Origin of the sequence: Caryophanon tenue (assembly GCF_001700315.1) — a bacterium.
Classification (GTDB): Bacteria; Bacillota; Bacilli; order Bacillales_A; family Planococcaceae; genus Caryophanon; species Caryophanon tenue.
The window spans coordinates 57672-148149 of sequence record NZ_MASJ01000038.1 but is presented as its reverse complement, the minus strand read 5'-3'; the positions used below and the strand labels follow the sequence as shown (position 1 = coordinate 148149).

The window sequence follows — 90478 nt, the reverse complement described above, 5'->3', positions numbered from 1 at the left end:
GGTTGTGGGTTCGACTCCTGCCGGGCGCGCCATATTTTATTTTTATATTTCTCGGAATGTAGCTCAGCTTGGTAGAGCACTTGGTTTGGGACCAAGGGGTCGTAGGTTCGAATCCTGTCATTCCGACCATCATTTTGGGGCCTTAGCTCAGCTGGGAGAGCGCCTGCCTTGCACGCAGGAGGTCAGCGGTTCGATCCCGCTAGGCTCCACCATATATTTTATTCCCTTTGGAGGTATACCCAAGTCTGGCTGAAGGGATCGGTCTTGAAAACCGACAGGCGGGTAACACCGCGCGGGGGTTCGAATCCCTCTACCTCCTCCATTTTTATATTAAGGTCCCGTGGTGTAGCGGTTAACATGCCTGCCTGTCACGCAGGAGATCGCCGGTTCGATCCCGGTCGGGACCGCCATTTTATAGTGGGTTTGTAGCTCAGTTGGTAGAGCATTAGATTGAAGCTCTAAGTGTCGGCGGTTCGATTCCGTCCAAACCCACCATGATATGCGGGTGTAGTTTAGTGGTAAAACCTCAGTCTTCCAAACTGATGTTGTGAGTTCGATTCTCATCACCCGCTCCATCTTTTACAATATGGGCCTATAGCTCAGCTGGTTAGAGCGCACGCCTGATAAGCGTGAGGTCGATGGTTCGAGTCCATTTAGGCCCACCATATTGTTCCGAAGTAGCTCAGTTGGTAGAGCATCCGGCTGTTAACCGGCAGGTCGCAGGTTCGAGTCCTGCCTTCGGAGCCATAACGGCCCGTTGGTCAAGTGGTTAAGACACCGCCCTTTCACGGCGGTAACACGGGTTCGAATCCCGTACGGGTCATACGAAAAAAGCGTCTAGCATTTTGCTAGGCGCTTTTTTATATGCAGAAAATTCTATGACACAGAATTACTTTAATGTGAAGGAGACACAAAGCTTTGAATACTTCTGTTGTTCCAGGGTTTACTTTTCTATATTGATAAAAAAGATGAGCATATATTTTTACAAATGAAAATACATCGTATACAATGTATTTAAATCGAATTCGATGTATTAGGAGGGATTTATCTGACGGCGAATTTAGATAATCAGCTCTGTTTTGAAGTGTATAAGACAGCAAGCTATTTTAATAAACTGTATACACAAGCGTTAGCACCATTTCAACTTACGTATTCGCAATATTTAGTATTGATGGTATTGTGGGAGAAAGATGGTGTCATTACGAAGGAGATTGGTGAAAAGCTCGGTTTAGGCATTGGGACATTAAATCCGATTTTATCGAAGCTACAACAGCGTGGATGGATTGAGAAAGCTACATCACCAAATGATAAGCGAGCGACGATTATTTCATTAACGCTACATGCAGTTGAGCAACAAGCAGCTATTGAGCAATCAATTTGCGATGAAATTTTACGATGCAGTGATTTACTAAAGCTTGAAAAAGATGTACATGATAATTTACGAACTTTGAACAATTGCTTTGCCAAATATTATAAATAAGAGGTGTAGGTTATGACAGTATATGATTTTGACGTAACATTAGCAAATGGAGAAACGTATAAGCTTGATAAGTATAAAGGACAGCCTATCTTAATTGTGAATACTGCAACGAAATGTGGTTTAACAGGCCAGTTTGACGAGTTAGAGCAATTATATAAGAAGTATCAAGATGAAGGTCTTGTTGTATTAGGTTTCCCATCAGATCAATTTAAGCAAGAAGTTGGCTCAGCAGATGAAGCAGAGCAAGCATGTCGTTTAACATATGGTGTGACGTTCCCGATGCACAATATTGTTGCAGTAAATGGAGATGAGGCACATCCGCTATTTAAATACGTAACAGAGCAAACAAAGGGCTTATTAGGCAAATCCGTGAAATGGAACTTTACGAAGTTTTTAGTAGACCGTGAAGGCAATGTTGTAAAGCGTTTTGCGCCTACTGATAAACCGTTAAAGTTTGAAAAAGATATTCAAAAAGTATTATAACGAATGATATAAAAGAGAATGAGACAAAACAAAGTGTTAGGAGAAATGCCGAAATTTCTCCTAACACTTTTCTGCTTTCGTCGTCGCACATTTTCGAGCAGGCAATTCTTTCGGTGCAGATGTTCCTTTATCGTCTCTCGCTCGTACGGTTCCACCAGAAGTCCACTCTTCGTTTAACGACGATGTATCAAATTTTAGCACCTCAATCAACTCATTTTCATCAGAAAGAAGGTTGTGTTGTGGACTCTTTTTTGTTTTAAGGCGTAAATTCGACAATTTTATTTAATATATAGTTTGCGATACTAATTTACGTTATACATTTTTCCTGACGTGTATTATTATTTTTTATAGAAGGAAATTTTAAGCAAGGAAGGAATTAAACGATTTATGAGTGACAGACCATGGCTAGAAACAGCTGGAAGAGTAATGATGATTATTATTGGGGGATTATTAGCAGCGTATGGATTAGAAGCTGTATTAATTCCAAATAACGTATCAGACGGGGGCGTAACCGGTTTAAGTATCGTGGGCTCAGCATTATTTAACTTACCATTAGGCGCGTTAATCTCCATTTTAAACATTCCATTTATTTTCCTAGGGTATAAGCAAATTGGGCGTACATTTGCGATTTTTTCGGTAATTGGTATTGCGTCATTATCGTTAGGAACGATTTGGATGCATAAAGTGCCGACAATTGTAGAAGGAGATACATTACTTGTAACAGTTGTTGGTGGTATTATTTTAGGTTTAGGTATGGGGTTAGCGCTACGTAACGGTGGGGCGTTAGATGGTATCGATATGTTAGCGGTGTTATTATCACGCAAGCTACCGTTTAGTACGAGTGATTTAATTTTATTTTTAAATGCATTTGTTTTTATTGTTGTATCGACAGTGTTCGGTTTAAAAGGTGCGATTTTATCTGCGATTGCGTACTTTATCGCGTCAAAAGTCATTCACATTGTTGAAGCGGGGCTAAGTGGCTCGAAAGCATTTAAAATTATTACGAGTAATCCTGAAGAGATGGTCGAGACGATTCGTGACCGCTTAGGCCGTAGCGCAACGTTAAATACGGTACAGGGAGCGTATTCGAATCAAGCGTTTCAAGAGATTAATTGTGTGATTAATCGTTTAGAGGAACGTAAGATGAAAGAAATTATTAAAGAGATTGACCCAAATTCTTTTGTAACGATTTATGAAGTTGTGGAAGTAAGTGGTGGGAATTTCCAAAAGAAAGATATTCATTAAAAAAAGTGTCCGAGACGTTATGCTCGGGCACCTTTTTATTATGCTTGTAAATGTGGACGTAAAAAGACGACAAGCCATTTCGTTTCTTTTGTTAAATATAAGTTTTGAAGTAGTCCTTCGACAACAGCTGGTGGTAGTGAAGGTTCGCTTAATTCCTTTGCTAGTAATGCTAATGAGTCACGCGCTATGCCAGCAGGTAGTTCTTGCTCAAGTTGTTCAATTAATTGCTGGACCTCATCGAGTGAACGTTCCTCTAACTCTGCGTTGCGATAAAGATGGCTTTTATGAACGGAAGGAATCGTTGTATGCTCTGCTAGCACCGTTACTTTTTCAACAATAGATGTACATAGATGATGTAAATCGACACGTTCATTCGTATGGAAGAAGCAATCGGTATAAATACCGATGAGCCCACGAATGACATGGACAATATCGGCACGCATATCGGACTGTAATGTTGGGAACTGTACATCGACAATCGTAAATAATTTATCGACAACTAGCCCGTTAAAATAATGTAGACGTTTGAATAATGTTTCGCTAACGGTTTTTGGTAAGTCCATCATCAGTACTTTTGCGAAATCTGCATGCTGTTCGAACATTGAAAACATCGTATAGAAATAATGATATAGTAATTCGGACGAATGTGAATATTCTTTGACTATGCGGTCAATATCTGCGACTGTGTTTGCCATAAAATAATCGACAATCGCTAAAATTAATTCCTCTTTTGATTTAAAGGATAAGTAGAAAGCGCCTTTAGAAATGCCTGAACGCTCAGTGATTTGCTGAATTGACGTAGCCTCTATTCCTTGCTTTGCAAAAAGCTCCAGCGCATTCTCCATAATTAATTGTTTTTTAATCATACTATTTAAGACACCCCGTTGTGATTAGTTGACTTTTGACCAAGCAGTCATTAGTATAAGAAATGTTCAAGAGAAAGTCAAATTAAACAAGGTAGGTGCAAACGTGAAAGGTTTAGTGAATTTCGTTCTGAAAAATAAGCTGGCTGTATGGTTATTAACGATCATCATTACAGTTGGTGGTATTTATTCAGGTACACGAATGAAAATGGAATCGATTCCAGATATTTCAATTCCATTTTTAATTGTAATGGGCGTGTATCCAGGCGCAACACCAGAACAAGTAATGGATGACATATCCATACCGATGGAAAATGCCTTTGAAGGGTTAGAAGATGTAAAGTCCGTAACATCAAACTCATCATCGAATATTGCGCAAGTACAAGTAGAGTATGAGTACGGCGTAGATATGGATGAGAAAAAACGTGAGTTACAATCTGCAATGGATGCAATTGCGTTACCAGAAGAAGTGGAAACACCAACTGTTATGGCAATTAGTATGAATATGATGCCGGTTGTTGCTTTATCAGTAAGTGATAAAGACGGCGATATCGTTTCTTTAACAGAGAAGGTAGAAAATTCATTACTACCAGAACTTGAAAAAATCGACGGTGTGGCATCAGCAACTGTAACAGGACAGCATTTAAATGAAGTGCAGTTCACATACGATACAGAAAAAATGGCGGAGCTTGGCGTAACAGAAGATGACGTGAAGCAAATGATTCAAGCGAGTGATATGGCGTTATCACTTGGTTTATATGAGTTTGAGCAAGGTGAAGAAGCTGTAGCGGTAGACGGTAAAATTACAACTGTTGATGCGTTAAAAGAAATTTTAATTCCAGTAACACCTTCAGCGACAAACCCAGTACCGTTTGTAGAGCTTGGTGAATTAGCAACAATTGAAGTTGTTGGTAAAGTACAATCTATTTCTCGTACAAATGGTAGTGATGCGATTTCAATCCAAATCGTAAAAGCACAAACAGCGAACACAGTAACAGTTGTTAACGCTGTAAAAGATTTAATTGAAGACCAAAAAGAAACAAATCCATCATTGGTCATTGATGTAACGCTTGACCAAGCGGAACCGATTGAAGCATCGGTATTTGCGATGATTGAAAAAGCATTATTCGGTGGTGCAATCGCCGTCTTAATCATCTTATTATTCCTACGTGACTGGCGTTCAACGATTATCTCAATCATTTCAATTCCAGTGTCCATTTTCATGGCGTTATTAATATTAAACTGGTTGGAGATTACGTTAAATATTATGACACTAGGTGCGATTACCGTAGCTATTGGTCGTGTAATTGATGACTCAATCGTTGTAGTTGAAAATATTTATCGTCGACTACATTTAAAAGACGAGAAGTTAACAGGTCGTGCACTGATTCGTGAAGCGACAATTGAAATGTTCAAGCCGATTTTATCATCAACATTAGTAACGATTGCGGTATTCGCACCGTTAATCTTCGTAGGTGGTATGGTTGGTGAATTATTCTTACCATTCGCATTAACGATGTCATTTGCATTAATTGCATCATTAATCGTAGCGATTACAATTGTACCAGCAATGTCTCACTTCTTATTCCGTAAAAAATTATACGGTGAGAAAACAGAGAGCAATCATAAAGAGGTTGGTAAACTTGCATTATGGTTCAAAGGCATTTTAGAAAAATGTTTAAACCACAAGTGGATTACATCAATTGTATCGATTGCATTATTAGTTGGTTCATTAGCATTAACACCAATTATCGGGTTCTCATTCATGGGTTCTGAAGTAGAGAAAATGATGTATGTAACGTACACACCTGCTACAGGCGAAAAGATTGAAGAAACGTTAGAGAATATTGAAGAAGTAGAAGCAGAGTTAGCGAAAAATGATAATATTGATATCAACCAATTATCAATCACAACAGAAGTTTCATCTGACCCAACAGCGATGATGACAGGTGGTGGCGGAGCAGGTAGCGGATTAATGTACTTAATCTTCGACGATGCGATGTCAAACGATGACTTCATGCAAGAACAAAAAGACATTATGGCGTACTTAGAAGGTCTAGACCAATCAGGTACGTGGAAACAACAAGACTTCTCAATGGGTATGGGTGGTTCTAACTCATTATCATACACATACTACTCAGAAGACTTAGACGCATTACTTGCAACAATTAACGATGTAGAAGAAGCATTACAAGATATTGACGGCTTAGAAGATATTTCTTCTGATGCAGAAAATCCATATGTCGAGCATACGTTAAAAGTGGAGCAACAAAACGTCTTACAATATGGTTTAACGACAGGTCAAATCGTGATGGCATTATCAGAAACAGGCACGAAAGAAGTATTAACGTCAGTGGAATATGATGGTCAAGATATTGATGTCGTTGTGCAACGTGAAGCGAAAGTAGCAGCACAAAATATTGATGATGTATTAGCAACTGAAATCCAAACAGCAACAGGCGAAACAATGACAATTGGTGAGCTAGTTGAGGTGGAAGAAGGCGAAACATTAACGAAGCTATCTCGTTCAAAAGGTGAGTATGTCGCATCTGTATCGGCAACAATTACAGAAGATGATATTTCTGGCCCAACAAACGATGCAACAGCAGCAATTGATAAAATTGAATTACCAGAAGGTGTAACAGTAAGTGAAGGTGGCGTAACAGCTGACATCGCTGAAACATTTACGAAGCTTGGTATTGCAATGGTTGCCGCAATTGCGATTGTATACTTCATCTTAGTTGTAACATTCGGTGAAGGTTTAGCACCATTTGCGATCTTAACATCATTACCATTTGCGGTAATCGGTTCATTCGTTGGTTTATTAATTACAGGTCAAACAATTTCTGTTTCTGTAATGATGGGCTTACTGATGTTAATTGGTATTGTCGTAACAAACGCGATTGTATTAGTAGACCGTATTATTCAAATGGAGCAAGCCGGCTTAGGCATGCGTGAAGCGATTTTAGAAGCGGGTGCAACTCGTTTACGTCCAATCTTAATGACAGCCATCGCAACAATTGGTGCAATGTTACCAATGGCGATTTTAGAAGGCGGCGGCGGTTTAATCTCGAAAGACTTAGCGGTAACGGTAATTGGCGGTTTATTCTCGTCTACATTATTAACGTTAATCGTTGTACCAGTCGTGTACGAAGTGTTATCGAAAATCTTTAAGAAAAACCGTAAAGATGTGCAAGATAATTAAGACGTCCTCTCGTTAGCGGAAGACGTGAAAAACCCACGACATTTTTTAGTGTCGTGGGTATTTTTATGTCGTTGCGAAAGAACTTTTACAGATAAAGCTTCATATAATCACTTTTTAACATACTCATATGCACCTCATCAATAAACTGTCCGTTAAAATAGGTTGCTTCGCGGGCGATGCCTTCCATTGTGAAACCAACCTTTTCATAGACGCGCTGCGCACGCGGATTATAGGGTAGTACTTCTAATTCTAGGCGGTTAAGGGCAATATCTTCAAAGACGTAGCGTACAAATAATTGCAGTGCTTCTGTACCGTAACCTTGATTGGCAAAGCTTAAATCATGGAGCATCATACGCATACCACCACGTTTGTTTTGTTCATCAATATCGAGCAGGGAAATTTCACCAATCAATGTGTCATCATGCAAGCAAATGGCAAAGTCCATACGGCTATCGTCCGATGCAGCGCGCAAAATAAATGCTTCAATGGCATCGACTGTAAAGTGCTCGGTCGTGCTTGTTAAACGACGAATTTCATCATTTTCGGTCGCAAGCTGGATTTGTGTGGCATCGGCAAGTTGTAGCGGTCGCAAATAGACACGGTTCATGTAGGCGCCCCCTTTTTCTCTTCAGTGTAATAGAAGAAATTGGCGCTGTAAATATGATAAGATGAAACGTAGAAGAGTAAAAAGGAGTTTTTAACTATGGCTAAAAGTGTAGTAATCGCAGAAAAACCGTCAGTGGCACGTGATATTGCGAATGTGCTGAAATGTACGAAAAAAGGAAATGGTTTTTTAGAAGGCGACAAATATATTGTTACGTGGGCGTTAGGGCATTTAGTGACGTTGGCAGACCCAGAAACGTACGATGATAAATATAAAAAGTGGAACTTAGAAGACTTACCGATGATGCCAGAGCGTTTAAAGTTAACGACAATTCGTCAAACGAGTAAACAATACAACGCTGTAAAGTCACAGTTAACACGCAGTGATGTGAATGAAGTCATTATTGCGACCGATGCAGGGCGTGAAGGAGAGCTTGTTGCGCGTTGGATACTTGAACGTGCAAAAGTAAATAAGCCGGTCAAACGTTTATGGATTTCGTCTGTTACCGATAAAGCGATTAAAGAAGGTTTTGCGAACTTAAAACCAGGTAAAGCATATGAAAACTTATACCATGCAGCAGTTGCGCGTAGTGAAGCGGATTGGTATATCGGACTAAACGCAACACGTGCGTTAACGACAAAACATAACGCGCAGTTAAACTGTGGACGTGTCCAAACACCAGTTGTGGCAATTGTTGCGGCACGTGAAGATGAAATTAAACATTTCAAAGCGCAAACGTATTATGGGATTGAAGCGAAAACACCAGAATTAAAATTAACATGGCAAGATGCAAATGGTAATGCACGTAGCTTCCAAAAAGAAAAAATCGATGCGCTTGTACATGCACTTAGCAAAGAAAACGCCAAAGTAGTAACGGTTGAGCGTAAGCCGAAGAAAACTTTTTCACCAGGTCTGTATGATTTAACAGAGCTACAACGTGATGCCAATAAGATTTTTGGTTATTCAGCAAAAGAAACGTTAAATATTATGCAAAAGCTATACGAGTCACATAAAGTACTGACGTATCCACGTACGGATTCACGCTATTTGTCATCCGATATTGTTGGCACATTACCAGAGCGTTTAAAAGCGTGTGGTGTTGGTGAATACCGTTCACTAGCCAATAAAGTATTAACAAAGCCGATTAAAGCGACGAAAGCATTTGTTGACGACAGTAAAGTAAGTGACCACCATGCGATTATTCCGACAGAGGAGTACGTAAATTTTGCGAACTTTAATGATAAGGAGCGCAAAATTTATGATTTAGTCGTGAAACGTTTCTTAGCTGTATTATTCCCAGCGCATGAATTTGAGCAGCTAACGGTACAAGCGAAAATCGGCAATGAAACATTTATCGCACGCGGTAAAACAGTAGTAACGGCAGGTTGGAAAGAAGTATATGCGAACCGTTTTGACGATGAGGATACAAATGAAGATGTGAAAGAGCAATTATTGCCGCGTCTTGAAAGTGGACAAGTATTAAAGGTCACATTATTATCTCAAACGTCAGGACAAACGAAGCCGCCAGCACGCTTTAACGAGGCAACGTTACTGTCAGCGATGGAAAACCCGACGAAATATATGGACACACAAAATAAGCAGTTAGCCGAAACCTTAAAATCAACAGGTGGTTTAGGGACAGTTGCGACACGTGCGGATATTATTGATAAGCTGTTTAATGCGTTTTTAATTGAAAAACGTGGCAAAGATATTCATATTACGTCAAAAGGTCGCCAGCTACTGGATTTAGTACCACAGGAGTTGAAGTCCCCAGAAACGACTGCACAGTGGGAGCAAAAGCTGGAGCTCATCGCAAATGGTAAGTTGAAAAAAGATGTGTTCATTAACGAAATGAAACAGCATACAAAAGATATTGTAGCGGACATAAAAAATAGCGATAAGAAGTTTAAGCACGACAATATTTCAACGAAGTCATGCCCAGATTGTGGCAAGCCAATGCTTGAAGTGAACGGTAAAAAGGGCAAAATGCTTGTGTGCCAAGACCGCGAATGTGGTCACCGTAAAAACGTAGCACGCGTGACGAATGCACGTTGCCCACAATGTAAGAAAAAGCTTGAATTACGTGGCGAAGGCGATGGTCAAATTTTCGTATGTAAATGTGGTCACCGCGAGAAGCTATCGGCATTTGAAGCACGTCGTAAAAAAGAGGGCGGCGGCAAAGTCGATAAGCGCAGCGTTCAAAAGTATATGAAAGAGCAACAAAAAGAAGCAGAACCAATTAATAACGCTTTTGCAGATTTATTAAAAGGGCTGAAGTTCGACGATTAATATATGATGACAAGCATGAGGTGAAAGATTCTTTCCCTCATGTTTTTTTGTCTTCTCACCAACAGCAAGTGATACTGTGCCAGCTTCAACAAACAACGGCGCGACACTACAAAACAGCTAATGACATGGACAATATAGGTACTTTCACCTCAAACAACTTACCTGTAGTGATGTTTGCGGTTTTTTTGCGTGGAAAGACATACAAAAATATGGATTTGAAGTGTGTATTCACTAAAATTATGAACAATTAGATTTTTTTATGAAATGAAATTTTAGGTATAAAGTAATTATTTATTGATTTGGATAGGTTATAAATCCCATTCAAAAGCAAGTGTCACAGGCATTTTTAGTATTTAAATAGGGGGAAGTACTATATATAACTTTACGCCATATTTACAAATAGTCTTATTGAGCGAATTTACATTTTCAAACAAATCTTTAAACCGTTCTACATTAGAATTGTTATAATATGAATAATAGAAGTGGACAGATTATGACCGAGAGGGGTGAATTTTATGAAGTTATCATCATTAATGATTCGTAAAACAGAGTCGCAGCAGACATTAGATGAACGTCGTAAAGCAATTGGACGTAAAGATGCAGGGCAGGCGTATCGCAAAAGCGCTGAATACTTTGGTGAAAAACGAGATACAGCATTACGTGTACTTGAAGAATTGTTATCTGGCAAAAAGGAACAGGACGTCAATCACGATGTGGCTGTTCGTGTAAAACAAGCAGAAGAATTTCAACAAGGACAGCAAGTAAAAGAGCTGGAAAAAGCAGACCGTACTGTACGTGCACATGAGCAGGCACATAAAGCAGTTGGTGGACATGTAACAGGACCGATTGTATATGATTATGAAGAAGGTCCAGATGGTCAGCAATATGCGGTTGGTGGCGAAGTAGCCATTCATGCGACACATTCAGAAGACGAGAAGAAAATGATTGAAACGTTGGAGCTTGTGCGCCGCGCAGCATTAGCACCAGCACAACCTTCACCACAAGACTATCGTGTAGCAGCAAGTGCAGAAGCGCAAATTCAGCAATTACGTGGCATTGTAGCAGAAGAGCGCACGGACGAAGAATCGAGCGACCGATTACCAGACTATGTTACAGCATCTACCGATATTGATGTACCGGAACGCTTTTTAGTAGACCGTGAGCGTGATGCGACACAATCTGCTTTTGATAAAGATTTTACACAGAGCTATGCGGAGCGAAAATTCGCAATGGCATCGACAAACTATCAATCTCATATGATAATGGTGAAAAACGGCTATCGTGACCCGTTAGAATCGACGTTCTCACTGATTGCGTAGTTGATAGGAGCGAGCAATGTGGCAAAACAGAAAGTGCAAAAGACGAATGCGATTCGTTTATTGGACCAACAAAAAATAAATTATGACGTGTATGAATATGTTGTAGACCCCGAGCATGTGGATGGCATTACTGTCGCACACAAAATCGGCTATGATGTATCACTTGTGTATAAAACATTAGTAGCGACAGCTGGTGCGAATAAGTATTTTGTATTTGTGATACCGGTCGCACAGGAGCTGAATTTAAAAGCAGCCGCAAAAGTCGCAGGCGAGAAGAAGATTGATATGCTACCGGTGAAAGAGCTATTAGGTTTAACAGGCTATGTAAGAGGTGGCTGTTCGCCGGTTGGTATGAAGAAGCTCTTTCCAACATTTATTGATGCAACAGCACAACAACATGGCGACATGATTGTAAGTGCCGGAAAGCTTGGTTTACAAATGAAAGTACAGGCAGCGGATTTAGCGCGCATTACGCGCGCACAATTTGCCGCATTAACCGTATAAACAAGAGTTTGCTTGAATCGTCTATCTAGGCTTTTTAAGCAAGCTCTTTTTTCATGGCGTTGGCGTTAATGATGCATGTCGTGTATGTTTTCCAGTTGTCGCGTCCATTTGTACATGACGAGTTGACAGCGTAACTTTTTTTCACTTTTGTTGCATAACTGTGCGTGTGAAAAGGAATAGGTATGCTACAATGAACGTAATTTTACGATGGAAAGGAAGATTTTTGTGTCAAATGTATTAAATAATTTTTTAGATGAAAACTTAGCGGATTTACGTGAGCAAGGTTTATATAACGACATTGACCCAGTTGAAGGTGCAAATGGTCCGACAATTCAAGTGAAGGGGCAGTCATTGGTCAACCTATCTTCTAACAACTATTTAGGCTTAGCGACAAATGATGAGCTGAAAAAAATTGCACAAGCGACAATTGAAACACACGGTGTCGGTGCAGGCGCTGTACGTACAATTAACGGCACACTTGATGTGCATGTAAAGCTTGAAGAAACATTAGCAAAGTTTAAAGGAACAGAAGCGGCAATCAGCTATCAGTCAGGCTTTAACTGTAATATGGCAGCAATTTCAGCAGTGATGGATAAAAACGACGCGATTTTATCTGACCAATTAAACCACGCATCTATTATTGACGGTTGTCGCTTATCAAAAGCAAAAATTATCGCATACAATCACTCAGATATGGATGATTTGCGTGCAAAAGCAAAAGCTGCAACGGAGTCAGGCTTATACAATAAAGTAATGGTGATTACAGACGGCGTATTCTCGATGGATGGGGATATTGCGAAGCTTCCTGAAATCGTAGAAATCGCAAAGGAATTTGATTTAATTACGTATGTAGACGATGCACACGGTTCGGGTGTAACGGGTAAAGGTGCAGGGACAGTGAAGCACTTCGGATTACAAAATGAGATCGATTTCCAAATCGGTACATTATCAAAAGCAATTGGTGTTGTTGGTGGATATGTAGCTGGTAAGAAGAATTTAATCGACTGGTTAAAAGTACGTTCTCGTCCGTTTTTATTCTCAACAGCGTTACCACCAGGTGATGTAGCGGCGATTACACGTGCGGTTGAAATGATTATGGAATCGACGGAGCTACATGATAAGCTATGGGATAACGGCGATTACTTAAAGCGTGGTTTAGCGGAGCTGGGCTTTAATATTGGTGATTCTGAAACGCCAATTACACCATGTATTATCGGTGACGAAAAGTTAACACAGCAATTTTCAAAGCGTTTATTTGAAGAAGGTGTGTATGCGAAATCGATCGTCTTCCCAACCGTGCCTAAAGGAACAGGTCGCGTGCGTAATATGCCAACAGCTGCACATACAAAAGACATGCTGGATGATGCCATTGCTGCGTATGCGAAAGTTGGTCGTGAGCTAGGTATTATTCAATAACGTATAAAAGGCTAGATGAAAGGATGTGACTTTTCATCTAGCCTTTTTTTCACGTCAGTAAAAAATAATATAAAATACATCCACCAACGAGTATATTGTGCAGGAAGAAGACGATGCCCCATACTTGCGCTGGAATACGTGTTTGCATTGCTAAAATTGACGCATCGTGCTGAATTTGTGGTTGCTGAAAGGCGAGTAAAAAAATACGATAGCCACCGTAAAGAGCTGCCACAAATAATAAGGTTACAAGAAAATAGCTTAAATGCCATGTGATAGCAAGAGGGGCTTTCCATGTAATGACACCAACAAGACTAATAAAGCCAATAATCCAAAAGAAGCCGTATACATTGCGAATGAAAATAGCTGAGAAAATGGCGATGACTAAATAGCCGTATAACGGGAATACGGGGTTAATATGTAAAAGCCAAATAAATAAAAATGCGATATAACATGGTAATGTATAGCCTGCAAATGTCGTGAAAAAGCGCCCAATGCGGTTGGAAGAACTACTGACAACACTGCCACTTAAATTGTGATGAAGCGTAATCCGTTTAATTTTCCCAGATGTAATTAGCGCTACAATCGCATGTGAAAATTCATGAACAAGTGTGTAGGGTACTTCAAATAATTGTTTAAAGGCAATAATGAAGCGGTTTCGATAACCGAAATGATGAAAAATATGTTCTAAAAATGTAACGCACAGCGCAATTGCACTATAAATGGCGAACCATTGTAAGCTAAACATAAAATGCCTCCTTGCTAAAATGTAAAACGCACTACATTTATTGTAAGAAAACGAGGACAGACAAACAAGCATTTGTCCGATTTCATAGAGAACGGTGTATAATGAGGGGCAGAAGATGAGGTGACATGCAATGTTAAACAAGTGGAACAAATGGTTACAGCGGATGATGCCAATTTTAACACCATTAAGTTTAGTCATTGGTGTAGTGCTGGAAGAATGGCTTATTCCTTTTTTATTTTTAGTACCGTGGATGTTTGCATTTATGACATTTGCTGGTAGTTTGTCAATGAACTTTGACGGCTTTAAACATTTTAAAAAATATACGACCGTTATTGTCGTAACGATTGCATTTTTACATATTATCATGCCGATTTGGGCGTATATTGTCGCTGAAGTATTGTTTAATGATCCCCTATATACAATTGGTTTTGTGCTGGCAGTAGCTGTACCAACAGGCGTAACGAGCTTTATTTGGGTGAGCGTCACAAAGGGCAATATGGTGCTATGCTTATCGATTATTTTAATTGATACGGTGTTGTCCCCATTCATTATGCCTGCACTTATTCATGTTGTTGCGGGCAATAGTATTGATGTGCAAGTAGGGGCGATGATGAAGGATTTAATGTGGATGATTGTACTGCCGTCTATTTTAGGGGTGTTCGTTCATGAATACGCACATCCTCGTGTGACAGCAACGTTATCGACAACATTTGCGCCGTTTTCAAAAATTAGTTTGTTTTTAATTGTTATGATTAATAGTAGTGCTATTGCGCCTTATGTCGAAACGATTACGTGGGAGCTGATGAAAATTATTGTCGCGGTTTTATTCGTCGCGATTTCTGGTTATTTTTTCTGTTATGTCGTTGGGCGTATGCTGTGGAAAGAGCCAGCAACGGTTATTACATTTGTGTTTACAGGTGGCATGCGTAATATTTCAGCAGGTGTTGTATTAGCAACGACCTATTTTAGTGGCAAAGTCGTAATGCCGGTTGTGTTTGGCATGTTATTTCAACAAATTTTGGCGTCACAATTCCACCGTATTTTAATGAAAAAGTATGTGAAAGAAGCAGAAGGTACGTAACCTTCTGCTTTTTTCTTTAGATAAATAATTGAAGACGTTCAACACGCTGAATAAATTCACGTAAGCGTTCTTCGGAAACGAGTAGTCCGACACGTACATAGCCTTCGCCGTACGTACCGAAGCCATTGCCAGCTGCTACAGCTACGTCGCATGTATCAAGCAATAAATCGGCAAATGCCGCACTTGTATAGCCTTCTGGGACGCGTAGCCATGCAAAGAATGAACCTGCTGGCGCGGTAATATCCCAACCGATACGGTGTGCTTCTTCAACGAGCGCATTACGGCGACTTTCATATAAATCACTCAGTGCATCCATTTGACCGAGATGCTCGGTCAAAGCGGCAACACCCGCATGTTGAATCGCGGGGAAGACGCTACAAAATAAATGGTCTTGTATTAAATTAATCGCCGCAATAATATCTTTATTGCCAACCGCAAAGCCGACACGCCAGCCCGCCATATTAAATGACTTCGATAATGTATACATTTCAATGCCGACATCTTTAGCACCTGGTGTTTGCAAGAAGCTTATTGGTTTTTGTCCATCAAAGCCGATTGCTGCATAGGCAAAATCGTGTGATACCGCAATACCATGCTGTTTGGCAAGTGCAACCGTTTCTGCAAAAAATTCTGGTGTGGCAGTTGCGCCAGTTGGATTGTTTGGATAGTTCATATATAAAAGCTTGGCTTGCTTAAGTGTGTCCTCATCAAGCTGTGAGTAATCTGGTAAAAAGGCATTTTCTGCAGTCAGTGGCATTGTCACCATATTTGCCCCAGCAAGTACAACACCTGATAAATAGTCAGGGTAGCCAGGGTCAGGTAGTAAAATCGTATCGCCCGCATTTAGAAGTGCCATTGGAAGCTCGACTAAGCCAATTTTTGTACCGCCAAGAATCGCAACTTCTGTATCGGGGTCAATATCGACATCATATGTGTTTTTATAAAAATCTGCGGCAGCTTGGCGAAATTCAGGAATGCCACGAAATGGTGAATATTTATGATTTTGTGGTTGAAGTGCAGCTTGCTGTAGTGTTTCAATAATATGTAGTGGTGTTGGTTGGTCAGGGTTCCCTTGACCTAAGTTAATGACATCACGTCCTTCGCTAACCGCTTTATTTACTTTTTGAACAAGCGCGGCGAAAAATTGTTCGGGTAATTGTTGTAGTTTTAATGAAAATTCCATGCGTTTTCCTCGTTTTCCGAATATAATGAAAATAATACAATCAATAATAGTGTTTTTTTGAAAATTTGTCTAGGTGGTGTCGAAATGAAAATTGGATGTATCCAAATGAATATGCGTTTTGGGAAGGTAGAAGAGAACTATGCACATGCAGAGGCGCTTATTCGTGAAGCGGCTGCACAAGGTGCGGAAGTGATTGTATTACCCGAAATGTGGAACTCAGGCTATGCGTTAGAGCAGTTAGATGAGTTAGCAGACGTGCAAGGCGAGCGTACACAAGAACTTTTACAACAACTATCACAGGAGCTGTCGGTGCATATTGTCGGAGGCTCTGTGTCTACAAAGCAACAAGATGGCTTTTACAATACGATGTACACATACAATAATGCAGGGGAAAAAGTAGGCGAATATAGTAAGGTGCATTTATTCCGCTTAATGGACGAGCATTTACATTTACAGGCAGGCAGTGACATGAATCGCTTCCAGCTAGGTGATATTGAAGCAGCTGGTGTTATTTGCTACGATATTCGTTTCCCAGAATGGTTACGTGCTCATGCGTTAGCTGGCGCAAAGGTGCTATTTGTATCTGCGCAGTGGCCAACGCCGCGCATCGACCATTGGAAAACATTATTACAGGCACGTGCGATTGAAAATCAATGCTTCATTATTGCTGTGAATCGTATTGCGAATAAAAAGCAAAACTTCAATGGACAGTCGATGATTATTGAGCCATGGGGCGATATTTTATGGACGGGTAACGATGAAGAAGAGCTTGCCGTTGTTGATATTGATTTATCTGTAGTCGATGAAATTCGTACGCGTATTCCAGTGTATGATGATCGTCGCCCAAATTTATACGATGGTGTGGTTGTAACGAAGTAATTAAAGAAGGGTTTGTCGAAGGCGGTGTTCTATGACAAACTCTTTTTTTTCATAAGGGGGCAATATATGAAAGGCGCAACAATATTTGTTGATTTCGAATTTCAATTAGAGCGGGGAGCACCTTGTAAGCTCATTGAAATTGGAGCCGTTCGTCTATATGACGGGCAGCTTACAACATTTACTTCGCTTATTAAGCAAAAAGGGATTACACAAGAAACGTTAGCATTTACTGGGATTACACGTGAGGAGCTACAAGAAGCACCGTCTTATAAGGATGTGTCACTCGCATTTTTAGCGTTTATTGGGGCAGCACCAACGTTTGTATTTTTCAGTTATCAAGACCGCGAAGTGCTGTATGATAATCGTTTTTTAGAAGCGATATTAGCGGAAAGTCGATTAATAGATTATCAAGAAAAAATGATGGTGCATTTAAATGAAATGCGCATGCCATCATTAAGTGCGCTACTGCAAATGCATCATTTACCACATGAAGTGGCACATCGAGCATTAAGTGACGCGCAAGCTTTATATGAACTATATGAGGTAACAGACGGTGACGCGGTGCTAACGGATGTGGCGACAACGATCATTAGCATTCCATTTGTAAGAAGGCTGCTGAAAAAACAAAGAGATATGGTTGAAGTAACGCTTTACCAATACAATATTCGAACAGGTGAACGGCAAACATATGAATGGAAATTTGAAGTACCACAGCAAGAAATTGATATCGAAGTAGAATTATTAAGTAGCGGTTTACTTAGTAGCTTGCGTACAACGGTAGTGGAGAAGCAATGGGTTTATGGGAAAACAGACGAGAGCACGCAAATACTGGAGGCTATTAATGCGGTTCTTCAGCAAAGCGTTTTATTTGTGCCAAGTCATCGCTGTAGTTTAGTAAATTTATTTTTTGATTATAGTGTTCCAATGACAAAGTGCGAAGTGCTACCATACTTTCAGATGGTAGCAGAGCGTTACACGAAGGAAGATAATGAGCGTGTTTCGAAAACATTAAAGGCTGCACATCAGCAAATTTCGACGCAGTACGTATCCGTATTTGCGTATATAGATGAGCATTTACCGCGTTTTCGGGAGCAATTACATAAGCGAGGCTTACTGGACGGGTAAAAGTATGAAGGACAACCTTTAGGAGAAGTATCTTTAACTAGAAATATGTTGAAACAAATGAAAATGAGCCTGGTACAAAAAAGAAATAGCCTTCAGCAGTTGTCGTTGCTGAAGGACATTTTTTTGCATGTGGTGCTACGCCACATAGCGGACGCGTTTCGCAGGCATTGCTTTTCCTGCTGAAGTCGTGGCTTATGTCTAGACGCATGAACACCGTTTTAGCAGAAGTAGCGTTCTATTTCAGCATACTGTTGTGTTACTTTAAGCATTTTTTTATGTGATAGTATGTTGAAAAAAGGGTATATCAATATAATAGAAAATTCCGTCTATTTAATATTCAGCAAATAGAAGTTGTCTTTTTATAAAGAACATTCTATAATCATACCTATCGAAAACATTGATAAATCAACAATTTATTGTATTTATAGAATGTACAGTTGTATTATTGACGAGGAGGTATAGATATGGAAAAAATTATTGTAACGGGTGCTTTAGGTCAAATTGGTTCAGAATTAGTAGGAAAGCTTCGCACAATTTATGGTGAAGACAATGTGTTAGCAACAGATATTCGTAAAGCTGACGGGGAAGCGGGTCCTTTTGAACTATTAGATGTGACAGATGCACAACGTATGCATGATTTAGCAAAAGATTTTGGTGCAGATACGATGATTCACATGGCAGCCTTATTATCAGCAACAGCGGAAAAAAATCCAGTATTTGCATGGAATTTAAATATGGGTGGCTTAATGAATGCGCTAGAAGTATCACGCGAATTAAACTTACAATTTTTCACACCAAGCTCTATTGGCGCTTTTGGTCCGTCAACGCCAAAAGACAACACACCGCAAGATACATTACAGCGTCCAACGACTATGTATGGTGTGAATAAAGTAGCCGGTGAACTGTTATGTGATTATTATTTTGAACGCTTCGGATTAGATACACGTGGCGTACGTTTCCCAGGGTTAATTTCATATGTTACGCCTCCTGGTGGTGGTACGACTGACTATGCAGTGGACATTTATTACAAGGCAATTACAGATGGGCAATATACCTCATATATCGCAGAGGGTACGTATATGGATATGATGTATATGCCAGATGCCCTACAAGCAATTGTCGATTTAATGGAAGCCGATGGAAGTAAATTGACGCATCGCAATGCATTTAACATTTCTGCGATGAGTTTTGAACCTTCTCAAATCGCAAAAGAAATTCAGAAGCATATTCCAACGTTTACAATGGACTATAATGTAGACCCACTACGTCAAAAAATTGCTGATAGTTGGCCAAATTCTATTGATTCTTCTGCCGCTATTAATGAATGGGGCTTTAGAACTGAGTACGACTTAGAGAAAATGACACAACATATGCTACAGAAATTAACGAAAAAACTGCAGCATAAAGCAATTTCTGGACTATGAATCAATAAAGTATTATAAAAGATAAAAAGTTAAATTAAATAAATAAAAAATAGGTCTTATTGACTTTGAAAGAAAAAAGCTCCGTTCAAAATAACGGGGCTTTTTAATTCTTTTTAATTATTGGGTATTTAAGTCTAGTTTCTTTGATATAATAGGTAAAACAAAAGGAAATGAGGGATGAACGAATGAAGATGTTAAAACGCTTTGGAAAAATCGCTGCGTTAACAGCTATGCTTGCCGCTTTTCCAACGGTTTCATCAGCAGCCTCATTTGTTGATGTATCGGAGAAACATGGTGCTAAGGCAGAAATTGAATTTTTAGCGGAGAAAAAGGTCATTCGAGGCTATGAAGATGGGACATTCAAACCATCAAAACATGTAACAAAAGCACAGGTTGCGACAATGCTTGCGCGTGCACTTCAATTAGATGTGACGACTGCTTCAAACGCACAATTAACAGATGTACCAAAAACACATGGTTCGTACAAAGAAATTTCAGCGATTGTGAATGCTGGCATTATGCCAGGTGGGGAATTTAAGCCGTATTTAGATATTACACGCGGTGAAATGGCTGCAGCGCTTGTAAATGCCTTTAACTTAAAAGGAAACGGTAAAATAACATTCTCAGATGTACCTGCAAATCACCCTGCAGCAAAAGTAATTGATGCACTTGCGACAAATGGTATTACACGTGGTTATGAGGACGGCACATTCGGTCCAGAAAAACCATTACAACGTGCGCACTTCTCAAGCTTTTTAGCGCGTGTGTTAGAGCCAAGTTTTATTAAAACTTCACAAAACTCAACAACAGCTGGGTCGAAAAAGCCAGGAACAGAAACGATTTCCGTAAACATGAATGAAAATTATATTTACACATATTCAACACGTACGTATGTTGGTGCGGATTATTGGCATGAAGAGGAATTACGCTCAACAGGTGAGACGGCAGACGGTTGGGATGAATGGCAGTTAACATCTGAATTGGGTGGTGACTATATGTTCCAAACACGCGATACAGATAGTGCCTATGAGTACACTTTACCAAAAGCAGATTCTGCATTAGGTCACATTTATACAATCCCGTATCCACTGAAAAAAGGTACAACATGGTTAGATGCGACAGGTGAGATTTCATATGAAATTATTGATGTGCGCGAATCACACCGTACGAAAGCAATGACGTTTAAAAACATTTACGTAATTGAAGCAACACAAAACGGTGAATCATCACTAGTATATTATGCAAACGGTTTCGGTGAAATTTTAACGATGTCACCAAACGGAGATGTATTACGCGAATTAATTCGTGTTCACCAAGTGAAATAATGGCGATAAAAAAGAAGTACTAACCGACATATTCAGATGTCAGTTAGTACTTTTTTTATGCGCGTAATGCGCTTTGTTTAGACGCGGCAATCAGTGCTTCAATTGTTGCCCAATCATTTTTCGTTAGTGCGTCGACAATTTTACTGCCGACGATAACACCGCTACCAAGTTGACCGAGCTGTTCTACTTGTGCAGGCGTTGAAATCCCAAAGCCTGCTAAAATCGGTTTTGTTGTATATGTCGCAAGGTTGTTAAAATGCGCTGATAGTTCTTCATGGAATGCTTGTCGTGCACCTGTAATGCCGTTTACTGTTACCGCATACACAAAGCCTTCACTTGCGGCTGTGATTTTAGCAATCCGTTCAGCAGGGCTTGTAAGCGAGACAAGTTGCACTAAATCAATTTCTGCTACACGTAATGCATCATGAATAATGGCACTTTCTTCAAGCGGCATATCTGGTACGATTAAGCCTTCAATGCCTGCTTCTTTTGCTTCAATCGCAAACAGTTCGACACCGAATGCTAAAATAGGATTTAAATATGTCATGGCAACAAGTGGTACAGTAATGTCGTCTCTGAAGGTCTGTAGTTCTTCAAGGACTGTACGTAAGCTTGCGCCTGCTTGTAGGGCACGATAGCCAGCCTCTTCAATCGTCGGACCGTCCGCAACAGGATCGGTAAATGGAATGCCAATTTCAATCGCTGTTACTCCGAGTTTTTGCAATGTTAAAATGGTCGGCTTCAGTGTTTCAAGTCCACCGTCACCTGCCATAATGTAGGGGATAAATGCTTTATCGCCTTGTGCAGTTACATTTTCAATCGCTTGAGTTAAACGGCTCATTATTGTCCCCCTCCTAACGCTTCAATTAATGTGTGGACATCTTTGTCTCCGCGCCCTGATAAACAAACCACTAGCAGTTCATCAGTCGACATTGTTTTAGCAAGCTTTGCTGTATACGCAATGGCATGTGCACTTTCTAATGCGGGTAAAATCCCCTCTGTACGACAAAGTAGTTTAACCCCTTCAAGTGCCTCAGCATCGGAAATATGTGGATACTGGACACGCCCGATATCATGTAAATAGCAGTGTTCTGGTCCAACTCCTGGATAATCCAGTCCAGCTGAAATAGAATGTGCCTCCTGTACAAAGCCATTTTCATCTTGTAATAAATACATAAGCGCACCGTGTAAGACGCCTACTTTGCCATCATGAATGGCTGCTGCGTGCTTTTGCGTATCGACACCACTGCCTGCTGCTTCAATGCCGTACATGCGTACAGCTTCGTCGTCAACAAACGGGTAAAACATGCCGATCGCGTTACTGCCACCACCAACACATGCAACAACAGCGTCTGGTAAGCGCTGTTCTTTTTCAAGAATTTGTGCGCGTGTTTCATCGCCAATAATGCGCTGGAAGTCACGAACGATTTCTGGGAAAGGATGTGGTCCAAGTGCAGAGCCTAAAATATAATGCGTGTCGTCAATATTCGTTACCCAATAGCGCAGTGCTTCGTTAACGGCATCTTTTAATGTAGCAGACCCTTTTTCAACCGGAATGACTTTTGTGCCAAGTAGCTCCATACGGAAGACGTTTAGTTGTTGGCGACGTACATCCTCTGCGCCCATAAATACAACGCATTCTAGATTAAGTAGGGCACAAGCAGTAGCCGTTGCGACACCGTGCTGACCTGCGCCAGTTTCTGCAACAATCTTTTGTTTGCCCATACGTTTTGCAAGCAGTGCCTGTCCAATGGCATTATTAATTTTATGTGCACCGGTATGGTTTAAGTCTTCACGCTTTAAATAAATTTTTGCGCCGCCTAACTCTTTCGTTAAACCTTCTGCGTAGTAAAGTGGTGTTTCACGTCCTACATAATCTTTTAAATAATAGGCAAGTTCTTGCTGGAACGATTCATCTTGTTTCGCATCGTTATAGGCAACTTCAAGCTCCTGTAGTGCCGTCATAAGTGTTTCAGGAACAAACTGTCCACCAAAGCGCCCATAACGTCCTTTTTGTGCTGTCGTCATTATAGATTCTCTCCTTTTGCGGCTTGAAGGAACGCTTCAATTTTCGCATGGTCTTTTACTTTATTCGTTTCGACACCGCTTGATACATCGACACCAAATGGCTGCACGAGTTGAATGGCATCTGCCACATTTTCTGCGTGTAGTCCACCTGCTACGATAACGCGATGTTTCGGAATGCCTGCGTGTTGTAATAGTGACCAATCAAATGTATGTCCACTGCCACCGCGGTAGTCTGTACCAGGTGCGTCAAATAAGTAGTAGTCTACGTCATACGTAGCGGCTTGTTGCACATCTTGTGCTGTCGCAATCGAAAATGCTTTAATGGCAGGTAAGCCGATTGTTTGAATAAATTCAGGTGTTTCGTCACCGTGATATTGAATGTAATCGAGTGGTACAGCTTGTGCGATATGCTGAATGTTTTGTGCCGTTTCATTGACGAACACACCGACTTTTTTGACGGTGCTTGGAATCGCTGCTGCAAGTTGCTGCGCTTGCTCGATTGTTACTTGGCGACTGCTCGGTGCAAATACAAAGCCGATAAAATTTGCACCATGTGTAACGGCTGTCTCAACATGCTCGGCTGTTGTTAAACCACAAATTTTAACGAAGGTCATCGTTTCACCGCCAATAATGGGACTTGTAAGCTTTGTAGCGCAGATTGAACAGAGTCACTACGCATTAATGACTCACCGACAAGTACGGCTTTTGCGCCGGCTTTTGCTACTCGTGCAGCGTCTTCGCTCGTCCAAATGCCACTTTCACTAATAAAAATACGTTCTTCATTGAATGGGAAGTGTGCAGCAATATCCTCGGTATGTGCTAAATCAATCGAGAAGTCGTGTAGATTTCGGTTATTAACACCGATAATTTTTGCGCCAATACGAAGGGCACGGTGTAGCTCATCGACATTATGTGTTTCGACTAAAATATCTAAATCTAAGCTTGTAGCGTAGTCGTGTAGACGCTGTAATGTCATGTCATCGAGCGCTGCCACAATTAACAGAACAACGGATGCGCCTGCTGCTTTTGCATAGTCGATTTGGACTTCATCAATGACGAAATCTTTGCAAAGAAGCGGGATGGATACGGCATTTGCGACATTTTGTAAGTCTTCAAATGAGCCTTTAAAAAAACATTCATCGGTTAATACGGAAATACAAGCAGCGCCGGCTTGCTCATACGCCATACCTTGTGCAACTGGATTTGCACCTTCTGCGATTAAGCCTTTTGATGGTGACGCACGTTTCATTTCGGCAATGACATGCAGACGATTTGTTGTGTTCAGCGTTTCAAATAAAGAGGGGCGTTGTTTGGCATCTGCTACATACGTAGGAGCTTGTTGCTTTAACTGTTCAATTTCCACAGCTTTTTGCGCTAAAATTTTTGTTAAAATTGTCATGAATGAGCACCTTCTCTTTTTAATTTGTCGCTAAAAGCAATCACGGCTTCTAACTTTTGTTTTGCGCGTCCTGATAAAATGCTGTCACGCGCCATTTCGACACCTTCTTTTACGCTACTAGCATGTCCGTAAGCGAAGAAGCCAATGCCGCTATTTAACAGTACTGTATCGAAATATGCAGATTGTTTGCCGTCTAACAGTTCGCGTAAAATAACAGCATTTTCCTGTGCATCGCCACCACGAATTGCCTCTAACGGTGTTTCTCGTAAGCCTGCATCTTCTGCACGTAAAGCAAACGGGATTAAGTCACCATTATCGACTAAGACGAATGTGTTTTGCCCTTCAAGCGAGGCTTCATCCATACCACGTGCACCGGATACAACGACAGCACGTTCACGCCCAAGCATTTGTAAAACGGATGCGTATTCCATCGTAAAGTCCGGACGGTTAATACCAACAAATTGTGTTTTAAGAGGCACTGGGTTTGTCAGTGGACCTACGAGATTGAAAATAGTCGGTTTACCAATAGCGCGTCGTACTTCTCCAATACGTTTTAAACGTGGGTGAACATTTGGTGCGTATAAAAACGCAATGCCTTCTTGTTGTAAAAGTGCTAATGTATCATCAATAGTTGCTAGTGTATGAATACCGAGTGCTTCTAATACGTCCGAGCTCCCTGATTTTGAAGAAATTTTGCGGTTGCCGTGTTTGGCAATCGGAATCCCGCCACCTGCTAATACAAAGGCGGATGTTGTACTAATATTAAAGGTACTTAAGCCGTCGCCACCTGTTCCGCAATTATCAATGTAAATGCCTTCAGGTGCTTGTACATCGAGTGCATATGATTTCATAACAGTTGCAAGTGCTGCAACTTCATGGGCAGTTTCCCCTTTTTGTGATAATGCTACTAAAAATTGTGCCATCTGTTGCTGGTCACTTTGCTCATCAAATAGCAATTGCGCAGCCGCTAGCATATCGTCAAACACTAAATGTTCACCGGCTGTTACGCGCGCTGTAAACTGTTGTAACGTTGTCATACGAAAACCTCCTGTTGTGGTAGAAGTTGTGTAAGGGAAGCACTTGTTGTAACGGTTTGTGCTGTAAATAAAAAGGCTTCCTGTGTCGTTGTGAAATCAAGTTGACCATTAAAGCCAATATAGCCTAATGTAGCATTCCCAAGTGGTGTGTCAGTTGTTTCTGGCACACAAGCTGTTAGTGCGTCAATCGGGTGGAGAACGGGTGATAATGTTGCCTCAATGACGCCGTGTACGTGAATATTTCGACGGCTATGAAGTGCGGCTGTATCTTTTATAATGTCAATCGACCCTGGCGTACTCACATGCTTTAATTGTTCTGCGCGAGCTGTAAGCGCTTCTTGATGTGGCTGCATGATATTTTGTTGTTTACGCAAGTCATTAATGAGTACAGCGTTTTCTTGATAGTGCTTTGATTTTTCGACACTGCCCGAAATAATATGGGCGCGAATATGGTCGGCTTGTACATGAATGAAACTTTCTGGTGCTGTTCCGATACATGTATGGTCTTGAAACTCTACATAGTACATATATGCCTCACCATTTGTTTTACGGAAATGACGATATGCGGAAAATGGATGCCCACTAAATGTTGCTTGTTGCTCATGTTCAGTGTGTAATGTAAAGTCGTCAAAATGTTGTGGTGTACCATGTGCAATTTCATCAGCTAGTGCTACTAAATTTGGTGTGTTTGCTTCTGCATCAATATTTGTATGAATTAATGTTACTGTGTCTGTTAAATGGTCAAACACAATAATCATTTCGTAAATATTAAAATTGACTTGTGGTAATGCATGAGGTCCTTTCGCGCGAATATAGCCAACTGCGCCACCTGAGAACGGGAAGTCTGTGACGTTTGAAATACGTGGCATAAGGCGCTTTAACAGCACATGTAAATGACCTTCATGTGTATATGATTTTTGTGTAGCGGTTACGTATTCTTGTAGAAGCTCCTCTTTGCCAATATACGTTTTACGCGGGTTACAGCCGATAAACGAATATCTACCAGAGCTTTCGTTTTTAGCGGAACTTTCTAGTAGAAATTTGTGACTACCTTGTAGCCGTCTGAAAATTAAAATGGGTGTTAAAGAATCACCATTTAATGTATGAATTGTTGTACGTGATCGTTGTTTTGTCATGACGCTTACTCCTTTATTCGTAATAAGTGCATAAAAAAAGTCCTCTACATGTGAATTCACATGTAGAGGACGATAAGTACCGCGTTGCCACCTCAAATTGAAGCAATAGGGCATTGCTTCCACTTAAAGCCTTGTAACGTAAGGCGTTCGTCTGCGATTAGCAGCTCTCATAAGTCCATTCGTATAAAAGGTACGCTAGTTTGCACCGACCACTAGCTCTCTGCTCGTACCACCATTATAGTACTCTTCTTATGTCATCGATTTCTCAGCTATGCTTACTCGTCTCTGCTCAACTTTTCTCTGCTCAATCCGTTCGAAAAGTTAGTATTGATTGTAGAGGAGATTGTTTTAAAAGTCAATATTTTCAGACAATAAAACGAATGAACGTTACGTTAGCTTTTACACATCAACGATAAAATAACAAAATATTTAAAAAGAAAATTGCATTAAAAAGCAATAATTTGTATAATCGAGAAAGAATATTGGAAAAATATTCTTCAAGAGCTGAGATGGGGGAATGTACAATGATGGATACGCAATTAGTGTTAAACTCATTTTTCAAACGTGCAGAAAGCTATTATGCACAAAAGAGAATCATTTCACGAACAAGCCCAACAACAATTCATGAGCTAACATACGGACAATGGGCAAAGCGCACACGTCGCTTAGCAAGCGCATTAACGAAATTAGGTATGACAAGAGGCACAAAGGTTGGGTCATTTGCTTGGAATCAGCATCGCCATTTAGAGGCATATTTTGCTGTACCGTGTGCAGGAGCCGTGTTACACATGGTTAATATTCGCTTATCTGAAGAACATTTAGTGTATATTATCAATCATGCCCGTGACGAAATTTTACTAATTGATGTGGATTTATTGCCGATTATTGAAAGCATTCATGAAGAGCTCACAACTGTTAAACAGTATATTATTATGACGGATGAAGACAGTTTGCCAGAAACAACGTTACCAAATGTACATTGTTATGAAACGTTGTTAGCGCAGGCAGACGAAACATTTGAATTCCCAGAAGATATTGATGAAAATTCACCAGCGGGTATGTGTTACACATCTGCCACGACTGGAAATCCAAAAGGTGTTGTTTATTCACACCGAGGATTATATTTACATAGCTTAATGCAAGCAACAGCTGATTCGATGGCAATTAGTGAACGTGACATTGTTTTACCAATCGTACCAATGTTCCATGCCAATGCGTGGGGCTTGCCGTTTACAAGTGTCAATGTAGGAGCAACGCTTGTATTACCAGGACCTCAATTTACATCGGCATTAATTGTTGATTTAATTGAAACATATAGTGTAACTGTAACGGCAGGTGTGCCAACAATTTGGCTTGGCGTTCAGCAAATTTTAGAAAAGGAGTCGCGTGATATTTCATCATTACGCGCAATTTATGCAGGTGGTTCAGCATCACCGAAAGGACTTATCCAAGCGTTTGAAAAGGAATATAACGTACCGTATATTGTTGTATATGGCATGACAGAAACGACACCAATTGTAACGTTATCACAATACCAATCGTGGATGGACGACTATTCAGAGGAAGAGCGTTTAGAAGCACGTGCGACACAAGGGATTACAGTAACGGGTATTGAATCTAGCATCGTTAATGAAGACGGAGAAGTGCCGTGGGACGGTCAAACGATGGGAGAATTACGTTTACGTGGTCCTTGGATTTCAAATGAATATTACGAAGATGAGCGCACATTGGATGTGTACCGTGACGGCTGGTTATATACAGGTGATATTGCGGTACGTACGAAAGATGGCTTCATTAAAATCACTGACCGCACAAAAGATTTAATTAAATCGGGTGGCGAATGGATTTCATCGGTAGACCTTGAAAATGCGCTTATGTCACATGATGCGATTTTTGAAGCGGCAGTCATTGCGATTCCACATGTCAAGTGGCAGGAACGTCCATTAGCATGTGTCGTACTAAAAGAAGGCGCTACTTTATCGAAAGAAGAAGTGATTGCGTATTTAGAAACGCAGTTTGCGAAATGGTGGATGCCAGACGATGTTGTCTTTTTAAAGGAAATTCCGAAAACATCGGTAGGTAAGTTCTTAAAAGCTAAACTACGCGATGAATTAAATACATTTTATGAAGTGAAGCTATAATAGCGGAGCTATAGATAAAGAGATTGGGACAGAACTCTATTTCTGATGAAAATAAGTGTATTGAGATGATAAGAATTTGCGGGTGCGTCCCGACACAAGCGGCGACTTCAGCAGGAAAAGCAATGTTTTTCTGCGACGAGTAACCGCAGGAGCATGCGCTTGAGACTACAGGCTCAAGCCATGCCTGCGAAACGCGTCCGCTATGTGGAGTAGCACCTAAAGCAGAAAAATATCCTTCAGCAGTTGTCTTTGCTGAAGGATATTTCTTTTTGTCTCATACTCTTTACTTTACATGTTTATTTCATAAACTTCGCTAATTGTAGACGTTTGTTTAGCGCAAACATAATCGGCATACCGATTGCTAACACAACGAATTCCCCAATTGCTAAGTATAGCCATGTTTCGAAAAATGGTAGCTCTAACACTAGATTTAACTGGAATGCGATAATAAACATGGTTGTCGTGAAGACACCTGTATTAATAATTAAGCGTGCCCAAATATTTTTTACATATTTAAAGACGAATAATACAATCGCAAATGTAATGATAGTATGACCAACACCGAAAATAAGGTCAGCAACCCCTAATGTTGAAAATAATGCGTTCGAAATAAAGACACCGATGATCACACCGATTGCGTATTTCGGACTAAAAACAATGAGGTGGTTAAAAACTTCGGCAAAGCGAAATTGAACCGCACCGAAACTGAGTGGTGCAAGTAGCATCGTTACAGCAATATAAAGAGCTGCAATTATCCCGCTAGTTGCTAAAAATTTTGTGTTCATATTTAATTCTCCTTAGTTTTTTTTCGTGGGATGGTTACGAACCACGTAGAATATGCACAAGAGAACATTGTATCGGACAAAAGGTCTGACGTCAAATGAACAGAGAATGAAACGCTTTCTACCTCTTATTTGTTTAATTTTCAGAATTTTGTTGACTATTAGAACATTCAGCTTTATTATAAACGTTATCTTACAACAATTTAGCGCTTCAACGTAATAAAAGGGGGACTATACAAATGAAAAAGGTGAAATGGCAGTTAGTGCTCATGATGCTTGCCGTTGTAATGGTATTAGCAGCATGTGGTAGTAACAGCGATGATGGCGCATCTGAAGAGACAGAGACAAATGATACATCATCAACAGATGCAACAACAGGCGATACATTTAAAATTGGGATTACACAATTAGTGGAGCATCCATCATTAGATGCAGCACGTGAAGGTTTTAAAACAGCGTTAAAGGATGCAGGTATTAATGCTGAGTATGATGAGCAATTAGCACAAGGCGATAACAGCTTAAATACAACGATTGCTCAAAACTTAGCAACAAGTGGCGCAGACTTAATTTTTGCGAACTCTACACCGTCTGCACAAGCAGCGTTAGCACAAACGACTGAAATTCCAATCGTCTTTACATCTGTAACAGACGCAGTGGCAGCACAATTAGTACAGTCAATGGATGCACCGGGTGGAAACGTAACAGGTACAGTTGACTTACACCCAGAAACGATTGATAAAACATTAGCGTTTATTCAAGAGCTAGGTGCAACAACAGTTGGGATGGTTTATAACGCGGGTGAACAAAACTCGGTTGAGCAAGTGAAGCTTGTGAAAGAAAAAGCAGCAGCATTAGGCATTACGATTGTAGAAGCATCTGTATCGACATCTGCAGAAGTAAAGCAAGCAGCTGAATCATTAGTTGGGAAAGCAGAAGCATTTTATATTATTACAGATAACACAGTTGTATCAGCATTAGAGTCAGTAATTGATGTTGCCAACACAAATAAATTACCGTTAGTCGTTGGTGAATTAGATTCAGTAGCACGTGGTGGTTTAGCTGCATACGGCTTTGAATACTACGATATCGGCTACGAAGCAGGGGAAATGGCTGTGAAGATTTTAAAGGGTGAAGCAACACCAGCAGAACTTCCAGCACAATACCCACAAAATTTAAAACTTGTCATTAATAAATCAGTAGCAGATGCATTAGGATTAGAGATTGATGAATCTTGGGGCGCAGAGCTTTTAGAGTAGTCACAGTGTTATGAATGATTAGGTGGTCAGAATGAATTCTCACCATCCTCCACAACAAGAGGGTGTCCTAGAATTATTTCTCGGGCACCCTCTTTCGTATGGAATAGGCTTAGCGAACTCGCTTATTACAAGCGAGTTCTATTATGAATGATGACTTCAGTAATCTGATAACAGGCACTGAATAAAGGAGAGAATACTATGTTTACCGCAATATTTGGTTCAGTTGAGCTTGGCATCATCTACGCAATTATGGCGTTAGGAGTATATTTAACATTCCGTATTTTAGATTTCCCAGACTTAACGGTAGATGGTAGCTTTGTAACAGGTGCAGCAACAGCAGCTGCAATGATTACGCTTGGCTATAACCCATTACTCGCAACAGCTGTTGCCATACTCGTTGGTTTTATCGCAGGGTGCTGCACAGGTTTACTGCATACAAAAGGAAAAATTAACGCATTATTATCAGGGATTTTAATGATGATTGCGCTCTATTCAATTAACTTACGTATTATGGGAACAACGACAGAAGCAGCAACACGTCCGAATATCCCGTTATTAAATACAGATTCGATTTTCTCGATGTTTGGTGCGTTTTGGACGACGTTACCAATAGATGAGAGCTTTAAAAATATGTTGAGTGGCTTTATTTCAGGCGCGGTACCAGCAACAGTTGGGACGCTTGTATTAGTCATTATTATTACGTTTGCGATTAAATTTATTGCTGACTGGTTCTTAAAAACGGAACTAGGCTTGGCGATTCGTGCCACGGGTGATAATAAACGTATGATTCGTAGCTTCTCGGCGAATACGGATAATTATATTATTTTAGGTCTTGGTTTATCGAATGCTTTAGTCGCATTTTCAGGTGCACTTGTCGCACAGTACACAAAAGCCGCTGACGTGAGCATGGGGGTCGGTATGATTGTCATCGGTTTAGCATCCGTTATTATCGGCGAAGCTATCTTTGGTACGAAAACAATTGTACGTACGACACTTGCCGTTGTATTTGGTGCGATTATTTACCGTATCGTATTGGCGATTGCACTACGTATTGAATGGTTAGATGCAGGGGACTTAAAACTCATTACAGCGATTATCGTTATTTTAGCGTTAATCTTACCGCAGTTTATGAGTAAGTTGAAAGAAAAGAAACGGAAGGCGAAGCGAAAGCAACAGTTTGAAGCTTCAATGAAAGAGGGGTAAGTGTCATGCTACGGTTAGCCAATATTAATAAAGTATTTAACGAAGGAACGCCGGATGAAAAAGTTGCGCTTGGTGATATTAATTTACACTTAGCACCGGGTGATTTCGTCACGGTGATTGGGAGTAACGGGGCAGGAAAATCCACAATGATGAATATGATTTCAGGCGCACTGACACCTGATTATGGCGTAGTTGAAATCAATGGTAAAAATGTGACGAATGATGCGGAATATCACCGCGCTAAACAAATTGGCCGCGTATTCCAAGACCCAATGGCTGGAACAGCACCATCGATGACAATAGAGGAAAATTTAGCGATTGCCTATAATCGAACGAAGTCGCGTACATTAAGTTTTGGTGTAACGAAGAAGCGTCGCGAAATTTACCGTTCAGCGTTAGAAATGCTATCGCTCGGATTAGAAAATCGTCTCAATGCAAAGGTAGGTTTATTATCAGGCGGTGAACGCCAAGCATTATCGCTACTAATGGCAACATTTACGCAGCCTTCTATTTTATTATTAGATGAGCATACAGCGGCACTCGACCCGTCACGTGCGGAGCTCATTACCAAGCTTACGAAGCAGCTTGTCGAAAAGGACCAGTTAACGACGTTAATGGTTACACATAATATGCAGCAAGCGCTTGATTTAGGGAATCGTCTAATTATGATGGATAAAGGTCAAATTATTTTAGAAGTCGGCCCAGACGAAAAGCCGAACTTAACGATTCCAGATTTAATGGACGCCTTCGAAAAAATTCGTGGTGAGAAGATGAATAGTGACCGCGCGTTACTAGGGTAAGAAAAAGGGTGAGGAGCAAATTTGCTACCTCACCCTTTTTGTATGTTTTGCAGCCAGTTTGCAGTTTGTTTCGGCTCTTGGAAGACGATAGATGTAATGGGAGTACGAGAAAGTAAGTCAACGATATATGGACGCGCATCGTATTTATAGCGCGCAATCCATCGTAAAAATTCGAAATCTATTTTTTCGTTGCAGCCTTCTGTCATATCGGGTCTTGTGCGCCCAACATTCATCATATAGCGCTTCATAATGCGACGTAAACAAAGTGGTGTAGCATAGTCTAAAAAAATAACACAGTCGGCATATTGAAGGCGAAGGTCGAGGGTGGAATCAAAGTTGCCATCCATAATCCAAGAAGGTTTTTTTAATTCGTTCAGTAGTTTAGTGCGGAAAATACCTTTATCAGTAGGTGTCCAATTTGGTTGCCAAAAAAGCTGGTCTAAGTGTAGCAGTGGGAGCTGTGTAATGTCGGCAAGCTGTCGTGCGAGCGTCGATTTTCCAGCGCCACTACACCCAATAATTAAAATACGTTTGTAATTCATATAATCCCTCCAACTACAAATTTATATAGGAACACGACAAAAGGAAGAGGTACGAGAAACTTCATCATTTCTCATACCTCTTTTATGCATAGTGTTTTATTCCACGCGTATCTAATGATTACACAAGTAATGCAAATAATGTGCTGTCATTATTCACTTCTTTGTATTCAAAGCCGTTATCTTCCATACGTTGTAAAAGTCCTGCATAATCGTCTGGATGTGCAACTTCAATGCCAACAAGAGCGGGACCACTTTCTTTATTGTTTTTCTTCGTATATTCAAACGTTGTAATATCATCATTTGGTCCAAGCACTGACGTTAAAAATTGACGTAATGCGCCTGAGCGTTGTGGGAAGTTCACGATGAAATAGTATAGTAAGCCTTCATAAATTAATGATTTTTCTTTAATTTCTTGCATACGCCCGATATCGTTATTTCCGCCACTAATGATGACCACAACCGTTTTTCCTTTAATATCATCTTTATAAAAATCAAGTGCTGCAACCGGAAGTGCGCCTGCTGGTTCTGCGACAACTGCATGTTTATTATAAAGCTCTAAAATCGTTGTACATACTTTTCCTTCTGGTACAGCGATAATATCATCTAAATACTTTTGACATACAGCATATGTTAAGTCACCGACACGTTGTACGGCAGCTCCATCAACAAATTTTTCAATGCTTGGTAATGTTGTTGGCTGTTTTTTGTCGAATGCTTCACGCATACTTGCAGCGCCTGCTGGTTCTACACCAATGATTTGTGTGTGTGGTGATAAGTTTTTCACGTAAGCACCAACACCTGACATAAGACCGCCACCACCAATACTACCGAAAACATAGTCGATTGGTGCTTCAATATCATTCATAAATTCAACGGCAACTGTGCCTTGGCCAGCCATTACGTCTAAATCGTCAAATGGATGAATAAAGATTTTTTCATGCTCATCACAATACGCTTGTGCAGCGATTGACGATTCATCGAATGTATCACCGGCAAGGACGATTTCAACAAATTCACGTCCGAACATACGCACTTGTGTAATCTTTTGTTTTGGCGTTGTTTTTGGCATGAAAATCGTCGCTTGAATTTGTAGGTGAGCACAAGCAAAGGCAACACCTTGTGCGTGATTACCTGCGCTTGCACAAACGACACCAACTGGACGTGCTTGGTCTTCAATTTTTTTGATTTTATAATAAGCACCACGTAATTTGAATGAACGAACGTGCTGTAAATCTTCGCGCTTAAAATAAATATTCGCTCCGTATAATTCTGACAAATAATCATTATGCTGTAGCGGTGTATGTGCAACGACATCCTTCAGTAAATGATGTGCAATTAGGACATTTTCCACCTGTAACGTTTTTGATGCTGCGACTTCCATTATATAGTACCCTCCACTTAACTAAAAATCGTGTTGAATCATTCTATCATACTTTTTGGTTGAATGATGAAAATATTTTGTGAATTCTAAAAATTGTCGCGAAATTAAAAGAGGCGAAAATTTGAAATATACAAGATTGACGTTTTATACTAATAAAGAACGGTAATTTATAGAAAAATGAAACTTTTTTGTGCGCTATACGTACTACAACATAAGAGCACAATTATTTCTTTAAATTCAGATAAGGGAGTTGGACAGTCATGGTTGTAAATTTACAAAAAGGTCAACGTGTTGATTTAACAAAAGGAAACGCAGGACTAAGTCGCTTACAAGTAGGTTTAGGCTGGGATCCAGTAGAACAAAAGAAGAGCGGTGGCTTATTCGGAGGTCTTTTTGGTGGCGGTGGCGGTGCCAATATAGACTGTGATGCGTCAGTCATTATGTTAGAAGATGACCGTCTTGTAAATCAAGAAGACGTTGTATATTTTGGACGTAAAACAAGTGTTGACGGTTCAATCAAACATTCTGGGGATAACTTAACAGGTGAAGGTGCTGGTGATGATGAAACCATTTTCATCGAGCTAGGCCAAGTACCTGCTAAATATAACAAACTTGTATTTGTCGTAAATATTTACGATGCGAAAAAGCGCAATCAAGATTTCGGTATGATTCGTAACGCATATATTCGTGTATTAAATCCTTCAACGAATGAAGAGTTAATTCGCTACAATTTATCCGATGATTATGCAGGTCAAACAGCATTGATTACAGGTGAGATTTACCGTAGCGGCAGCGATTGGAAATTTGCAGCTGTAGGTACAGGTACAACTGATGATGGTTTAAGTGGTTTAGTAAATCGTTATCGTTAATTATTTCATATTATAAAGCAAGCTAACTACTGAGGAGGAATTTCAACATGGTTGTGTCATTATCAAAAGGTCAAAAAGTAGATTTAACAAAAACAAATCCAGGGTTAACGAAAGTAAAAGTAGGTTTAGGTTGGGATACAAATAAGTACGATGGTACAGAAGGTTTCGACTTAGACTCATCTGTATTTTTATTAAATGACGGCGGTAAAGTATCAGACCCATCTGACTTTATTTTCTATAACAACACAACAGGTGGTAACGGCTCAGTTGTACACTCAGGTGACAACTTAACAGGTGAAGGTGCTGGTGATGATGAAACAGTATCAATTACGCTAAACAGTGTACCTGAAGGCGTACAACGTATTGCATTTACAGTAACGATTCACGATGCAGAAGCACGTGGTCAAAACTTCGGTATGGTATCCAACTCATTTATCCGTATTGTGAACGAAGATACAAATGAAGAATTAATTCGCTATGATTTAGGCGAAGACTTCTCCATTGAAACAGCGTTAGTAGTTGGCGAATTATACCGTCACAACGGCGAATGGAAATTTAACGCAGTTGGTTCAGGCTACCAAGGTGGCTTAGCTGCATTATGTAACGATTTCGGCTTACAAGTAGGTTAATCGCAATTTATCATTCAAAGGGGGCATTTACATGGCAATTCAGTTAAGCAAAGGACAACGTATTGATTTAACAAAAAATGATCCATCATTACAAAAGATTATGATTGGCTTAGGCTGGGACGTAAAATCATTTGATGGTGGGCAAGATTTTGACTTAGATGCATCGGTGTTTTTATTAAATGAGGCTGGGCAATGCCGCAATGAATTAGATTTCATTTTCTATAATAACTTACAAAGCTCAGATGGCTCTGTAAAGCATCTTGGTGATAACCGTACCGGTGAAGGTGATGGGGATGATGAACAAATCACGATCGACTTAGCACGTGTTCCACAAGATGTTCATCGTATTGCCATTACTGTAACGATTCATGACGCAGAACTTCGCAACCAAAATTTTGGTCAAATTGCGAATGCTTTTGCACGTCTTGTGAACCAAGACAATGACAATGAAGTATTACGCTTCGATTTAGGCGAAGACTTCTCAATTGAAACAGCGGTTGTATTTTGTGAACTGTATCGTCACGGTACAGATTGGAAGTTCAATGCAGTTGGTTCAGGCTACCAAGGCGGTTTAGCGGCACTTGTACAAGCATATGGCTTAAGTGTGTAAAACGGCTTGTCGGTGCCTTACAAAAGGTGATTTGCAATATGCAATCACCTTTTTGTTATTGTTTTTTGAAAAAAGGGAATAAGAAAGATGTTGCATTGCCGTTTTACCTGACAATACAGCACCATTTTATAAAATGTTAGGAGATGTAAAAGGCATGCTGGAACAAATGATGAATACATATGCCTTGTTTTTCGATTGGAATCAATGGGTACAGGTATTAACGGACCCCGTGTCATGGGGATTAATTTTATCACTTATCGTTATGGAAGGATTGCTATCTGCAGATAATGCACTTGTACTCGCTGTATTAGTGCGCCATTTATCAGAAGATAAGCGCAAGAAAGCTTTATTATATGGTTTGATAGGCGCTTATATTTTCCGTTTTATTTTTATTGGTATCGGCGTTTACTTAGTGAAATTTTGGTTTATTAAATTAGCGGGTGCGCTTTATTTAGCATGGATTGCTGTATCGCACTTTAAAAAGAAAGCTGAAACAGATGAAGCGAAACCGATTAATCAACAAGGGTGGCTGATTCGCACATTCGGTTTATTTTGGGGGACGGTTATTACCGTAGAGTTAATGGATATTGCCTTTTCAGTAGACTCTATTTTAGCCGCTTTTGCAATTTCTGAAGAAGTGTGAGTACTGCTTATTGGTGGTATGCTCGGTATTTTAATGATGCGTACAATTGCAGGCTTCTTTGTGACCTTAATTGATAAAATCCCAGAACTTGAAACAACAGCGTTTATCTTAATCGGTGTGATTGCGGTAAAAATGTTGTTAAGTGTATTTCATATTGAAATTTCACATTATGTATTTTTTGCTGTTCTTGCAATGGCGTTTATTACGACGATTGTTTTTCACTATACACGTCAACGTAAAACGCGTTAATTTTTAATATAGGAGAGATGAATATGCGTTTTTTTGCACATCATGAACAATCAGTAGATGAGATTTTTTTCAAAAAACCAATGTACTTCGATAAATATACACCGCGTGAGGATTTAGCCTATTGTTTAGGTGGGGCATTATACATGCCTGCTACACGTTCAAATTTAGCACATGAAATTGTCACGAATAAACATCCACATTTAACATCAATGATTATCGACCTTGAGGATGCGGTTGGTGATTTAGAGTTAGAATCGGCATTCCAAACATTGTGCGGAAATATGACAGAGATTCATGATTTACTCACAAATCACGTGTTAACAATTGGGCAATTGCCACTTATTTTTGTGCGTGTACGAAATCCTGAACAATTAAAAGAGATTATTGCGTTATTAGGCGACCGACAACAAGTGCTGACCGGGTATGTGTTCCCGAAATTTTCACATCATAACGGCGCGGCATTTTTTGAACAAATTGCCGAACAAAATCGTTTAGGCTATACATTGTATGGCATGCCGATTTTAGAATCAGACGATGTGATTTTTAAGGAACATCGCTTTGAAAGCTTAATAAAAATCCGTGAAATATTAGCTGAATATTATGAATACGTGTTGAATGTGCGTATTGGTACGACTGATTTCTGTGGTTTATTTGGCATTCGTCGCCGCGTAGATTCAACGATTTATGATGTAACGATTGTACGTGACTGCATCGCCGATATTATTAATATTTTAAATCGCACTGAGCATCGTTTTGTTATTTCAGGGCCCGTGTGGGAATACTTTACGAATCAGACGCGTATTTTCCGTTCAACGTTACGCGAAACACCGTTTACACAACGTTACGGTCAAATCGGTTTAGAAACGCGCGAACAGCTTGTAAATGAATATGTAGATGGCTTAATGCGTGAAGTGTTTTTAGACCAAATTAACGGTTTAATTGGTAAAACGATTATTCATCCAACCCATTTATTGCCGGTAAATGCCCTTTATGTCGTAACGCATGAAGAGTATTTAGACGCTGAAAGTATTTTAGCAAATAGCGAAGGGCAAGTTGGGGTGAAGAAAAGTGAATACAAAAATAAAATGAATGAGATGAAGCCGCACCTTTATTGGGCACAGCGTATTATGCAACGTGCGAAGGCTTACGGTGTATACGCACCAAATGAAGATTTCCGTTCGTTAATTTTAGAGGAGGCAACGCACCATGGCAAAGTATTCGATTCTTGATGAAGTGCATATTGATGTCAATGTCACGCAAAATCCATATCAGTTTGAAGAAACACAGCTGTTTGAAATGGCGATGCGCATCAATAAAAAACGAAGCTTTTTATTTATTAGTAAAGTGTTAGGCAAACATATTGCTTTGCCACCACAAATACCGCTATTGCTAGGTCATTTATTAGCAATGCGTTATATGGAAGTAGTCGAAAAGAAGCCAGATATTCGCGCGCAGGCAGTAGCCACAGCGCTCAAAACGTATGAACAATTAGACGAAAGTTTAAATATGTTGGAGGAGCATCCACTTGTACTAGAGAAGCCTGTTAAAATTATTGGCTTTGCGGAAACCGCTACAGCACTAGGTCATGCGTTTTTCAATGCATTCCGCCAAAATGTAGAATATGTACATACAACGCGTGAGTACATTCCGTCGCTCGTACCACTTGCGACATTTGAAGAAGAGCATTCGCACGCGACAACGCATCGTGTGTATATGCAAGATGAGCATTTCTTTGAAGGAGATGCCACGATTGCGCTTGTCGATGATGAGTTAACGACAGGCCAAACGAATATCAATATTATTTCGCAAATTTTAGAAGCATTCCCACATAAAAAATCATTTGTCATCGTATCGATTTTAGATTGGCGTAGCGAAGAGCATCGTCAAGCATATCGAGATTTTGAGCAACAGCATGGCATTACAATTCAAGAGGTAAGCTTATTACAAGGCACAATTCAAGTTGAAGGGCAACCGCAAATAGAAGCGCTCGCTCGACAACGTAATCCACTAAAACAAACACCTACCGTTATTCATGCGTCACTGGCACATTTATTGCCCGATGACCAATATATACATGCAATTTCCACACAACAAGATGGCACACAATGTAGCATGCCTTATTACCGTGGCAGTGGTCGCTTCGGTTTAACGAAGGAACAAGATATATTGATTCGCCAGCAACTCTCATTATTCAAATACCAGCTTCAAGGCTTACGTAAAGGTGGCAAAACATTAGTACTCGGTACCGGAGAATTTATGTATATCCCGATGCGTATTGCCGCGCTACTCGGGACAAATGTCTACTTCCATTCAACAACACGCAGTCCTATTTATGCACACGAAAAAAGCTTTATTCAAACACAGTATACTTTTGAAAGTCCAGATCATTGTGGCGTTGAAAACTATGTGTACAACATACCGAAAAAGCACTATACAGATGCCATTATTGTCATTGAACGTATTACAAGCGATGCAGCACTTACAACACTGATTGATGCATTAGCAGAGGCACAAATTCCAACAGTAACGATTTTAACGCTAACAGACGGAAGGGAGTTATAAAGTTATGACAACAAAATTTCAACCAGATGTATTAGGAAGCTATAAAACGGAGGATGTTCTCTTTTTATTACGTGATATTAGCCACATTGAAATTGAACGTGATACGACGGAGCGAGAGCAACTGATTCAAACAGGTACGCATTATGCAGAAATGTTACCAGTAGAGTTTCAGCCAGGTGAACAGTATATGGAGCTATTTCATACGACATTGCATGAGTATGCCGAACGCATTGCGATTGCAGTAGGTGTTGTCGCCGAGCAAATTGTTAAAAATCGTGGTACGGAACATTTAGTACTTGTGAGTTTAGCGCGCGCAGGTACACCGATTGGCATTTTAATTAAGCGCTATATTGAAAAAACGTATAATGTGACAGTGCCGCACTATTCAATTTCCATTATTCGCGATCGTGGTATTGATGAAACGGCGATTGATTACATTTTTGCGCAACATGAACAGGCCGATATTCAATTTATTGATGGCTGGACAGGGAAAGGTGCGATTACACGCGAATTAAAGGAAGCATGTGATACATATAATCAAGCACATACACAGCACATTAATCCTGATTTAGCGGTACTTGCTGACCCTGGACATTGTGTGGAAGTGTACGGCACACGTGATGATTTCTTAATTCCATCTGCTTGTTTAAATTCAACGGTATCAGGGCTTGTTAGTCGTACCGTATTAAATACAGCATTTATTGAAGAAGGTGACTTCCACGGTGCAAAATATTATCGTGAGTTTAGCGACCAAGATGTTTCGAATTACTATGTCGATGAGGTGACGAAACACTTTGAAGCGGTACGTCCGCAAATTCATGCGCAAGTAACGCAACTTTTAGCATACGACCGCACACCATCATGGCAAGGGATGAAGAGTGTAGAAGCGATCAAAGAGCGTTATGACATTGCAAAAACGAATTATATTAAACCAGGTGTTGGCGAAACGACGCGTGTGTTATTACGTCGTGTACCATGGAAGATTTTAGTGAATCCGAAATTTGATAATGATTTAACACATATTCGTTTATTAGCAGCAGAGCGTAATGTACCGATTGAAGTTTATGAGGACATGGAGTATTCGTGCTGTGGCTTAATTAAGGATGTGACAGTATGAAATTATTTACATCAGATTTAGACCGTACGCTTATTTTCTCACACCGTACGATTGGTGATACGACTGACTGCACATGCATTGAATATTTAGATGGGAAGGCACAGTCCTTTATGTCGAATCGTGAAATGGCACTATTACAAGATTTAACACAGTCTGCCTATGTTGTGCCAGTTACAACACGTTCGCAACTACAGTATGAGCGTATTTCATTTTTCCAACAGCAATTAATCCCGCAGTATGCAGTTGTCGCAAATGGAGGGATTGTGTTTAAAGATGGTCAGCGTGATGCGCAGTGGGATGAAATCGTGCAACAATCATTTGCCGATTTATTGCCGATAACATCATTTAAAGAGCGCTTTACACTTCATCGTCAACGTGAATTCTTTTTACGTGAGTACGAAGTGGAAAACTTATTTTATATGTTAGCTGTTGATGAAGCCGCATTGTGCCACGATAGTTTAGGTGAATTTCAGCAAGAACTAGAGCAGGAAGGGTGGGTATCGTATTTACATGGTCGTAAGTTTTATGCATTGCCGAAAAGCTTAACGAAAGAAGCGGCAGTTCATTATGTACGCGACCAATTACCACATTCTTGTCATATTGCTGCAGGGGATTCAATGATGGACTTAGGTATGATGCAAATTGCCGATATTGGTTATACGCCGAAACATGGTGAAGTATATGCACATTACGGTGAAGATGCACCTGTTAAAGTAGTGTTAAAAGAAGGTGCGGCATTCGCGGAAGATATATTACAGAAAATTTTGACAATTGAGGGATGTAAGGTAAAATAAAGCTAAAGGGGGCAGATATGTTGTGGTAAATTTGAATAAAGTTGAATTGACGAAAAAAGGACAGTCCATTAACTTAACAAAAGGTAGTCAGTCTCTAGGTGAAATTCATATTAATTTAAATTGGGAACAGCAAGCAGCACCGCAAAAAAAGGGCTTTTTATCTTCATTACTTGGAAGTGGGAAAACACAAAATGTTGATTTAGATTTAGGCTGTTTATTTGAACTGACAGACGGCTATAAAGGCTGTGTTCAAGCACTTGGCAACGCGTTCGGTGATTTTAATAATGCGCCGTATATTCATTTAGATGGTGACGACCGGACAGGAGAAGTGTCTAACGGTGAAAACTTACGTATCAACGGCAAAAAAATCGCTGCGATTAAACGCGTATTAATTTACGCATTTATTTATGAAGGTGCTGCCAATTGGTCACAAGCAAATGGTGTTGTGACATTGAAATATCCAGGTGGTGCTGATATTGAAGTGCGTTTAAATGAACATCAAGACGGTAAAATTATGTGTGCGATTGCAATGATTGAAAATGTGAAAAATGAAACGTTTCGTGTGGAACGTTTAGTTGAATATTTTAATGGTCATCAAAATATGGACCGGCATTATCAATGGGGAATGCAGTGGCAGGCAGGTTCAAAATAAAAAATGGAGGAGCGGTGTATCGATACATGCTCCTCTTTTTAGATAATGTTGAGGTGATACGTATGCAACAAAAAAGACAAACAGCTGCTCAATTTTTGAATGGGCATGAATTGCCGCTATGTGATGTAGTTATTGGGCTTGATATTAGTGGTTCAATGACGGAATTATATCGGGACGGTGTGGTGCAACAATTTTTAGAAGATTTATTAGCACTTAGTCAGTTTATTGACGCAAATAAGCAAATTGATATGTTTGTATTTGGCAGCGATAGTTACCGTGCTACGTTACTAGACGAAGACAATATAGAAGGTTATGTATATCGCGAAATTATTCGGATGTTTGAAGTGGAATCTTCAACGAAATATGCACCACTAATGAAAAACATTGCGATACATTTTTCACTGTATCAGGAGGAAGTAATTAAAAAGGGATTTAGTAAAAAGTATATTGGACAAGTGCTTCAAACGACACGTGAAGTTCCTATATTGGCGTTTATTTTAACGGATGGCAATAATTTCGACCAACGTGAAACGACAGAGGTATTAACATTGTTAGAGCATCAACCGATTTATTGGCAGTTTATCGGCACGGGTGAAGAAAGCTTCCCATACTTACAAAAAGTACAACATCAATTTGGCAATATTAATTTCACATATGCGAAGCATCTTGGTGAAATCGCGCAAACATCATTGTATGAGTCAAGTATAGAGGGGTATAAACATTGGATATCGAGTACACAAAAAATTTCACGCTAACGTAAAATCCCGTACACGCAAAGGCGCATGTACGGGATTTTTATTTAAAAGATTAAATGTGCGATACCAGCGATAATCGGTAACGAAATAATTGTACGTAATAAGAAAATAACGACTAAATCTTTAAAGTTGATTGGTAATTTCGTTCCTAAAATTAAGCCACCAATTTCAGACATATAAATCAGCTGTGTTACAGATACTGTTGCGATAACGAAGCGCGTCATTTCTGATTCAATACCTGCTGATAAAATGGCTGGTAATAGCATATCTGCAAAGCCGACCACCATCGTTTGACCAGCTGCAGCGGCTTCAGGAATATTTAAGAATGCTAAATAGTATTCAAAGGGTGTTCCTAAAATTTTAAAGATAGGTGTGTATGTTGCTAAAATTAATGCGATTGTACCAAATGCCATTACGACAGGAGCTACTGCAATCCACATATCTAGCACGTTTTTAAAACCGTTAACGACAAGTTTACCTAAGTTACGGTTCGCTTGTGCTTTTGTTAAGGCATTTTCAAGACCGTATGATAAAACTGTATGACCTTTTGGTAAATCTTCACGCTTTTTATCGGCAGGTTGACCGTTAATGTACGTATCTTCCTTGCCACGAAGCGGGTAAAGACGTGGCATTAATAATGCTAAAACGATACCACATAACACAATTGTTCCATAATATTGCGGGAAGTATTGGGATAAGCCAACCTCTTCTAAAATAACGATACTAAATGTGATCGAAACTACTGAGAATGTTGTGGCAATAATGGCAGCTTCACGTTTTGTGTAATTGCCTTCCTCATATTGCTTATTTGTTAATAATACACCGATTGTCCCATCGCCAACCCAAGACGCTAACGCATCAATTGACGCGCGACCAGGGATTTTAAACAATGGACGAACAATTTTGACCATCATCGAACCGAAAAACTCTAATAAACCGAAATCTGTTAAAAGAGGAAGAACGATGCCTGCGAATAAGAAAATAACAAATAGGAATGTAACTAATCCACCACCACCAGCGAATAATAAGGCTCCAGTGTCACCACTTGTAATCATTTCTGGACCAAAGCCAAAGTAAACCATTGCGGCAAAGACAAATGCTAGTACACGTGTAATTATCCAGAACCAATGAACACGGAATAATTGGTCTGAAAACGTACGTTGCGCGGGCTCAGGTGTAAATAATTTAAATAACGAGCCAATTGCAGCAACGGCAAAAATTAATAAGGCAAATGGTTCAATCAAATCGACAACGATACCATCTAACCAACTTGCTAACATCGCAATGGGTACTTTCCATCCTTCTTCTGTTTTCAGTGGCGTCATAAATAAAAACGCACCTAAAATTGACGGGATGATAAAGTATAGCCAATTGCTTACGCTATAACTTTTCTTCATTTATATAACCTCATTTATTGTTTTATTGAATATTTATTCATGATAGCTATTTTGCATACATTTGTCTAGAGATTTAGAAGAATACAGTCTTTTCAGTTAATTATGTGGTGTATGCATTGGAGGATTCGATATGTATAAGGGTGTGAATAATGAGTAATAACGTCTTTATACACTTCTGAGTGAATATCGTATACAAATTTTATACATTAATTATTGAATTAATATACAGCGTCATGCAATGTTTTATAGTAAGTTATTTGGTGTTTTCCATTTTGGTGTTTTCTATTTATACAATTATGCATACTGTTATGCAGTTGTTTGAAATATGTAGTAAACATTACAACAATGTGAACAAGCTAGATATAAAAAACGAGGCTGGGACAGAAGGGTAATTCAAATCAATCTCAACGATGTTCGATGATAAATATTTGATACGTCGTCGTTAAATGAAGAGCGGACTTCTAGCGGGACAGTACGAGCGAGAGACTACAGGCTCGAGCCGTACCGCAGAAAAGCCTACTCGAAAATTTACGACGACGAAAGCGGAAAAGTGTTAGGAGAAATGACGAGATTTCTCCTAACACTTTGTTTTGTCTCAGCCTCGCTTCGATAATTATGCGTCTAAAAAGTCATTTAATACGTAAAATGCTTCTGATTTTAACCAGCTTTCAGTCATTGTTGAACCATCATCGACACGTTTTTTCGTTTCTTCCATCATCCAAGCCGTTTGAGACGCGTGTGCTTGAAGTGCTGCAACTTTATTGTCCATAACGTCTGAAATATCGACTTTAATTGGCGGTAAACCAACTTCGTCAAATGTGTTGTTCGCAAAGCCTACTGCAAGTACAGTTGGACGCTCTGCTACTGGCATGCGACGCACTGCTTCACGCACCGCACGAGCCGTTGCTTCATGGTCAGGGTGCACTGAATAGCCCGGTAAAAATGTAATCATTAGTGAAGGGTTTAGCTCTTCGATTAAATTTGTCACAAGCTGGATCATCTTTTCATCATCTTCAAATTCAATCGTTTTATCACGTAAGCCCATCATACGTAAATCTTGAATACCCATCGCTTCACATGCTTGCTTTAGCTCGGCACGACGAATTTCTGGTAATGATTCACGCGTTGCAAAAGGGGGGTTCCCTAAGTTGCGCCCCATTTCACCTAATGTTAAACATGCGTATGTAACAGGAATGCCGCGGTTTGTCATTTGACGAATAACACCGGCGCAAGAAAATGCCTCATCATCAGGGTGAGGGAATACGACTAATACTTGACGTTCATCTACAAACATCGTAAAACCTCCTTTTAATAAGCGAACGGTGTTTCACTAATTTGTAGTGCAACCGCAAGCTTTCCTTCATAATCTAAGCCCGCCATTAATAAGCGGCCTTGTTCATCCACTTCATAGTGCGTAATGCCTTGTGCATAAACCCAACCATGTGCAAGCTTTAAGCCGACACGGTGTGGTGAGTCGCTCACAATTTTCCCTAACTCGTAGCGAAGTTGGACATTGCGAATAAACGCACCTGCATTAAAGAACTTTTCGTTAAAATGAGTGGCATAAGAACCATTTGTTGTTTCTAAGTGGATAAAGACATCTTTGTTGGCAAAGCTGTCGATAAGTTGTTGTAAATGTTGTTGGTTAACTGCTTCCATCGTTTGTCTCCTTTCGACAAGTTGTGCATCTATTATAACAAAGTGTGTTTCAGTAGAGAGAGTATTACGCTTGAAAAATATGGTGCTGGCAAAAAAGAGTTGGGACAGCAACTGAGAGTGCGTCAGGCAAAAAGAAACATCCTTCAGCAACGACAACTGCTGAAGGATGTTTTTTGCAAATTATGCGTGTTGTGCTTCTAGCTTTGTAATTGTGACAGCAGGAGCGCCGTAGCGTGATTTCGCGCCATGCATAACAGGTCCAACGAAATCATTTAAAGCCCAGCCGTGTTGAATAGCAGCGGCGACAAATTCCTTCGCTTCAAATACTGCTTCGTCAATGCTTAAGCCATTTGCTAAATTGGCTGTAATCGCTGCAGCAAATGTACAGCCTGCACCGTGATTCCATGTTGTGGCAAACTTTTCTGTCTCCAGTAAATAGAAGTCTGAGCCGTTATAAAATAAATCAACGGCTTTATCGTGTTGTAATGCTTTACCACCTTTAATCACAACGGCTTTTGCGCCTTTTTGCACAATTTGTTGAGCCGCTTTTTGCATATCCGCTAATGTTTTTGGTGTGCCTGTACCTGCTAGCTGACCTGCTTCGAACAAGTTTGGCGTAATCACCGTTGCATATGGTAGTAAGTAGTCAATCATTGCTGTTGTATTGCCGGGATTTAATACTTCGTCGTCGCCTTTACATACCATTACTGGGTCAATGACAACATTTTTCGTTTGAGCGCGTTGAATGGCGTCGCTTGCTAATTTGATGATGTCTTCAGATGCGAGCATACCTGTTTTAATCGCATCAATACCTGTAGAAATTGCCGTATCAATTTGTGCTTGTAATAATTCAGTAGGAAGTGCGTCTACTCGGTGTGACCATGTTTTTGGGTCCATCGTTACAACAACTGTTAATGCAACCATTCCGTAAGTACCGTGTTCTTGGAATGTTTTTAAATCCGCCTGCATCCCTGCGCCACCTGATGTGTCTGAACCTGCAATTGTTAATGTCTTTTTTAAACTCATGTATAAACCCTTCTTTCCTTCAAGTACAATATAGTAAGTACAAGTATAAAAGTAAACTGACAATATAAAAATAGTCAGAAAACGAAATTTTAATAAGGTCAGAAGGGAACGATCGCAAATGAAGCAAATTTTTCAAAATGATTGGCAAGCTGTATTAGGAGAAGAATTTCAGAAGCCTTACTATTTACAGCTCCGTGAATTTTTAAAGCAGGAATACGCGACACAAACCATTTTTCCGCAAATGAATGATTTATGGAGTGCCTTTCATGTAACGGCGTATGAAGATGTTAAAGTTGTTATTTTAGGGCAAGACCCTTATCACGGACCGGGGCAAGCACACGGCATGAGCTTTTCCGTGAAACCTGGTGTGCCTCAACCACCAAGCTTGAAAAATATGTTAAAAGAGCTACAAGCTGACATGGGCTGTGACATACCAAATCATGGCTCGTTAATGTCTTGGGCAGAACAAGGTGTATTATTGTTAAATACAGTGCTAACGGTACGCCAAGGTCAAGCACATTCACATAAGGATAAAGGGTGGGAAATCTTTACTGATACCGTGATTGAGAAGTTAAGTGCCCGTGATGAGCCAATTATTTTTGTGTTGTGGGGAAGACCTGCACAGCAAAAAGAACGTTTAATTGATACAACGAAGCATATGATTTTAAAAGCACCACATCCAAGTCCATTAAGTGCGCATCGAGGCTTCTTTGGGAGTAAGCCCTATTCACAAATTAATGCCTTACTACAGCAAGCCGGCAAACAGCCAATTGCTTGGTGTTTGTCATAAAGTGCTCACTTTCATCTAGCAACAGAACATGGTACATTCAATAAAGAAAGAAGGCGAGATTATGCAAATTAATTGTTTTAAATGCGTTCATATGAAAATTACATGGGAGCCTGCGCATCCACGTGCTTGTACGGCATATGGCTTTAAAACGGCACAAATCCCTTCTGTTGTCGTTAAGCAATCATCAGGTATGGATTGTATGAAATTTACACCGAAACGAGGTGCAACAACATGATTTCAAAAGAGACATTACTACAAGAAATTACACGACAAGTAGCCGCTGCACAAGCCGGCAATACACAAGCTACACGTGAAGCATTAACGGCGATTCGTTCGTTATGTGATGTGGCACTCCGTAGTGAGCAAGTTGCATCACAATCAGTAACGCAACCGATGCAACCTGTACAACAGGCAGTACCAGTTATGCAGCAAGTATCATCATTATCAGCGACGAAGCGTGTAGAAGAAGATGGCGCAAATGGCGATTCCATCTTTGATTTTTAATGATAGGAGGACGATAACAACATGAAAAAGGCAATTATTGCGGGAGCTGCACACGGTTTTTTAGCAGTAGCATTAGGGGCGTTCGGTGCCCATGCATTAGAGGATGTACTGGATGAATATTCAACAGGCATTTGGGAAACGGCCATTCAGTACCAAATGTTTCATGCGAGCGGTTTAATTTTAATCGGTATTTTAATGAGTGTATTAGGCGCGAGTAAGCAGCTAACATGGGCAAGTCGCTTCATGCATGCAGGTATTTATTTCTTTTCAGGAAGTTTAATTGTATTAGCATTATCGGGCATCGGTGTATTAGGTGCGATTACGCCAATTGGTGGCGTGCTATTTTTAGCTGCATGGACATTGGTCATTATCGCAGCTGTGAAATCAGCAAAATAAATATGAAAAAGTCACACAGCGATGGTATCGTAGGTGTGGCTTTTTTTGTCGAGACAGTTGTTTCATAAGTATTTAAGGCGTATAGTATGCGTAATTACGTGTACAATAAATGAAGAATAACGATTAAAGGGGGAGCTTATATGCTACAACAATTATTAGAGCAAGGTTATGAGGAAATGGTGGCCATTCGTCGTCATTTACATATGTATCCAGAATTATCATTCCACGAAGTACATACACCTGCGTACATCGCCAATTATCACCGTGAATTAGGCTTAGAGGTTCGTGAAGGTGTCGGAGGTCGAGGGGTTGTCGCAACATTACGTGGCGCGAAGCCGGGAAAGACAGTCGCAATTCGTGCGGACTTTGATGCCTTGCCGATTCAAGAATTAAATGATGTACCATATAAATCAAAAAATGATGGTGTTATGCATGCATGTGGTCATGATGGGCATACAGCGATTGCACTTGGTTTAGCGAAAGCGCTTGTGAAAATGCAAGATGAATTAACGGGCAATGTTGTGTTTATCCACCAATTTGCTGAGGAAATTACGCCAGGTGGTGCGATTGCAATGATTGAAGATGGTTGTTTAGAAGGCGTTGATGTTATCTTTGGGACGCATTTATGGGCACCGATGCCACTTGGGGAAATTCAAGTACGAGAAGGGGCGATTATGGCTGCTGCTGATGCCGTCAATATTCATATTCAAGGGCGTGGTGGACACGGCGCTGAACCGCATCAAGCGGTTGATGCGGTATTAGTCGGTGCACAGTTCGTGACAAATACACAAGCGGTTGTTGCGCGTAAAGTAGACCCGTTAAAGCCAGCTGTATTTTCAGTCGGTCATTTTGAAGCGATTAACTCGTTTAATGTAATTGCCGATACAGTGCAGCTAAAAGGAACAGTTCGTACGTTTGATGCAGATGTTCGAGATGTGATGGAGCGCGAAATTGAAGCGGTGTTAAAGTCGGTATGTGATGCAAATGGTGCTACATATACGTATGATTATGTACGCGGGTATCCACCGGTCGTTAATCATGCGGCAGAAACAGCATTTGTCGCAAATATTGCACAGCAATATGCCACAGTTAGCACGACACCACCAATGATGATTGGCGAAGACTTTGGTTACTATATGGAGCATGTACCGGGAACGTTCTTCTTTACAGGTGCGAAAAATCCAGCATGGGAAGCGGTATATCCACATCATCATGCACGTTTTGAATTTGATGAGCGTGCAATGCTAATCGCTGCCAAAACGCTTGGAGATGCAACACTACAATATTTAGCACAATAATGGGCACGACAGCCTGTACTTATTTTTGCGTAATATTTAGCATCTAGTACAATGAAACTTGCGCTTAAACTTAATTTTGCAATAACACTCCTTCTGACGAAAAATCTTTATGTGAAAAGTACTTTGAAATAATATATAGTGGTACAAGGAATTTGAAAGAAGGAGTTCTTGTACACATGAAATCGAATATTAGTATTTTATTTAGCATTGTTATGGGCGCAGTTTTGGCATATATGATTGGTAATTTTTACGGTATTACGCCGCCAATTTATTTATTGATTGTTTTAGTCGCACTGGGATTATTTATTCAAACGATTATTTTTCTACTGCAATACGAAGATCCTGAAGAAGCAGACTTGCATAAGTGAAATAACATTATTCATAGAGCAAGAGATATAAGGCTGTTCTCAAAAAGTAAAAAGAGTCCGAGACAGAACCTTATTTCTGATGAACATGAGTTGTTTAAGAGGATAAGAAATTGCGGGTGCGTCTCGACACAAGCGGCGACTTCAGCAGGAAAGCAATGTTTTTCTGTGAAGAGGTACATCAGGAGCATGAGACTTTTAAGCGAAATATCGTGTTTGCGCCAAGCCATACCTGCGAAACGCGTCTGCTATATAGTGTAGCACCAAAAGCACAAAAATATCCTTCAGCAGTTGTCATTGCTGAAGGATATTTCTTTTTGTCTCATTCTTTTTTTAGTGTTTCTACCATTAAATTGTTAAAAACTTCGTTAATTTTTCGTCATCTAAAATATTACCTACGAAGAATGAACCGAATTCGCCATAGCGAGCTGATACTTCGTCGAAACGCATTTCGTATACTAATTTTTTGAATTGTAATACGTCATCTGCAAATAATGTTACGCCCCACTCGTGGTCATCGAAGCCGATAGAACCAGAAATGATTTGTTTTACTTTACCTGCATAGCCACGACCGATCATACCATGTGAGCGCATTAATGATTTACGGTCATCCATACCTAACATGTACCAGTTGTCATTCCCTTGGCGACGTTTGTCCATTGGATAGAAGCACACGTATTGTGAGCGAGGTAGCTCAGGGTATAAACGAGAGCGTACATGTGGATTTTGGTAAGGGTCTTCATTTGATTCGCCTGCTAAGTAGTTTGAAAGCTCTACTACTGATACGTAAGAGTATGCAGGGATTGTGAAGTCCGCGATTTTTAATTTATTAAATTCGGCTTCAAGCTCTTGTAGCTCATCCATTGTTTCACGTAATGTCATTAACATGAAATCTGCTTTTTGACCAACGATTGAGTATAAAGCATGTGCACCTGTTTTAGCTACATCTGCTTCGTTCACTTTTGCTAAGTATGCTTTAAATTCAGCGACAGCTTCTTCACGTTCTGCTGCATCTACTAACTTCCAAGAAGCCCAGTCGATTGAACGGAAATCATGTAATACATACCAGCCATCTAATGTAATTGCTGCTTCATTCATAATTGAAACGCTCCTTTAAATTGAGAATTATTCACATCCATAGTGTAGCATAAATTAAAAATACAAAGCGCCTGAAAAGCTTTTCAAGTCGTGGCGAATTTGTGTATGCTTAAAGTGATAAGGAGCGAATATGATGACAACTTTAAACTTACAGCGCCCAGTTTGGCGTTTTATAGACCAATCTGTAACGAATATATCGAAATCGCCATTAGAGTCCTTTGCGGCCGATGATACATTATGTGAAGCGGTAGGGGCTGGGCATTCACCGTGGACGATTCGAACGTGGGTACATAATCAATCGGTTGTGTTAGGTATTCAAGACCACCGACTACCGTTTATTAACGAGGCAATGCAGTTTTTAGAAACGAGAGAATATACGCCGATTGTCCGCAATTCGGGCGGATTGGCAGTCGTACTCGATACGGGTATTTTAAATATCTCATTAATTATGAACGAAGAAGAAAGCCGCATTGATATTGATAGTGGTTATGACGCGATGGTGGCACTTATTCGTTTATTGTTCCCGGAAGTTGCGTCGCGCATCGAAGCGTATGAAATTGTTGGTTCGTATTGTCCAGGGAGTTTTGATTTAAGTATTGATGGTAAAAAGTTCGCCGGTATTTCACAACGACGGATGAAAAAAGGTATCGCCGTACAGATTTATATATGCATTGAAGGAAATGGGCAGGAACGAGCGGCATTAATTCGTGATTTTTACGAGGTAGGTTTACGCGATGTAGCGACGAAGTTTCAATATCCGGTTGTTACGCCACATGTGATGGCATCACTAGAACAACTGATGGATATGCCTATTACCGTTACAGAAGTGATGTACCGTCTAAAACAAGTCGTGCAGGAGCTTTCGACAGAAGTGGTGCGCTATGAGCCGTTTCATGATGAGGAAAATGCACGTTATCTGTACTATTTAACAAGGATTTTTGAGCGTAATTCGAAAATGTTAAACATATGAACAAATGTTGAACAGGACGACTAGGCGAAACACTTCTTTTATACAATGGCGGTTGAAAGTCAATGTCACATTACGGTAAAATAGCATACTGTATATGAGAACTAAAAAGGAGTTGTAACCGCCATGGCAAACGAGTTTAAAGTGTGTGATGAGTGCCAAGCCGTCAACTTAAAAACATTAATTCCAAAGTTAAAAGAGATTGATGCAGACGCAACGATTGAAATTGGTTGCCACTCATACTGTGGGCCAGGTCGTAAAAAAACATTTACATTCGTCAATAGCCGTCCTGTTGCTGCCTTAACAGAAGAAGAACTAATGGAAAAAGTAAAAGCAAAATTGAAAATGATTTAAGTAAAGTGTATTCGAATTTATTCGGATACACTTTTTTGTTTTTGTCTCCTTTAGTGGTAATAATAAAGATTTTATTTTTAGAAATAAGTGAAAAGTCTTGTTAAGGAGTATTTATGTTTAGAAAACTGAATGTCTTTGTCTTAACATTTTTCGTGTTAGTACAAAGTTTCATTATGCCGTTTTCTGCCTCGTCATCAGCCTATGAATCAGTCTTTATGGGCGCAGCAATGGCAGCCGCAGAAGCGAATAATGAAGAAGTGAGTAATGATGCATCAGAAGACGCCACCAATAAGGATGACGAACAAACTGCTAGCACATTTGCGAGTAATGAAAAGATTGACTTAAGTTTTGAGAAGTTGATCTATAACAACAGAGAGATAACTTCGCAAGCAGATGCAGCGGGCGTCAAGCCAAAAGCAGATGAGCGTGTACAATTGTTTTACACATTTGCAACGCAAAAGATGCTCGCTGGTGAGCAGTTCACATTTAAGTTGCCACAGCAATTACTGCTCTATGATGAAGTAGCGTTAAGTGGTGATATTAAAATTGGGGGCGAGCGTTACTTTACGTATGTGACAAACAAAGAAACACGTGAAGTGACACTTACAGCAATAGATTTTATATTTGAAGGAATTGAAGGTGGCATTGATTTTAGCGCAGTGTTTGGCAATTTTGTAACGCAAGATTTGAATCAAACATTAGAAGTACAGATGCCAGGGAAAGAGTCACTAAAATTAGAGTTTGTGTTTGAACCGAAAGTAAGCAGTCAAAATATTTCTAAAGAAGGTAAATTACGCACAGATGAAAACGGTGTGAAGTTTATTGACTGGGAAGTATGGTTTAACTTAAAAGGTGCAAATATTAATAATGATTTAACATTTACGGATACGTTAGGGGAGGGGCATGTATTAGTGCCAGCAACGGTAAACGTATCAAAAGCAAATGTAAAATCATCATTAGAAGGTGTCACAGTTGATGGAGCGGAAGAGCCTGTTATTACAAATGGCTCAACACTACAATTTACTGTGAATCCACAAGGCACTAAAGCTGTAAAAGTGACGTACACAACAAGAATTGACCGTATAGCTGATGAAGAAGTAGAGAAATTTACAAACGCAGTAAAAATTACACGTAATGGAACAGCACCAGGCGCTGACTGGGAAGTTTCAAAGGAGGTAGCTGTTACTTACGGTAAACCTTTAGCGAAAGCGCAAGTAGGCGGCGATAAATACGAAGCGAATTGGAAGATTGAATTCAATAAGCTTGGGAAAGTTGTACCTCAAAACACAACGATTACCGATACAATTGCTGCAGATAACTCACATATCGTAGCGAAAGATATTGTCTTAACGAAATATGTACAGCAAAAAGGTGAGTGGGTATATGAAGACTTATTAGAAATAGGTACTGACTATACAATTACTTTCTCAGAAGACAAGAAGCAATTCGTGATTACGTTATTACATGCTGATGCGATTTACGCTGTAGATGTTACATATAAAACATATACAACGGATGAATTTATTAAAGCATCAGGCGCTGTAAATAACGTAGTAGAGACGACATTACAAGATTCTTCACAGCAAAACTACAAAGTATCGACGGGCTTTAGCTACCCAGAAGGTATTGGTACAAAGCAAATTACTGATATTGACTATGCAAACCGTACGTTAGAATGGCGTGTAGTATTCAATACAGAGGGGAAAGAAGTAAAGAACTTTACAATTGCTGACCAATTCACAAACGGATTAGCGTTAGTGCCGTATAGTGATGGTGAATACTTTAAAGTGACGCAGACAAGGTCTTATGCGGGATAGTATTCCCGCATAAGGCTTTTTGTTTTGAAGAAGGATAGCTTATAATAAAAGAAAGAAGAGGAGGCGAATGACATGACGACATACGGTGAACAAAAATTACAAGAAGAAAAAGTATTTAAAGACCCAGTACATAGTTATGTACATGTGCGTGACCAAGTGATTTGGGATTTGATTAGTACACGCGAGTTTCAACGTTTGCGTCGAATTCGTCAGCTGGGCACAACATTTTTAGTATTTCACGGGGCAGAACATACACGCTTTAATCACTCATTAGGTGTTTATGAATTGATGCGTCGTATTGTAGACGACCGATTTAGCGGGCGCGATGAATGGGACGCTTCTGAAAGGCTTGTCGTTTTATGTGCAGCACTATTGCATGATTTAGGGCATGGGCCGTTTTCACATGCATTTGAAAATGTGTTTGAATTAAATCACGAAGAGTATACACGCCATATTTTACTAGGGGACACAGAAGTAAATGCGGTGTTACGTAAAGTAAGTGAGGATTTCCCACAAAAGGTGTCACAAGTAATTGAAAAGAAATATGCGAATCCGCTTGTCGTTAGCTTAATTTCAAGTCAAATTGATGCAGATCGTATGGATTATTTGCAGCGAGATGCTTATTATACAGGTGTTAGCTATGGGAACTTTGATTTGGAGCGTATTTTAAGAGTTTTGCGTCCGTCAAAAGAGCAGGCTGTTATTAAATATAGCGGTGTACATGCAGTTGAAGATTATATTATGTCGCGCTATCAAATGTATTTACAAGTATATTTCCATCCTGTGTCGCGCAGTGCAGAGGCAATTTTAAATCAAATATTACAACGTGCGAAGCGTTTATATAAAGAAGGGTATGCATTTGAGCTCATGCCAAAGCCATTTATTCCATTCTTTGAGAAGAAAATTGAAATTGCAGATTATATTGCACTAGATGAAAGTATTTTATTAACGTATTTCCAGTTATGGATGCATGAAGAAGACGATGTACTACGCGATTTATGTACGCGCTTTGTGAATCGCCGTTTATTCCAGTATAGTGACTTAAATGTAGAAGTGGAAAAAGAGCGTTATGTTCGACTGCAACAATTGTTTCAGGATGCAGGAATCGACCCAGCTTATTACTTATTATCGGATTGCTCATCGGATGATTTTTATCGAACAACAGCAAAGCAAGAGCCGATTATGATTTTAATGCCAGATGGACAATTAAAGGAATTAACAGAGGTATCGCTTATTGTCGATGCGGTTGCAGGAAAAATCGAGACGGACCATAAAATTTACTATCCGTTAGAAGAAATTGAAGCAATCACAAATACAGGATTGCGTGATGAGATTTTAACATTGTTAGAGCGCGCATAAAAAAACGAGGCTAGCGAAGCGCTAGTCTCGTTTTTTCGTGTGGTTTTGCTGTAATTGAAACGCGTCTTTCATTTCTTGTGTGGCATCGTCAATAGCGGTTGTCGCCGTCAGTTCAGCTTGAATATGCAAACGTTCTTCTCCGTCGAATGCACATGTAATAAGGGTTAATAGCGTTTTATTTGGTATGTCATCAAGTACATACGTAGCTGTAGGAGGAATGACTTCTGCAACTGTAATTTCATATGTGTAGACATGCGTTAAATCGGTTAAATAAACAGCATCCCCAATTTGTGCGTGATGCAGAGGGCTAAATAACACATCTGTACCTTCATTGTGACTAGCAAGCGCGTAATTTCCTTTGCCTAATTGTTGGTCTGCCTTTAATGTACCAGCACCTGTTGCGAGTACGGTTTCACTGACACCTTTTCCAATAGGGAGATGTAAGTTTACCGATGGAACGGCAATTTGGCCGATAACAGACACGTAACTCGCCATACTTTGTAATGAAAAAATATCCCCTAGTGTTAACGACTCTACGCTATCAAAATCAAAAGAAGCTTCGGTTGCGTTATTCGCTAACATCGTATCTGCATCTAATGGTCGATTGTCCATTACTTCTTCGGATGCTTTTTTTATAAGTATGCTTGTATTGGTTCATTAAAGATAAGCGCAATTCCAAAAAGACATACGAAGAACAGCGTGGAATTAATGAGTATATTCTTTATGTTCATAATAAGAAAAGAGCTGCTTGTTTCGTAAGCAGCATCTCCTTTACATTATTTATCGCTTGCACGTACACCCGCGTTGGCATAATGTGCTTTTTGCATTTCTTCGATGATGATTGTAATACTCTCTTTTGGTGCATTGACTGTTTTTGACACGGCAGCTGTTACTTCTTCGACAAGTGCACGTTTTTGGTCATCTGTACGACCCTCGATCATTTTTACGGTAACGATTGGCATGGAACTGTACCTCCAAAGTAGAATAATAGTGTATATTGATTATAATAGCGTATACGGAGGGATTTTTATATGACAAATGAACAAAAACCAAAACAAAAACTCGGCTTTACGATTATTAAGAATGACCCGACAGACGGCCATAAAGGTTTCGGCATTGGCTCGTTATCGTTAGAAAATATTAGCCCAGTTATTATTGATGTTGAAGAGGAGCGCGCATTTGTAGATATCGGTGCAATGCATGCACGTAGCGATGTTGAGCGCGGTATTAAATTTACGATGAACCGCGAAGACTCAGAAGGCGGCAAGGCGTATTGGCTTGTATGGGTAACGATTGAGCAATTGCCACAGGGCGCTTATTTTGCAGGCGTAACAGCGTGTGAAATGGTCGTAAATCGTGAGAAACGTCGTGGCTATAAAATTTTAGCAGACCATGTTAACCGTATGGACAAGTCGATGAAGCGTAAAATTATGGTCGACAATATGGATGATGTTTCGAAAAAAGTGTTAGCGGACTTTTTACAATCACATGATGTGACGGTTTGGGAACGTAGCAGTGATGAACTAAAGCAAGCACTAACAGTATAAATAATAGGAAATAACCACATGCGGATTTTCCGCATGTGGTTATTTTTATAGACAATTAGTCAAAAATATTTAACCAGTCCCACCAACTATTGCCATCCTGTTCTTTTGGCTCGATATATTTATCAATTGCGGCACAGCCTTTTGTTGGCTCTTCGCCGACAGTTACATAAACAGTCGCAGTCGCGCCGGTGCAATGTTTATTTGCTAGTTTGCCACTACTAATTTCTACATCTACAGCCGTCACACTAGAAGGAGCAGGGAACGGTTTCGGATCTGTGCCACGATGAACGCTTTCCATAAACTGTGCCCACACTTCTTTTGTAGCAGCACCGTCATTTGTCACATCGAGTACGCCTTCATCAAAACCATTCCAAACACCTGCCGTAATGGATGGGGAGTAGCCAATCATCCATTGGTCGGCATCTGTTGTTCCAGATTTCCCTGCATATGGGCGTGTTAGTTTATTTGCGAGCGAAGCTCCTGTTGCATATAAATAGGTATGATAATCTTTGTTAAACATACCTGTCATCATGTGCGTTAATAAATACGCATCTTTTTTCGGAATGACTTGTCTAGCTTCCTTGTCTTGTGATGCTTCATAAAGAACATTGCCATGTTCATCGGTAATTTTCATAATGGTTGTCGGTGTAACAGCCTGTCCATTGTTCGCAACGGTTGCATAAGCAGCTGTTAGTTTTTGAAGCGTAAGATTGGTAGTTCCAAGTGCTGATGACGGTACATGACTAATTTCTATACCTAGTTTAAAATCATCGAGTGTACGTTGAAACGCTTTATAGCCAATATCGTCCAATGTTTTCACAGCATAAACATTATCAGAAATGGCAACAGCTTGTGCCATTGAAATCTCATCACCATATTTACCATTAATGTTTCGCGGTGTGTACTCTTTTCCATCATATTTAATCGTTGTTTGTGATACATCGACAAATGTCAGTGGGGAGTAACCGTGTTGCAATGCAGATGCGTACAATAAAGGTTTCATCGTTGAACCAGGTTGTCTTTTCGCCTGCGTAACGCGGTTGAATTTACTGTCTGCATAACTGCGTCCACCAACGAGCGCTGTAATATAGCCCGTCTTGTGATCCATGCTGACAAAGCCGACTTGTAATGCGTTTTTTGGCATTTGGTCGATTACGGCCTTTTCTGCCGCATTTTGATGTACTTTATTGAGTGTTGTCGCGATTTCCCAGCCGCCCGTATCAATATTTAAGCCTAACTCTTCTAAAATGGCACTTGCTTCAACCCAAGCTGTATCTAAAAAGTACGGTGCTTGTGAGTTAGCCACTTTCCATTCATTGTTTTTAAGCGCTACTGGTTGAGCGGCTGCTGTTTGGTTTTCCTCCGCTGTAATATAGCCTTCCTCTTCCATCAGTTGTAAAATCAAATGCTGGCGGTTCGTTGCGCGTTCGAAGTCAGCAACCGGTGAATAATACGTAGGTCCTTTTGGAATACCTGACAACATCGCTGCTTCAGAAAGTGTCAAATCGTTCGCTGATTTTCCGAAGTAGAAGCGACTAGCTGCTTCTACGCCGTACATACCATGACCATAATAAACAGTATTTAAATAGCCTTCTAAAATTTCATCTTTTGAATAAAACACTTCAAGTCGGTACGCATACAGCGCCTCGTTAATCTTACGTGTCCATGTTTTTTCATGTGATAAATAAAGGTTACGTGCATATTGCTGTGTTAATGTACTAGCTCCTTGGGCTTTGCCACCCGATTTTACATTTTCAATAACAGCAGCGCCGATACGTTTTATATTAAAGCCATGATGTGCATAAAAGTTTTGGTCCTCTACAGCAATTGTTGCATCAACAATATGTGGGGAAATATTATCAAGCTTCACCCAATAACGACGCTCACTTGTGTAGTGGTCACCAATTTGCTCGCCTTCTGCATTTAAAAACACTGTTGCTTTTGGAACGGTCAGTGGTGGAGCGCCGGCAATTTGTGCATAAATACGCAACGAAATTAACGCGCTCACAATTAAAATAACAATGCCAAGTAAGGCGAGGAGTACACGGTGTTTGCGCTTGGACTTTCGCTTTTTCACACGTGACGTTGATTGCTCTGGAGATTCAGGTGTCGCTTCATTGGCGACGCCTTTTTCTAGCTCATTCTCCATGCTACATCACCTCATCTATTAAAATTTACTGTACAAAAAATTAAGAAAAAGTTTATAATTATACATTTTTTTCACAACAAAAACGCTTGCACTTTACTTAAAAACAACTATACTTTTTTTGTACCGCATTAACATATACGCTTTCGTTTTATGAAAAGTTTCGCAACGAAAGATTACGTTTAAGTAAGGTAGTATAAACGGAAAAGTAATGACGCATCAAGCACTTTGTTTGCTGCATACGAAATTGAATGAATAGGTGGAAAAAATTATGCGTTTTGATGAAACATATTCAGGTAACGTTTTTATTAAAAGTCATCCAACTTATGAAGATGCAAAGGCTGTTCTTTACGGAATGCCAATGGACTGGACAGTAAGCTATCGTCCTGGCTCACGTTTTGGTCCTGCTCGTATTCGAGAAGTATCAATTGGTCTAGAAGAATATAGCTTCTATTTAGACCGTGACTTAGAAGACGTGAAGTTTTTTGATGCAGGTGATATTCCGTTACCATTCGGAAATCCAGCGAAATCGTTAGAAGAAATTAAAACATTCGTACGCAAAGTGTTAGCGGATGGTAAAGTACCAGTGGGCATGGGTGGCGAACATTTAGTCGCGTTACCAGTAATGGAAGCGGTATATGAAAAATACCCAGACATGGCAGTGATCCATTTTGATGCACATACCGATTTACGTACGGATTATGAGGGCGAAGAATATTCACACGCAACGCCAATTCGTAAAATCGCAGACCAAATCGGACCACATAATGTATATTCATTTGGGATTCGCTCAGGCTTAAAAGAAGAATTACAATGGGCAAAAGAAAATGGTATGCACATTTCATTATTTGAAGTGTTAGAGCCATTAAAAGAAGTATTGCCAACATTAGCAGGTCGCCCTGTTTATGTAACGATTGATATTGACGTATTAGACCCAGCACATGCACCAGGAACGGGTACAGTCGATGCAGGTGGTATTACATCAAAAGAATTATTGGCTTCAATTCATGCGATTGCAGGCTCTGATGTAAATGTTGTTGGTTTTGACTTAGTGGAAGTATGCCCAGTATATGATCACTCTGAAATGACGGTCAATGCAGCAGCGAAATTTATTCGTGAAATGCTACTTGGTTGGGTGAAGTAAAAACATTAAATAGTAAAATGATGAATGAAGAAGGTAAATTGCTTTAGGCAGTTTATCTTCTTTTTTTATATTTAATTTAGTTTGTGAATGATTATGTAAAAGTCTTTTTCGGACGTCGTGATGTTATGTATGTATTTCTTTCTTTATGTTGGTTTTTGTTGCGAAAAATATGTTTTATCAATTATCAGAATAATATTTACAATGAGAATTTTTGAATGTAGTATAAGAGATAGTGTAAAAACGACTAATTAACGACTTTATTATTTTTCAGCAAGGGGATGAACTTATGGAAAAGAAGATGAGCTTTGGGTGGGCGATTTTACCGTTACTATTGATGGTAATTGTCATGGTCTTTACAATCGTTGTACTGGAGCAAGGACCGCATATGCCACTGATTTTTGGAACAGTTGTAGCAGGACTTGTGGCATTGAAGCACGGCTTTACATGGAAAGATATTGAGGAAATGATGTATAAAGGGATTCGTTTAGCATTGCCTGCAGTCATTATCATTATGCTTGTCGGGCTAGTGATTGGTTCGTGGATGGGCGGCGGTATTGTAGCCACGATGATTTATTATGGGTTACAAATTATTTCACCAGCTTGGTTTTTAGTAACGATTTTATTTATTTGTTCGATTGTGTCGTTAGCAATCGGTAGCTCGTGGTCAACGATGGCAACTATCGGTGTTGCCGGTATGGGGATTGGTTTAAGCATGGGCATTCCAGCGGGCATGATTGCGGGTGCAGTCATTTCAGGCGCGTATTTTGGCGATAAAATGTCGCCGTTATCAGATACAACGAATTTAGCCGCAGGGTTAACAGGTACAAATTTATTTGCACACATTAAGCATATGCTATGGACAACTGTACCAGCATACATCATTGCAACGATTGCATTCGGTGTAATTGGGCGTCAGTTTGCAGCAACGAACATGGAGTCAGCTGAAATTCAAGGGATGTTATCAACGATTCGTGATAACTTTATTGTGTCGCCTTGGTTACTGCTTGTGCCATTATTTATTATTGTCTTAGTAGCTGTAAAAGTACCAGCAATGCCAGCATTAATTGTCGGTATCGTGTTAGGAATGCTATCACATGTTTTTGTGCAAGGTGGGTCAATAACAGAAGCTGTAGGAGCGTTACAAAGCGGTTTTGCCATTGCAACAGGTAACGATATGGTCGATGCGCTATTTAATAGTGGTGGTATTGATAATATGATGTATACCGTATCGATGACGATTATTGCGATGACATTTGGCGGTATTTTAGAATATTCGGGTATGTTAAAGGCAATCATTCAAGAAATTTTACGTTTTGCTAAATCGACAGGTAGCCTAGTAGCAGCAACCATTGCTTCTTGTTTTGCGACGAATGCAAGCTGTTCAGAGCAATATATTTCAATCGTTGTTCCTGCGCGTATGTTTGCGACTGCATACCGCGAGCGTGGTTTACATTCGAAAAACTTATCACGTAGTTTAGAAGATGGTGGTACGTTGACATCGGTATTTATTCCGTGGAATACATGTGGGGTATTTATTATGTCGACATTAGGCGTATCTGTTGCTCAATATGCACCGTATGCGATTTTAAATTTCACAGTGCCAATCATTTCGATTATTTTTGCATTTACAGGCTTTACAATTATTAAATTAACAGAGCAAGAAAAGGTAGCATTAGCGGCGGAGGATAAGCGATTAAACGAAGAGAGCTTAGCGTAATAGAGCTATTTTGATAAAGGGTTAACACAAAAGTATAGTTCTTCTAAAGCTGCGTAGCACCAAAAACAGAAAAAATCCTTCAGCAGTTGTCGTTGCTGAAGGATTTTTCTTCTTGTCTCACTCTCTTTACTTCTATCGAAAACCATTCTGTTTTTAAAACGCTATTCGTTTAGTGAAAATGTTAGTGTGTAAACAGCACGTGGTCGTCCTTGCTGATACGCCATTTCTTCACCGACAATTTCAACATATTCATGGGCAAGCAGCTTTTTAAGCATTCGTTCTGTCGTTCGGCGTGTAACTTGTAAGTAGTCCGCTAAGTCCTGAGCGGTGAACGATGTATGAGGATGTACTTTTTCGAAAGCGACTAGACGTGAAATATTTTTAGGACTTAGCCCCGTTGCTTTTGTAATTTCAAAAATAAATGGATGTGTCGTTTGAAGGGCAATCGACGTTCCTGTTTGTTGTGTTAAGTCGTATAATTTTTTTTGCTCATCAACGACCATAAATTGCTGCGGTTGCCCAAATTTAAGGGCCTGTTTCGCATGCTCTTGTGCTTGTGAAATAGAATGTCCATAACCGAAGCCAATTTTGTATTGTTGCGTTTGCAATAGTTGCAGTAACTCAGTCGCATGACGTTGAACAGCACCGTTTGTCGTATAAAATTCATAGCGTACAGCATCCAATTGCTGATAAATGCTTGAAAATAAATTGGTCATTTGTTGCAATAACGGAGCGGGCGGTGAATAATCAAACAGAATATGAATAACAGCGATTTTAGCCGACTCGCTTTTAGCATAGTCCGATAAACTTTTTGCTTCATACAAACCGCGTAAAATCGCGCTTTGTGGGTCAATCATCCGCATAACTGGAACACCTTGTGTCACAAGTGCATCATAAACGGCGTGAATACTTGTCACGACATAGTCAATTTGTTGTTGTTGCCACAGTGTCACGTGTTTTGTAATGTAAGTTTCATATGGTGTGTGTAGCTGAATGGTTTGAATAAATGGACGTTTTGTCGTCTGTAAATCACATAATACATGTTCAATAAAGCGCTCATCCATAACATCGATTGATAAGCGATTGAGTGCGATATTTTTTTGAACGAGCAGTGATAAAAGCGTTGTGGCGATGGACGTGTCGTCTTGCTTTAAGTACATCCAAGGAATCGAGAGCTGTGATAACTGTTCTTTTGCATATAAATACGGTAATGTACCAGATAGTAATAAAACATCACAAGATTTTAAGTTTTTTAGTAAAGAGGGTGTTTCTTCTGGAACAGTGTATGTATAATAGTCTAATAGAAATGTTGAATGACTTGGAACAATTTGTTGTAATGTTTGCTGAAAGGAAGCAGAACAAATAACGGCAATCTTTGTTTGCATAAATAACACCTCTTTTTTTGAATATATAACGACTAATTAACGACAATTATAACAAGTGAATAAAATGTCGTAAAGGAGAATAAATATGAAAATAAAAACAGTAGAAATTTTTAAAATTGAATTGCCATTAATTGAGCCTTTTATTGTAAGCTATGCCACGTATCCAAATATGCCATCGATCATCACAAAAATTACAACTGAATGTGGCATCGTTGGTTGGGGAGAAGCTGTACCAGATGAGCATGTGACGGGCGAAACGCTAGAAAGTACGTATGCGATTTTAAAGCACCAGCTCGCACCGCTTGTTATCGGCGAAAATCCAATGGCGTTTGAACGTTTACATGAAATGATGGATAAAGCTGTTTATAATGTTCCAGCAGCAAAAGCAGCCATTGATATTGCTTGTTTTGATATTGTCGGCAAAAAACTGCAAGTACCTGCGTACCAATTAACAGGGGGCCGTTACCATCATAAGTTCCCGATTACACATGTATTAAGCATTGCTGAACCGCAACAGATGGCTGAAGAAGCAGCGCGTCGTGTAGAGATGGGCTATCGCTCATTTAAAATGAAGGTTGGGCGTGATGTGGCGAGTGATGTGGCACGTATTCGAGCAGTACGTGAACGTGTCGGGCATGAGATTGCCATTCGCGTGGACGTTAACCAAGGTTGGGGAAACAGTGCGAACACACTACAGGCCGTGCGCCAACTTGAAATGCTACAAATTGATTGGTTAGAGCAACCTGTTCGTGCAGATGATATTGATGCGATGGTTGAAATTAAAACAAAAACGACGATTCCGCTGATGATTGATGAAGGATTACGTGGTGTACGTGAAATGCGTGAAATTATCGCAAAACGTGCAGCGGACAAAGTGAATATTAAACTGATGAAATGCGGCGGTATTTATCCAGCGATGAAGTTAGCACATATGGCAGAAATGGCAGGCATCGAGTGTCAAATTGGCTCAATGGTGGAGTCATCTGTTGGCTCAGCTGCTGGTTTCCATGTCGCGTTTTCAAATAAAGCTTTTACAAGTGTTGAATTAACAGGACCGCTGAAGTTTTCAAAAGATATTGGGGATTTACATTATGACGTGCCGTTTATTCAATTAACAGAAAAACCAGGCTTAGGTGTCGAAGTGGACGAGACGATTTTAGCGGAACTAACAAATGAGCAATGTGTGGTGGCACAATAATGCGTTATGATATTCAGAAATTAGATGTGTCTCACATTGGCCAATTAATCGTTTTGCAACAGCAAGTTGTCGCTGCTTTAGAAGACCCTGCTATTTTACAGCCATTAGATGAAGAAGAGCTACGTTATATTTTAGAAGGCAATGGTGTGATGATTGGTCTTTTTGATGTGGATAAAATGATTGCATTCCGTGCATTATTAGAGCCACCAATTGATGATGAACATTTAGCGTATGACATTAGTTATCCACATGTGGATAAAGTAATTTACCAAGAAATTTCGAATGTGCACCCAGCGTACCGAGGACAAAATTTACAACAGCAAATGGCAACGCTCATTATGGAATATGTGGATACAACAAAACATACAATGATGTGTGCAACGGTTATGCCATTTAATATTGCGAGTCTGAAAGATAAATTTGCGCAAGGTATGTATGTTGCTGCATTAAAATTAAAATACGGTGGCAAATTACGCTACGTTTTTGCTAAATCATTGGTAGAACAGGAACAATGGCAACAAGAGGACCGTATTATTGATATGGCACAAACCGCTGAGCAACAACAAGCATTGCGTGAAGGCTATTTAGGTGTAGCGATGTACCAACAGTTGGACAAGTGGTACGTTGTTTATCAAAAAAGAGCGGCTAAAAATTAATAGCGTAAAACAACGAATCATCATGTGAATTTTTAGAAAAACCCTTCAGCCATTTTTGTGCTGAAGGGTTTTACGGTTACTTTTAGCGTTGTGTTTTTGTTTCGGGTAAATTATTGGCATGCTCAATCGTAAAATGCGTTTTTTGTTTTGCTTTATCGAGCGCCTTACCTGCAGCTTGAATAATATCAACAGCTTCACCTGACTGGTCAGGGAACGACGCAATACCAAGAGCAAGCTGAATGTCTTTATCGAGTTGAATACCATGCTGTGACAGGTCTAAATCTTGCATAAAATGTTGAAAATGCGCTGAAAAATCAAGCGCAATTGCAGGTGGCGCATCAGGCATTAATATAACAAATTCATAGCTATCGAGCTGCGCAAACTGATAAGGATGTGCATAATCGAAATCACATAACTTTTGAATCGTTGTGGTAATCAATTGGTCCCGCATTAAATGTCCATTATGTTGGTGGTATTCTTCAAAATTATAGATGTAGCAACGAATAACAGAGAAGCGCATATGACTGTGTACATATTCTTCGCATCTTTCATACACCCAACGATGATTTGGCAATTTCGTAATCGTATCTATCTTTTCATAATTAGCTGCATGCTGAACGAGTAATGCCTCTTGCTGACGTTTTTGCAACGTATATTTAAGTAAGAAAAAATAAAAAGTTGTGCAAATAACGAAGGCAAGCAGTAAATTTAGTTGCTCAAATGAAGGCAAAATAAAGAAATATGAAAATAAAGCTGTTGGGATAAAAATACCAAAATAATACCAATGAATATTTTTAAACGTAATGGGGAATCGATTATGGAAAATCGCCATAATAAAGGACAGCAGCATAAAATTCGCTGTGCCGAAAACGAGAGGTATTGTTAAATCACCCATAAAAAAGCGACTATAGCCAATCATAAACCCCGTGATAATAATTGTAAGTGGCGAACCGATAAGACCAGCAGCTAGTACGGGAATTAACCGAACGTTAACTAAATAGCCACCGAATGATGAGAACGATGCACCAGTCAATAAAATGCCTGTTGTTCCTAATAAAATTCCGAGAAATACATGCTCATATTGCTGGTAAAAAAGTGGCATACTTTGTTTTTTTACGTGCAGCATATAAATGCCGACGATAAATGTAAATAAAATCGTATAGTTAAATACGATGAGTAATAACATAGCAAGACTCCTATCTATATGAAAATAGTTGTGCCTTATATGAGCGAAATGGTATGTATAAACCTTCTATAGTATACCGAATGTATCGGAATAAAGGTATAGTCAAATTTTTTATAACTTTTCTTGAATGCTTAGAAAATTCATCCTATAATAAGAAGGTTATAGAAAACGTGGGAGGGATTCCATTGTCAAATGATTTAGGCGCGTCTGTAAACGTTCGGCTTGTATCAACAATTGATTATACAGCGGGCGAAACAGAGCGTATTGAAATGTGGTTAGACGGTCAGATTGTTGAAAAAAACAATGTCAAATATTTACGTTATACAGAAGAACATGAATCCCGAACGATTACAACAACGATTAAGTTAGCGGGGCAACAGTCATTCATTATGCGTAAAGGTGCGGTAAATATGCGTTTGCCATTAAACATTACGCAGCGTGAAACAGGACACTACAATAGCGAAGCAGGATCGATTCCATTATGGGTGGATACACATCGTCTTCAATATACGTATGATAACAAGAGCCAATTTGATGTACAGTATGACTTATACGTCGGTGGACAACAAACAGGCACATATACATTAAATTTAACTTTTACGGAGGAATCATCATGAATGCAGTAGAACAAGTACAACAGTCAATTAAAGCTGCTCTTGCTGAAGCGGTTGAAAAAGCGGCATTAGTAGAAGCAGGCACAGCATTAAATATCCATTTAGAAACACCAAAGGATAAAGTGAACGGTGACTATGCAACAAATATCGCAATGCAATTAACGAAGCTAGCGAAAAAGCCACCTCGTGCAATTGCAGAAGCAATTTTAGAAAACTTAACAACAGAAGGCACAAATATCGAGAAAATCGATATTGCTGGCCCTGGCTTTATGAACATTACTGTGAAAAAAGACTTCTTAACGGAAGTAGTAAAAGCAGCATTAACACAAGGTGCTGACTATGGTCGCTCAAACGCTGGTCAAGGTGAAAAAGTACAAGTGGAGTTCGTGTCAGCGAACCCAACAGGTGATTTACACTTAGGGCATGCGCGTGGTGCATCTGTAGGCGATTCATTATCAAATGTATTAGATGCAGCAGGCTATGCTGTTTCTCGTGAATACTATATTAATGACGCAGGGAACCAAATTAACAATTTAGCGTATTCTTTAGAAGCACGTTATAAGCAAGCGTTAGGTATGGATGCAGAGATGCCAGAAGATGGTTACCACGGTCAAGATATTATTGATATCGCTGGTAAATTAAAAGAAGAATTTGGTGCAGATATTTTAGAAAAGTCGGATGAAGAACGTTTCAAATTTTTCCGTGAGCATGGCTTACGTTTAGAATTAGCGAAATTACAAAACGACTTAAAGAACTTCCGTGTAGAATTTGACGTATGGTATTCAGAAACATCTTTATACGGCAACGGTAAAATTGAACGCGCACTAGAAAAATTAACAGCAAACGGTCACGTATTTGAAGAAGAGGGCGCAACTTGGTTCCGTTCAACAACATTTGGCGATGATAAAGACCGCGTATTAATTAAAAACGATGGCTCATTCACATACTTAACACCAGATATTGCCTACCACGAAGATAAATTACAACGTGGTTTTGATAAATTAGTAAACATTTGGGGTGCAGACCACCACGGCTATATCCCACGTATGAAAGCAGCAATCGAAGCGCTTGGCTATGACCGCGGTACGTTAGAAGTCGACATTATTCAAATGGTTCAACTGTACAAAAACGGTGAGAAATTTAAAATGTCAAAACGTACAGGTAATGCTGTAACGATGCGTGAATTAGTAGAAATGGTTGGCTTAGATGCAGTACGTTACTTCTTTGTAAAAACTGCGGGTGATTCACATATGGACTTCGATTTAGATTTAGCGGTATCACAATCAAACGAAAACCCAGTGTACTACGCACAATATGCACATGCACGTATCGCATCAATTTTACGCGCTGCAAAAGACCAAGGTTTCGAAGCATCTATCGAAAACCTGAACTTATTAACAGCTGAAAAAGAAATTGATGTACTGAAAAAAGTGGGCGATTTCCCGAAAGTTATCGCAGATGCGGCAAAACACCGCACGCCACACCGTATTGCAAACTATATCCAAGAAACTGCGGCAGCATTCCACAGCTTCTATGGTGCAGAAAAAGTAATCAACGCAGACGACAAAGCATTAACAGAAGCTCGTTTAGCATTAATTACAGCTGTACAAACGACGATTGCGAACGCCTTACGTTTAATCGGTGTATCAGCACCAGAAAAAATGTAAGTATACGTTTTACAAAATAGGCTATCCGAATTTTTTTCGGGTAGCCTATTTTTTCGCATAGCGTAGCGATGCGCTTGAGGAATAATTTGAAAATTAAAAATAAGTTTTGCGAAAATAGGAAAATACGCTATAATGAACAACAGTTAAATATACACAAGTACGGTTCCTTAAACAAAGGATGAAAAGGGAAAACGGTGAAAATCCGTTGCGGTCCCGCCACTGTAACTACGTAAAAATTTGTTAGATGCCACTGCTATTTGCGGGAAGGCGACAAGTTTTGCTAAAGAGCGTAGAAGCCAGGAGACCTGCCTACTTGTTTTTTGCAGCCACTTACGAGGATAAGTGTGTATGGCGTAACTCCATATACATGTGCTCGTTTTAGCGTAGGCTAAAACGGGCTTTTTTATTGGGAAATGTCATGCAAATTTTTCTAAGGAGAGAATGGACATGAACTATTGGAAATTAACGTTGGCAGCAGCTGTAGCATCAAGTGTACTCGTAGCGTGTAATGATACCGAGGAGGACACATCTACTACAACTGAGAATGTGGACGGTGCAGCTTACCCATTAACCGTAACAGATGTTATTGGGCAGGAGGTTACAATCGAAGAACAGCCACAACGTATTATTTCAATGATTCCAAGTAATACTGAAATTTTATTTGAATTAGGCTTAGACGAGGAAATCGTCGCCGTTACAGATATTGAAAATTATCCAGAAGAAGCATTAACGAAGGAAACAATCGGTAGCATGGAGTTTGATTTTGAGAAGATTATTGCGTTAGAGCCAGATATTGTTTTTTCACATGAATCAGCGATGCTTGTATCAGAGGCAGGGCTTGACCAACTACGTTCAGCGGGTATTGATGTATATGTAGTAGAAGATGCTGATGATTTTGAAGAAACATATGAAACGATCGAAGAAATTGCGCAAATTACAAATACAACGGATAAAGCACAAGAAATTATTGCAGATATGAAAGCACATGTTGCTGATATTGAATCGAAGCTTGAAGGAGTTGAGCCGAAACGCGTATTCCTTGAAAACTCGGATGTACCGGATATTTACACAGCGGGTAGTAATACATTTTTACATACGATGTTAGAAATGGTAGAAGCGGAAAATGTAGCAGCATCAAAAGAAGGCTGGTACCCGATTAGCACCGAGGAAATTATTACACAAAACCCAGATGTGATTATCGTATCGTATAGTTATGTGCCGGATATTTTAACAACATTACCGCAACGACCAGGCTTTGATACAATCGCTGCTGTTCAAAATAACGAAGTCGTGCAAGTTGATGAAAATTTAATTGCGCGTCAAGGACCGCGTTTAGCACAAGGACTTGAGGAATTAGCGAAAGCGGTACACCCAGAGGCTTTCGGTGAATAAAAAAATGGTTTTTGCTTATGGTAGTGCGTTTGTTGTACTACTAATAAGCATGTGGTTAGGTGTTTCAATTGGCTCGGTGAAGATTCCGCTAGAAGTTTTTTGGAATCCACAAGCAAATGAGACAGCAGCGAGTATTTTATGGAAAATTCGCATGCCGCGTGTATTATTAGCCGCACTTGTCGGCGCAAGCTTGGCAATAGCGGGTGCAGCGTTCCAAGGTTTGTTGAAAAATCCACTTGCTGACCCGTACACACTGGGGATTTCATCAGGTGCGTCTGTTGGGGCAGTTGCAACGATTTTCTTTGGTATTTCCATTCCGTTTATCGGCTTATTTACATTGCCATTGATTAGTATGGTTGCCGCAGTGATGACGATGTTTTTTGTTGTCGGCTTTGCTAAAATGGTAGACCGCACATTAAAGATGGAAACATTTATTTTAACAGGGATAATTGTAAGCTCCTTTTTAGGGTCGATGATTTCGTTAATGATTGCGTTAACAGGGGAAGAGTTACGTCAAATTATGAGTTGGCTATTAGGCAGTGTATCGATGCGTGGTTGGCCATATGTACAAATGATTATTCCATTTGTCATCATCGGAGGATTCCTTGTTTGGCTAAACCGCCGAGAATTAAATGCGATGTTGTACGGAGAAGAACGTGCAAAATATTTAGGGGTCAACGTTCGTCGCAGTAAAATGCAAGTATTGATTGGCGGCTCGATGTTAACGGGTGCTGCAGTTGCTGTATCCGGTACAATTGGCTTTGTTGGCTTAGTTGTTCCGCATATGACACGTATGTTATGGGGCGCGGACCATCGTCATTTATTGCCGTTATCTCTTTTATACGGTGCTGCGCTATTAGTTGTGTGTGATTTAGTTGCACGTACAATTATTGCACCAGCAGAATTACCAATTGGTGTTATTACCGCGTTTTTAGGTGCGCCTGTCTTTGCATATATTTTCTTCAAACAGCGTAGAAGGAAAGGTGGCATAGCATAATGTTACACATTGAGCAGTTAAGCGGTGGTTATGACGGTAAAAAATATATTCAAGATGTATCGTTTCATGTCGAAAAAGGTGAAGTGTTAGGCATTTTAGGACCAAATGGTAGCGGGAAATCAACTATTTTAAAGTTAATTAGTGGGGCAATGCCATACAGTGAAGGTACGGTTTTATTGGATAAAAAGCCGTTGAAAAATTATACACCAAAAGATTTAGCACGTAAGCTAGCAGTATTGCCACAGCTTCATGCGAATACATTTACACATACGGTACGAGAAGTCGTTTCGCTCGGGCGTTATCCGCACCAACGTAGCTTCTTTTCAAGCTGGTCTGACGAAGATGAGCAAGCTGTACAACAGGCGATGCAACAAATGGGCATTACAAAATATGAACATGTTGAAATGGCATTTTTATCTGGTGGGGAGCAGCAGCGTGTATTCGTTGCACAAGCATTAGCACAACAAGCAGAGGTGCTCTTTTTAGATGAGCCGACGAATCATTTAGATATTGCGCATCAACGTCAGTTACTCGACGTTATTCGCACCGAAGCGAAAGTAAAAGGCTTAACGGTGGTCTCCATTTTTCATGATATGAACTTAGCAGCGCTGTATTGTGATCGGTTATTGTTGATGCAACAAGGGCGCATTCAAACGATTGGACGACCACATGAAGTGCTGATTGATGCACAAATTGAAGAAGTTTACGATACGCGTGTAGCAATTCAACCGCATCCTGAGCAAGCAAAACCACAAGTGACCATTTTACCAATGATTTTTGAGGATACGCCGATAACGATTCGTAAAAATCATTTACAAGTAACACCGCAATATGCAGTATTTAAAAGCCCATTATCATTACGTACATTATCATCAGCCGTACATAATGCGGGATTTGGATGGTATGATACGTTCGTCAATCGCACTGTTTCGCCGAATTACGAGCATCAACATGTCGAGCAAGAGTTTGGTGCATTTTTAAGGCAAGAAGGCTTTTTACCGACAAGTACGGTAGGAATGATGACTGCCTTGTCAATGGATGCCGTCGTTGCAAATGATTACGACACACCTGCGGGAAAATTTACGGTCATTGTGACAGCAGGTGTAGGCAAAGCGATTGATGTAGCTGAAGCGTATAAACATGGAGAAGCGGTAACGATTGGTACAATTAATACATGGATTATTTTAAATGCGCATTTATCAGACGAAGCATTTGTCCAAGCGTTAATTACGGCAACAGAAGCAAAAGTAAAAGCATTGCAAAAAGCAGGTGTAACCGATACAATTTCTAAAACAGTTGCAACCGGCACAGCAACAGACAGCGTACTGATTGCTGCAACACAACAAGGGACGTATATTCAATACGCAGGTACAGCAACACCACTTGGCAAATGGATTGGCAAAGCTGTTGTAGAAACGACTGTTGAAGCGATTGAAACTTATAAACGACTAAAGGGGACTGGAAAATGAAAATTTATACGAAAACTGGTGACAAAGGGCAAACTGGCTTAATCGGTGGACGCGTGGCAAAAGATGATATTCGAGTGGAAGTATACGGCACAGTAGACGAGTTAAATTCGTTTATTGGGAAGGCGATGACGGAATTAGACGAGGCGACATTTGCAGATATTTTAAATGATTTACATGCAATTCAACATGAATTATTTGATTGCGGCGGCGATTTAGCAAACGTGATGAAAGAACCTCAATTTAAATTAACAGAAGCACCAATTACGGTATTAGAAGAACGTATTGATGTGTTAGTTGATGAAGCGCCACCACTTGAAAAGTTTATTTTACCAGGCGGTTCTCCAGCAGCAGCGACATTACACATTGCACGTACAATTACGCGTCGAGCAGAGCGTCAAATGGTATCATTAGTGGCGACAACTGAAGGTGTGAATGACGTAGTGCTACGTTATTTAAATCGTTTATCAGACTACTTCTTTGCGGCGGCACGCGTTGTAAACTTCCGTGCAGGCGTAGAAGATATCGAGTATGCACGTGGCGGCAAAGTGTTCCACACAAAAAAGGGCGAATAATTATATTTTGATTGTAAAAAGCAACGGGATATCGTTTCCACGTTGCTTTTTTTATTATAAATACTACAAAAGTATGCTTAATTTTAAAAAAGAATGAAGATTACGTAAATATAATGTATCATTTTAATTGCGAACATACGTGAAATAACTCGTTTATACAAAAATTTTGAAAGTCTTATGTTGACTGAATGTTCATTCATATTTTACAATGGTGAAAACAAATGGGGATTGTTTTTAGTGTAAATTTAAGGGGGGACTGTGATGAATATTTTCTTAACGATTACGTGGATAGCGACAATTGGGGTCGTATTATACGCGGTGGGCTTGTTTGCGTACTTATTAAAAACACGTTATGAATTCATCAAGTTAGGAAAGAAAGTAGAGTTTGACGAAAGCTTTAAAGAGCGTTTAGGACAAATTATTGAAAAAGTATTTGGTCAAAGTAAGTTGCTAAAAGACAAAAAAAGTGGCGTTATGCACGTTATGTTCTTCTATGGTTTCTTACTTGTTCAGCTCGGTGCGATTGATTTAATTATTCGTGGTTTAGCACCAGACCACCATTTACCATTCGGTCCGTTATATGGTCCGTTCGTATTTTTCGAAGAGTTAGTGGCGTTACTAATTTTAGTTGCGGTGGCAATGGCATTCCACCGTCGTTATGTTGAAAAGCTTGTACGTTTAAAGCGCGGATGGAAAAATGGTTTAGTGTTAATTTTCATCGGTGGCTTAATGTTATCAACATTATTAGCAAACGGTTTTGCGATGATTTGGCATGAACATACAGCGTTTAATGGTTTTGAACCAATCGCGTCAACAGTGATGTTAGCGTTCTCATGGTTACCATCAACTGCTGGTATGGTACTATTTTATGTATTTTGGTGGATTCACTTATTAATTTTATTAACATTTTTAGTGTACATTCCACAATCAAAGCACTTCCACTTAATTACAAGTATCGGAAACGTATACTTCAACCGTTTAGACCGTGTTGGTACATTAACGCCAATTAATTTTGATGTAGATGAAGAAGCGGAAGAAAGTGAAGAAGAGGTTGCATTTGGTGTGGGGAAAATTCAAGACTTTAACCAAAAGCAATTACTTGATTTATATGCTTGCGTAGAATGTGGACGCTGTACAAATATGTGTCCTGCATCAGGTACTGGTAAAATGTTATCACCAATGGACTTATTAGTGAAAATGCGTGACCATTTAACATTTACAGGTGCGGTGACGACAAAGTCGAAACCATGGGTACCATACCAAATGTTTAAAAATACACGTGGTAATCAATTAGCAATGGCTGCAGGTGCAGAAGGCGCGATTATTGAAGATATTTATAGCCCATCATTAATTGGTGATGTCATTACAGAAGAAGAAATTTGGGCATGTACAACATGTCGTAACTGTGAAGACCAATGTCCAGTAATGAATGAGCACGTGGATAAAATTATTGATTTACGTCGTTATTTAACGATGACAGAAGGTAAAGTAAACCCAGATGCTCAACGCGCTATGACAAACATTGAGCGTCAAGGAAATCCGTGGGGCTTAAACCGTAAAGAAAAAGAAAAATGGCGTGACCTAGATCCATCGATTAATATTCCAACAGTAAAAGAAGCGAATAAATCAGGTGAAGGCTTCGAATACTTATTCTGGGTAGGCTCAATGGGCTCATTCGATAACCGTTCACAAAAAATCGCTTTAGCGTTTGCGCGTTTAATGAACGAAGCAGGTGTGAAGTTTGCGATTTTAGGTAACAAAGAAAAGAACTCTGGGGATACACCACGTCGTTTAGGCAATGAGTTTTTATTCCAAGAGTTAGCAACAGCTAATATTGATGAGTTTGAGAAAAATGAAGTTACAAAAATCGTAACAATTGACCCGCATGCGTACAATATCTTTAAAAATGAGTATCAAGATTTCGGCTGGAAAGGTGAAGTATTGCACCATACAGAAATGTTGTATGATTTAGTAAAAGATGGTCGCTTAACGATGAATCACCGCGTAGAAGAAACAATTGTGTTCCATGATTCTTGTTACTTAGGTCGTTATAATGGCGTATTTGATCCACCACGTGAAATTTTACGTGCGGTGCCAGGTGTGAATCTAGTCGAGATGGAACGTAATCGTCAAGATGGTATGTGCTGTGGCGCTGGCGGTGGCTTAATGTGGATGGAAGAGCATGTCGGTAACCGTATTAACGTAGCACGTACAGAACAAGCATTACAAACAGATGCCTCTATGATTTCGTCAGGTTGTCCATACTGTTTAACAATGCTATCAGACGGTACAAAAGCAAAAGAAGTAGAAGATACGGTTGGTACATTTGATATTGCAGAAATTCTAGAGCGCGCTGTATTTGGCGAAGCAAAACTAGACGTTTTGGAAGACGTAGTAGAAACATCATCAGAAGAAACAGTTGAAGCGAAAGACGAAGCATAATTTTGTTGAAATGTGTCTCCTTGTATAGAGGAGGCACATTTTTTTAGTGACATGTTTTAGATACGTAGAACGTGGAAAAGAATAGTAATAACAAATTAAAGGAGGGCATTATAATGACGCCGATTCGCCGCGAGCGACAAGAATCGTCATTTGAGGAGCTGCACGTCCATGTGAATCGTCCATATCATAAGCCGCATATTCATGTTCACCGAGATCCAAATGTTGAATCGAGTCAATTTACAACGAAGCATCGCACATTTAACGACACGATTGGTGAAGAAGTACAGCGAAACTTTTCAAAAGATATGCATCAGATGTGAAAAAGCTACGAACCGCCCAATTAGTATGAAAAAGCTCCCCTTTAGCAGCGACATGTATTGCTAAAGGGGTATTTATATGTTCATTTTGTATGGTGCTAATAAAAATTTTATATTTTCAGAAAAATAATATTGAAAAAATATTCTACATTGAGTAGAATATTAAGTAGCTAAGGAGAAAAAATTCTCCTTCATTTTTTACTATTTAATTGAGCGAGCGTTCAGTCGAGTTTGGTATTTCGCATAATTGCAAAAGGGGATGTAACAATGACGAAAACAGTTATTTTAGATGGGGCACGTACAGCATTCGGAAAGTTTGGTGGCTCTGTTAGCCATTTAACAGCAAGCGACTTAGGTGGGGGGGCGATTAAAGGCGCGTTACAACGAGCAGCAGTTCAGCCAGAAGAAGTAGGTCAAGTCATCATGGGAACGGTGCTACAAGCTGGTCAAGGACAAATTCCTTCTCGACAAGCAGCGACAAAAGCAGGTATTCCATTTAGCGTGAAAACAGAGACGATTAATAAAGTATGTGCTTCTGGCATGCGAAGCGTTACACTGGCCGATCAAATTATTCGATTAGGGGAAGAAGATGTGATTGTAGCTGGTGGTATGGAGTCAATGTCAAATGCACCATACTATGTGCCAAAAGCGCGTTGGGGATTACGAATGGGAGATGCACAATTAATAGACGGTGTTTTATATGACGGTTTAACATGTGCGTTTAGTCCGGAACGCGTGCATATGGGCGTTTACGGAAATCAAACTGCTGAGAAGTTTGAACTGTCTCGTGAAGAACAAGATGAGTGGGCGGTGCGTAGTCAACGTTTAGCCTCGGAAGCCATTGAAGCAGGTAAGCTTGCTGAAGAAATCGTACCGCTTGAAATTCCTCAGCGTAAAGGTGAACCAATTGTATTTGATACAGATGAGTCGCCACGCTCAGGTGTAACGGTTGAATCGATTGCTGGATTACGTTCAGCATTTGGACAAGGTGGCACGATTACAGCAGCAAACGCACCAGGTATTAATGACGGAGCTGCAGCACTTGTGTTGATGAGTGAGGACAAAGCAAAAGCGGAAGGAAAAGCTGTACTTGCTACAATTATTGGACACGCTGAAGTAGGCGTAGCACCAGCCGAATTCCCGGAAACGCCAGGTCTTGTTATTAATGAAATTTTAAAGAAAACAGGTAAGACATTAGAAGAGATTGACTTAATTGAAATGAACGAAGCATTTGCAGCAGTGTCATTAGCAAGTGCGAAAATTGCCAACTTAGACACTGAAAAAGTAAACGTTAATGGTGGAGCTATTGCGTTAGGACATCCAATTGGAGCATCTGGTACACGCATTATTTTGACGCTTGCGTATGAGTTGAAACGTCGCGGCGGCGGTATCGGTATTGCAGCAATTTGTTCTGGTGGCGGTCAAGGGGATGCCATCATGATTGAAGTGAAAGGGGAATAAGCAGTCATGTCAATTGAGAAAATTATGGTCATTGGAGCAGGTCAAATGGGCTCGGGAATTGCCCAAGTTTGTGCAACAGCAGGTTACACAGTTGTATTAAACGACCAAAAGCAAGAGTTTTTCGACCGCGGTTTAGCAAACATTACAAAAAACTTAAGCCGTGATGTTGAGAAAGGTCGTAAAACGGAGGATGAGAAAGCCACTATTTTAGCGCGCATTCAACCTTCATTAACGATTGAAGATGCGAGCGATGTGGATATTGTTATCGAAGCCGCGGTTGAAAACATGGAGATTAAGCAATCAATTTTTAAGCAGTTGGATACGATTGCGCCTGCGCATGCCATTTTAGCGACAAACACATCGTCACTACCAATTACAGAGCTAGCAGCAGTCACAAATCGACCTGAAAAAGTAATCGGCATGCATTTTATGAACCCTGTGCCGGTTATGAAGCTTGTAGAAGTAATTCGTGGCTTAGCAACAGCTGATGAAGTGTACGAAACAGTACGTGATTTATCAGAAAAGCTAGGGAAAACATCTGTTGAAGTAAACGACTTCCCAGGGTTTGTAGCGAATCGTATTTTACTACCAATGATTAATGAAGCAATCTACGCTGTATACGAAGGGGTAGCATCTGTTGAAGATGTCGATACAGTGATGAAACTTGGCATGAACCATCCGATGGGACCGTTAACATTAGCAGACTTTATTGGCTTAGATACATGCTTATCGATTATGGAAATTTTACACGAAGGATTAGGCGACAGCAAATACCGTCCATGCCCATTACTGCGTAAATACGTAGCCGCTGGTTGGTACGGTAAAAAATCAGGTCGTGGATTCTACGTTTACGAATAAAGGACGTGTTGGGGATGGAGTTACGTTTCACAGAAGAACAATTAATGATGCGCAACATGGTACGTGACTTTGCAAATGACAAAATCGCACCGTTTGTTGAGGAAATGGAAAAAGGGGTATTTCCTCGCGAGATTTTGAATGAAATGGGCGAGCTTGGATTGATGGGGATTACTGTACCGGAAGAGTATGGCGGTGCAGGGATGGACTTTACATCATATATTATTGCGATTAATGAGTTATCACGTGTAAGCGCAGTGGTCGGCGTTATTTTATCGGTGCATACATCGGTAGGAACAAACCCGATTTTATACTTTGGTTCAGAGGAGCAAAAGCAGCAATATGTGCCGAAGCTTGCAAGTGGAGAGTATTTAGGGGCGTTTTGTTTAACAGAGCCAAGTGCAGGTTCAGATGCAGGGTCGTTAAAGTCACGTGCCGTAAAAGATGGCGATGATTATGTCATTAACGGCGCTAAAGTATTTATTACAAACGGTGGCGAGGCAGATGTATATATCGTCTTCGCATCGACAAATCCAGAGCTAGGCACAAAAGGTATTTCCGCGTTTATTGTTGAAAAAGGCACAGAAGGTTTAGTGATCGGAAAAGATGAGCATAAAATGGGTTTGCACGGTTCACGTACCGTTCAACTAACATTTGAAAATATGCGTGTGCCAGCGAGCAATTTACTTGGGCAAGAAGGAGAAGGTTTTAAAATTGCGATGGCTAACTTGGATGTCGGCCGTATCGGAATTGCCGCTCAAAGCTTAGGTATTGCAGAAACGGCTCTTGCAGAAGCTGTAGCGTATGCACAGGAGCGTAAACAATTCGGTAAGCCGATTGCGCTTCAACAAGGTATTGGCTTTAAACTAGCAGACATGGCGACAGCTGTTGAAGCATCGCGCTTACTTGTTTTCCGCGCAGCTGATTTACGTGCACAAGGTTTACCGTGTGGGCAAGAAGCATCGATGGCAAAGTTATTCGCCTCAAAAACAGCGGTAGATACAACAATTGAAGCGATTCAAGTGTTTGGTGGTTACGGCTATACAGCAGAATATCCGGTAGAGCGTTTGTTCCGCGACGCAAAGGTTACAGAAATTTATGAAGGTACAAGTGAAATTCAACGTCTTGTTATTAGCAAAAATTTAGTAAAATGATAAAGGGGATTTGAGTCTTATGAACTTTCAATTAACTGAAGAGCATCAACAATTACGTGAAATGATTCGCGATTTTGCATTAAACGAAGTAGCACCAACGGCAGCAGAGCGTGACGAAGAGGAACGCTTTGATCGTGAGATTTTTGATAAAATGGCGGAGCTAGGTTTAACGGGTATTCCATGGCCTGAAGAGTACGGTGGCGCTGGATTTGACTACTTAGCATATTGTATCGCAGTAGAAGAATTATCACGTGTTTGTGCATCAACAGGTGTAACGTTATCAGCACATACTTCACTTGCTGGCTGGCCGGTATATAAATTCGGTACAGAGGAGCAAAAACAAAAATACCTTCGTCCAATGGCGGAAGGGAAGAAAATCGGTGCATACGGTTTAACGGAGCCAGGTTCAGGTTCTGATGCAGGTGGTATGCGTACATACGCGGTAGAAGATGGCGACCATTACGTATTAAATGGCTCAAAAATCTTTATTACAAATGGTGGCATTGCAGATATTTATGTTGTATTTGCGGTGACAGACCCAGAAGCTGGTTCAAAAGGAACGACAGCATTTATCGTTGAAGCAGATTTCGCAGGTTTCTCAGTAGGGAAGAAAGAACAAAAGTTAGGTATTCGCTCTTCACCAACAACGGAAATCATTTTTGATAACTGCCGCGTACCGAAAGAAAATATTTTAGGTGAAGTCGGTCAAGGGTTTGTAGTAGCAATGAAAACGCTAGATGGTGGTCGTAACGGGATTGCGGCACAAGCGGTTGGCATTGCACAAGGTGCGTTAGATGCAGCGACAGAATACGCAAAAGAGCGTGTACAGTTCGGTAAGCCAATTGCCCTGCAACAAGGTGTCGGCTTTAAATTAGCAGACATGGCAACAACGATTGAAGCATCACGTTTATTAACATATCAAGCCGCATGGTTAGAAACGAATGATTTACCATATGGGCAAGCGTCAGCAATGGCGAAGCTGATGGCTGGAGATACGGCAATGAAAGTGACAACAGAAGCGGTTCAAGTATTTGGTGGTTACGGTTATACGAAGGATTATCCAGTAGAACGTTATATGCGCGATGCGAAAATCACCCAAATTTATGAAGGAACGCAGGAAATCCAACGCCTGGTTATTTCCCGCAATTTAACGAAATAGTTTTATGCCAAAAGATATTGAAGTACTATCGTCGGTTAAAGATGAAAGCTTAATTACGATTCGCCGTGAGCAAATTATTAAAGGCGCGGTGAAATTATTTAAGGAAAAAGGCTTTCATAAGGCGACGACGCGAGAAATCGCAAAAGCAGCGGGCTTTAGTATTGGCACGCTGTACGAATACATTCGCACAAAGGAAGACGTTCTGTATTTAGTATGTGACCGTATTTATAACGAAGTAACGATTAAGCTAGCACCATACCAACAGCAAGAAGGGAACCTCGACACCCTTCGACAAGCGATAACGGATTACTATTATTTAATTCATCGTATGCATGCGGAGTTTACGATTATGTACCAAGAAACAAAATCGTTACCAAAAAACACGCGCGCTTATATTTTGGATAAAGAAAGTGAAATGGTGAAAATGTTCGCAGAAATTTTACGCAGCTGTGTAAAATGTGGCGAACTCGCATTAGACGAGCGTTATGTGCAAGTTGCAGCGAACCAAATTGTCGTACAAGGGCAAGCATGGGCGTTTAGAAACTGGGCATATAAGCACGATTATAAAATTGATGGTTATATTGAGGCACAAACAGAACTATTTTTACACGGACTAAAGGGGTTTGCATAAAAAGTCGGGTCGTTGGGGAGCGACCCGCTTTTCTCCTATTTTTCTCCTATTTATGGCGTGCAAAAATAGTATTCATATTCAAACAAAGGGGTTGTATCCACATGGCAACAACAGAAGTATACAAAACGAAATATCCAGTACGTTTCGTCACAGCATCGAGCCTTTTTGATGGGCATGACGCATCGGTAAATATTATGCGTCGTATTTTACAGTCAAGCGGTGCGGAAGTTATTCATTTAGGACATAATCGTTCTGTAGAAGAAGTAGTGAACGCAGCGATTCAAGAGGATGCACAAGGCATTGCGTTATCTTCATATCAAGGCGGTCATATGGAATACTTTAAATATATGTATGATTTATTAAACGAGCGCAACGCAGGTCATATTAAAATTTATGGCGGCGGTGGCGGCGTTATTTTACCACGTGAAATTAAGGAGTTACATGAATACGGGATTGCTGGTATTTTTTCACCAGAAGATGGCCGTCAGCTCGGTTTACAAGGCATGATTAATAAAAAGCTACAAGGCGCAGATTTTTCGACATTGCACGGCGACTACATAGCAAAATTGGAGGCAGTGACGACGGAAACACCAGAAATTTTAGCGAATTTAATTACAGCCGCTGAAATTAATCCTGATGAAGCGTCACAACAAATGATTGAAGAGGCACGTAAACGCTCAAAAGGCACACCCGTACTTGGGATTACCGGAACAGGTGGCGCAGGGAAATCTTCATTAACGGATGAATTAATTCGCCGCTTCTTACAGGAGTTCCCAGACAAAAGAGTAGCGATTATTTCCGTTGACCCGACGAAACAAAAAACGGGTGGCGCATTACTTGGTGACCGTATTCGCATGAATGCCATTTTCAATAATCGTGTGTATATGCGCAGTTTAGCAACACGTGGCTCGCGTACGGAGTTATCAGCATCGATTGGTGATGTATTAGATGTTGTGAAGGCAGTTGGTTATGATTTAATCATCGTTGAAACAAGTGGTATTGGACAAGGTGATGCTGAAATTACGAAGTATACGGATTTAGCCATGTATGTAATGACAAGTGAGTTCGGTGCGCCAACACAGCTTGAAAAAATCGATATGATTGATTTTGCAGATTTAATTGCGATTAATAAATTTGAGCGTAAAGGGTCAGAAGATGCGTTGCAACAAGTACGTAAACAATACCAACGTTCACGTGAGTTATGGGATGCAAAGCTTGAAGATATGCCGGTTTATGGCACAATTGCGAGCCAGTTTAATGATAAAGGCACAAACGCATTATTTGCAGCAATTATTCAAACGATGAATGAGAAGCTTGGCTATGATTGGTTGACGACATACGATACATTTGCGAAAACACAAAAGCAAGATGTTATTATCCCAAATGAGCGTCGCTATTACTTACGTGAAATTACGGATACTGTACGTGGCTATCATAAAAAGTCTGAACAGCAAGTAGCATTTGCACGTCGTTTATTCCAATTAGAAGGTGCTTTAGAGGAAGTGAAAACGAAAGCGCCTGACGATGCACTGATTGCATCGCTACAAAGCTTAGTGGACGGGGTACGTGATGAGCTAACAGCGGAATCAAAACGTATTTTAGATAATTGGCAAACGTTAAAAGAGAACTATAGCGGTGATGAACTCGTGACGAAAGTGCGTGATAAAGAAATTCGCACAATGTTAACATCGAAATCATTATCAGGCTTATCGATTCCGAAAGTCGCGTTGCCGAATTTCGTGGATTACGGAGAAATTTTACGTTGGGTATATAAAGAGAATGTGCCAGGCGCATTCCCGTATACAGCAGGTGTATTCCCGTTCAAGCGTGAAGGGGAAGACCCGAAACGTCAATTCGCAGGCGAAGGAACGCCGGAGCGTACAAATAAACGCTTCCACTATTTATCAAAAGATGACGATGCGAAACGTTTATCAACAGCGTTTGACTCGGTAACATTATACGGGGAAGACCCGAATGAGCGTCCAGATATTTTCGGTAAAATTGGCGAGTCTGGTGTAAATGTTTGTACGTTAGAAGATATGAAGAAGTTATATGCAGGCTTTAATTTATGTGCACCGTCGACATCTGTATCGATGACGATTAACGGACCAGCACCAATTATTTTAGCAATGTTTATGAATACAGCGATTGATCAGCAGGTGAAGCTACGTGAAGAAGAGCTTGGTCGTGTCTTAACAGTTGAAGAATTTATGGAGACGCGCGAGAAAACATTACAAGTTGTGCGTGGTACCGTACAAGCCGATATTTTAAAAGAAGACCAAGGGCAAAATACGTGTATTTTCTCAACAGAATTTGCGCTACGCTTAATGGGCGATATTCAGCAATACTTTATCGACCATAAAGTACGTAACTACTATTCTGTATCGATTTCGGGCTATCATATTGCTGAAGCGGGTGCGAATCCAATTTCACAATTAGCGTTTACGTTATCGAATGGCTTCACATATGTAGAGTATTATTTAAGTCGTGGTATGAACATTGATGATTTTGCGCCAAACTTATCGTTCTTCTTCTCAAATGGTTTAGACCCTGAGTATACGGTCATTGGTCGCGTAGCACGACGTATTTGGGCAATCGTTATGCGTGATAAATACGGCGCAAATGAGCGTTCACAAAAGCTGAAATACCACGTACAGACGTCAGGTCGTAGTTTACACGCACAAGAAATCGACTTTAACGATATTCGTACGACATTACAAGCCTTAATGGCGCTACAAGATAACTGTAATTCGCTACATACAAATGCGTATGACGAAGCGATTACAACGCCAACAGAGGAATCTGTACGCCGTGCAATGGCAATTCAAATGATTATTACGAAAGAGCATGGCTTATCAAAAAATGAAAATCCGGTGCAAGGCTCATTCATTGTCGAGCAGTTAACGGATTTAGTGGAAGAAGCAGTGCTGCAAGAATTTGACCGTATTAATGACCGCGGTGGCGTATTAGGCGCGATGGAAACACAATACCAACGCGGCAAAATTCAAGAGGAATCGATGTACTATGAAATGCTAAAACATTCTGGAGAGCTGCCAATTATCGGTGTAAATACGTATTTAAATCCGAATGCCGAAGCACAAAACATTGATAATATGGAGATTGCTCGTGCGTCCAATGAAGAAAAATCACTACAAATTACGAATTTGCGCGCATTCCAACAAAGTCATGGTGACAAAACAGAGCAAGCACTTCAACGTTTGAAAGAAGTGGCGAAAACAGGCGGTAACTTATTTGAAGAGCTAATGGACACTGTTCGTGTAGCAAGCTTAGGTCAAATTACAAACGCTTTATATGAAGTGGGCGGCCAATACCGTCGAAATATGTAACAAAAAAGTTTGCCTAGCAATGTTTTTTGCTAGGCAAACTTTTCTATGGGCGCGTATAATATGAAAAGTACGTTTATTGCGCGTGAAAATGCGGAACATACTTGTAATGAATGTTAACAGAGAACTGTAGGTGGAGAGGATGGCATTGCAAATACGTCACTATTTACATTATATAATTATTATTGGTTGTTTAGTTGCGACGTTTTTCATGTATAATGAACAGTTGGGGGCAATCCCGCTTTTAACGTTAGCCGCCTATTTATTTTATGTCGGAATAAAACAGTTAATCGCTTTAAAAAAGAGTAAATGACGCTAGCATACGAATCGTATATGTGTATATAATGAATATTATGCGTTAAACCTAGAAAGTAATGCAATATAGAAAGGACGTGCACGGATTGAACTTTCGTGATATGACAACAGAACAACTTGCAGAAGAATCGCTAATTAACTTAGCCTATGCAATTTTAGAAGATAAAAAAGCTACAATTAAATTTGAGGATTTATTAAAAGAAATCCAACAACTGAACGGTGCGACTGATGAGTATATGGCGTCGCAATTAGTACAATTCTACACGGACATGAACGTAGATGGTCGCTTCTTATTAAACCAAGAGAGCGGTTGGGGATTACGTGAGTGGTACAAAGTAGAACAAATCGAGGAAGAAACAGCGCCAACAGTAAAAACGCGCAAGAAGAAAGCGAAAGCTGTTGTGGATGAAGAAGTTGAAGAAGTTGAAATCGATGAAGACGACTTAGTATTCGAAGAAGATTATGAAGAGTTCGTTGAAGAAGATGAAGACGAAGAAGAAGATGTACTAGATTTTGATAACGTAGTGGACGAAGACCTAGAAGATATCGAAGACGAAGACATTGAAGAAGAAATTGAAATTGAAGATGAGTTCGAGCTAGAGGAAGATGAGCTAGACGAGGACGAGTTGGATGAAGACGAATTAGAAGAAGATTTAAAGTAAGCTAGATCTGAAAAAATCATGTTAAGAAGTCATTCTTAATATGATTTTTTCATTTTTACGATGGTCGTTCGTATAAAGAAATGAAGCGGTTTTGCGGCACTTGTTCAACCGATTATAGCGCATGTGCGGAATAAAAATTCTTGACTTCTTTTTCTGTAGCGTATAGTATGTTGCTTGGGCTCCTTAAAAAAGGAGATTGACCGTGTATATAATACGCTCCCCCTGCAATTAATTGCGGGAGGAGCGTTTTTTATTTTTTGATAAAGCACATTCATAAACGTAGATGAGAGCTTCGAGGAGGTTTACTTCTCATAGCTTTTATTGTTTTTACAAGCAATCGCCGTTGTGGACATGTTGATTATAAGGAGGAATTTTAGCAATGACAAAATATATTTTCGTAACAGGTGGCGTAGTATCATCACTTGGTAAAGGTATCGTAGCAGCATCTCTTGGTCGCTTACTAAAAAACCGTGGTTTAGAAGTAACAATCCAAAAGTTTGACCCGTATTTAAATATCGATCCAGGTACGATGAGCCCGTACCAACATGGTGAAGTATTCGTAACAGATGACGGCGCAGAAGCAGACTTAGACTTAGGTCACTATGAGCGTTTCATCGACATTAACCTTGGGAAACACTCAACAGTAACGTCTGGTAAAGTATATCAATCTGTATTAAACAAAGAGCGTCGCGGTGATTACAACGGCGGTACAGTACAAGTAATTCCACACGTAACGAACGAAATTAAAGACCGCATTCAACGCGCTGGTCGTGAAACGTCAGCGGATGTTGTTATTACGGAAATCGGTGGTACAGTTGGTGACTTCGAATCACTTTCATTCCTTGAAGCAATCCGTCAAATGCGTACAAATTTAGGGCACAACAACGTGATGTACATTCACTGTACGTTAATGCCTTACATTAAAGCGGCAGGCGAAATGAAAACAAAGCCAACACAACACTCAGTAAAAGAGCTACGTTCATTAGGGATTCAGCCAAACATCATCGTATTACGTACAGAGCAACCTGTACCACAAGATATGAAAGATAAGATCGCATTATTCTGTGACGTTCGTTCACAAGATATCGTAGAATCTCGTGACGCTGAGCATTTATATGAAGTACCACTTAACTTACACGCACAAGGCTTCGATGATATCGTATTAGAGCACTTCGGTATCGACGCACCAAAAGCAGATATGACAGAGTGGACTGAGCTTGTACACAAAGTGAAAAACTTAGAAAACAAAACACGTATCGCATTAGTTGGTAAATATGTAGAGTTACAAGATGCCTACATTTCAGTAGTAGAAGCGTTAAAGCATGCGGGTTACGCTTACAACTCAGATATCGAAATTGACTGGGTAAATGCTGAAGACGTAACAGCTGAAAATGTAGCACAATTACTTGGCAACGCAGACGGTATTTTAGTACCTGGTGGTTTCGGTGACCGCGGTGTTGAAGGGAAAATCGAAGCGACTCGTTACGCACGTGAAAACGACGTACCATTCTTCGGTATTTGCTTAGGTATGCAAATGGCAGCAGTAGAGTTTGCACGTAATGTGTTAAAACTTGAAGGAGCACATTCAACAGAATTAAACAAAGACACGAAATACCCAATTATCGACTTCTTACCAGACCAATCAGAAAATATCGATTTAGGCGGGACATTACGTCTTGGTCTATACCCATGTAAATTAAAAGAAGGTTCTCGTGCACGCGCAGCTTACAACGGCGAAGAGCTAGTATATGAGCGTCACCGTCACCGTTACGAGTTCAACAACGAATTCCGTGAAGCGATGGAAGCAGCAGGTCTTGTATTCTCAGGTGTATCTCCTGACAACAAGCTAGTTGAAATTATCGAATTACCAGAGCACAAGTTCTTCGTAGCAGGTCAATTCCACCCAGAATTAATCTCTCGTCCGAACCGTCCGCAACCACTATTCCGTGAGTTTGTTGGTGCTGCGTTTAACAATCGCAAATAATAAAAAAGGGCCGCTTCGAGCATATCGGAGCGGTCCTTTTTTATATTAAATATTTACTTGTATTCCTTTATTTTGGGTAAGTGCTTTTGTATACACGCCTTTTGCTACAGCTAAATCATAATAAGCAGCACCGACAGACATGTATGATGTTATTTGATCTACCCCTCCCTACGCTTCGCGTTGAGGAAGGGGATTCCTAAGAAAACAAACCTATCGGCTTGTTATTAATTAGGCTAACCCCGTAGTCCCTACGGTTAGAAGTCTCATTGCTTCGTTTCGAATATTCATACTTGCGTTAAAATCTCGATTGTGATGCGTGTAACAGCTTGGACACGTCCACTCACGTAAAGCGAGATTCTTCACGTCTTTGTTTTGATAGCCACAATTTGAACATAATTGACTACTCGCAAATGTCTTACCAACTGGCACAACTTGTTTCCCATACCACGCTGCTTTGTATTCAAGCATGATGCGAAATTGTGACCAACTTACTTCGCTAATGGCTTTCGCGAGCTTGCGATTTTTCAACATGTTTTTCACTTGTAAGTCCTCGATACCGATGATGTCGTGGTTTTTGACAATGTCGGTCGAGATTTTGTGCAAGTAATCGGTGCGGGCATTGGCGATTTTTTCGTGAAGGCGAGCGACTTTGATACGTTGTTTTTGGTAGTTTCTTGCCTCATGTAACGGACAATTCCGCTGTTTAGCAGCTTCTTTTCGTCGGGATAAGATGCGTTGGGCTTTTGCTAATTTTTCTTCTAACGAGCGGAAAAATTTCGGATTCTCATGGGTTGTACCATCTGAAAGAATCGCAAAATCCTTTAAGCCGACATCAATGCCAATCGCAGAACCCGTTTTCGGTAACGCTTCAACAACGGTTTCTGCCAAGACAGAAATGAAGTATTTACCACTTGGATTTCTGCGAACAGTGATACTTAAAATACGACCTGTTATCTCTTTTGATTTAGCAAAGCGAACAAATCCTAGCTTCGGTATTTTTATACGATTACCTTCTATGCAATGATCAGGTTGCTGATTTTTGCCTTGTATTTTCGTTGTATAGGACTGTACGCGATTTTTCTTACTTTTAAATCGCGGCTTATCATTTTGCTTTTTGAAAAATCGGTCGTATGCATCAGCTAAATTACGTAAAGAAGATTGAAGCGAAATACTATCCACTTCTTTCAACCAAATTAATTCTTGCTTTAATTCAGTTAGCAGTGCAGAGCAAGTGTTATAACTTAATCCTTTACCTGCTTCTTTATATACGTTATCCCATTTGGCTAAAAAATGATTGAATACAAAGCGAGAACAGCCAATCGTTTTAGCGATTAATATTTCTTGCTCTTTTGTCGGATAGATGCGAAATTTATAAGCTTTATGTTGCATATAATTCACCTCCTCGTGTATTATTATAATATACATATATTATAATATATACTGTGAATTATTTCAATACACAAAGGAGTGTTTTTATGTCTCAAGTATTAAATATGCGCTATCCGAAAGAATTACTAAAAAGAATTGATGATTTTAAAGCCAAAAAAGGATTCACAACACGTACACAAACAATTATTTATTTAATTCAGTATGCGCTTGAAAAATCTGAAGAAAAATAAGCGATTCATCCCCCACCTACTCATTGGACTACGCCCGTATCATTCCTTGAGGTGGGGGTA

General features: G+C 40.0%; 83 protein-coding genes, 9 tRNA genes, 1 pseudogene, 2 riboswitches and 1 other annotated feature. Of the genes and pseudogenes, 68 read left to right on the top strand and 25 right to left on the bottom strand.

What is annotated here, in order from left to right:
- The first annotated feature begins 52 nt into the window (after positions 1-52).
- The 11 genes from A6M13_RS13175 to A6M13_RS13125 all read left to right on the top strand — a co-directional run bounded on the left by A6M13_RS13175 (position 53) and on the right by A6M13_RS13125 (position 1963).
- Positions 53-129 (top strand) — tRNA-Pro (locus tag A6M13_RS13175).
- Between the two features lie 7 nt (positions 130-136).
- A tRNA-Ala gene (locus A6M13_RS13170) sits at positions 137-212 on the top strand.
- A gap of 17 nt (positions 213-229) precedes the next feature.
- Positions 230-322, top strand: a tRNA-Ser gene (locus A6M13_RS13165).
- Between the two features lie 12 nt (positions 323-334).
- Positions 335-410 (top strand) — tRNA-Asp (locus tag A6M13_RS13160).
- Positions 411-419: 9 nt separating this feature from the next.
- Positions 420-495 (top strand) — tRNA-Phe (locus A6M13_RS13155).
- A 6-nt stretch (positions 496-501) separates the two neighbouring features.
- A tRNA-Gly gene (locus A6M13_RS13150) sits at positions 502-575 on the top strand.
- 13 nt (positions 576-588) lie between these two features.
- Positions 589-665 (top strand) — tRNA-Ile (locus A6M13_RS13145).
- 6 nt (positions 666-671) lie between these two features.
- Positions 672-747, top strand: a tRNA-Asn gene (locus A6M13_RS13140).
- Positions 748-751: 4 nt separating this feature from the next.
- Positions 752-823: transfer RNA gene (locus A6M13_RS13135), tRNA-Glu, on the top strand.
- A 261-nt stretch (positions 824-1084) separates the two neighbouring features.
- Entirely contained in the window at positions 1085-1480 is a 396-nt protein-coding gene (locus A6M13_RS13130; protein WP_083998360.1) for a MarR family winged helix-turn-helix transcriptional regulator, read from the top strand.
- 12 nt (positions 1481-1492) lie between these two features.
- A complete protein-coding gene (locus tag A6M13_RS13125) occupies positions 1493-1963 on the top strand; it encodes a glutathione peroxidase (RefSeq protein ID WP_066547226.1) in 471 nt (156 codons plus the stop codon).
- A 60-nt stretch (positions 1964-2023) separates the two neighbouring features.
- Here A6M13_RS13125 and A6M13_RS16360 read toward each other — a convergent pair whose 3' ends face one another.
- Positions 2024-2164, bottom strand: coding sequence for a hypothetical protein (locus tag A6M13_RS16360; RefSeq protein WP_169817450.1), 141 nt, complete (start codon positions 2162-2164; stop codon positions 2024-2026).
- Between the two features lie 186 nt (positions 2165-2350).
- Between A6M13_RS16360 and A6M13_RS13120 the strand changes: the two genes are divergently transcribed.
- Positions 2351-3208 (top strand): YitT family protein, encoded by an 858-nt coding sequence (locus A6M13_RS13120; RefSeq protein ID WP_425393925.1) that lies wholly within the window; start codon positions 2351-2353, stop codon positions 3206-3208.
- Between the two features lie 38 nt (positions 3209-3246).
- Here the strand turns inward: A6M13_RS13120 and A6M13_RS13115 are convergent, their stop codons facing one another.
- The gene (locus A6M13_RS13115) at positions 3247-4074 is read right to left on the bottom strand and encodes a TetR/AcrR family transcriptional regulator (RefSeq protein WP_066547220.1); all 828 of its coding nucleotides are present in this window, start codon (positions 4072-4074) and stop codon (positions 3247-3249) included.
- A gap of 103 nt (positions 4075-4177) precedes the next feature.
- Here A6M13_RS13115 and A6M13_RS13110 point away from each other — a divergent pair, with 103 nt between their 5' ends.
- Positions 4178-7276, top strand: a complete 3099-nt coding sequence (locus A6M13_RS13110) for an efflux RND transporter permease subunit (RefSeq protein ID WP_066547217.1) — start codon at positions 4178-4180, stop codon at positions 7274-7276.
- 85 nt (positions 7277-7361) lie between these two features.
- On the opposite strand, the gene A6M13_RS13105 is transcribed toward A6M13_RS13110, so the two are convergent.
- Positions 7362-7883: a GNAT family N-acetyltransferase gene (locus tag A6M13_RS13105; protein WP_066547214.1), complete on the bottom strand. Its 522-nt coding sequence runs from the start codon at positions 7881-7883 to the stop codon at positions 7362-7364.
- 96 nt (positions 7884-7979) lie between these two features.
- On the opposite strand from A6M13_RS13105, the gene A6M13_RS13100 reads away from it, so the two are divergent.
- The 4 genes from A6M13_RS13100 to A6M13_RS13085 all read left to right on the top strand — a co-directional run bounded on the left by A6M13_RS13100 (position 7980) and on the right by A6M13_RS13085 (position 13408).
- Positions 7980-10169, top strand: a complete 2190-nt coding sequence (locus A6M13_RS13100; RefSeq protein WP_066547212.1) for a DNA topoisomerase III — start codon at positions 7980-7982, stop codon at positions 10167-10169.
- A gap of 515 nt (positions 10170-10684) precedes the next feature.
- Positions 10685-11488, top strand: coding sequence for a putative metalloprotease CJM1_0395 family protein (locus A6M13_RS13095; RefSeq protein ID WP_066547210.1), 804 nt, complete (start codon positions 10685-10687; stop codon positions 11486-11488).
- Between the two features lie 18 nt (positions 11489-11506).
- Entirely contained in the window at positions 11507-11992 is a 486-nt protein-coding gene (gene ybaK / locus A6M13_RS13090; protein ID WP_066547208.1) for a Cys-tRNA(Pro) deacylase, read from the top strand.
- Positions 11993-12199: 207 nt separating this feature from the next.
- The gene (locus tag A6M13_RS13085) at positions 12200-13408 is read left to right on the top strand and encodes a glycine C-acetyltransferase (RefSeq protein WP_425393924.1); all 1209 of its coding nucleotides are present in this window, start codon (positions 12200-12202) and stop codon (positions 13406-13408) included.
- 49 nt (positions 13409-13457) lie between these two features.
- Here A6M13_RS13085 and A6M13_RS13080 read toward each other — a convergent pair whose 3' ends face one another.
- Positions 13458-14153, bottom strand: coding sequence for a M50 family metallopeptidase (locus tag A6M13_RS13080; RefSeq protein WP_066547201.1), 696 nt, complete (start codon positions 14151-14153; stop codon positions 13458-13460).
- 130 nt (positions 14154-14283) lie between these two features.
- Here A6M13_RS13080 and A6M13_RS13075 point away from each other — a divergent pair, with 130 nt between their 5' ends.
- Positions 14284-15234 carry a bile acid:sodium symporter family protein gene (locus A6M13_RS13075; RefSeq protein ID WP_066547198.1) on the top strand — a complete coding sequence of 317 codons (951 nt, stop codon included), beginning with the start codon at positions 14284-14286 and terminating at the stop codon, positions 15232-15234.
- A 16-nt stretch (positions 15235-15250) separates the two neighbouring features.
- On the opposite strand, the gene A6M13_RS13070 is transcribed toward A6M13_RS13075, so the two are convergent.
- Positions 15251-16417, bottom strand: a complete 1167-nt coding sequence (locus A6M13_RS13070) for a pyridoxal phosphate-dependent aminotransferase (protein ID WP_066547195.1) — start codon at positions 16415-16417, stop codon at positions 15251-15253.
- Between the two features lie 84 nt (positions 16418-16501).
- On the opposite strand from A6M13_RS13070, the gene A6M13_RS13065 reads away from it, so the two are divergent.
- From A6M13_RS13065 to A6M13_RS13050, 4 genes are all read left to right on the top strand, one after another.
- On the top strand, positions 16502-17296 hold the full coding sequence (locus tag A6M13_RS13065; protein WP_066547192.1) for a carbon-nitrogen family hydrolase: 795 nt from the start codon (positions 16502-16504) through the stop codon (positions 17294-17296).
- Between the two features lie 66 nt (positions 17297-17362).
- Entirely contained in the window at positions 17363-18421 is a 1059-nt protein-coding gene (locus tag A6M13_RS13060; protein WP_066547189.1) for a 3'-5' exonuclease, read from the top strand.
- A gap of 464 nt (positions 18422-18885) precedes the next feature.
- Positions 18886-19845, top strand: a complete 960-nt coding sequence (locus A6M13_RS13055; protein WP_066547186.1) for an L-threonine 3-dehydrogenase — start codon at positions 18886-18888, stop codon at positions 19843-19845.
- A 185-nt stretch (positions 19846-20030) separates the two neighbouring features.
- Positions 20031-21170 carry an S-layer homology domain-containing protein gene (locus A6M13_RS13050; RefSeq protein ID WP_066547184.1) on the top strand — a complete coding sequence of 380 codons (1140 nt, stop codon included), beginning with the start codon at positions 20031-20033 and terminating at the stop codon, positions 21168-21170.
- A gap of 55 nt (positions 21171-21225) precedes the next feature.
- On the opposite strand, the gene trpA is transcribed toward A6M13_RS13050, so the two are convergent.
- The 6 genes from trpA to A6M13_RS13020 are packed head-to-tail and all read right to left on the bottom strand — an operon-like array spanning position 21226 to position 26770.
- Positions 21226-22011 (bottom strand): tryptophan synthase subunit alpha, encoded by a 786-nt coding sequence (gene trpA / locus A6M13_RS13045; protein ID WP_066547182.1) that lies wholly within the window; start codon positions 22009-22011, stop codon positions 21226-21228.
- A complete protein-coding gene (gene trpB / locus A6M13_RS13040) occupies positions 22011-23198 on the bottom strand; it encodes a tryptophan synthase subunit beta (protein WP_066547179.1) in 1188 nt (395 codons plus the stop codon). Before trpB ends, trpA begins: the two co-directional genes overlap by 1 nt.
- Complete coding sequence (locus A6M13_RS13035; protein WP_066547177.1) at positions 23198-23812, bottom strand: phosphoribosylanthranilate isomerase; 615 nt, start codon at positions 23810-23812, stop codon at positions 23198-23200. Before A6M13_RS13035 ends, trpB begins: the two co-directional genes overlap by 1 nt.
- Positions 23809-24597, bottom strand: a complete 789-nt coding sequence (gene trpC / locus A6M13_RS13030) for an indole-3-glycerol phosphate synthase TrpC (protein ID WP_066547174.1) — start codon at positions 24595-24597, stop codon at positions 23809-23811. Before trpC ends, A6M13_RS13035 begins: the two co-directional genes overlap by 4 nt.
- Entirely contained in the window at positions 24594-25634 is a 1041-nt protein-coding gene (gene trpD, locus A6M13_RS13025) for an anthranilate phosphoribosyltransferase (RefSeq protein WP_066547173.1), read from the bottom strand. The genes trpC and trpD overlap by 4 nt, the downstream gene beginning before the upstream one ends.
- A complete protein-coding gene (locus tag A6M13_RS13020) occupies positions 25631-26770 on the bottom strand; it encodes a chorismate-binding protein (protein ID WP_066547170.1) in 1140 nt (379 codons plus the stop codon). The genes trpD and A6M13_RS13020 overlap by 4 nt, the downstream gene beginning before the upstream one ends.
- 62 nt (positions 26771-26832) lie before the next feature.
- Positions 26833-27037 (bottom strand) — a binding site (T-box leader).
- 257 nt (positions 27038-27294) lie between these two features.
- Between A6M13_RS13020 and A6M13_RS13015 the strand changes: the two genes are divergently transcribed.
- Entirely contained in the window at positions 27295-28911 is a 1617-nt protein-coding gene (locus A6M13_RS13015) for a long-chain fatty acid--CoA ligase (protein ID WP_066547169.1), read from the top strand.
- A 296-nt stretch (positions 28912-29207) separates the two neighbouring features.
- On the opposite strand, the gene A6M13_RS13010 is transcribed toward A6M13_RS13015, so the two are convergent.
- The gene (locus A6M13_RS13010) at positions 29208-29696 is read right to left on the bottom strand and encodes a QueT transporter family protein (RefSeq protein WP_066547167.1); all 489 of its coding nucleotides are present in this window, start codon (positions 29694-29696) and stop codon (positions 29208-29210) included.
- Positions 29697-29702: 6 nt separating this feature from the next.
- A riboswitch (PreQ1 riboswitch) is annotated at positions 29703-29747 on the bottom strand.
- A 185-nt stretch (positions 29748-29932) separates the two neighbouring features.
- Between A6M13_RS13010 and A6M13_RS13005 the strand changes: the two genes are divergently transcribed.
- The 3 genes from A6M13_RS13005 to A6M13_RS12995 all read left to right on the top strand — a co-directional run bounded on the left by A6M13_RS13005 (position 29933) and on the right by A6M13_RS12995 (position 32952).
- A complete protein-coding gene (locus A6M13_RS13005) occupies positions 29933-30949 on the top strand; it encodes an ABC transporter substrate-binding protein (protein WP_066547164.1) in 1017 nt (338 codons plus the stop codon).
- 198 nt (positions 30950-31147) lie between these two features.
- On the top strand, positions 31148-32152 hold the full coding sequence (locus tag A6M13_RS13000) for an ABC transporter permease (RefSeq protein ID WP_066547163.1): 1005 nt from the start codon (positions 31148-31150) through the stop codon (positions 32150-32152).
- Positions 32153-32157: 5 nt separating this feature from the next.
- Complete coding sequence (locus A6M13_RS12995; protein ID WP_066547162.1) at positions 32158-32952, top strand: ABC transporter ATP-binding protein; 795 nt, start codon at positions 32158-32160, stop codon at positions 32950-32952.
- A 29-nt stretch (positions 32953-32981) separates the two neighbouring features.
- Here the strand turns inward: A6M13_RS12995 and A6M13_RS12990 are convergent, their stop codons facing one another.
- Together A6M13_RS12990 and ilvA are read right to left on the bottom strand one after the other, a co-directional pair.
- Positions 32982-33494 (bottom strand): P-loop NTPase family protein, encoded by a 513-nt coding sequence (locus A6M13_RS12990; protein ID WP_066547158.1) that lies wholly within the window; start codon positions 33492-33494, stop codon positions 32982-32984.
- 118 nt (positions 33495-33612) lie between these two features.
- Positions 33613-34875 (bottom strand): threonine ammonia-lyase IlvA, encoded by a 1263-nt coding sequence (gene ilvA / locus A6M13_RS12985; RefSeq protein WP_066547155.1) that lies wholly within the window; start codon positions 34873-34875, stop codon positions 33613-33615.
- Between the two features lie 260 nt (positions 34876-35135).
- Between ilvA and A6M13_RS12980 the strand changes: the two genes are divergently transcribed.
- The 10 genes and pseudogenes from A6M13_RS12980 to A6M13_RS12935 all read left to right on the top strand — a co-directional run bounded on the left by A6M13_RS12980 (position 35136) and on the right by A6M13_RS12935 (position 43755).
- Positions 35136-35744: a TerD family protein gene (locus A6M13_RS12980; protein WP_066547152.1), complete on the top strand. Its 609-nt coding sequence runs from the start codon at positions 35136-35138 to the stop codon at positions 35742-35744.
- Between the two features lie 47 nt (positions 35745-35791).
- On the top strand, positions 35792-36373 hold the full coding sequence (locus A6M13_RS12975; protein ID WP_066547149.1) for a TerD family protein: 582 nt from the start codon (positions 35792-35794) through the stop codon (positions 36371-36373).
- Between the two features lie 31 nt (positions 36374-36404).
- Positions 36405-36983 (top strand): TerD family protein, encoded by a 579-nt coding sequence (locus tag A6M13_RS12970; protein ID WP_066547147.1) that lies wholly within the window; start codon positions 36405-36407, stop codon positions 36981-36983.
- A gap of 133 nt (positions 36984-37116) precedes the next feature.
- Positions 37117-37875 (top strand): annotated as a pseudogene (locus A6M13_RS12965) (TerC family protein).
- 23 nt (positions 37876-37898) lie between these two features.
- The gene (locus A6M13_RS12960) at positions 37899-39104 is read left to right on the top strand and encodes an HpcH/HpaI aldolase/citrate lyase family protein (protein WP_141680958.1); all 1206 of its coding nucleotides are present in this window, start codon (positions 37899-37901) and stop codon (positions 39102-39104) included.
- Complete coding sequence (locus tag A6M13_RS12955; RefSeq protein WP_066547145.1) at positions 39082-40437, top strand: phosphoribosyltransferase family protein; 1356 nt, start codon at positions 39082-39084, stop codon at positions 40435-40437. The genes A6M13_RS12960 and A6M13_RS12955 overlap by 23 nt, the downstream gene beginning before the upstream one ends.
- Positions 40438-40441: 4 nt before the next feature.
- Entirely contained in the window at positions 40442-41554 is a 1113-nt protein-coding gene (locus A6M13_RS12950; protein WP_066547143.1) for a cysteine protease StiP family protein, read from the top strand.
- The gene (locus A6M13_RS12945; RefSeq protein WP_066547140.1) at positions 41551-42348 is read left to right on the top strand and encodes an HAD family hydrolase; all 798 of its coding nucleotides are present in this window, start codon (positions 41551-41553) and stop codon (positions 42346-42348) included. The genes A6M13_RS12950 and A6M13_RS12945 overlap by 4 nt, the downstream gene beginning before the upstream one ends.
- A 22-nt stretch (positions 42349-42370) precedes the next feature.
- Positions 42371-43000, top strand: a complete 630-nt coding sequence (locus A6M13_RS12940) for a TerD family protein (RefSeq protein WP_066547137.1) — start codon at positions 42371-42373, stop codon at positions 42998-43000.
- A 62-nt stretch (positions 43001-43062) separates the two neighbouring features.
- Positions 43063-43755: a VWA domain-containing protein gene (locus tag A6M13_RS12935; protein WP_066547135.1), complete on the top strand. Its 693-nt coding sequence runs from the start codon at positions 43063-43065 to the stop codon at positions 43753-43755.
- A 44-nt stretch (positions 43756-43799) separates the two neighbouring features.
- Here A6M13_RS12935 and A6M13_RS12930 read toward each other — a convergent pair whose 3' ends face one another.
- The 4 genes from A6M13_RS12930 to thiD form a co-directional block, all read right to left on the bottom strand.
- On the bottom strand, positions 43800-45152 hold the full coding sequence (locus A6M13_RS12930) for a YjiH family protein (protein ID WP_066547133.1): 1353 nt from the start codon (positions 45150-45152) through the stop codon (positions 43800-43802).
- A 613-nt stretch (positions 45153-45765) separates the two neighbouring features.
- Positions 45766-46446 (bottom strand): bacillithiol biosynthesis deacetylase BshB2, encoded by a 681-nt coding sequence (bshB2, locus tag A6M13_RS12925; RefSeq protein WP_066547131.1) that lies wholly within the window; start codon positions 46444-46446, stop codon positions 45766-45768.
- 14 nt (positions 46447-46460) lie between these two features.
- Positions 46461-46811 (bottom strand): YojF family protein, encoded by a 351-nt coding sequence (locus A6M13_RS12920; protein WP_066547129.1) that lies wholly within the window; start codon positions 46809-46811, stop codon positions 46461-46463.
- 180 nt (positions 46812-46991) lie between these two features.
- A complete protein-coding gene (gene thiD, locus A6M13_RS12915) occupies positions 46992-47837 on the bottom strand; it encodes a bifunctional hydroxymethylpyrimidine kinase/phosphomethylpyrimidine kinase (protein ID WP_066547126.1) in 846 nt (281 codons plus the stop codon).
- A 118-nt stretch (positions 47838-47955) separates the two neighbouring features.
- Between thiD and A6M13_RS12910 the strand changes: the two genes are divergently transcribed.
- The 6 genes from A6M13_RS12910 to A6M13_RS12885 all read left to right on the top strand — a co-directional run bounded on the left by A6M13_RS12910 (position 47956) and on the right by A6M13_RS12885 (position 51193).
- Entirely contained in the window at positions 47956-48627 is a 672-nt protein-coding gene (locus A6M13_RS12910; RefSeq protein ID WP_066547123.1) for a uracil-DNA glycosylase, read from the top strand.
- 61 nt (positions 48628-48688) lie between these two features.
- A complete protein-coding gene (locus A6M13_RS12905) occupies positions 48689-48862 on the top strand; it encodes a uracil-DNA glycosylase (protein WP_066547121.1) in 174 nt (57 codons plus the stop codon).
- Positions 48859-49131 (top strand): YwdI family protein, encoded by a 273-nt coding sequence (locus A6M13_RS12900; protein ID WP_066547118.1) that lies wholly within the window; start codon positions 48859-48861, stop codon positions 49129-49131. Before A6M13_RS12905 ends, A6M13_RS12900 begins: the two co-directional genes overlap by 4 nt.
- 21 nt (positions 49132-49152) lie before the next feature.
- On the top strand, positions 49153-49527 hold the full coding sequence (locus A6M13_RS12895) for a DUF423 domain-containing protein (RefSeq protein WP_066547114.1): 375 nt from the start codon (positions 49153-49155) through the stop codon (positions 49525-49527).
- Between the two features lie 140 nt (positions 49528-49667).
- Complete coding sequence (locus A6M13_RS12890) at positions 49668-50825, top strand: M20 family metallopeptidase (protein ID WP_066547101.1); 1158 nt, start codon at positions 49668-49670, stop codon at positions 50823-50825.
- Between the two features lie 176 nt (positions 50826-51001).
- Positions 51002-51193, top strand: coding sequence for a hypothetical protein (locus A6M13_RS12885; protein WP_066547093.1), 192 nt, complete (start codon positions 51002-51004; stop codon positions 51191-51193).
- A gap of 345 nt (positions 51194-51538) precedes the next feature.
- Here the strand turns inward: A6M13_RS12885 and hemQ are convergent, their stop codons facing one another.
- Positions 51539-52288 carry a hydrogen peroxide-dependent heme synthase gene (gene hemQ / locus A6M13_RS12880; RefSeq protein ID WP_066547086.1) on the bottom strand — a complete coding sequence of 250 codons (750 nt, stop codon included), beginning with the start codon at positions 52286-52288 and terminating at the stop codon, positions 51539-51541.
- Positions 52289-52421: 133 nt separating this feature from the next.
- Here hemQ and lipL point away from each other — a divergent pair, with 133 nt between their 5' ends.
- From lipL to A6M13_RS12860, 4 genes are all read left to right on the top strand, one after another.
- Positions 52422-53258 (top strand): octanoyl-[GcvH]:protein N-octanoyltransferase, encoded by an 837-nt coding sequence (lipL, locus tag A6M13_RS12875; RefSeq protein WP_066547083.1) that lies wholly within the window; start codon positions 52422-52424, stop codon positions 53256-53258.
- A gap of 123 nt (positions 53259-53381) precedes the next feature.
- Complete coding sequence (locus A6M13_RS12870; RefSeq protein WP_066547081.1) at positions 53382-53609, top strand: YuzB family protein; 228 nt, start codon at positions 53382-53384, stop codon at positions 53607-53609.
- Between the two features lie 113 nt (positions 53610-53722).
- The gene (locus A6M13_RS12865) at positions 53723-55426 is read left to right on the top strand and encodes a collagen binding domain-containing protein (RefSeq protein ID WP_066547080.1); all 1704 of its coding nucleotides are present in this window, start codon (positions 53723-53725) and stop codon (positions 55424-55426) included.
- A 72-nt stretch (positions 55427-55498) separates the two neighbouring features.
- Entirely contained in the window at positions 55499-56785 is a 1287-nt protein-coding gene (locus tag A6M13_RS12860; protein WP_066547078.1) for an HD domain-containing protein, read from the top strand.
- 21 nt (positions 56786-56806) lie between these two features.
- On the opposite strand, the gene A6M13_RS12855 is transcribed toward A6M13_RS12860, so the two are convergent.
- Positions 56807-57397, bottom strand: coding sequence for a class A sortase (locus A6M13_RS12855; protein ID WP_066547075.1), 591 nt, complete (start codon positions 57395-57397; stop codon positions 56807-56809).
- A gap of 164 nt (positions 57398-57561) precedes the next feature.
- On the bottom strand, positions 57562-57747 hold the full coding sequence (locus A6M13_RS12850) for a 2-hydroxymuconate tautomerase (RefSeq protein ID WP_066547070.1): 186 nt from the start codon (positions 57745-57747) through the stop codon (positions 57562-57564).
- 69 nt (positions 57748-57816) lie between these two features.
- Here A6M13_RS12850 and A6M13_RS12845 point away from each other — a divergent pair, with 69 nt between their 5' ends.
- Positions 57817-58332, top strand: a complete 516-nt coding sequence (locus tag A6M13_RS12845) for a YwhD family protein (protein ID WP_066547069.1) — start codon at positions 57817-57819, stop codon at positions 58330-58332.
- A 55-nt stretch (positions 58333-58387) separates the two neighbouring features.
- On the opposite strand, the gene A6M13_RS12840 is transcribed toward A6M13_RS12845, so the two are convergent.
- Positions 58388-60481, bottom strand: coding sequence for a transglycosylase domain-containing protein (locus tag A6M13_RS12840; RefSeq protein WP_083998356.1), 2094 nt, complete (start codon positions 60479-60481; stop codon positions 58388-58390).
- Between the two features lie 268 nt (positions 60482-60749).
- On the opposite strand from A6M13_RS12840, the gene speB reads away from it, so the two are divergent.
- Together speB and nhaC are read left to right on the top strand one after the other, a co-directional pair.
- Complete coding sequence (speB, locus tag A6M13_RS12835) at positions 60750-61622, top strand: agmatinase (protein ID WP_066547068.1); 873 nt, start codon at positions 60750-60752, stop codon at positions 61620-61622.
- A gap of 286 nt (positions 61623-61908) precedes the next feature.
- Positions 61909-63339, top strand: coding sequence for a Na+/H+ antiporter NhaC (nhaC, locus tag A6M13_RS12830; RefSeq protein ID WP_066547064.1), 1431 nt, complete (start codon positions 61909-61911; stop codon positions 63337-63339).
- Between the two features lie 161 nt (positions 63340-63500).
- On the opposite strand, the gene A6M13_RS12825 is transcribed toward nhaC, so the two are convergent.
- Positions 63501-64724, bottom strand: a complete 1224-nt coding sequence (locus A6M13_RS12825) for a helix-turn-helix domain-containing protein (RefSeq protein ID WP_066547062.1) — start codon at positions 64722-64724, stop codon at positions 63501-63503.
- An 85-nt stretch (positions 64725-64809) separates the two neighbouring features.
- Here A6M13_RS12825 and A6M13_RS12820 point away from each other — a divergent pair, with 85 nt between their 5' ends.
- Positions 64810-65922, top strand: coding sequence for a mandelate racemase/muconate lactonizing enzyme family protein (locus tag A6M13_RS12820; RefSeq protein ID WP_066547058.1), 1113 nt, complete (start codon positions 64810-64812; stop codon positions 65920-65922).
- Entirely contained in the window at positions 65922-66578 is a 657-nt protein-coding gene (locus tag A6M13_RS12815) for a GNAT family N-acetyltransferase (protein WP_245669323.1), read from the top strand. The genes A6M13_RS12820 and A6M13_RS12815 overlap by 1 nt, the downstream gene beginning before the upstream one ends.
- 82 nt (positions 66579-66660) lie before the next feature.
- Here A6M13_RS12815 and A6M13_RS12810 read toward each other — a convergent pair whose 3' ends face one another.
- A complete protein-coding gene (locus A6M13_RS12810) occupies positions 66661-67764 on the bottom strand; it encodes a GGDEF domain-containing protein (protein WP_066547053.1) in 1104 nt (367 codons plus the stop codon).
- A 185-nt stretch (positions 67765-67949) separates the two neighbouring features.
- On the opposite strand from A6M13_RS12810, the gene A6M13_RS12805 reads away from it, so the two are divergent.
- The 16 genes from A6M13_RS12805 to A6M13_RS12730 all read left to right on the top strand — a co-directional run bounded on the left by A6M13_RS12805 (position 67950) and on the right by A6M13_RS12730 (position 88799).
- On the top strand, positions 67950-68381 hold the full coding sequence (locus A6M13_RS12805; protein ID WP_066547048.1) for a YwiB family protein: 432 nt from the start codon (positions 67950-67952) through the stop codon (positions 68379-68381).
- Positions 68378-70045 (top strand): arginine--tRNA ligase, encoded by a 1668-nt coding sequence (argS, locus tag A6M13_RS12800; RefSeq protein WP_066547045.1) that lies wholly within the window; start codon positions 68378-68380, stop codon positions 70043-70045. The genes A6M13_RS12805 and argS overlap by 4 nt, the downstream gene beginning before the upstream one ends.
- 142 nt (positions 70046-70187) lie before the next feature.
- A riboswitch (cobalamin riboswitch) is annotated at positions 70188-70372 on the top strand.
- Positions 70373-70492: 120 nt separating this feature from the next.
- On the top strand, positions 70493-71437 hold the full coding sequence (locus A6M13_RS12795; RefSeq protein ID WP_066547042.1) for an ABC transporter substrate-binding protein: 945 nt from the start codon (positions 70493-70495) through the stop codon (positions 71435-71437).
- A gap of 4 nt (positions 71438-71441) precedes the next feature.
- Positions 71442-72434, top strand: coding sequence for a FecCD family ABC transporter permease (locus A6M13_RS12790; RefSeq protein WP_066547235.1), 993 nt, complete (start codon positions 71442-71444; stop codon positions 72432-72434).
- Positions 72434-73903 carry a heme ABC transporter ATP-binding protein gene (locus tag A6M13_RS12785; protein ID WP_066547040.1) on the top strand — a complete coding sequence of 490 codons (1470 nt, stop codon included), beginning with the start codon at positions 72434-72436 and terminating at the stop codon, positions 73901-73903. Before A6M13_RS12790 ends, A6M13_RS12785 begins: the two co-directional genes overlap by 1 nt.
- Positions 73900-74475, top strand: a complete 576-nt coding sequence (locus A6M13_RS12780; protein WP_066547035.1) for a cob(I)yrinic acid a,c-diamide adenosyltransferase — start codon at positions 73900-73902, stop codon at positions 74473-74475. The genes A6M13_RS12785 and A6M13_RS12780 overlap by 4 nt, the downstream gene beginning before the upstream one ends.
- A gap of 261 nt (positions 74476-74736) precedes the next feature.
- Positions 74737-76917 (top strand): heterodisulfide reductase-related iron-sulfur binding cluster, encoded by a 2181-nt coding sequence (locus tag A6M13_RS12775; protein WP_066547033.1) that lies wholly within the window; start codon positions 74737-74739, stop codon positions 76915-76917.
- Between the two features lie 113 nt (positions 76918-77030).
- Complete coding sequence (locus A6M13_RS12770; protein ID WP_066547030.1) at positions 77031-77237, top strand: hypothetical protein; 207 nt, start codon at positions 77031-77033, stop codon at positions 77235-77237.
- A gap of 264 nt (positions 77238-77501) precedes the next feature.
- A complete protein-coding gene (locus A6M13_RS12765; RefSeq protein WP_066547027.1) occupies positions 77502-78695 on the top strand; it encodes an acetyl-CoA C-acetyltransferase in 1194 nt (397 codons plus the stop codon).
- A gap of 6 nt (positions 78696-78701) precedes the next feature.
- A complete protein-coding gene (locus tag A6M13_RS12760; protein ID WP_066547024.1) occupies positions 78702-79553 on the top strand; it encodes a 3-hydroxybutyryl-CoA dehydrogenase in 852 nt (283 codons plus the stop codon).
- 14 nt (positions 79554-79567) lie between these two features.
- Complete coding sequence (locus A6M13_RS12755) at positions 79568-80704, top strand: acyl-CoA dehydrogenase (protein ID WP_066547022.1); 1137 nt, start codon at positions 79568-79570, stop codon at positions 80702-80704.
- A gap of 19 nt (positions 80705-80723) precedes the next feature.
- Positions 80724-81863, top strand: a complete 1140-nt coding sequence (locus tag A6M13_RS12750) for an acyl-CoA dehydrogenase (protein WP_066547019.1) — start codon at positions 80724-80726, stop codon at positions 81861-81863.
- Positions 81864-81867: 4 nt separating this feature from the next.
- Complete coding sequence (locus A6M13_RS12745) at positions 81868-82494, top strand: TetR/AcrR family transcriptional regulator (protein WP_066547011.1); 627 nt, start codon at positions 81868-81870, stop codon at positions 82492-82494.
- 101 nt (positions 82495-82595) lie between these two features.
- Positions 82596-85841 (top strand): fused isobutyryl-CoA mutase/GTPase IcmF, encoded by a 3246-nt coding sequence (gene icmF, locus A6M13_RS12740; RefSeq protein WP_066547008.1) that lies wholly within the window; start codon positions 82596-82598, stop codon positions 85839-85841.
- Positions 85842-86239: 398 nt separating this feature from the next.
- Complete coding sequence (gene rpoE, locus A6M13_RS12735; RefSeq protein ID WP_211270318.1) at positions 86240-86815, top strand: DNA-directed RNA polymerase subunit delta; 576 nt, start codon at positions 86240-86242, stop codon at positions 86813-86815.
- Between the two features lie 379 nt (positions 86816-87194).
- Entirely contained in the window at positions 87195-88799 is a 1605-nt protein-coding gene (locus A6M13_RS12730; RefSeq protein WP_066547002.1) for a CTP synthase, read from the top strand.
- 228 nt (positions 88800-89027) lie between these two features.
- Here the strand turns inward: A6M13_RS12730 and tnpB are convergent, their stop codons facing one another.
- Entirely contained in the window at positions 89028-90188 is a 1161-nt protein-coding gene (gene tnpB, locus A6M13_RS12725; RefSeq protein ID WP_066546999.1) for an IS200/IS605 family element RNA-guided endonuclease TnpB, read from the bottom strand.
- A gap of 86 nt (positions 90189-90274) precedes the next feature.
- Between tnpB and A6M13_RS16355 the strand changes: the two genes are divergently transcribed.
- Positions 90275-90418 carry a ribbon-helix-helix domain-containing protein gene (locus A6M13_RS16355; RefSeq protein WP_169817449.1) on the top strand — a complete coding sequence of 48 codons (144 nt, stop codon included), beginning with the start codon at positions 90275-90277 and terminating at the stop codon, positions 90416-90418.
- The last annotated feature ends 60 nt before the right edge of the window (positions 90419-90478 follow it).

What these genes read in the sequence shown, in the direction of transcription:
- A6M13_RS13080 (WP_066547201.1), bottom strand. Translation starts at nt 14,153, where the DNA reads ATGTTTAGCTTACAATGGTTCGCCATTTATAGTGCAATTGCGCTGTGC.
- A6M13_RS13035 (WP_066547177.1), bottom strand. Translation starts at nt 23,812, where the DNA reads ATGACCTTCGTTAAAATTTGTGGTTTAACAACAGCCGAGCATGTTGAG.
- trpA (WP_066547182.1), bottom strand. Translation starts at nt 22,011, where the DNA reads ATGAGCCGTTTAACTCAAGCGATTGAAAATGTAACTGCACAAGGCGAT.
- A6M13_RS12795 (WP_066547042.1), top strand. Translation starts at nt 70,493, where the DNA reads ATGAACTATTGGAAATTAACGTTGGCAGCAGCTGTAGCATCAAGTGTA.
- A6M13_RS12745 (WP_066547011.1), top strand. Translation starts at nt 81,868, where the DNA reads ATGCCAAAAGATATTGAAGTACTATCGTCGGTTAAAGATGAAAGCTTA.
- argS (WP_066547045.1), top strand. Translation starts at nt 68,378, where the DNA reads ATGAATGCAGTAGAACAAGTACAACAGTCAATTAAAGCTGCTCTTGCT.
- A6M13_RS12885 (WP_066547093.1), top strand. Translation starts at nt 51,002, where the DNA reads ATGAAATCGAATATTAGTATTTTATTTAGCATTGTTATGGGCGCAGTT.
- A6M13_RS12755 (WP_066547022.1), top strand. Translation starts at nt 79,568, where the DNA reads ATGGAGTTACGTTTCACAGAAGAACAATTAATGATGCGCAACATGGTA.
- A6M13_RS12995 (WP_066547162.1), top strand. Translation starts at nt 32,158, where the DNA reads ATGCTACGGTTAGCCAATATTAATAAAGTATTTAACGAAGGAACGCCG.
- A6M13_RS13115 (WP_066547220.1), bottom strand. Translation starts at nt 4,074, where the DNA reads ATGATTAAAAAACAATTAATTATGGAGAATGCGCTGGAGCTTTTTGCA.
- A6M13_RS12990 (WP_066547158.1), bottom strand. Translation starts at nt 33,494, where the DNA reads ATGAATTACAAACGTATTTTAATTATTGGGTGTAGTGGCGCTGGAAAA.
- A6M13_RS12950 (WP_066547143.1), top strand. Translation starts at nt 40,442, where the DNA reads ATGACAACAAAATTTCAACCAGATGTATTAGGAAGCTATAAAACGGAG.
- hemQ (WP_066547086.1), bottom strand. Translation starts at nt 52,288, where the DNA reads ATGAATGAAGCAGCAATTACATTAGATGGCTGGTATGTATTACATGAT.
- nhaC (WP_066547064.1), top strand. Translation starts at nt 61,909, where the DNA reads ATGGAAAAGAAGATGAGCTTTGGGTGGGCGATTTTACCGTTACTATTG.
- A6M13_RS13070 (WP_066547195.1), bottom strand. Translation starts at nt 16,417, where the DNA reads ATGGAATTTTCATTAAAACTACAACAATTACCCGAACAATTTTTCGCC.
- tnpB (WP_066546999.1), bottom strand. Translation starts at nt 90,188, where the DNA reads ATGCAACATAAAGCTTATAAATTTCGCATCTATCCGACAAAAGAGCAA.
- A6M13_RS13060 (WP_066547189.1), top strand. Translation starts at nt 17,363, where the DNA reads ATGAAAGGCGCAACAATATTTGTTGATTTCGAATTTCAATTAGAGCGG.
- A6M13_RS13010 (WP_066547167.1), bottom strand. Translation starts at nt 29,696, where the DNA reads ATGAACACAAAATTTTTAGCAACTAGCGGGATAATTGCAGCTCTTTAT.
- A6M13_RS12855 (WP_066547075.1), bottom strand. Translation starts at nt 57,397, where the DNA reads ATGGACAATCGACCATTAGATGCAGATACGATGTTAGCGAATAACGCA.
- A6M13_RS13005 (WP_066547164.1), top strand. Translation starts at nt 29,933, where the DNA reads ATGAAAAAGGTGAAATGGCAGTTAGTGCTCATGATGCTTGCCGTTGTA.
- A6M13_RS13120 (WP_425393925.1), top strand. Translation starts at nt 2,351, where the DNA reads ATGAGTGACAGACCATGGCTAGAAACAGCTGGAAGAGTAATGATGATT.
- A6M13_RS12970 (WP_066547147.1), top strand. Translation starts at nt 36,405, where the DNA reads ATGGCAATTCAGTTAAGCAAAGGACAACGTATTGATTTAACAAAAAAT.
- A6M13_RS12935 (WP_066547135.1), top strand. Translation starts at nt 43,063, where the DNA reads ATGCAACAAAAAAGACAAACAGCTGCTCAATTTTTGAATGGGCATGAA.
- A6M13_RS12785 (WP_066547040.1), top strand. Translation starts at nt 72,434, where the DNA reads ATGTTACACATTGAGCAGTTAAGCGGTGGTTATGACGGTAAAAAATAT.
- A6M13_RS13055 (WP_066547186.1), top strand. Translation starts at nt 18,886, where the DNA reads ATGGAAAAAATTATTGTAACGGGTGCTTTAGGTCAAATTGGTTCAGAA.
- A6M13_RS12910 (WP_066547123.1), top strand. Translation starts at nt 47,956, where the DNA reads ATGAAGCAAATTTTTCAAAATGATTGGCAAGCTGTATTAGGAGAAGAA.
- A6M13_RS12870 (WP_066547081.1), top strand. Translation starts at nt 53,382, where the DNA reads ATGGCAAACGAGTTTAAAGTGTGTGATGAGTGCCAAGCCGTCAACTTA.
- A6M13_RS12840 (WP_083998356.1), bottom strand. Translation starts at nt 60,481, where the DNA reads ATGGAGAATGAGCTAGAAAAAGGCGTCGCCAATGAAGCGACACCTGAA.
- A6M13_RS12775 (WP_066547033.1), top strand. Translation starts at nt 74,737, where the DNA reads ATGAATATTTTCTTAACGATTACGTGGATAGCGACAATTGGGGTCGTA.
- A6M13_RS12750 (WP_066547019.1), top strand. Translation starts at nt 80,724, where the DNA reads ATGAACTTTCAATTAACTGAAGAGCATCAACAATTACGTGAAATGATT.
- A6M13_RS12900 (WP_066547118.1), top strand. Translation starts at nt 48,859, where the DNA reads ATGATTTCAAAAGAGACATTACTACAAGAAATTACACGACAAGTAGCC.
- A6M13_RS12730 (WP_066547002.1), top strand. Translation starts at nt 87,195, where the DNA reads ATGACAAAATATATTTTCGTAACAGGTGGCGTAGTATCATCACTTGGT.
- A6M13_RS12960 (WP_141680958.1), top strand. Translation starts at nt 37,899, where the DNA reads ATGCGTTTTTTTGCACATCATGAACAATCAGTAGATGAGATTTTTTTC.
- icmF (WP_066547008.1), top strand. Translation starts at nt 82,596, where the DNA reads ATGGCAACAACAGAAGTATACAAAACGAAATATCCAGTACGTTTCGTC.
- thiD (WP_066547126.1), bottom strand. Translation starts at nt 47,837, where the DNA reads ATGAGTTTAAAAAAGACATTAACAATTGCAGGTTCAGACACATCAGGT.
- A6M13_RS12790 (WP_066547235.1), top strand. Translation starts at nt 71,442, where the DNA reads ATGGTTTTTGCTTATGGTAGTGCGTTTGTTGTACTACTAATAAGCATG.
- A6M13_RS13000 (WP_066547163.1), top strand. Translation starts at nt 31,148, where the DNA reads ATGTTTACCGCAATATTTGGTTCAGTTGAGCTTGGCATCATCTACGCA.
- A6M13_RS16355 (WP_169817449.1), top strand. Translation starts at nt 90,275, where the DNA reads ATGTCTCAAGTATTAAATATGCGCTATCCGAAAGAATTACTAAAAAGA.
- A6M13_RS12980 (WP_066547152.1), top strand. Translation starts at nt 35,136, where the DNA reads ATGGTTGTAAATTTACAAAAAGGTCAACGTGTTGATTTAACAAAAGGA.
- A6M13_RS12810 (WP_066547053.1), bottom strand. Translation starts at nt 67,764, where the DNA reads ATGTTATTACTCATCGTATTTAACTATACGATTTTATTTACATTTATC.
- A6M13_RS12930 (WP_066547133.1), bottom strand. Translation starts at nt 45,152, where the DNA reads ATGAAGAAAAGTTATAGCGTAAGCAATTGGCTATACTTTATCATCCCG.
- A6M13_RS12815 (WP_245669323.1), top strand. Translation starts at nt 65,922, where the DNA reads ATGCGTTATGATATTCAGAAATTAGATGTGTCTCACATTGGCCAATTA.
- A6M13_RS12860 (WP_066547078.1), top strand. Translation starts at nt 55,499, where the DNA reads ATGACGACATACGGTGAACAAAAATTACAAGAAGAAAAAGTATTTAAA.
- A6M13_RS13015 (WP_066547169.1), top strand. Translation starts at nt 27,295, where the DNA reads ATGATGGATACGCAATTAGTGTTAAACTCATTTTTCAAACGTGCAGAA.
- A6M13_RS13050 (WP_066547184.1), top strand. Translation starts at nt 20,031, where the DNA reads ATGAAGATGTTAAAACGCTTTGGAAAAATCGCTGCGTTAACAGCTATG.
- speB (WP_066547068.1), top strand. Translation starts at nt 60,750, where the DNA reads ATGCGTTTTGATGAAACATATTCAGGTAACGTTTTTATTAAAAGTCAT.
- A6M13_RS12975 (WP_066547149.1), top strand. Translation starts at nt 35,792, where the DNA reads ATGGTTGTGTCATTATCAAAAGGTCAAAAAGTAGATTTAACAAAAACA.
- A6M13_RS12820 (WP_066547058.1), top strand. Translation starts at nt 64,810, where the DNA reads ATGAAAATAAAAACAGTAGAAATTTTTAAAATTGAATTGCCATTAATT.
- A6M13_RS12845 (WP_066547069.1), top strand. Translation starts at nt 57,817, where the DNA reads ATGACAAATGAACAAAAACCAAAACAAAAACTCGGCTTTACGATTATT.
- A6M13_RS13095 (WP_066547210.1), top strand. Translation starts at nt 10,685, where the DNA reads ATGAAGTTATCATCATTAATGATTCGTAAAACAGAGTCGCAGCAGACA.
- A6M13_RS12865 (WP_066547080.1), top strand. Translation starts at nt 53,723, where the DNA reads ATGTTTAGAAAACTGAATGTCTTTGTCTTAACATTTTTCGTGTTAGTA.
- ilvA (WP_066547155.1), bottom strand. Translation starts at nt 34,875, where the DNA reads ATGGAAGTCGCAGCATCAAAAACGTTACAGGTGGAAAATGTCCTAATT.
- A6M13_RS12825 (WP_066547062.1), bottom strand. Translation starts at nt 64,724, where the DNA reads ATGCAAACAAAGATTGCCGTTATTTGTTCTGCTTCCTTTCAGCAAACA.
- A6M13_RS13105 (WP_066547214.1), bottom strand. Translation starts at nt 7,883, where the DNA reads ATGAACCGTGTCTATTTGCGACCGCTACAACTTGCCGATGCCACACAA.
- A6M13_RS12905 (WP_066547121.1), top strand. Translation starts at nt 48,689, where the DNA reads ATGCAAATTAATTGTTTTAAATGCGTTCATATGAAAATTACATGGGAG.
- A6M13_RS13020 (WP_066547170.1), bottom strand. Translation starts at nt 26,770, where the DNA reads ATGACAAAACAACGATCACGTACAACAATTCATACATTAAATGGTGAT.
- A6M13_RS12780 (WP_066547035.1), top strand. Translation starts at nt 73,900, where the DNA reads ATGAAAATTTATACGAAAACTGGTGACAAAGGGCAAACTGGCTTAATC.
- bshB2 (WP_066547131.1), bottom strand. Translation starts at nt 46,446, where the DNA reads ATGTTTGTAGATGAACGTCAAGTATTAGTCGTATTCCCTCACCCTGAT.
- A6M13_RS12850 (WP_066547070.1), bottom strand. Translation starts at nt 57,747, where the DNA reads ATGCCAATCGTTACCGTAAAAATGATCGAGGGTCGTACAGATGACCAA.
- A6M13_RS12945 (WP_066547140.1), top strand. Translation starts at nt 41,551, where the DNA reads ATGAAATTATTTACATCAGATTTAGACCGTACGCTTATTTTCTCACAC.
- A6M13_RS12765 (WP_066547027.1), top strand. Translation starts at nt 77,502, where the DNA reads ATGACGAAAACAGTTATTTTAGATGGGGCACGTACAGCATTCGGAAAG.
- trpD (WP_066547173.1), bottom strand. Translation starts at nt 25,634, where the DNA reads ATGACAACGTTACAACAGTTTACAGCGCGCGTAACAGCCGGTGAACAT.
- trpB (WP_066547179.1), bottom strand. Translation starts at nt 23,198, where the DNA reads ATGACGACAGCACAAAAAGGACGTTATGGGCGCTTTGGTGGACAGTTT.
- A6M13_RS12895 (WP_066547114.1), top strand. Translation starts at nt 49,153, where the DNA reads ATGAAAAAGGCAATTATTGCGGGAGCTGCACACGGTTTTTTAGCAGTA.
- lipL (WP_066547083.1), top strand. Translation starts at nt 52,422, where the DNA reads ATGACAACTTTAAACTTACAGCGCCCAGTTTGGCGTTTTATAGACCAA.
- A6M13_RS12760 (WP_066547024.1), top strand. Translation starts at nt 78,702, where the DNA reads ATGTCAATTGAGAAAATTATGGTCATTGGAGCAGGTCAAATGGGCTCG.
- A6M13_RS13065 (WP_066547192.1), top strand. Translation starts at nt 16,502, where the DNA reads ATGAAAATTGGATGTATCCAAATGAATATGCGTTTTGGGAAGGTAGAA.
- A6M13_RS12890 (WP_066547101.1), top strand. Translation starts at nt 49,668, where the DNA reads ATGCTACAACAATTATTAGAGCAAGGTTATGAGGAAATGGTGGCCATT.
- A6M13_RS13085 (WP_425393924.1), top strand. Translation starts at nt 12,200, where the DNA reads ATGGAAAGGAAGATTTTTGTGTCAAATGTATTAAATAATTTTTTAGAT.
- trpC (WP_066547174.1), bottom strand. Translation starts at nt 24,597, where the DNA reads ATGACAATTTTAACAAAAATTTTAGCGCAAAAAGCTGTGGAAATTGAA.
- A6M13_RS13100 (WP_066547212.1), top strand. Translation starts at nt 7,980, where the DNA reads ATGGCTAAAAGTGTAGTAATCGCAGAAAAACCGTCAGTGGCACGTGAT.
- A6M13_RS13125 (WP_066547226.1), top strand. Translation starts at nt 1,493, where the DNA reads ATGACAGTATATGATTTTGACGTAACATTAGCAAATGGAGAAACGTAT.
- A6M13_RS12955 (WP_066547145.1), top strand. Translation starts at nt 39,082, where the DNA reads ATGGCAAAGTATTCGATTCTTGATGAAGTGCATATTGATGTCAATGTC.
- A6M13_RS13075 (WP_066547198.1), top strand. Translation starts at nt 14,284, where the DNA reads ATGTTAAACAAGTGGAACAAATGGTTACAGCGGATGATGCCAATTTTA.
- A6M13_RS12770 (WP_066547030.1), top strand. Translation starts at nt 77,031, where the DNA reads ATGACGCCGATTCGCCGCGAGCGACAAGAATCGTCATTTGAGGAGCTG.
- A6M13_RS12920 (WP_066547129.1), bottom strand. Translation starts at nt 46,811, where the DNA reads ATGGAAGCAGTTAACCAACAACATTTACAACAACTTATCGACAGCTTT.